Annotated in this window: 96 protein-coding genes and 2 pseudogenes; 44 read left to right on the top strand and 54 right to left on the bottom strand. The window is 42.0% G+C overall.

Translation table 11 applies throughout. From position 1 onward, the window contains the following. Positions 1 to 525 precede the first annotated feature (525 nt). Positions 526 to 1,953: a cytochrome c oxidase accessory protein CcoG gene (gene ccoG / locus GW828_RS18450; protein WP_124016619.1), complete on the bottom strand. Its 1,428-nt coding sequence runs from the start codon at positions 1,951 to 1,953 to the stop codon at positions 526 to 528. A 76-nt stretch (positions 1,954 to 2,029) separates the two neighbouring features. Between ccoG and GW828_RS18445 the strand changes: the two genes are divergently transcribed. The 3 genes from GW828_RS18445 to GW828_RS18435 all read left to right on the top strand — a co-directional run bounded on the left by GW828_RS18445 (position 2,030) and on the right by GW828_RS18435 (position 3,810). Continuing rightward, on the top strand, positions 2,030 to 2,380 hold the full coding sequence (locus tag GW828_RS18445) for a hypothetical protein (RefSeq protein WP_273059814.1): 351 nt from the start codon (positions 2,030 to 2,032) through the stop codon (positions 2,378 to 2,380). A gap of 94 nt (positions 2,381 to 2,474) precedes the next feature. Continuing rightward, positions 2,475 to 3,389, top strand: a complete 915-nt coding sequence (locus tag GW828_RS18440) for a 1,4-dihydroxy-2-naphthoyl-CoA synthase (protein ID WP_124016617.1) — start codon at positions 2,475 to 2,477, stop codon at positions 3,387 to 3,389. Between the two features lie 199 nt (positions 3,390 to 3,588). Next, on the top strand, positions 3,589 to 3,810 hold the full coding sequence (locus GW828_RS18435; protein WP_182723731.1) for a DUF2061 domain-containing protein: 222 nt from the start codon (positions 3,589 to 3,591) through the stop codon (positions 3,808 to 3,810). Positions 3,811 to 3,878: 68 nt separating this feature from the next. On the opposite strand, the gene GW828_RS18430 is transcribed toward GW828_RS18435, so the two are convergent. The 3 genes from GW828_RS18430 to GW828_RS18420 form a co-directional block, all read right to left on the bottom strand. Then, complete coding sequence (locus GW828_RS18430) at positions 3,879 to 4,640, bottom strand: PepSY-associated TM helix domain-containing protein (RefSeq protein ID WP_273059811.1); 762 nt, start codon at positions 4,638 to 4,640, stop codon at positions 3,879 to 3,881. Between the two features lie 41 nt (positions 4,641 to 4,681). Next, entirely contained in the window at positions 4,682 to 5,215 is a 534-nt protein-coding gene (locus GW828_RS18425) for an FMN-binding protein (RefSeq protein ID WP_420542444.1), read from the bottom strand. A gap of 110 nt (positions 5,216 to 5,325) precedes the next feature. After that, the gene (locus tag GW828_RS18420; RefSeq protein ID WP_273059809.1) at positions 5,326 to 6,501 is read right to left on the bottom strand and encodes a porin; all 1,176 of its coding nucleotides are present in this window, start codon (positions 6,499 to 6,501) and stop codon (positions 5,326 to 5,328) included. 226 nt (positions 6,502 to 6,727) lie between these two features. On the opposite strand from GW828_RS18420, the pseudogene GW828_RS18415 reads away from it, so the two are divergent. Both GW828_RS18415 and GW828_RS18410 read left to right on the top strand, forming a co-directional pair. Beyond that, positions 6,728 to 6,883, top strand: a pseudogene (locus tag GW828_RS18415) (histidine kinase); the annotation flags it as partial. A 602-nt stretch (positions 6,884 to 7,485) separates the two neighbouring features. Beyond that, on the top strand, positions 7,486 to 8,679 hold the full coding sequence (locus GW828_RS18410) for a class I SAM-dependent rRNA methyltransferase (protein WP_182698839.1): 1,194 nt from the start codon (positions 7,486 to 7,488) through the stop codon (positions 8,677 to 8,679). A gap of 78 nt (positions 8,680 to 8,757) precedes the next feature. Here GW828_RS18410 and GW828_RS18405 read toward each other — a convergent pair whose 3' ends face one another. The 3 genes and pseudogenes from GW828_RS18405 to GW828_RS18395 form a co-directional block, all read right to left on the bottom strand. Beyond that, complete coding sequence (locus tag GW828_RS18405; protein ID WP_124016598.1) at positions 8,758 to 8,940, bottom strand: hypothetical protein; 183 nt, start codon at positions 8,938 to 8,940, stop codon at positions 8,758 to 8,760. Positions 8,941 to 9,705: 765 nt separating this feature from the next. Beyond that, positions 9,706 to 10,768 (bottom strand): annotated as a pseudogene (locus GW828_RS19300) (type I restriction endonuclease). Positions 10,769 to 11,025: 257 nt separating this feature from the next. Further along, complete coding sequence (locus GW828_RS18395; protein WP_273059807.1) at positions 11,026 to 12,390, bottom strand: DUF4397 domain-containing protein; 1,365 nt, start codon at positions 12,388 to 12,390, stop codon at positions 11,026 to 11,028. A gap of 587 nt (positions 12,391 to 12,977) precedes the next feature. Between GW828_RS18395 and GW828_RS18390 the strand changes: the two genes are divergently transcribed. Continuing rightward, positions 12,978 to 13,475, top strand: a complete 498-nt coding sequence (locus GW828_RS18390) for a fasciclin domain-containing protein (protein WP_124016596.1) — start codon at positions 12,978 to 12,980, stop codon at positions 13,473 to 13,475. Between the two features lie 347 nt (positions 13,476 to 13,822). Here GW828_RS18390 and glmS read toward each other — a convergent pair whose 3' ends face one another. From glmS to mioC, 18 genes are all read right to left on the bottom strand, one after another. Further along, positions 13,823 to 15,652, bottom strand: coding sequence for a glutamine--fructose-6-phosphate transaminase (isomerizing) (gene glmS / locus GW828_RS18385; protein WP_124016595.1), 1,830 nt, complete (start codon positions 15,650 to 15,652; stop codon positions 13,823 to 13,825). A gap of 33 nt (positions 15,653 to 15,685) precedes the next feature. Then, on the bottom strand, positions 15,686 to 16,456 hold the full coding sequence (locus tag GW828_RS18380) for a DeoR/GlpR family DNA-binding transcription regulator (protein WP_182723706.1): 771 nt from the start codon (positions 16,454 to 16,456) through the stop codon (positions 15,686 to 15,688). 172 nt (positions 16,457 to 16,628) lie between these two features. After that, positions 16,629 to 18,722, bottom strand: coding sequence for a TonB-dependent receptor (locus tag GW828_RS18375; RefSeq protein ID WP_182741543.1), 2,094 nt, complete (start codon positions 18,720 to 18,722; stop codon positions 16,629 to 16,631). Positions 18,723 to 18,982: 260 nt separating this feature from the next. Further along, positions 18,983 to 20,347, bottom strand: a complete 1,365-nt coding sequence (glmU, locus tag GW828_RS18370; RefSeq protein ID WP_182741544.1) for a bifunctional UDP-N-acetylglucosamine diphosphorylase/glucosamine-1-phosphate N-acetyltransferase GlmU — start codon at positions 20,345 to 20,347, stop codon at positions 18,983 to 18,985. Positions 20,348 to 20,498: 151 nt separating this feature from the next. Further along, the gene (locus GW828_RS18365) at positions 20,499 to 20,927 is read right to left on the bottom strand and encodes a F0F1 ATP synthase subunit epsilon (protein WP_124016591.1); all 429 of its coding nucleotides are present in this window, start codon (positions 20,925 to 20,927) and stop codon (positions 20,499 to 20,501) included. 36 nt (positions 20,928 to 20,963) lie between these two features. Then, positions 20,964 to 22,355, bottom strand: a complete 1,392-nt coding sequence (gene atpD / locus GW828_RS18360; protein ID WP_011639450.1) for a F0F1 ATP synthase subunit beta — start codon at positions 22,353 to 22,355, stop codon at positions 20,964 to 20,966. Positions 22,356 to 22,390: 35 nt separating this feature from the next. Then, the gene (atpG, locus tag GW828_RS18355; protein WP_182698832.1) at positions 22,391 to 23,251 is read right to left on the bottom strand and encodes a F0F1 ATP synthase subunit gamma; all 861 of its coding nucleotides are present in this window, start codon (positions 23,249 to 23,251) and stop codon (positions 22,391 to 22,393) included. 53 nt (positions 23,252 to 23,304) lie between these two features. Beyond that, the gene (gene atpA, locus GW828_RS18350) at positions 23,305 to 24,846 is read right to left on the bottom strand and encodes a F0F1 ATP synthase subunit alpha (protein ID WP_273059800.1); all 1,542 of its coding nucleotides are present in this window, start codon (positions 24,844 to 24,846) and stop codon (positions 23,305 to 23,307) included. 14 nt (positions 24,847 to 24,860) lie between these two features. Then, positions 24,861 to 25,394 carry a F0F1 ATP synthase subunit delta gene (gene atpH, locus GW828_RS18345; protein WP_182723703.1) on the bottom strand — a complete coding sequence of 178 codons (534 nt, stop codon included), beginning with the start codon at positions 25,392 to 25,394 and terminating at the stop codon, positions 24,861 to 24,863. Between the two features lie 16 nt (positions 25,395 to 25,410). Further along, positions 25,411 to 25,881, bottom strand: a complete 471-nt coding sequence (gene atpF / locus GW828_RS18340; protein ID WP_124016586.1) for a F0F1 ATP synthase subunit B — start codon at positions 25,879 to 25,881, stop codon at positions 25,411 to 25,413. A 37-nt stretch (positions 25,882 to 25,918) separates the two neighbouring features. Beyond that, the gene (atpE, locus tag GW828_RS18335; protein ID WP_011639455.1) at positions 25,919 to 26,170 is read right to left on the bottom strand and encodes a F0F1 ATP synthase subunit C; all 252 of its coding nucleotides are present in this window, start codon (positions 26,168 to 26,170) and stop codon (positions 25,919 to 25,921) included. Positions 26,171 to 26,235: 65 nt separating this feature from the next. Further along, positions 26,236 to 27,030, bottom strand: a complete 795-nt coding sequence (atpB, locus tag GW828_RS18330) for a F0F1 ATP synthase subunit A (RefSeq protein ID WP_124016585.1) — start codon at positions 27,028 to 27,030, stop codon at positions 26,236 to 26,238. Between the two features lie 12 nt (positions 27,031 to 27,042). Then, positions 27,043 to 27,426: an ATP synthase subunit I gene (locus GW828_RS18325; protein WP_124016769.1), complete on the bottom strand. Its 384-nt coding sequence runs from the start codon at positions 27,424 to 27,426 to the stop codon at positions 27,043 to 27,045. Between the two features lie 225 nt (positions 27,427 to 27,651). Beyond that, positions 27,652 to 28,533 carry a ParB/RepB/Spo0J family partition protein gene (locus tag GW828_RS18320; RefSeq protein WP_124016584.1) on the bottom strand — a complete coding sequence of 294 codons (882 nt, stop codon included), beginning with the start codon at positions 28,531 to 28,533 and terminating at the stop codon, positions 27,652 to 27,654. Positions 28,534 to 28,542: 9 nt separating this feature from the next. Continuing rightward, positions 28,543 to 29,331, bottom strand: coding sequence for a ParA family protein (locus tag GW828_RS18315; RefSeq protein WP_182723702.1), 789 nt, complete (start codon positions 29,329 to 29,331; stop codon positions 28,543 to 28,545). A gap of 61 nt (positions 29,332 to 29,392) precedes the next feature. Further along, positions 29,393 to 30,013, bottom strand: coding sequence for a 16S rRNA (guanine(527)-N(7))-methyltransferase RsmG (gene rsmG, locus GW828_RS18310; RefSeq protein ID WP_182698831.1), 621 nt, complete (start codon positions 30,011 to 30,013; stop codon positions 29,393 to 29,395). A gap of 112 nt (positions 30,014 to 30,125) precedes the next feature. Further along, positions 30,126 to 32,015 (bottom strand): tRNA uridine-5-carboxymethylaminomethyl(34) synthesis enzyme MnmG, encoded by a 1,890-nt coding sequence (gene mnmG, locus GW828_RS18305; RefSeq protein WP_273059796.1) that lies wholly within the window; start codon positions 32,013 to 32,015, stop codon positions 30,126 to 30,128. Between the two features lie 471 nt (positions 32,016 to 32,486). Further along, entirely contained in the window at positions 32,487 to 32,927 is a 441-nt protein-coding gene (gene mioC / locus GW828_RS18300; RefSeq protein ID WP_182741546.1) for an FMN-binding protein MioC, read from the bottom strand. A gap of 115 nt (positions 32,928 to 33,042) precedes the next feature. On the opposite strand from mioC, the gene GW828_RS18295 reads away from it, so the two are divergent. Further along, positions 33,043 to 34,410: an alanine/glycine:cation symporter family protein gene (locus tag GW828_RS18295; RefSeq protein ID WP_182698829.1), complete on the top strand. Its 1,368-nt coding sequence runs from the start codon at positions 33,043 to 33,045 to the stop codon at positions 34,408 to 34,410. A 64-nt stretch (positions 34,411 to 34,474) separates the two neighbouring features. Here GW828_RS18295 and fghA read toward each other — a convergent pair whose 3' ends face one another. Together fghA and GW828_RS18285 are read right to left on the bottom strand one after the other, a co-directional pair. Continuing rightward, positions 34,475 to 35,320: an S-formylglutathione hydrolase gene (fghA, locus tag GW828_RS18290; RefSeq protein WP_182741547.1), complete on the bottom strand. Its 846-nt coding sequence runs from the start codon at positions 35,318 to 35,320 to the stop codon at positions 34,475 to 34,477. Between the two features lie 73 nt (positions 35,321 to 35,393). After that, on the bottom strand, positions 35,394 to 36,524 hold the full coding sequence (locus GW828_RS18285) for an S-(hydroxymethyl)glutathione dehydrogenase/class III alcohol dehydrogenase (protein ID WP_182698828.1): 1,131 nt from the start codon (positions 36,522 to 36,524) through the stop codon (positions 35,394 to 35,396). Positions 36,525 to 36,665: 141 nt separating this feature from the next. Between GW828_RS18285 and GW828_RS18280 the strand changes: the two genes are divergently transcribed. Next, positions 36,666 to 37,532, top strand: a complete 867-nt coding sequence (locus GW828_RS18280) for a LysR substrate-binding domain-containing protein (protein WP_124016576.1) — start codon at positions 36,666 to 36,668, stop codon at positions 37,530 to 37,532. 62 nt (positions 37,533 to 37,594) lie between these two features. On the opposite strand, the gene GW828_RS18275 is transcribed toward GW828_RS18280, so the two are convergent. Both GW828_RS18275 and GW828_RS18270 read right to left on the bottom strand, forming a co-directional pair. Beyond that, complete coding sequence (locus GW828_RS18275) at positions 37,595 to 38,215, bottom strand: 3'-5' exonuclease (protein ID WP_182698847.1); 621 nt, start codon at positions 38,213 to 38,215, stop codon at positions 37,595 to 37,597. Between the two features lie 134 nt (positions 38,216 to 38,349). Then, on the bottom strand, positions 38,350 to 38,979 hold the full coding sequence (locus GW828_RS18270; RefSeq protein WP_273059790.1) for a hypothetical protein: 630 nt from the start codon (positions 38,977 to 38,979) through the stop codon (positions 38,350 to 38,352). A 205-nt stretch (positions 38,980 to 39,184) separates the two neighbouring features. On the opposite strand from GW828_RS18270, the gene GW828_RS18265 reads away from it, so the two are divergent. The 3 genes from GW828_RS18265 to GW828_RS18255 are packed head-to-tail and all read left to right on the top strand — an operon-like array spanning position 39,185 to position 42,634. Beyond that, the gene (locus GW828_RS18265; protein WP_259561439.1) at positions 39,185 to 39,772 is read left to right on the top strand and encodes a recombinase family protein; all 588 of its coding nucleotides are present in this window, start codon (positions 39,185 to 39,187) and stop codon (positions 39,770 to 39,772) included. After that, on the top strand, positions 39,769 to 41,598 hold the full coding sequence (locus GW828_RS18260; RefSeq protein WP_001747920.1) for an HsdM family class I SAM-dependent methyltransferase: 1,830 nt from the start codon (positions 39,769 to 39,771) through the stop codon (positions 41,596 to 41,598). Before GW828_RS18265 ends, GW828_RS18260 begins: the two co-directional genes overlap by 4 nt. Beyond that, the gene (locus tag GW828_RS18255) at positions 41,558 to 42,634 is read left to right on the top strand and encodes a BsuBI/PstI family type II restriction endonuclease (RefSeq protein WP_002015199.1); all 1,077 of its coding nucleotides are present in this window, start codon (positions 41,558 to 41,560) and stop codon (positions 42,632 to 42,634) included. The genes GW828_RS18260 and GW828_RS18255 overlap by 41 nt, the downstream gene beginning before the upstream one ends. 63 nt (positions 42,635 to 42,697) lie before the next feature. On the opposite strand, the gene GW828_RS18250 is transcribed toward GW828_RS18255, so the two are convergent. Further along, a complete protein-coding gene (locus GW828_RS18250) occupies positions 42,698 to 43,342 on the bottom strand; it encodes a hypothetical protein (protein ID WP_273059785.1) in 645 nt (214 codons plus the stop codon). 986 nt (positions 43,343 to 44,328) lie between these two features. Between GW828_RS18250 and GW828_RS18245 the strand changes: the two genes are divergently transcribed. The 3 genes from GW828_RS18245 (at position 44,329) to GW828_RS18235 (ending at position 46,807) form a co-directional block, all read left to right on the top strand. Next, on the top strand, positions 44,329 to 45,294 hold the full coding sequence (locus tag GW828_RS18245) for an integrase domain-containing protein (RefSeq protein WP_273059783.1): 966 nt from the start codon (positions 44,329 to 44,331) through the stop codon (positions 45,292 to 45,294). A 3-nt stretch (positions 45,295 to 45,297) separates the two neighbouring features. Further along, positions 45,298 to 45,594: a hypothetical protein gene (locus GW828_RS18240; RefSeq protein WP_023888852.1), complete on the top strand. Its 297-nt coding sequence runs from the start codon at positions 45,298 to 45,300 to the stop codon at positions 45,592 to 45,594. A 943-nt stretch (positions 45,595 to 46,537) separates the two neighbouring features. Continuing rightward, positions 46,538 to 46,807, top strand: coding sequence for a hypothetical protein (locus tag GW828_RS18235; protein WP_046821256.1), 270 nt, complete (start codon positions 46,538 to 46,540; stop codon positions 46,805 to 46,807). A 304-nt stretch (positions 46,808 to 47,111) separates the two neighbouring features. Here the strand turns inward: GW828_RS18235 and GW828_RS18230 are convergent, their stop codons facing one another. Together GW828_RS18230 and GW828_RS18225 are read right to left on the bottom strand one after the other, a co-directional pair. Further along, a complete protein-coding gene (locus tag GW828_RS18230; RefSeq protein ID WP_241771315.1) occupies positions 47,112 to 47,570 on the bottom strand; it encodes a hypothetical protein in 459 nt (152 codons plus the stop codon). Beyond that, positions 47,567 to 48,424 carry a hypothetical protein gene (locus GW828_RS18225; protein ID WP_273059778.1) on the bottom strand — a complete coding sequence of 286 codons (858 nt, stop codon included), beginning with the start codon at positions 48,422 to 48,424 and terminating at the stop codon, positions 47,567 to 47,569. Before GW828_RS18225 ends, GW828_RS18230 begins: the two co-directional genes overlap by 4 nt. A 345-nt stretch (positions 48,425 to 48,769) precedes the next feature. Here GW828_RS18225 and GW828_RS18220 point away from each other — a divergent pair, with 345 nt between their 5' ends. From GW828_RS18220 to GW828_RS18180, 9 genes are all read left to right on the top strand, one after another. After that, positions 48,770 to 50,092: a conjugal transfer protein TraH gene (locus GW828_RS18220; protein WP_243757284.1), complete on the top strand. Its 1,323-nt coding sequence runs from the start codon at positions 48,770 to 48,772 to the stop codon at positions 50,090 to 50,092. Between the two features lie 3 nt (positions 50,093 to 50,095). After that, positions 50,096 to 53,500: a conjugal transfer protein TraG N-terminal domain-containing protein gene (locus GW828_RS18215; protein ID WP_273060517.1), complete on the top strand. Its 3,405-nt coding sequence runs from the start codon at positions 50,096 to 50,098 to the stop codon at positions 53,498 to 53,500. A 749-nt stretch (positions 53,501 to 54,249) separates the two neighbouring features. Then, positions 54,250 to 54,459, top strand: a complete 210-nt coding sequence (locus GW828_RS18210; protein WP_273059509.1) for a hypothetical protein — start codon at positions 54,250 to 54,252, stop codon at positions 54,457 to 54,459. Then, entirely contained in the window at positions 54,459 to 55,070 is a 612-nt protein-coding gene (locus GW828_RS18205) for a hypothetical protein (protein ID WP_273060516.1), read from the top strand. The genes GW828_RS18210 and GW828_RS18205 overlap by 1 nt, the downstream gene beginning before the upstream one ends. Positions 55,071 to 55,072: 2 nt before the next feature. Next, positions 55,073 to 55,606: a FlhC family transcriptional regulator gene (locus tag GW828_RS18200; RefSeq protein ID WP_273059507.1), complete on the top strand. Its 534-nt coding sequence runs from the start codon at positions 55,073 to 55,075 to the stop codon at positions 55,604 to 55,606. A 96-nt stretch (positions 55,607 to 55,702) separates the two neighbouring features. Beyond that, on the top strand, positions 55,703 to 58,462 hold the full coding sequence (gene traN / locus GW828_RS18195) for a conjugal transfer mating pair stabilization protein TraN (RefSeq protein WP_273059506.1): 2,760 nt from the start codon (positions 55,703 to 55,705) through the stop codon (positions 58,460 to 58,462). A 147-nt stretch (positions 58,463 to 58,609) separates the two neighbouring features. Continuing rightward, the gene (locus GW828_RS18190) at positions 58,610 to 58,837 is read left to right on the top strand and encodes a helix-turn-helix transcriptional regulator (protein WP_237584756.1); all 228 of its coding nucleotides are present in this window, start codon (positions 58,610 to 58,612) and stop codon (positions 58,835 to 58,837) included. Beyond that, positions 58,824 to 59,777, top strand: coding sequence for a replication protein RepA (locus GW828_RS18185; protein ID WP_046821264.1), 954 nt, complete (start codon positions 58,824 to 58,826; stop codon positions 59,775 to 59,777). Before GW828_RS18190 ends, GW828_RS18185 begins: the two co-directional genes overlap by 14 nt. Positions 59,778 to 60,134: 357 nt before the next feature. Further along, the gene (locus GW828_RS18180) at positions 60,135 to 60,503 is read left to right on the top strand and encodes a helix-turn-helix domain-containing protein (RefSeq protein ID WP_046821265.1); all 369 of its coding nucleotides are present in this window, start codon (positions 60,135 to 60,137) and stop codon (positions 60,501 to 60,503) included. Here the strand turns inward: GW828_RS18180 and GW828_RS18175 are convergent. The 6 genes from GW828_RS18175 to rpmH form a co-directional block, all read right to left on the bottom strand. Next, positions 60,500 to 61,717, bottom strand: a complete 1,218-nt coding sequence (locus GW828_RS18175; protein ID WP_161706365.1) for a site-specific integrase — start codon at positions 61,715 to 61,717, stop codon at positions 60,500 to 60,502. The two genes, GW828_RS18180 and GW828_RS18175, sit on opposite strands and share 4 nt — an antisense overlap. A gap of 203 nt (positions 61,718 to 61,920) precedes the next feature. Next, positions 61,921 to 63,282, bottom strand: a complete 1,362-nt coding sequence (gene mnmE / locus GW828_RS18170; RefSeq protein WP_182741548.1) for a tRNA uridine-5-carboxymethylaminomethyl(34) synthesis GTPase MnmE — start codon at positions 63,280 to 63,282, stop codon at positions 61,921 to 61,923. 80 nt (positions 63,283 to 63,362) lie between these two features. Beyond that, a complete protein-coding gene (gene yidC, locus GW828_RS18165) occupies positions 63,363 to 64,991 on the bottom strand; it encodes a membrane protein insertase YidC (protein WP_124016574.1) in 1,629 nt (542 codons plus the stop codon). A 3-nt stretch (positions 64,992 to 64,994) separates the two neighbouring features. Continuing rightward, entirely contained in the window at positions 64,995 to 65,249 is a 255-nt protein-coding gene (yidD, locus tag GW828_RS18160; RefSeq protein ID WP_124016573.1) for a membrane protein insertion efficiency factor YidD, read from the bottom strand. Then, positions 65,216 to 65,572 carry a ribonuclease P protein component gene (gene rnpA, locus GW828_RS18155; protein ID WP_124016572.1) on the bottom strand — a complete coding sequence of 119 codons (357 nt, stop codon included), beginning with the start codon at positions 65,570 to 65,572 and terminating at the stop codon, positions 65,216 to 65,218. Before rnpA ends, yidD begins: the two co-directional genes overlap by 34 nt. Positions 65,573 to 65,584: 12 nt before the next feature. Then, a complete protein-coding gene (rpmH, locus tag GW828_RS18150; protein WP_006083827.1) occupies positions 65,585 to 65,722 on the bottom strand; it encodes a 50S ribosomal protein L34 in 138 nt (45 codons plus the stop codon). A 445-nt stretch (positions 65,723 to 66,167) separates the two neighbouring features. Here rpmH and dnaA point away from each other — a divergent pair, with 445 nt between their 5' ends. The 5 genes from dnaA to GW828_RS18125 all read left to right on the top strand — a co-directional run bounded on the left by dnaA (position 66,168) and on the right by GW828_RS18125 (position 73,435). Beyond that, the gene (dnaA, locus tag GW828_RS18145; protein ID WP_124016571.1) at positions 66,168 to 67,553 is read left to right on the top strand and encodes a chromosomal replication initiator protein DnaA; all 1,386 of its coding nucleotides are present in this window, start codon (positions 66,168 to 66,170) and stop codon (positions 67,551 to 67,553) included. A gap of 19 nt (positions 67,554 to 67,572) precedes the next feature. After that, positions 67,573 to 68,673 (top strand): DNA polymerase III subunit beta, encoded by a 1,101-nt coding sequence (gene dnaN, locus GW828_RS18140; protein ID WP_124016570.1) that lies wholly within the window; start codon positions 67,573 to 67,575, stop codon positions 68,671 to 68,673. 93 nt (positions 68,674 to 68,766) lie between these two features. Continuing rightward, on the top strand, positions 68,767 to 69,849 hold the full coding sequence (recF, locus tag GW828_RS18135; RefSeq protein WP_124016569.1) for a DNA replication/repair protein RecF: 1,083 nt from the start codon (positions 68,767 to 68,769) through the stop codon (positions 69,847 to 69,849). Positions 69,850 to 69,864: 15 nt separating this feature from the next. Then, positions 69,865 to 72,282 carry a DNA topoisomerase (ATP-hydrolyzing) subunit B gene (gene gyrB / locus GW828_RS18130; RefSeq protein WP_124016568.1) on the top strand — a complete coding sequence of 806 codons (2,418 nt, stop codon included), beginning with the start codon at positions 69,865 to 69,867 and terminating at the stop codon, positions 72,280 to 72,282. Positions 72,283 to 72,382: 100 nt separating this feature from the next. Continuing rightward, entirely contained in the window at positions 72,383 to 73,435 is a 1,053-nt protein-coding gene (locus GW828_RS18125) for an HDOD domain-containing protein (RefSeq protein WP_420542443.1), read from the top strand. A 127-nt stretch (positions 73,436 to 73,562) separates the two neighbouring features. Here GW828_RS18125 and glyS read toward each other — a convergent pair whose 3' ends face one another. Both glyS and glyQ read right to left on the bottom strand, forming a co-directional pair. Next, positions 73,563 to 75,647 carry a glycine--tRNA ligase subunit beta gene (glyS, locus tag GW828_RS18120; protein ID WP_182741550.1) on the bottom strand — a complete coding sequence of 695 codons (2,085 nt, stop codon included), beginning with the start codon at positions 75,645 to 75,647 and terminating at the stop codon, positions 73,563 to 73,565. A gap of 9 nt (positions 75,648 to 75,656) precedes the next feature. Then, on the bottom strand, positions 75,657 to 76,562 hold the full coding sequence (glyQ, locus tag GW828_RS18115; RefSeq protein WP_124016565.1) for a glycine--tRNA ligase subunit alpha: 906 nt from the start codon (positions 76,560 to 76,562) through the stop codon (positions 75,657 to 75,659). A gap of 112 nt (positions 76,563 to 76,674) precedes the next feature. Here glyQ and GW828_RS18110 point away from each other — a divergent pair, with 112 nt between their 5' ends. Beyond that, positions 76,675 to 77,238 carry a DNA-3-methyladenine glycosylase I gene (locus tag GW828_RS18110; protein ID WP_273059505.1) on the top strand — a complete coding sequence of 188 codons (564 nt, stop codon included), beginning with the start codon at positions 76,675 to 76,677 and terminating at the stop codon, positions 77,236 to 77,238. A 66-nt stretch (positions 77,239 to 77,304) separates the two neighbouring features. Here the strand turns inward: GW828_RS18110 and GW828_RS18105 are convergent, their stop codons facing one another. The 5 genes from GW828_RS18105 to fadB form a co-directional block, all read right to left on the bottom strand. Continuing rightward, positions 77,305 to 80,487: an amidohydrolase family protein gene (locus GW828_RS18105; protein WP_273059504.1), complete on the bottom strand. Its 3,183-nt coding sequence runs from the start codon at positions 80,485 to 80,487 to the stop codon at positions 77,305 to 77,307. Between the two features lie 293 nt (positions 80,488 to 80,780). Beyond that, the gene (locus GW828_RS18100) at positions 80,781 to 81,224 is read right to left on the bottom strand and encodes an MOSC domain-containing protein (protein ID WP_273059503.1); all 444 of its coding nucleotides are present in this window, start codon (positions 81,222 to 81,224) and stop codon (positions 80,781 to 80,783) included. Positions 81,225 to 81,226: 2 nt separating this feature from the next. After that, a complete protein-coding gene (tusA, locus tag GW828_RS18095; protein WP_124016561.1) occupies positions 81,227 to 81,472 on the bottom strand; it encodes a sulfurtransferase TusA in 246 nt (81 codons plus the stop codon). Between the two features lie 226 nt (positions 81,473 to 81,698). Then, positions 81,699 to 82,862, bottom strand: coding sequence for an acetyl-CoA C-acyltransferase FadA (gene fadA / locus GW828_RS18090; RefSeq protein WP_124016560.1), 1,164 nt, complete (start codon positions 82,860 to 82,862; stop codon positions 81,699 to 81,701). A gap of 22 nt (positions 82,863 to 82,884) precedes the next feature. Continuing rightward, positions 82,885 to 85,035: a fatty acid oxidation complex subunit alpha FadB gene (gene fadB / locus GW828_RS18085; protein ID WP_273059502.1), complete on the bottom strand. Its 2,151-nt coding sequence runs from the start codon at positions 85,033 to 85,035 to the stop codon at positions 82,885 to 82,887. 235 nt (positions 85,036 to 85,270) lie between these two features. Here fadB and pepQ point away from each other — a divergent pair, with 235 nt between their 5' ends. From pepQ to hemG (GW828_RS18065), 4 genes are all read left to right on the top strand, one after another. Further along, positions 85,271 to 86,590, top strand: a complete 1,320-nt coding sequence (pepQ, locus tag GW828_RS18080; RefSeq protein ID WP_273059501.1) for a Xaa-Pro dipeptidase — start codon at positions 85,271 to 85,273, stop codon at positions 86,588 to 86,590. Beyond that, positions 86,583 to 87,197, top strand: a complete 615-nt coding sequence (locus GW828_RS18075; protein WP_273059500.1) for a YigZ family protein — start codon at positions 86,583 to 86,585, stop codon at positions 87,195 to 87,197. The genes pepQ and GW828_RS18075 overlap by 8 nt, the downstream gene beginning before the upstream one ends. 72 nt (positions 87,198 to 87,269) lie before the next feature. Continuing rightward, complete coding sequence (locus tag GW828_RS18070; RefSeq protein WP_124016556.1) at positions 87,270 to 88,727, top strand: TrkH family potassium uptake protein; 1,458 nt, start codon at positions 87,270 to 87,272, stop codon at positions 88,725 to 88,727. Further along, positions 88,727 to 89,257, top strand: a complete 531-nt coding sequence (gene hemG, locus GW828_RS18065) for a menaquinone-dependent protoporphyrinogen IX dehydrogenase (protein WP_182698820.1) — start codon at positions 88,727 to 88,729, stop codon at positions 89,255 to 89,257. Before GW828_RS18070 ends, hemG (GW828_RS18065) begins: the two co-directional genes overlap by 1 nt. A 104-nt stretch (positions 89,258 to 89,361) precedes the next feature. On the opposite strand, the gene GW828_RS18060 is transcribed toward hemG (GW828_RS18065), so the two are convergent. After that, positions 89,362 to 89,667: an ArsR/SmtB family transcription factor gene (locus tag GW828_RS18060; RefSeq protein ID WP_124016554.1), complete on the bottom strand. Its 306-nt coding sequence runs from the start codon at positions 89,665 to 89,667 to the stop codon at positions 89,362 to 89,364. A 198-nt stretch (positions 89,668 to 89,865) separates the two neighbouring features. Between GW828_RS18060 and hemG (GW828_RS18055) the strand changes: the two genes are divergently transcribed. Then, positions 89,866 to 90,417, top strand: coding sequence for a menaquinone-dependent protoporphyrinogen IX dehydrogenase (gene hemG, locus GW828_RS18055; RefSeq protein WP_273059499.1), 552 nt, complete (start codon positions 89,866 to 89,868; stop codon positions 90,415 to 90,417). Positions 90,418 to 90,422: 5 nt separating this feature from the next. Here hemG (GW828_RS18055) and GW828_RS18050 read toward each other — a convergent pair whose 3' ends face one another. From GW828_RS18050 to def, 5 genes are read right to left on the bottom strand one after another with little or no spacing between them, the layout of a single operon-like run. Then, positions 90,423 to 91,865 carry a TrkH family potassium uptake protein gene (locus GW828_RS18050; protein ID WP_273059498.1) on the bottom strand — a complete coding sequence of 481 codons (1,443 nt, stop codon included), beginning with the start codon at positions 91,863 to 91,865 and terminating at the stop codon, positions 90,423 to 90,425. Positions 91,866 to 91,870: 5 nt separating this feature from the next. Continuing rightward, entirely contained in the window at positions 91,871 to 93,280 is a 1,410-nt protein-coding gene (gene trkA / locus GW828_RS18045) for a Trk system potassium transporter TrkA (protein ID WP_124016551.1), read from the bottom strand. A 16-nt stretch (positions 93,281 to 93,296) separates the two neighbouring features. Next, entirely contained in the window at positions 93,297 to 94,580 is a 1,284-nt protein-coding gene (rsmB, locus tag GW828_RS18040; protein ID WP_273059497.1) for a 16S rRNA (cytosine(967)-C(5))-methyltransferase RsmB, read from the bottom strand. A gap of 1 nt (position 94,581) precedes the next feature. Continuing rightward, on the bottom strand, positions 94,582 to 95,538 hold the full coding sequence (gene fmt / locus GW828_RS18035; RefSeq protein ID WP_273059496.1) for a methionyl-tRNA formyltransferase: 957 nt from the start codon (positions 95,536 to 95,538) through the stop codon (positions 94,582 to 94,584). Positions 95,539 to 95,546: 8 nt separating this feature from the next. Next, on the bottom strand, positions 95,547 to 96,059 hold the full coding sequence (gene def, locus GW828_RS18030; protein WP_220487684.1) for a peptide deformylase: 513 nt from the start codon (positions 96,057 to 96,059) through the stop codon (positions 95,547 to 95,549). A 126-nt stretch (positions 96,060 to 96,185) separates the two neighbouring features. Between def and GW828_RS18025 the strand changes: the two genes are divergently transcribed. The 6 genes from GW828_RS18025 to hemF are packed head-to-tail and all read left to right on the top strand — an operon-like array spanning position 96,186 to position 101,033. Beyond that, positions 96,186 to 97,292, top strand: a complete 1,107-nt coding sequence (locus GW828_RS18025) for a LysM peptidoglycan-binding domain-containing protein (RefSeq protein WP_124016547.1) — start codon at positions 96,186 to 96,188, stop codon at positions 97,290 to 97,292. A gap of 11 nt (positions 97,293 to 97,303) precedes the next feature. Beyond that, positions 97,304 to 98,392: a DNA-processing protein DprA gene (dprA, locus tag GW828_RS18020; RefSeq protein WP_475909078.1), complete on the top strand. Its 1,089-nt coding sequence runs from the start codon at positions 97,304 to 97,306 to the stop codon at positions 98,390 to 98,392. 2 nt (positions 98,393 to 98,394) lie between these two features. Beyond that, entirely contained in the window at positions 98,395 to 98,868 is a 474-nt protein-coding gene (locus GW828_RS18015; RefSeq protein WP_182698816.1) for a DUF494 family protein, read from the top strand. A gap of 59 nt (positions 98,869 to 98,927) precedes the next feature. Beyond that, on the top strand, positions 98,928 to 99,491 hold the full coding sequence (locus GW828_RS18010; protein ID WP_124016545.1) for a DNA topoisomerase family protein: 564 nt from the start codon (positions 98,928 to 98,930) through the stop codon (positions 99,489 to 99,491). A 38-nt stretch (positions 99,492 to 99,529) separates the two neighbouring features. Further along, positions 99,530 to 100,096 (top strand): L-threonylcarbamoyladenylate synthase type 1 TsaC, encoded by a 567-nt coding sequence (gene tsaC, locus GW828_RS18005; protein WP_124016544.1) that lies wholly within the window; start codon positions 99,530 to 99,532, stop codon positions 100,094 to 100,096. Positions 100,097 to 100,100: 4 nt separating this feature from the next. Beyond that, positions 100,101 to 101,033: an oxygen-dependent coproporphyrinogen oxidase gene (gene hemF / locus GW828_RS18000; protein ID WP_273059495.1), complete on the top strand. Its 933-nt coding sequence runs from the start codon at positions 100,101 to 100,103 to the stop codon at positions 101,031 to 101,033. A 24-nt stretch (positions 101,034 to 101,057) separates the two neighbouring features. Here hemF and GW828_RS17995 read toward each other — a convergent pair whose 3' ends face one another. Continuing rightward, positions 101,058 to 101,492, bottom strand: coding sequence for a group II truncated hemoglobin (locus tag GW828_RS17995; protein WP_273059494.1), 435 nt, complete (start codon positions 101,490 to 101,492; stop codon positions 101,058 to 101,060). A gap of 158 nt (positions 101,493 to 101,650) precedes the next feature. Here GW828_RS17995 and GW828_RS17990 point away from each other — a divergent pair, with 158 nt between their 5' ends. The 4 genes from GW828_RS17990 to GW828_RS17975 are packed head-to-tail and all read left to right on the top strand — an operon-like array spanning position 101,651 to position 105,451. Next, entirely contained in the window at positions 101,651 to 103,030 is a 1,380-nt protein-coding gene (locus tag GW828_RS17990) for an amidohydrolase (RefSeq protein ID WP_273059493.1), read from the top strand. An 11-nt stretch (positions 103,031 to 103,041) separates the two neighbouring features. Then, entirely contained in the window at positions 103,042 to 104,301 is a 1,260-nt protein-coding gene (locus tag GW828_RS17985; protein ID WP_273059492.1) for an amidohydrolase family protein, read from the top strand. A gap of 56 nt (positions 104,302 to 104,357) precedes the next feature. After that, on the top strand, positions 104,358 to 105,191 hold the full coding sequence (gene aroE / locus GW828_RS17980) for a shikimate dehydrogenase (RefSeq protein ID WP_273059491.1): 834 nt from the start codon (positions 104,358 to 104,360) through the stop codon (positions 105,189 to 105,191). Beyond that, on the top strand, positions 105,191 to 105,451 hold the full coding sequence (locus GW828_RS17975; protein ID WP_124016538.1) for a DUF1488 family protein: 261 nt from the start codon (positions 105,191 to 105,193) through the stop codon (positions 105,449 to 105,451). The genes aroE and GW828_RS17975 overlap by 1 nt, the downstream gene beginning before the upstream one ends. 5 nt (positions 105,452 to 105,456) lie before the next feature. Here GW828_RS17975 and GW828_RS17970 read toward each other — a convergent pair whose 3' ends face one another. After that, a complete protein-coding gene (locus tag GW828_RS17970; RefSeq protein WP_273059488.1) occupies positions 105,457 to 106,713 on the bottom strand; it encodes a sensor domain-containing diguanylate cyclase in 1,257 nt (418 codons plus the stop codon). Positions 106,714 to 106,998: 285 nt separating this feature from the next. Further along, positions 106,999 to 107,544 (bottom strand): gamma carbonic anhydrase family protein, encoded by a 546-nt coding sequence (locus GW828_RS17965; RefSeq protein ID WP_182723685.1) that lies wholly within the window; start codon positions 107,542 to 107,544, stop codon positions 106,999 to 107,001. Positions 107,545 to 107,920 lie beyond the last annotated feature (376 nt).

The raw sequence follows: 107,920 nt of genomic DNA, 5'->3' as shown, positions 1-107,920 counted from the left end.
CTTACGATTCGGCTCAATGAATTCTGATTGCTTATCTCACCGAAGCGAAATAAGTCTTTGTACATATTACTATGAACATTCATCGTTGCATTGAGTGTAAATTTTTTTATTGCCAACATTCCGAAGAACAGAAGACAATTTCGAATAACTCAATACCTGTGAATGTCCACACAGATTTCTTGTTTAAATTGTTAAAGAACGTGATGTCGATTTTTCAGACATCGCCGTAAGACGCTAGGTCGTTGGCTTGGGGTGCGTATTTTACGCTTTCCCGTGTCGGCGTCAAGTGTTTTTTCAAACTTTCTTTTCGCCTTGAATCCAGTGATATGAACCACTTAACTCAACCCAACTCGGTAACCGCTTTCGCTGTCTGCCGTGTCAGTGGATGCGCATTATAGGCAGCTTAAGATTTTGTGCAAGCATAAAAATGCTAAATATTGCAAAAACATGACTGAGAGGTGTTTTTTCAATCGAAATGAACAAAAAAGGGACTACCAGCCCCTTTTTTGCCTATTTTGCTCGGTTCTAATCACCAAAGAATCGAGTTTCCTGTTTTATTTCTATTGGGCTACCGTCAATAACTGCGTTAATTTTAATATCGATTTTGGTAATACTTCTCTTCAGCTCGATAGGATCGACAGCAATACTAATTGGCAAGGTGATGACTTCACCAGATCCGATTGAGACGTGCTGCGGGCCAATCCATTTAGCATTCGGCAGACCTTCGACACTTAACTCATACTCTTGTGGCTGTTCTGTCTTATTAAGAATTTTTATCGTAAAGGTGTTTTCGGTATTGCCTTGGTTGTTTTGACGATACAGTGAGTTTCTATCTCTAATAACATCCATACGAACAGGCGCAATAGTTGCGCTGGCATAAATGAATATTAATATCATCACAGTCAGCACTACACCGTATCCGACCAGCTTAGGTCGCAATACCTTTTCTTGTACGCCATCAAGTTTGTTTTCTGTTGTGTAACTGATTAACCCTTTTTCGTAACCCATGCGTTCCATGGTGTTATCACATGCATCAATACAGGCCCCACAGTTAATACATTCGTATTGCAGACCATTACGTATATCAATGCCTGTCGGACAGACTTGTACACATAAGTCACAATCAATACAGTCGCCTAAGCCCATTTCTTTTGGGTCTTGTTTGCGAGAACGAGGACCACGGGTTTCACCACGCTGAGTGTCGTAACCGACTATATAAGTATTTTTATCAAACATAGCCGCTTGGAAACGAGCATAAGGACACATATGAATACACATGATCTCACGCATCCATCCGGCATTACCATATGTCGCAATAGTGAAGAAAATAACCCAAAAATATATTCCACCACCGGCATTCAAGGTAAAGATGTCAATGTACAGTTCACGGCTTGGAACAAAGTAAGATACAAAGGTTGTGGCTGTTAATAGTGATACCAGTAGCCAAGAGGTATGTTTAGCGGTTTTCCGCCATAGCTTATTAAAGCTCCATGGCATTTGATCAAGCTTAATGCGTTTATTACGTGCGCCTTCAAACTTTTCTTCAAACCAGATAAAAATGAAGGTCCACACTGTTTGTGGGCAGGTATAGCCACACCACACTCTACCGAGATAAGTCGTAACGAAAAACAACCCGAATGCAGCTATCATAAACAGTGCTGCGAGTAAGGTGAGGTCTTGTGGCCAGATAGTTAAACCAAACACATGGAATTTTTGCTCGGCCAGATGAAACCAAACTGCTTGACGATCGCCCCATGGCAACCAGGGCAACAATAAGAAGAACAACATAGCAATCCAACCCATGTAACGTCGTAACGTTGTCCATAAACCATCTACAGCTCTTACATAAATACGGTTGCGCGGATTGAAACGGTCTGCTTTACTGGCATCAGGTTGATGGATTTTAATACGTTGTTGTTTAGAAAAGTCCTTGGGGTTAGATTCTGTCGTCATGTTACAGCCTTACTGCTTTAATATTGAACGATAACTAGCTTATTATATAGGTAATAACACATTATTGGATAAAAAGATGAGAGGCTGGATAGGATTAATAATAATTGCGGGAATTATTTATTATTTCGCGACGGAAACAGACAAGCTTGATAAGCCAATCCATGACATTAAAACAATGTTTACTAAGGCTGACAAAAAGCTTGATTCGATGACGGGCACAAAAATCATTAAAATTGATAAACACTTACCGCAAATTAAAGCGGAAATTTACGAACGCTTATCAACTATTGAGATCCGTGAGTTAGATGGTGTGTTTACCAGTAATGAAGCAATAGCTGAGTTTAAAGATCAATACTGCCATAGCAGTGCTCGCCACCCGGTTTTCACCAAAGAAAACTTACAATTTATTTGCGATAAAATCTTATAACTCGAGTTAGTTAACGGTTTTATGCTCTCAAATTGACCTAAATATCAAATAAGCCTAGCCTTTGTGTAATATCTACAATAGGGGCTAGGTTTTTATGACTCAATCACACACAGAATCAGTATCCGACATTTTTGATCCAGACTTATGGGATCTTGTCGAAGGATTCAATTTTGAAGACATCACTTATCATCGGGCAAAACACCAAGGTACAGTGCGTATTGCCATTGACAGGCCTGATTGCCTTAATTCATTTCGCCCTAAAACCGTAGACGAACTCTTTATCGCTCTAGATCATGCTAGACAATGGTCTGATGTAGGATGTGTACTATTAACAGGTAATGGGCCATCAGCAAAAGGTCAGTACTCATTTTGCGCAGGCGGTGATCAACGTATTCGTGGTAAAGACGGCTATAAATATGAAGGCGCAGAGGAAGGTAAGCCTGATGTCGCACGCATGGGACGCCTACATATATTAGAAGTACAACGTTTGATTCGTTTTATGCCCAAAGTGGTTATTGCAGTTGTGCCAGGCTGGGCTGTGGGTGGTGGCCATAGTTTACATGTAGTGTGTGACTTAACATTAGCCTCTAAAGAACACGCTATCTTTAAACAAACTGACCCTGATGTGGGCAGTTTTGATTCCGGGTATGGCAGTGCATATTTAGCTAAGATGATTGGCCAAAAACGTGCTCGTGAAATCTTCTTTCTTGGTTTTAATTACTCAGCAGAAGAAGCCTTTGATATGGGCATGGTAAACCGAGCGATTCCCCATGCTGAACTCGAAATAGAAGCATTAGTTTGGGCAAAAGAGATTAACTCTAAATCGCCTACCGCAATGCGTATGCTTAAATATGGCTTTAATATGGCCGACGATGGCTTAGTAGGCCAACAACTGTTTGCCGGTGAAGCCACACGCTTAGCGTATGCAAGTGAAGAAGCTCAAGAAGGCCGTGATGCCTTTTTAGAAAAACGCGACCAAGATTTTTCCCGCTTTCCTTGGCATTACTAACTCCAGCACATAGGGTTATGCTCTAAATTAACGGATATTTTCTGCCATCATAAAGGCCCTTTAAGGGCTTTTATTGTTTTCGGTATTAAGAAATATAATCGTAATCGAAATTTTCATTGGTAATAATCGAATTAACCCGCTTTACACGATAATGATAACTGTTATCATTTAAACAAATAAACAAGGGGGGGACTTAACCATGAAAAAAACTTTCAGTTTTGCCATTTTACACTTCGGTGTCGCATTTACGATTACCTACCTATTAACCGGGAGCATTATTATCGGTGGCACCATAGCCCTGCTTGAGCCTGCCGTTAATACTGTTGTATTTTACTTTCATGACAAGGTATGGAAAAAAATTGAGTTAAAGAAAGTGCAGCAAGCTGAGCGATCTAAAGAGTCGGCACTCTTGATGGGCTAACGTTATAACCATGAGCTTGCTAGTCCATCTTATGCGCTCTTTATGAAATTATAAAAGCATTGTTACCATTATTTTTTTTGGTACCAAATCCAGAAACCGCTTAATGATACCAACAACAATGCTAGCGCAAACAAGTCCCATAGCCACACTGTTAACGCTCCAAATAAGCGACCACTATGTAGATCTAGCATTACGCGTTGCCAATTTAAATGCGCACTACGAGCATGTTGAATAAACTCAGCATTAACTTGAGGATTTGGCATAAGCCAACTTAACGGCTTGAGCGGTACAGTAGGTTGCCAATCAATTAACTGCTCACCAGCTTGATAAACACCAGAGTCTGTCTTTAGCCATACTCGACCATCCACTACTGCCAGTGCTAATAAGCCAGTAGGTAAACCGGTACTGCTATTCTGTGTTTCTTGTAAATGCCCTGCGCTATCGAATAAATACAACTGATTGGTATCCATTGCCACCAGCATATTGGCAGCATAACTGGCACTGATTAACGTTTGTGGGCCTTCAAAAACAACCTGTTTTCCCTGCCACAATAAATTATCAGTAATATAAAGTGCAGGTAAATTACGCTTATCTAAAGCAGAAAACTGAGCGACATGCGCAGGAGCTGGAATACCATAATAATCAAGTAACCAAGACTGGGTAACAGGTGTTTGGTCTAAACCAAAATCATCACTGTGATTTATCGCTACACCTGTGAACACGAGTAATAGGATAAATAAAGCACTCGCTAAGCCTAGGCGTCGATGCCAAGGACGAAGTGCTCGTAACAACTTAAGTCTAAAACGATTACGTCGAGATGTCTTAGTCACACTAACCTGCTTGAAATGATCCGCTGGAATTGAAATTGGGCTTATGGCACCACATGCGCATGAAGTAATAATGCAATACGCGATAACTTAGTTAACGCTCTTACTGATAATGTCGCGCCTGTAATGCCATCTATATGCTTATCAAGCTGATATTGGTCATCTAGCTTGGCCGACTTAAATTGATCAGTAAAAAAATCATGACGCACTTCATCACCGCGGCTTTCACGATAGATTAACACTTTAGTTCGTTCTATTTGATTGTCTTTTACATGGATAGCCACTGTAATAGGCGATTCTTTACCTATCTCGTCCATTATCCATACCGTTGCATTATTGTGTAGCCAATAACGCAGCCGCATTTTATTAAAACGATGGGCTAAGATAGCTTCTATCGCTTGTTTGAGCTCATCGTCAAGCCATAGCACCTTAGACTCGCCACTACTTCCATTAAATGCTTGGCTAATAAACGCTTCATTTGACTGATATTGTGTGGCAGCAACGCTATTAAATACTGACAAACAAGCCGCTAATCCCAGCATAAATACCATCAAATATGATCGTAATATTGTTTGCATAATAGCCCTCAAACATCATAAAAATACGGGCGCCAACAATATACACTGCAGGCCCCCATTTACCGATAAACGTTTTTACCGATGCGTCTTACCTCTGAGAATACTCAGGATTAGAACTGGTAACCAACACCTAAGTTAAAACCGTCTGAATCTGCAGCGCCGCCAATATTTTCGTAATCAGCTTTAAACACTACGTTTTCGTGTAACCAGTAGTTAACACCCACGTTGGTTTGTTTTTTCTTAGTATCGACGCTATCACCAGCATTGTTGTCCCACTCGTTATAACGAGCAAACACACCAAACTGTTCATTAATACGGTAAGCAGGCTCAATATAGAAACCATTTTGCTTATCACGACCTAATGCTTCAGCTTCTTTACCATCAATATTCCACTGTGCATATAGAGCTTTTACAGTGAAGTGTTCAATGCTGTAAATGGCATGGGCGGTAAGCAATGTTGCTGCTGCAGAATCAACATCAGCAGTACCTTGAGTTAAATCTGATTGATACTGAACCGTTGCTGCTAGCTCCAAACCTGGAACCGCAGTGTATTTTACACGGCCGGTATAGGCTAAATCTTCGCCCTTAGCTTCAGAAACTTTTTGACGACCATTACGGATTTTGTAACCAGAGCTTTGGTCTAAATACAAACCAGAAGTGATTGCGGTATCAAAAGCTAAACCTGGCGCCGCTTTAATATTAAGGTTTATACCACCTTCCCACCACGTTGCAGGAATGATGTCTTTTTCTACTGGGTTGCGCTCAACACCGTAGAATGCTGTTGGTTCGTGAGTTTCGTTGATAATACCGACAGGCATTAAAAATAGACCAGCTTTACCGGTAAACATCTCATTAAAGTCATGCTCGATATAGGCTTGCTCTAACTCAACTTCGCCATTTTGGCTTTCACCTGCGATGGAATGCTCAACTTCGAGTTCAGAGAAAAAACGTGTGCTGCGATTAAACTCGTGACCGACAAATAATACAAAGCGATGGAAGTCGAATTCTTTCTTGTCTTCACCAGTTTGGTTATTGCTAATATTGTTGTAGTGTAATTCGCCATATCCACCAATAGTGGTTGCCGACTTGCTTGATGCGCTTGCTTCTACTACATCAGCCGTAGCCTCTACACGTTTTTCTGTTTGCTCAAGACGCTTTTCAAGATCTTTAAGCACTTTCTGCTGCTGCTCAATAATCTGGCGTAGTTCAGTCGTTTCATCAGAAGCCATAACTTGATTGCTAGCCAAAAGGCTAAATAGTGTTGCAGCTATTAACGTTTTTTTCATATTCCATCCCGATCAGACAATGTAAACAACTAGTGTGTTATGTAAAGTAGTGTAAATTTTCGTGAATTATACATAACGAATATGTTAATGCAAACCATTATCATTAAGCTTAGTAGGTGTGTCACATATTTAATAACAACCACTCTGTGTTTAATGACACGAGATAATCGATGATTGACATGAAGAATGCCAAATAGGATAAAACGTAGAATATCCTCGGCCAGCAGGCATTGTTTGGCCATCAAGCTTAGTACTGGCTAACTACATGTTGGATTACAATGAAGGTAAAAGAATTCTAGAAATAGGCTGTGGCATCGCCCTATCAAGTTTACTACTCAAGGAAAAACATGCCGATATTACGGCAAATGACGACCATCCAGAAGTTGAGTAAGCTCTGCCATTTAAGGGCTATATTCTGCTTTTTTCACGTGTAAATTTTGTTGTCTGAAAAGCCAATAAAGCGTTATGGCCAGTAATGTCATTATTAGTGATAATGGACGGCGATAATCATGTCGCACTTTTAAAGGCAACACCTTAACCAAGCAGATTTACCCCATGGCCATTTGGCTATGAAACAACACAAGTTAAACATATTCAGCCTTAGTGTTAACTCACTCAAACTAAAATATTCCTGCTGATATCTCTTAATACAGCACTATTTGCAGGCGCAATAGCCAGCAACGTTTATGGCGGCGTACACCTAATGATAAACCTTTAATAAAAAGGCCATCGAAAAAACCATAATCCAAATATCAACAAACGATACCGTCAACTTAACCTTAATATTACAGCGTTATTATTTGTCAGGTTTTTAGACTCAAAACACGCTATGATCACCCCATTGTCGTCACGAGCTTTATATCCCTCACAAATTGAGCCATATAGCTTAGATAATCTCATATAAGCCTAGAACAAGGCCTATAATCAGTTGTTATCAGGCGCAGCGAATTTACTCTCCACTTATACTTTATATTAGGCAGTACCATGGCTATCAGAATTAAACTTAAACCTGGCCGCGAACGTTCATTAGAGCGACGCCACCCTTGGATATTTTCCAATGGAATTCACAACGTCAATGGCGGCAAACCGCAAGCTGGTGACACTGTTGAAGTAGTGGCGCACGATGGGCACTGGCTCGGACGCGGTGCCTGGTCGCCAGAATCTCAAATCCAAGTGCGTATATGGACCTTCGACAAAGAAGAAACCATCGATGCAGACTTCTTTGCTAGACGTATAAAAAGGGCTCAAGCCGGTCGAGATGAACTCATCCGCGAACAAGGCCTTACAGGTTATCGTTTAATTGCCGCAGAATCTGACGGTTTACCTGGTATCACCATAGATCGTTATGCCAACGTATTCGTTTGCCAACTATTAAGCACTGGTGCTGAAAAATGGCGCGATACCATCGTTGAACAACTAGTGATTCAATATCCAGATTGCGCCGTTTATGAGCGTTCAGATGTCGACTCGAGAAAGAAAGAAGGCCTGGTTCCTGTCGTAGGGTTACTTCACGGCGAATTACCCCCAATGCCCATTATCATCGAAGAAAACGGTATTAAGATTGCGGTCGATGTTATTAAAGGCCACAAAACCGGTTTTTATCTAGATCAACGTGACAACCGTGCTATGGCGGCTCGTTTCGTTAAAGGCAAATCTGTACTTAACTGCTTCTGTTACACTGGTACTTTCGGCTTGTATGCCGCCAAAGCTGGCGCGGCGAGTATTGAAAATGTTGATGTATCCACCTTAGCGCTGCAAACTGCTCGCGATAATATGGCGATTAATCACCTTAATGATGACCATGTAAATTATAACGAAGCTGACGTATTTAAATTACTACGCCAGTACCGAGATGAAGCTAAAACTTTCGATGTTATCGTGCTCGACCCGCCTAAGTTTGCCGACAATAAATCGCAGCTAGATGGTGCATGTCGCGGTTATAAAGACATCAACATGATTGCGATGCAATTGCTTAATCCAGGTGGAATATTACTGACGTTCTCGTGTTCAGGCTTAATGCAGTCAGACCTATTCCAAAAAGTGGTTGCTGATGCTGCCTTAGATGCGAAACGTGAAGTTCAGTTTATTGAGCGTATGCATCAAGCTAGCGATCATCCAATTAGCAGCGCATTCCCAGAAGGTTATTACCTCAAAGGTCTAGTCGCTCGAGTTTGGTAATTGATAATGTGACGTCAACAAAAAGGGAACAGTAACTGTTCCCTTTTTGTTGCATGAACATAACCAACAACTATGACCTTAATGGCTATCCCGAGGTTTTAATGGTGCGAGCAAGAGAAATAAAATAAACGACAACCAACTCACAAATATGGTTGCCAGCAACCAGGCAAGTTTCTCATTCGCGCTAACTTTCTTGCTGCGGGCAATAATAACTAACGGTATTAGCCAAAATACCAATAGAATTAATATAGTAAACGCCATTGTAAACATCCTGTTAAATTATCCTTAAAAATGATTTTGATGATATGTACCATTAACATTAACTAAAAAACTGAGTAAACCGTTGCCAATCCCATTGATGTAATCAATTGACTCAACAACATAAAATAGAGGGCAATTTTGCACAGCTTGTGCCTGTAAAGTCAACAGCACCATTCCTATAGAAAACGATAACGCGCCAGTAATAAATATCAGCATAAAAACCAATAAAATAAAACAGTTAAGCTTATCGATATAGATAGAGAGTATTGATAATGTCTACCTATCTATACAATCACAGCAAGCTTAAGTCCCATTTAAATCCTAGATAAAAAGTAAACTAGATTCAGTATCGAAAGATATAAAACAAAAATAACCAGACTAACAATAGGGAAAAAACTATACTTAAACGCTAACTGAAAGTTCTCTGTGTCCAACGACTTACTTTTAATTAGGTACAAAGCTGAACTACCAAAGGAAATGATCATATAAATCGTGAGTAAATAATTATCTAAAAAAAATTCTAATGGGAAACCAGTACTTGAAAATGTAATTGCGATTAAACAACCGGCTACGGGAACACAATAAATAATAACTATTATTGAAGAAATCAAAAAAGTAAAACCTAAATAGCCTGCCTTATTTTTAATCTGATACACCAACCTACTCCTTTAGATACATACTAAACTGGCTTGATACTATCAAATTATTCAGTATCAAAATGGAGCAATACTACAGCCCCATATCTTTAACCGTCCTAAATATAATCTATTCGTAGTATTTTATCGTTTGTAATAATGCATCACTAAAATCAAAAATTTGATCAAGATTGTCTATTGGATGTCTTGTTTCATTTTTATCAACATCGAATAACCCAAGGTATTTTTGCTTTGTATTAAAGTGCAAGCGACATAAAGGTTTACGGTTATTGTCATCCAATAAAACCCCAAAATAACTCTGAGTATCTCTTGCTATAACTCTATTAGCATCAACCTTTTGTCTTAAAATAGCTTTTACAATATTAAAACCTTCAACCTCATCATCCGTAGTTGTTATTTTAGGTTTATCATCATCCAGGACACACAGCTCTTCATTATCTATTTTCGATGATTGCTCACTACCAATGGCAGATTTTAACCTTGCATTGATACTGTCACTTAAAAACTGCCTTAAAGCTTTTTTTAGTTATTTCTGTAAATTGCTGTTTGACCTTAGGCGTAAGTACACCGTCATAGGCCCTAGCAGCAAAAAACTTAATGAACTCTTCTTCAGGGTCTTTAAATTGTTCACCTAGCAGTTTTTTTATTTGGTTTAAATATTTCAACTCACCAGCTGCATTTACAATTGACTCCACATCGAATGAAGTCTTAGTTAATTTTTTAAGCTCAGGAATAAGGTGTTCATCAATATTTAATAAATCTAAGGTTAAAAATGGTTTCTCATCCATTTTGTTAGGCGCATCTAGATCAGTAAAAAATTGATATTCAGTACCATTCGTCAAAATTGCTAAACGAGAATTTGTAACAGAGAAATATCTAAATAACTGTCCGGCATGCTTAACTGAAAGTTTTTCGCCATATTTTTTACATTCCATAAGGATTTGTACTTCACCATCCTTGACTAAAGCATAATCAACTTTCTCACCCTTTTTTGTCGCTATATCCGCAGTAAACTCTGGAATTACTTCATTAGGATTAAACACATCGTAACCCAATACTGTATGAAGAAAGGGCATTATTAGCGCATTTTTAGTTGCTTCCTCAGTTTGTAAACTACCTGAAATTTGGGGAATTCTCTTTGATAAAACATCTATTCGTTCAATAAAATCCATTTCATCGACCTCATATTAATAAGTAATAAAACTCATATTTTAAGTTAGCAGATAAAAACTAAATACCATAACGCTTTCTAAATTAAGCTTTATCTTATATAAACACTAAGCAATTCTCATTAAAAGCCACTGCAGAAGATGAAATTTCATTACCGACAAAAAGTATTCAGAAGTTAATGTGATTGAGTGTATCTAATAGGTATAAAAAAGCGGCTTATCTGGCAAGAATAAGCCGCAAAAGGTTTACATGGCAAATATTACATCGCAGTAAAGTCGTCTAATAAAATCACCCCAAATGGCGCTCCACCATCGACATTATCAACAGCCGCGACAGCATAAATACCCGAAGCATCTAAGGTCACATCAAGCGGACCGATAGCCACATCTTTAGTATTAGCAACAGTAACAGTAATTACATAATTACCAGGCGTAACGCTTAAACTGCCAGAAGAGGCCTTAAATGGTACATCCTCTAATACTGGCGTTGCATCGGTAATATCAGCAGAAGCAGTAAGATAAACATCAACTTCTGGTGCTGAATATGCAGCATGGGTAACAGTTAACTTTGCCTCAGTCGCTACGCGACGAGTTTGCTCAACTAGCACCAGTGGTTCAATCATGCTATCGGTTAATGATCCTACCGCTAAGGTGCTATAACTTTTACCAAGATCTAAGTCGACGGCGGCCTTATCTATCACCACAACACTGTTATCGGCATCCGCAGCAACAGTTACTGTATGTGTACCGTCAGCAAGATTGACATAGCCCGTTACCTCACCAAAAGACAACATGTTAACTGCTGGAGTGACTGCTTCGTCAACAAATACGTCCACCGCAGGCGCGTCAGCAACAGCATGAACAACACGTAAATCTGCGCCGCTGTTGACATCATTTAAGATTACTTGCCCTTCTGGTAGCGACACTTGTAATGCTACTGGTGAATCACCAGACCAGGTATTAGGGATCGCGCTAATAAAGTAATCTTGCATATCGGCTAAGGCAACCGTACCTGAGTCATATACCACATCTTTCATTCCTGATGCGGTAATACGAATTTGATAGTCACCATTAGCTACCTCAATTTGCGAACTTACATCTAAATAGTTTGCAGATAATGTTGGAGTCATAGCGCTAATATCTGCATCAGGGGCGGTAACATAAACATCAACATTGCCCGCTGCAGGTGCAGCATGCAGAACTTGTACTCTGGCATAACCAGTAGCAATGTCCATTATTGGGTTTGCAATCAGTTTTAGATTTAGGGTGTCATTAGTCACTAACCCTAATGCCACTGCGGTATATTCCATATCACTTTGCGCATCAAGAGATGTTTCGAGCACGGTTGCAGTGTTACCATCGGCCAAAACAGCATCAACGCTAATATCGTAAGTCGCCGATGATACTTGGATTAGATCACTAGACATGGCGTAATCCACCTTCGACAGTAATGCATTTCCATTAGCGACAACATTCACTAATGGTGCATCACTACCTGCATGAATAACACGTACGAATGAAATTTCTGGCTCTACAGGATCAACAACCATGACATCATCGTCGTCAGAGCAGGCTGTTAAACCAATTAAAGAAACACACAGTGCAAAAGGGTAAATCCGTTTCATTTTAGAAATCCTCATTAAGTATTGTGACCGATTTCTATACGGGGTGATTTATTTGCTGGTTCAAAAAAAATACACACAAATAATTAACTTTTTAGATAAAAAGATATAAATATTTGATGCCAATATAAAATATGCACAAATAATAATTTAGCACTGGCTGTTTTAAAAAGAATGCTGACTATGATGAAAATAATCGCGGCACAATATCGCAAACATCATTATAGAGAACGGAAGGTAATAAGTGTTAATACTGCTAGCCTAACGTTTAGACTTATTAACTTCACCACAAAAAACCAACATAAACATTACTATCAATTAGTTAATCACCTATCACTGACACAATTAAACTGTAAAAATATCAATCATTGATGTAACTCTACTTACCACGCAAGTCTACTTTACACATTAAAATAAAATGTTGTTATCGACGAGCTTGATGCTGTGAAGCGTAGCTTGATCTTTTAGTACCGACTATTTTGCAAGTTCACCCCGTTAGTTTATTAAAACAAAAACTGATCTCATTAATTAACGAATGCGTAACTAATGCTGAACTCAAAAATGGTATGCACTCAAAAAAGGAAAGTATAATGTTAAATAAATTCACTACAATCATCGCTATTATCCTTGCTAGTTTAGCGTTCTCGTCAGTTTCTTATGCAGAGCATCATGGTATGAAAAAAGATATCGTTGATGTCGCTGCTGAAAATGGCTCGTTTAATACTCTCGTTGCAGCAGTGAAAGCAGCAGGACTTGTTGAAACATTAAAAGGTGAGGGTCCATTTACAGTATTCGCGCCAACAGATGATGCGTTTGCAAAGTTGCCTGAAGGCACAGTAGAAATGCTTCTTAAACCAGAAAACAAAGATAAACTTGTTGCAGTACTAACTTATCATGTTGTTTCAGGCAAAGTGCTGGCTGCTGATGTAGTTAACCTAGATAGCGCAACTACCGTTGAAGGACAAGCTGTTACCATTGAAGTAAAAGACGGTAATGTTATGGTAAATAATGCACAAGTAATCATGACAGATGTTGAAGCTAGCAACGGTGTGATCCATGTAATTGATACCGTACTGTTACCTAAGTAATCGCTAAGTAATGATGGGGCGTTGGTTTTATGTCACGCCCCTGATTTTTCATTTATAAAAATGCAATCTCACCGACACTGTAATGGTCAATTAAAATTATCATCTTGATGTCAAAAGCGATGATGTTCACTTTACACATTAGCCGGTAAATTTATTTTATCCAATTGATATAAACCTCATCCTCGTTAAATAGCATTATTGGCAATGTTAGTGACTTTACCCTTTGCCGATAATTAACATAGAGATAGACAGATTCACAATTAAAATGATCAATTATTTTATTACAGTGTTATAGCCAATAAAAACGGCTTCCTAAGAAGCCGTTAAATTAAATTTAAATCAAAGCTTTACTCAACCGTAACTGATTTTGCTAAATTGCGAGGTTGGTCTACATCAGTACCTTTAATTAATGCCACATGATATGACAGTAACTGCAATGGAATGGTGTAGATCAATGGTGCCATGAACGCATCACAATGGGGAACCTGGATAACTTTCATTGTGTCGTCTGACTCAAATTCTGCATCGACATCGGCAAACACATACATCAATCCACCACGGGCGCGCACTTCTTCAACGTTTGATTTAAGCTTTTCGAGTAACTCATTGTTTGGCGCAACCACAATCACTGGCATATCAGCATCAATCAAGGCTAATGGGCCGTGCTTTAGTTCGCCAGAGGCATAGGCTTCGGCGTGAATATACGAAATCTCTTTGAGTTTTAATGCACCCTCCATCGCGATTGGGTATTGATCACCACGGCCTAGGAATAATGCATGCTGTTTGTCAGCAAAGTCTTCTGCTAATTCAGCAATAGCATCATTTAAGCCAAGCGCCTGCTCCACTTTAGCTGGCATTGATAACAAGCTTTGAGTAATAGCCGCTTCCATTTCACTAGACATGCCATTATGACGGCCAATAGCGGTGGTTAACATTAACAAGCCAGCAAGTTGCACAGTAAAGGCTTTGGTTGATGCGACACCAATTTCTACGCCTGCTTTCATCATGTAAGCCATATCCGATTCACGAACTAACGATGAACCTGCAGAGTTACAGATAGTTAAAGTGGCTTTGTAGCCCATTTCTTTTGCTAGGCGCATTGCCGCTAAAGTATCTGCTGTTTCACCAGATTGTGAAATCGTCACTAATAAGCTATTTGGGAACAGGTGCGACTTACGGTAACGGAACTCAGATGCAATTTCGACGTTACATGATACGCCAGCCCAGTCTTCTAACCAGTAACGCGCGGCCATACCAGCATGATAACTGGTACCACAAGCAATAATTTGCACGTGTTTAATGTCTTTTAAAAATTCAGCGGCATTTTCACCAAAAGCTGAATCTAATACTTTACCACCCGCAATACGACCTTCTAAAGTATGCGCAATCGCAGTTGGTTGCTCGTAAATCTCTTTCAACATGTAGTGACGGTATTCACCTTTGTCACCGGCATCATGAGTCACTTCAGACTCTTTCATTTCGCGCTGAACAGCGTTGCCATTAACATCAAAAATGTTAACTTGACGACGGGTAATTTCTGCTACATCACCTTCTTCTAAAAATGCAAATGAACGCGTTACCGGTAACAATGCAAGTTGGTCTGAGGCAACAAAGTTTTCACCCAGACCATAACCTATAACCAATGGGCTACCACTGCGGGCAACAACCATGCGTTCGCTATCACGACGGTCGATAACAACTGTGCCATAGGCACCTTCAAGTTGCTTAACCGTCGCTTGAACTGCTACTAATAAGCTCGCGGCTGTTTTTAATTCATGATGAACAAGATGACAAATCACTTCGGTATCTGTGTCTGATGAGAACACATAACCTAAACCTTTTAATCTCTCGCGCAATTTACTGTGGTTTTCAATGATACCGTTATGAACAACGGCAATATCACCTTCAGATAAATGTGGGTGTGCATTACGCTCTGTTGGTTCACCGTGTGTTGCCCAACGAGTGTGAGCAATACCGGTACCACCACTTAGAGGGGTGATCTCAAGTGCAGATGACAACTCTTGTACTTTACCTACACGGCGAGTACGGCTTAGCTCACCTTGATGAATGACAGCAATACCTGCTGAGTCATAACCACGATATTCAAGACGGCGTAAGCCTTCGACTAAAATTTCTGCAACATCCCTTTGCGCAACAGCGCCTACGATTCCACACATGTTAGTTTCCTTTACTGTTTTAATTTAATTTGTTTACTTAGCGTATGGCGCGAGAATGACTCTGACGCCATGTGCTGAAATAGTGTTAACGGCTTCTTGGGTAATGTTGTCGTCGGTAACTAAGACATTAACCACTTCCCAGGGCAGCTCAAGATTAGGGATTCGTCGACCAATTTTGGTAGATTCCAGTAGTACCACCACTTCACGCGACATTTCTGCCATCACTTTACTCAAGCCAGTTAGCTCGTTAAACGTGGTAGTGCCGCGGTTAAGATCGATACCATCGGCACCGATAAACAGTTGGTCGAAGTTATATGAACGTAAAACCTGCTCAGCCACTTGACCTTGAAAAGACTCGGAATGGGGATCCCAGGTGCCACCGGTCATCAATAATGTCGGCTCATTTTCAAGTTCATGAATAGCATTGGCCAGTTGTAATGAATTGGTCATGACCACTAAACCATGCTTACCATTAAGCTGTTGAATGATGCCTGATGTGGTACTGCCACTGTCAATGATGATCCGATTATGGTCGCGGATCAGCTCAGCGGCTTTAGCAGCAATAGCTTGTTTATTTAAAGACAGGTTTTCGTTGGCTATTTGGGTCATTTCTTGTGGTAAAGGCACGGCGCCACCATAGCGTCGTAACAATAATCCATGGGTTTCAAGCATAGCCAAATCTTTACGGATCGTAACTTCGGAAGTGGCAAATAAATTAGCCAGTTCGTCGACACTGACTTCGCCTTGCTCATTAACCAATTTAATGATCGAATGGCGACGTTGTTGGGTGTTACGTTTAGTCATTTAAATTAACTACTTTCCGCATAAGTTTCGAAACGAAAGGTATTTTAGCATCAAATGAAACTTTATCTAGATCTTATAACTCAAAAGTTGAAATAAATGTACAAAAAAGCCTCTGAAATATGCAGAGGCTTTTTATGAACTAATTAAGATAAGTTAGCGTTAACTAGCCATATTAGAACTTAACCTCTGCGGCAACACTGAAGTTACGCTCTTGACCAATAGTCACCATATTATATTGACCACCTTCAATATAATCGGTATCAAATAAGTTTCTGACATTTGCACGTACGCTTACGTCTTTACCCATAACATCCATAGTGTAAGCGGCACCAATGTCAAAACGAACATAGCCGTCTTTGCGAATACTGTTATCGGTATTGGCAAAACGCTCGCCAACATAGATAGCACCAAAATTCAGCGCAAAATCTTCGTTCATTTGGTAGCGGGTCCAGATATTGGCAGACCATTCTGGCGCATCAACAGGCGTTTTACCTTCACGTTCATCGCCTGTGTGATATTCAGCATCAAGGTACATCATGGAAGATGTCATAAACCAATTGTCACTTATCTGGCCTTGAGCGCCCACTTCAAATCCACGATGCTTCTGCTCACCACCTTGAGTCGTAATATCAGTATAGGAACCTATTGGAGTCGGGAGTACTTCAGATATTGTAATATTCTCAAGGGTGATATCAAATACAGCCGCGGTCAGTAATAAGCTATCGTTGAACAGTTCCCACTTAGTACCAACTTCATACTGAATACCATATTCAGGTTTTAAATCCAGTTCATCGTTAACATCAAATGGATTATTAACAGCACCTTGCGGGGTAAAACTTTTTGAATAGTTTAGGTAAACACTGCCATTTTCCATGGGCGAGTAAATCACCCCAAACTTAGGCGATAGCGCATAACTGTTCTGGCCTAAACCGTCTTTCTTTTGCTCATCGTAACGAACACCAGTAAGCAGCTTCCATTGTTCATTAAGCGTCATTAAATCTTGCAAATAGAAGCCATAATATTTGTATTCGCTAGGATCACCTTTAACACTTGAATGGTAATCAAGATCAGGCTTAATAACAGGCTGCCCAGGAGTCACGGTTTGGGCTTTACCACGTTGGATCTGTTGCTGATAAAAATAATCTAGGTAATTTGCGCCAATTAATAACTGATGTTGAACTCCGGCAAAATCAAACTCGCCTGTAAAATCTACATAAGCCGTTTTATGTTGCCAGTCATCATAACGATCGAATGGTTTAATGCTATAACCATTACTAAGAGGATCTGTGGTGTATTGTGGCGCTGAGTCAAAACGTTGGCGATTGAATTGTTGATCGTTATAGCCCGCTTTGACTTTCCAGTTGTCACTCATATGCCAAGTCAGATCGGCACCTAAGTTTGACACTGTATTATCGGTAAAGGCCCAAGGCGCATCCCAAACGGTTTTACGTTCGCCAATGACATTACCTTGTTTATCTAACCAACCACCGGCATCAATACCGGCTTTATCTTGAGTGTGATCGTATTTCACTGACAGTAATACATCATCAGTTAAGTCAAATTCCATATTAAGATAACCTAACCAACGATCGCGTTCTTGATTTTCTTCGGTGGTTGAATATTCACGCCAATATGTTGTGTCTTGCTTAACTAACACTCCACGATAACGAATACTTTGGGCATCATTTAAACTTCCTCCCGCATCGATCTGCGCACGGGTAGAACCGTAACCATCTGTGTCTATACCCACATCAAGCATAGAATCATAAGTTGGCTTTTTAGTGACCATATTCACTAAACCACCAGGACCAGATTGGCCATACAACATACTAGAAGGACCTTTCAGCACTTCAACTTGCTGTAGCGTTTCAATAGGTTGTACATAGTGAGACCATTGCTGGTGGCCATTAATCAGATAACCATTACCCGAATTTAACTCAAAACCACGGATGCTAAAGACTTGGCGGTTCCAGCGTGTCGTTCCTGCCGTCACGCTGGAATCGTTAACTAATACTTCAGCAAGGTTAGTAGCTAATTGTTCATCGGTAACAAAATCAGGGATAACATTAACCGACTGTGGGGTATCCATTAAGTCGATATCACCGCGCATAGCGCCAGATGCTGTAGCAACTTTATAATCGTTAAAGGTACGACCGGTCACATTAATGCGCTCTATGTTAGCGTCACTCGACACTTCTGCCACAACTGGCATCGCCATTAATGCTGAACCAACAGCCAAACCTATAACTGAATATTTAAATACCATGACCAACTCCTCAATAAGACTTTCAGTCTAACAATTGAGGGGAATATAAATGAGAATTGTTTTTATTTAAACTTATTTGTGAAAAATTTACACTTACTTGTGACATAGCTATAAATTCATTTAAAACCAGTCAATTAAGAACATTTAATTAACATAAATCAAACTTATAACAAACCTTTTTTCAGTATAATTTTCATATAAAAAATGTATAAATAATAAAAAAGCGGCTCATGGCCGCTTGATTATATTTGAGTTAACCGTTATTTTTTAATTTTTATCGGACGCTGCCAACCAGTAATATGGCGCTGTTTAACGCGAGTAATCACCAGTTCATTTTCAGCAACATCTTTGGTTATGGTTGATCCAGCCCCTAGAGTGGCATTTTTGCCTATGGTAACAGGTGCTACTAACTGAGTATCACTGCCGACGAATACGCCATCTTCAATGGTAGTAATAAACTTATTGGCACCGTCATAGTTACAGGTAATTGTACCGGCACCGATATTCACGCCAGCGCCAATGTGTGCATCACCTAAATAGGCTAAGTGACCAGCTTTAGAACCTTTACCTAATACACTCTTTTTAATTTCGACAAAGTTACCTATATGAGCATCTTCTTTAAGCTCTGCCCCTGGGCGTAAACGGGCAAAAGGTCCTGCACTCGCGGCTTGTCCAAGCTTAGCGCCTTCTACAATAGTATAAGGTTTAATTTCTGCATTATCGGCAATGTCGCAATCAATCAAAATAGCACCTGCGCCGATTGTCACATTGTTACCTAGGGTTACTTTACCTTGAAAAATAACGTTAACATCTATCATCACATCCATACCAACAGTCACATCGCCGCGAATATCAATACGCGCAGGATCGCGGAGATTAGCACCGTCGAGCATCAGTTTTTCAGCAGCACGAGCTTGATAAGCTCTTTCTAATTGGGCAAGTTGCACGCGATTGTTAGCGCCTTCAACTTCGATAGCCGATTGTGGCTGTGATGTGCTAATTTCAACGCCATCAGCCTTTGCCATGGCAATGATGTCGGTAAGGTAGTATTCACCTTGAGCATTATTATTCGATAAACGATTTAACCAGGCTTTTAACTGCTTACCCGGCACAACCATTATACCTGTGTTCACTTCGGTTATGGCTAGCTGTTCAGCGTTAGCATCTTTTTGCTCGACAATTCCGACGACGCTGCCTTGTTCGCGCACTATGCGACCGTATCCGCTTGGGTTAGGTAAATTAACAGTCAAAATAGCCAAGCCATTCACAGGGCGTGCAGCTAATAATGCTTCTAAGGTTGATTGCTGAATAAGTGGTACATCACCGTAAAGGATTAATACTGTATCGTTATCGTTAATATTCGGGTTTGCTTGGGCAACCGCATGGCCGGTACCCAGTTGTTCAGCCTGTAATACCCAGTTTAATGCTTGCTCGCCAAGTGCTGTTTGTAATTTATCTGCGCCATAACCATACACTAACTGAATAGCATCTGATCCTAAGGCATTGGCAGTGTCTATCACATGTTGCACCATACTTTTATGAGCAATAGGATGCAGAACCTTTGGGAGATCTGAGCGCATCCGAGTTCCTTTTCCTGCAGCTAAGATCACAACATTTAACGACATTGAGCATTCCTTTAATGAACCGATATAGATTTGCGCTCATTTTAACGGAATATGGTCAAAAGGGAAAACAGGCAGGGGGTTAATTAGCCGATAATAGGCAATAAAAAAGGCGACTCATAAAGAGTCGCCTTTTAAGCGTCAAATAATCAGATTATCTGGTGATATTTTTCTTGATGCATTCAACAACACGTAATTGAGCCAAAGATTTGGCTAATTCGATTGCTGCGGCTTCATAATTGAAGTCAACTCCGGCGTTGGCAATTGCTTGCTCAGCACGTTCTTTGGCTTCTAAAGCAGCTTTCTCATCAATATCATCGGCACGTAATGCTACATCAGCAAGTACTGAAATTGCAGTAGGTTGTACTTCAAGTAAACCACCTGATAGATACAACACTTCTTCACTACCATCTTGCTTGATAAAGCGCGCCATACCAGGCTTGATTTTTGTCAGTAACGCAACATGGTTAGGCATAATACCTAACTCACCTTCAGCACCAGTAACTTCAAAGAAGCTAACTTGGCCGTGGTAGATGCTGTTTTCTGCACTAACAATATCAAGTTGGACTGTTTTGGCTGCCATCAAGTTCTCCTTAAAGAACTAAGCTTTACGGCCTAGTTATTTCTTTTTGTTAGCTTTCTCGACAGCTTCATCGATTGAACCAACCATGTAGAACGCTTGCTCAGGGATATGATCGAACTCACCATCCAAGATACCCTTAAAGCCACGAATAGTGTCTTTAAGAGAAACGTACTTACCAGGAGAACCAGTAAAGACTTCTGCTACGAAGAAAGGTTGAGATAAGAAACGCTCAATCTTACGCGCTCGGAATACCATGGTTTTGTCATCATCTGACAATTCATCCATACCCAAGATAGCAATAATGTCTTTCAGCTCTTTATAACGCTGTAATACAGTTTGTACACCGTTTGCAACATCATAATGCTCTTGGCCAACAACCTGTGGATCTAACTGACGTGAAGTCGAATCCAATGGGTCAACCGCTGGGTAAATACCCAAAGAAGCAATTTGACGAGACAATACAACAGTCGCATCTAAGTGAGCGAAGGTTGTGGCTGGTGACGGATCAGTTAAGTCATCCGCAGGTACATATACTGCTTGCACAGAAGTAATCGAACCAGACTTAGTTGAAGTGATACGTTCTTGAAGAACACCCATCTCTTCAGCTAGTGTTGGCTGATAACCTACCGCAGAAGGCATACGACCTAATAGTGCAGATACTTCAGTACCGGCTAAGGTGTAACGATAAATGTTGTCCACGAACAACAATACGTCACGACCTTCGTCACGGAACTTTTCAGCGATACTCAGGCCAGTTAACGCTACGCGTAAACGGTTTCCTGGAGGCTCGTTCATCTGACCATAAACCATGGCTACTTTGTCTAATACGCCTGAATCTTCCATCTCGTAGTAGAAGTCGTTACCCTCACGGGTACGCTCACCAACACCAGCGAAAACAGAAAGACCAGAGTGAGCTTTAGCGATGTTGTTAATCAGTTCCATCATGTTAACTGTTTTACCAACACCAGCACCACCGAACAGACCGACTTTACCACCTTTAGCGAAAGGACAAACAAGGTCGATAACCTTGATACCTGTCTCTAAAAGCTCAGTTGAATTTGACTGATCTTCGTATGAAGGAGCTGCACGGTGAATAACATAACGCTCTTCTTCACCGATAGGACCCGCTTCATCGATAGGCTCGCCCAATACGTTCATAATACGGCCAAGGGTTGCAACCCCTACCGGAACAGTAATTGGTGAACCTGAGTTTGCTACCTCTAGACCACGACGCAGACCATCAGAAGAACCCATAGCGATGGTACGAACAACACCACCACCTAGCTGCTGCTGAACTTCCAGCACCAAACCATTACAGGCGCCTTCACCAGTGATCTTCAGAGCGTCATATACTCGAGGTACAGAATCTTGTGGAAACTCTACGTCCACAACCGCGCCAATTACTTGGACAACAGTACCTGTGCTCATGATTAATCCTCTAAACTTGATTTCGTTACCTAAACCTAAACCGCTGCAGCGCCTGCAACAATTTCCGACAGTTCTTGCGTAATCGCAGCCTGACGGGCCTTGTTATAAACGAGTTGCAAATCATCGATCATTTCGCCGGCGTTATCTGTTGCCGCCTTCATGGCTACCATACGGGCAGCCTGTTCAGAGGCAATATTTTCAACAACACCTTGATATACTTGAGACTCTACATAACGAGTTAACAATAAATCCAATACTTCTTTTGGATCAGGCTCGTAAATATAATCCCAAGGATAACTAGCTACTTCTTCATCTGACTTAGGTAAAGGTAGCAGCTGTTCGATCACCGGAGTCTGGGACATGGTATTCACAAATTTGTTAAATACTATGAACAGACGATCCAGTTTACCTTCGTTGTAAGCTTTTAACATGACACGAACTGTGCCAATCAAATCAGCAAGTTTTGGCGAGTCGCCTAAACCTGATGCATGGGCGGATATTTCACCACCAAAGCTTTTAAAAAACTGAACAGAACGGGCACCAATTGGGCAAAACTCAACATTTGCACCTTGTTCTTTCCACTTTTTAACGTCTGACACAACCTTTTTAAATAGGTTAGCGTTCAAACCACCACAAAGGCCACGGTCGGTTGCTACAACAATGTAACCAACCCGCTTGGCATCTCTCACCTCTAAATAGGGGTGTTTATACTCGAGAGTACCTTGCGCTACGTGACCGATCACCTTACGCATATTTTCTGCATATGGACGGCTCGCTGCCATGCGTTCTTGCGCTCTGCGCATTTTGCTGGCGGCAACCATTTCCATAGCGGAAGTGATCTTCTGAGTATTTTTAACACTCGCGATCTTGGTTTTAATCTCTTTAGCGCTGGCCATCTCTACTCTCCAATCTGGGACCTGAGGTGCCTAATGACACCCCGTGTTCATTATTACCAGGTTTGGGTTTCAATGAACTTGTCCATGCCTGCCTTTAACTCACCTTCGATATCAGCGTTATAATCGCCAGTAGCATTGATGGTGTTCATTAGGTCAGCATGTTGACTGTTCATGTATGAAAGCAGAGAGGCTTCGAAGCGACCGATTTCATTTAAAGCAACACCTTTAAGGTAGCCTTTTTCAGCTGCGAAAATAGACACAGACTGGGCAGCAACGCTCATAGGAGCATATTGCTTTTGCTTCATTAGTTCGGTTACTCGCTCACCATGCTCAAGTTGAGCACGTGTTGCATCATCTAAATCAGATGCAAACTGTGAGAACGCAGCAAGCTCTCGATACTGTGCAAGTGCTGTACGAATACCGCCTGACAGTTTCTTGATGATCTTAGTCTGCGCAGCACCACCAACACGAGAAACAGAAATACCTGGGTTAACTGCAGGACGAAGTCCCGAGTTAAACAAGTCAGTCTCAAGGAAGATCTGACCATCAGTAATAGAAATTACGTTGGTCGGTACGAACGCTGACACATCACCAGCTTGGGTTTCAATAATAGGTAACGCGGTTAACGAACCGGTTTGACTTGTTACTGCACCGTTAGTGAACTTTTCTACATAATTTACGTTTACGCGTGAAGCACGCTCTAATAAACGAGAGTGTAGATAGAATACGTCACCTGGGTATGCTTCACGTCCTGGTGGACGCTTCAATAGTAGAGAAATTTGACGATAAGCAACTGCTTGCTTAGACAAATCATCATATACGATTAAAGAATCTTCACCGCGGTCACGGAAGTATTCACCCATAGAACAACCAGAATATGGCGCTAAATATTGCAGTGCTGCAGCTTCAGAAGCTGATGCAACAACAACGATAGTGTTAGCTAATGCACCATGTTCTTCAAGCTTGCGTACTACGTTTGCGATGGTAGAAGCTTTCTGACCAATAGCAACATAGACACACTTAATGCCTGATTCTTTCTGGTTGATAATTGCATCAATAGCCATCGCTGTTTTACCAGTCTGACGGTCACCAATAATCAATTCACGTTGACCACGACCAATAGGGATCATGGCATCAACGGCTTTATAACCAGTTTGGATTGGTTGTGATACTGACTTACGTTCAATAACACCAGGGGCAATTACTTCAACAGGAGAGAAACCATCGTTGTCGATAGGTCCTTTTCCATCAATAGGCTCACCTAGAGTGTTAACAACGCGGCCAAGTAGACCACGACCCACCGGTACTTCAAGAATACGACCAGTGGTTCTAACTTTATCACCTTCTGCTAAATTAGCATAAGGTCCCATCACTACGGCGCCGACAGAATCACGTTCTAAGTTCAACGCGATTGCAAAACAGCCACCAGGCAGTTCGATCATTTCACCTTGCATTACATCGGCTAGGCCGTTAATGCGAATGATGCCGTCACTTACTGCAACGATAGTACCTTCGTTGCGAGCTTCACTAACGACGTCGAACTGCTCGATCCGCTGCTTAATCAGATCGCTGATTTCAGTGGAATTCAGTTGCATGCTCAAACTCCCAATTACGACTGCAGCTTTTCAGACAAACGCGATAACTTACCGCTTACCGAGCCATCAATGACTAGGTCGCCTGATTTAATAATTACACCGCCAATAAGCGATGCGTCGATGCTGCAATTCAGCTTAACTTTGCGTGCGAGACGTTTCTCTAAAGAAACACTAATTTGCTGCTGTTGCTCAGAGCTTAGCTCAGTAGCAGAAACCACATCGGCCTCAACTTCTTTTGCCCACTCATTACGGTATTCAGCAAAAAGTAGCGATACTGTTGACAGTATCCCTAAACGACCGTTTTCAGCCATTACCTTTATCAGGTTTTGACCTTGCTCATTGACTTGCTCACCGCATACTTTAATAAACAGTGAAGCTAGTTGTGTACTCGCGAGAGTACCATTTAGCAGTGGCTTGATTGATTCGTTCTCACTCACCAATGAAGCGAAAGTTAACATTTCTGTCCAACTATCTACTGCTTTATGCTCAACAGCAAAATCAAAAGCTGCCTTTGCGTAAGGGCGAGCGATGGTGCTTAATTCAGCCATAACTCAACTCCCTTAATCAAATTTCAGCAACAAGTTTATTAACAATGTCACTGTGGGCTTCTGGATCAATCGTACGTTCAAGAATTTTCTCTGCACCAATGATGGCTAGAGAAGCAACTTGCTTACGCAGGTCGTCTTTCACGCGATTACGTTCGTTTTCAATTTCTGCTTGACCCTGGGCGATAATTTTAGCTCGCTCAGTTTGTGCTTCAACTTTAGCTTCATCAACGATTTGAGCCTTACGCTTATTAGCTTGCTCAATAATTTCGTTGGCAGTTACTTTTGCTTCTTTTAGTTGCTCAGTAGCTTTAATTTGTGCTAACTCTAGATCTTTTGCTGCACGGCCGGCATCCGCCAGACCATCAGCAATTTTCTTCTGGCGTTCTTCGATGGCATTCATCAACGGAGGCCATACAAACTTCATGCAAAACCACACGAAGAGAATAAAGGCAACCGTCTGACCGAATAGGGTAGCGTTGAAATTCACAACAGCCTCCTAGTTAGATTAAAGACAGAAGCGTTAGTTAAAGCATTGCACCCAATGGGTTAGTAAATAGCATAAATAGCGCAATACCTACACCAATCATAGTTACGGCATCTAGAAGACCCGCTACGATGAACATTTTAACTTGTAACATAGGCGCCATTTCTGGCTGACGAGCTGCACCTTCTAAAAACTTTCCACCTAAAAGGCCGAAACCGATAGCTGTTCCTAATGCACCCATACCAATAAGTAGAGCAACAGCAATAGCCGTCATTCCTAATACAGTTTCCATATCTATCTCCAATATTCTAAATCGTTGTTATTAATGATTTAGGTCAAAAAATTTTTCGGTTACCCTTAATGATCTTCATGTGCCATGCTTAAATAAACAATAGTCAACATCATGAAAATAAATGCTTGTAAAGTAATAACTAAAATATGGAAAATTAACCAACCTAGTTGTAATCCTACACCTAGAGCAGATAACGCCACGTTAGAACCGTACATCAATGCAATAAGGATAAATATCAACTCACCAGCGTACAAGTTACCAAATAGTCGTAGAGCCAATGAAATCGGCTTCGCAACTAGAGTCACTGTTTCTAATAATAAGTTGACGGGTATCATTGCCCAATGGTTAAAAGGCTGAAATGTTAGTTCTTTAACAAAACCTGAAACACCTTTGACTTTAATGCTGTAATAAATAATCAGCACAAACACACCAAGAGCTAAGCTGAAGGTAATGTTAACGTCAGTAGTCGGAACAACTTTTAGGTATGGCACACCAGCTAACGAAGCTAATGCAGGTAACCAATCGACTGGGATCATATCCATGAAGTTCATCATGAAAATCCAGACGAAAATTGTCAGAGCTAAAGGTGCAATAACAGGATTGCGGCCGTGAAAAGTTTCTTTCACACTGCTATCTACGAACTCAACAATCATCTCAACAAAACATTGAAATTTGCCAGGAACGCCTGTTGTCGCATTTTTGCCGGCACGGTAAAACAGCCATAAGAACAACATTCCAAGCCCAACCGAAAAGAGCAACGAATCAATGTGCCAAGTCCAAAACCCTTCACCAACACTTAAATTGGTAAGGTGATGTTGGATATAGCCCTGCGGTGTTAACGCTTCACCAGTTGCAGCCATGATTCATCCCACTTAACTTTGCTTGAAATATAAAGGTGCTATCCAATGTACAACTAACGCTAATGAGTAACAGGTAAAAAGCGGCATAAAACCGACTTTCATATTGATAAACACTAACGAAAATAATCCAATGGTCAACAGCATCTTTACCGCTTCCCCCCAGTAAAAGCTTTTAATCACTTTTGCTGCAGAGCTTGCTCCACTATGTGAGAAAGCTAGGGTTGCGAATACAAAATTAGGAAGTACAGCAATTACACCACCTGCAAGTGCAGATAGGCCATACTGTGCTCCCCACATAACGAAAAATAGTGTTGAAATAATACTCGCGACGATAGCTTGTACCAGCACTAATTTATAGGCTGCTAACCTGCCACGACGCGCTAAAACATTACCCAACTTCATATCTCCGCATTATTGCTTTTCGCGGTCCTAATGTTAAATTTAAAATATTAAACTAGCCTTAAGATTCAAAAAGCCTGCAAAGTATACCTTTTCGCGCTTTGTTTGCAACTTTGATGATAGTAAAACGACGATTTTGCACACTATTCGGCGCTAAATTATCGAAAACAAAAATTAGAGCTCTGTCACAAACTTACTAATGAAATTGGTTTGATTCACAAATCATCGGATTTTATTTAAAATTCCGTCTAATTCAGCAAGATTCTGGTAATTTATTACAATTTTGCCTTTACCTTTACTGCCATGATTGATGGCAACCTTGGCACCGAGTCTTTCAATTAACTCTTGTTCTAAGCGGCTAACATCATGATCTTTAGCTGGTGTTTCGGCGTCTTTAGTCGGATTTAAGGCTTTATTCACTAATCGTTCAGTTTCTCGAACAGTCATTTCTTTAGAAGCCACTAATCGAGCTAAATTTGTCTGTTCATCACCCTCTAATGCCAATAACGCACGCGCATGGCCCATGTCGATATCACCATTCTCTAACAAACGTTTAACAGGCTCATTAAGGCTATTTAAACGTAATAAATTAGACACACTTACACGAGATTTACCTACAGCATCAGCAACTTGTTGATGAGTTAATTCAAATTCTTCAAGTAATCGTTGTAATGCAATCGCTTCTTCCATTGCATTTAAGTCTTCACGCTGAATATTTTCAATTAACGCGATAGCGACCGCGGCATCATCAGCCACTTGCTTAACAATACACGGGACTTTATTTAATTTAGCTAATTGAGCAGCACGCCAACGGCGTTCACCGGCAATAATTTCATAATGAGTTTCAGAAATTTTACGGATCACTATCGGTTGTATCACCCCTTGAGCACGAATAGACTCAGCCAGTTCTTCTAATGCTTCTGGCGACATATCTTTACGAGGTTGATATTTACCGGGCTGTAATAAGTCAAGATCGAGGTGGAGTAAGTCACTTAGCGGAGTAGATTGCTGTTCTTCAGCCTGATCACTTTTACGACTAGCGGCATTACTGTGGCTTAATAAGGCATCCAAGCCTTTACCTAAACCGCGCTTTTTTAAAGTCATTTTTATATCCTACGCTTGTTTTGGTTGAGTTTGCTGTTCTGCACGACGGATAATTTCACCCGCTAGGGCTAAATAAGCTTTAGCGCCAGCACTCGATTTGTCGTAATACATGGCAGGTGCACCAAAACTAGGGGCTTCGGCTAAACGAACATTTCGCGGTATGACGGTACGATATACTTTATCGCCAAAATGTTGCTTGAGTTGATCAGATACATCATTAGATAAACGATTACGCGGATCATACATAGTGCGTAAAATACCTTCTATGCTCAGGGTTGGGTTGACCATGGCGCCTAGCTTAGTAATGGTATCAATCAATGCCGTTAAACCTTCTAGGGCATAATATTCGCATTGCATTGGCACAAGTACTGAATCTGCAGCAGACATAGCATTCACGGTAAGCATATTGAGCGATGGCGGGCAGTCGATGAAAATATAATCGTAATCATCTTTGATTGGCGCTAATGCATTACGTAAACGTATTTCACGAGCATAAAATTCCATCAATTTAATTTCTGCCGCAGTAACATCACCATTACTTGCGATCAAATCATATTTTCCAACGGTATTTTTAATCACAATCTCAGCAAAGGGTTTTTCTTCGACTAATAATTCATAAGCTGTGTTATCGACTTCATACTTATCGATACCACTGCCCATAGTCGCATTACCTTGCGGATCCAAATCGATCAACAACACTCTACGCTTTGTGGCGGCAAGTGATGCGGCTAAATTAACGCAAGTTGTTGTTTTTCCAACGCCACCTTTTTGGTTGGCTACGGCAATGATTTTACCCACAATGTCATCCTGTCTTTAATTATTGATGTCCGGTTAGCTTTATTAGCGAAAGAAATGCGATTTATTGCTTAGCAATTTTTAATAAATGTCGCTGTTCATCTAACTTTGGTACATGCAATACTATGGTTTCTACCAACGAAAATCCTGTTGGCATGTCGTCTAATTCTTGCTGATTTAACTGGCCTTTTAATGCATAAAAAGTGCCTTTTTCAGTTGGTAAATGGTGACACCAACTGAGCATATCTTGAATAGATGCAAATGCTCTGCTTAATACTCCGTCAAATTTAATATCAGGATTATAAGCTTCAACACGACTTTCTATTGAAGTGATGTTATTAATTTTTAACTCGAACTGAACCTGCTTCTGAAAACGGATCCGTTTACCTAAACTATCGAGTAATACAAACTGCTTATCTGGATTCATAATGGCTAATGGGATCCCTGGTAAACCAGGACCGGTTCCCACATCGATAAAACGCTGCCCTTCAAGATAAGGAGAAACGGTTAAACTGTCCATAACATGGCGGATTAACATTTGCTCAGGATCGCGAACGGAGGTGAGGTTATAAGCCTTATTCCATTTATTAAGCATTTCAACAAAACCTATTAATTGTTTTTGTTGTAATTCAGTGGCCGACATATTCATTTCAGCTAAATAGGATTTAAGTTGGGCAGATAACACAGAAAGCCTCGTAAGTTACGTTATAAAGACGGCAGTTATTATGAAGCCGTAAAAGCACTAAGGGAAGCCTTATGGCTTCCCTTGTGTTATTGATTTGAAAAAATGATCTGTTTTAGGCTATTTTTCGCAATAAACCTCTTTTTTTCAAATGAACTAACAAAATTGAGATTGCTGCAGGAGTGATCCCTGAGATCCGTGATGCTTGTCCGACAGTATCGGGTTTATGGTTATTCAATTTTGCGATCACTTCATTAGATAAACCAGGGACCTCTTGATAATCTAGATCAAGTGGTAATAGTGAGCTTTCATGACGAATAGCTTTATCAATTTCATCTTGTTGACGCTGAATATAACCCGAATATTTTACCTGAATTTGTACTTGCTCAGCTGCTTGAGGATCTTCTAGTCCAGGTCCAAAACCTTCCAGAGACATTAACTTGGTATAATCCATTTCCGGACGACGAAGTAGGTCTTCAAATGATGCTTCACGTGAAATAGGCGTATTTAATTGTGGATTAAGTACTTCAAGCAAAGGTGAGTTAGGGTGAACCCATTGGCCGCGTAAACGCTGAAGTTCTAATTCAATTGATTCTCTCTTGGTAACAAATGATGCCCAGCGATTGTCATCAACTAATCCAAGTTCACGGCCTTTTTCTGTTAAGCGTAAATCGGCATTATCTTCACGAAGTAACAAACGATATTCTGCGCGGCTGGTGAACATGCGGTACGGTTCTTTAGTGCCTAAAGTAGATAAATCATCTACTAGTACGCCAAGATAAGCTTGATCACGACGAGGGCACCATGCTTCTTTGCCTTGAACTTGTAGTGATGCGTTCATACCTGCAAGTAAGCCTTGAGCACCTGCTTCTTCATAGCCTGTAGTGCCATTAATCTGACCTGCGAAATAAAGTCCTTCAATGGCCTTAGTTTCTAATGAGTTTTTAAGATCGCGAGGATCAAAATAGTCATATTCAATCGCATAGCCTGGACGCATAATTTCAGCGTTTTCCATACCTTTAATTGATCGAACTAAATTTAACTGTACGTCAAATGGCAAACTGGTTGAGATACCGTTTGGATAGATCTCATTAGTGCTTAAGCCTTCTGGCTCAATAAAGATCTGATGTGACGATTTATCTGCAAAACGATGAATTTTATCTTCAATTGATGGACAGTAACGGGGTCCGATCCCTTCAATCACGCCAGAGTACATAGGGCTGCGATCTAATCCGCCACGAATAATATCGTGAGTTTTCTCATTGGTATGAGTAATAAAACATGAAATTTGTCTTGGATGTTGGCTGACATCACCAATAAATGACATAACTGGTAATGGTGTATCACCCTTTTGTTCGGTCATTTGTGAAAAATCTATGCTATTGGCATCGATACGTGGTGGTGTACCGGTTTTTAAGCGACCAACACGTATATTTAATTCACGTAATCGATTTGCTAACGCAATGGCTGGAGGATCACCCGCTCTACCACCACTGTAATTTTGCATTCCAATATGAATTTTGCCGCTTAAAAATGTGCCTGTTGTTAATACGATCGCTGGCGCTTCAAATGCTAGTCCCATTTGAGTCACTACACCAATAACTTTATTATTTTCAACAACTAAATCGTCTACAGCTTGTTGAAAAATACGTAAGTTAACTTGGTTCTGTAAAATACTTTGGATCTTTTGGCGATATAAAGCTCTGTCTGCTTGGGCTCGTGTTGCACGAACAGCTGGGCCTTTGCTTGAATTTAATGTTCTAAATTGAATGCCTGCAAAGTCAGTAGCTGTTGCCATTGCACCGCCCAAAGCATCAATTTCTTTAACTAAATGGCCTTTACCTATTCCGCCGATAGCAGGGTTGCAAGACATTTGCCCAAGTGTGTCGATGTTGTGGGTTAACAATAATGTTTTTGAACCCATTCTTGCAGCAGCAAGTGCGGCTTCAGTTCCGGCATGACCACCACCTACAACAATTACATCAAACCGTTCATGAAAATGCATTATCTGACCTTTGATAGCTAAGAAAGTTGAATTCGAATTTAATCTTTTTTCGATTGGATCATTTTAGCACTTGCTTGTCTTAACGTGAACGATCATTTTTCATTGATTGATCAATATGCGGTTTGCTTAATAGATCTTAAGATCTTTATATAGATCTTTTTATTATGTTTATTATTAGGATCGGACTTTTCTGTTGATAACTTTTATTCCTTATTAAAATCATATAGTAAAGTGAAAACTAACCTGTGATCTGATCGCGATCAAACTCAAGATAACATGGGGATAGATCGGCTACTTATCCACAAGGGTGATCATTGAGCGGATCGGAGTGTGAATAGTACAGAGTTATGATCGCTAAAAATAATAGCTTATCCACAAAGTTATACTTATAAAGGTTATATTGTGGGTAAGTGTGATCTAATCTGTGGATTGATCATGATTTATGCAAGATAAGATCGGGATTATTGGTGTTTAGATAAGATGCTGCCATTGTAACAACCACGCTAGAGCAGGTTCTTCAGGGATAGGATCGTGTTGTACATCGATTTGGAGCTTATCCACAATAGCATTTGATCCATGCTGTAAAAGTTGTGCGATGATTTTCTCAGGTCCTTGGCAAAAAGTATCATAGCTTGAGTCGCCAATTGCACACAATGCGAACTTAATATGATTAAGATTGGGCTTTTCGATCATTAATTGTTGATAAAAAGGCACGATATTATCGGGGAGAGCGCCAGCTCCATGAGTAGAACAGACAATGATCCACAGTGAAAAATCAGCTAATTCATCCAAATTTGGCTCTATAAATACCTCTGTTTGATGATCTAACTGAGTAAGTTGAGCTGCCATTTCATCGGCAACATATTCTGAACCGCCTAATGTTGTGCCTACTAATAATGCTATTTTTGTCATGTTGATTTCCAATGATTAAATTTATTCATCTATTTTACGTTTATTTTTCATTGCGCTGTGTAGTTAATATCAGTATTTTCTTAAGCTCTATTTAACAATATAACAACAGGTTTTAATGAATATTGCTGAAATAACTAAACAATTTGCCGACCTTGCATGGGGTCCACACATGCTTATTTTACTCGTCGGCGGCGGGTTATTCTTCCTTATTTACTCTCGATTTGTGCCTTTTCGCTATATAGGTCACGCGATTAATGTCGTTAGGGGCAAGTATCCTGATGATGGCGCCGAAGGTCATATTAGTCATGCTGGGGCGTTATCCAGTGCCATGGCTGGTACCGTGGGAATGGGCAATATTGGTAGTGTCGCTGTTGCCATTATGGTGGGTGGCCCAGGGGCTATTTTTTGGATGTGGATTAGCGCTATTGTTGGTATGGCAACCAAGTTTTTTACCTGTACCTTAGCCATTATGTACCGCGGTAAAGATGAGAATGGTGATGTGCAGGGTGGTCCTATGTACATCATTACCCAAGGATTGAGTAAAAAATGGCATTTTTTAGCCGTGTTTTTCTGCGTTGTTGGTTTAATTGGTAACTTTCCGTTATTCAATTCTAATCAATTAGTGCAGATCATTCGTGAATGGGTATTTGTTAAACCAGGTCATTTTCCTGCCGATCAATCCACTTTTTGGCTCGATTTAAGCTTAGGTATTGTGGTGATGGTGATTGTTGCCAGCGTGATTTTAGGCGGTATTAAGCGGATCGCGACAGTAGCATCTAAAGTTGTGCCATTAATGATCTTAATTTACATGAGCTGCGCTGCGTATGTCATTGTGACAAATATTGAGCAAATACCGGGATATTTTAGTCTTATTTTCTCCGAGGCTTTTTCATTAAATTCAGTAGGTGGCGGTATTTTAGGGACTATGCTAATTGGTATTCGTCGTGCTGCATTCTCAAACGAGGCAGGGATAGGCACTGAGGTTATGGCTCATGGTAGTGCCAAAACCAATGAACCAGTTAAAGAAGGCTTAGTGGCCATGTTAGGCCCTGCTATTGATACTCTATTGGTTTGTACTGCCACTGCTATGATTATTTTAATCTCGGGTGTGTGGCAAGGTACTGAAGCTGAAGGGGTTAATTTATCGGCGCAAGCTTTTGAAATTACTATGCCTGGTGTTGGGCCGTATTTACTTATTTTATGTGTGATATTTTTCAGCATTAGTACCATATTTACCCAAGCATTTTATGGTGGTCAGTGTTTTGCGTTTCTATTTGGGCGTAAACGTATCCGTTTTTACCAATACTTTTATTTATTAGCCATTTTGTTTGCCGCAACGGCTAGCTTGCAAGAAATTGTTAACATTATTGATGCCGCTTACGCGTTAATGGCAATACCGACTATGACGTCTGCTTTATTGCTGGCACCTAAGGTTAGGGCTGCAGCAAAAGATTATTTTTCTCGCTTAGAAAAAAGTCATTAGGGTATTTATAGAGATAAAAAAACGAGCCTGAAGGGCTCGTTTTTATTTTAATGACAGTAGCTGTCTATAAAAGCGCTAAGTGCTTTGCATGAAAACGCAGATGGTCTTCAATAAAGGTCGCGATAAAATAATAGCTGTGGTCATAGCCTGGCTGCATTCTTAGTTCTAGCGGGTAGCCTTTGTTCTTAGCGACTTGCACTAAGATTTGCGGTTTTAGTTGTTCGTCTAAAAAGTTGTCCTTACTGCCTTGGTCCACCAGCGCAGGCACAAATTGCTGGCTTTTAGCCATCAACTCACAGCTGTCGTATTGCTGCCATTGTTGCTGATCATCACCTAAGTAGCCGCGAAATGCTTTTATACCCCAAGGACAGTCCATTGGATGACAGATTGGACTAAATGCTGACAAGCTATTATATCTGTGCGGATTTTTAAGTGCGATGGTTAAGGCACCATGTCCACCCATGGAATGGCCGCTTATACTACGTTGTTCTGTTACCGGAAAATGAGCTTCAATCAATGCCGGCAATTCGTTAACCACGTAATCATACATTTGATAATGCTGACTAAATGGCGGTTTGGTAGCATTAAGATAAAAGCCTGCACCTAAACCAAAGTCATAAGCGCCGTCGGGATCATCTGCGATGCCTTCTCCTCGTGGGCTAGTATCGGGTGCGACTATCGCCATACCTAATTCAGCTGCTATACGTTGTGCACCTGCTTTTTGCATAAAATTTTCATCAGTACAGGTGAGTCCTGACAACCAATATAAAACAGGTACTGCTTGGCTTTCTGCTTGGGGCGGCAAGTAAATGGCAAACCGCATTGCACAATTAAGTGTGCTTGAATGATGACTATATTGTTTATGCCAACCACCAAATGCTTTGGTACTGCTGATACTTTCAATGGTCATTATGTGTCCTTATTTATCAGAACGCAGTTAAGTGACTTTACTCTTAACTGCGCCTGTGATGAGCAATTAAGTATTACTTAGCAAAGTGAATCACACTTCGAATACTTTCGCCTTTGTGCATTAAATCAAATGCTTCGTTAATACCTTCAAGGCCCATGGTGTGAGTAATAAATTGGTCTAACTTAAACTCACCCGCTAAGTATTGTTCAACAATACCAGGTAACTCACTGCGTCCTTTAACGCCACCAAATGCACTGCCACGCCATACACGACCTGTGACTAACTGGAATGGACGGGTTGATATTTCTTGGCCGGCACCAGCAACACCAATAATCACCGACTCGCCCCAGCCTTTATGGCAGCATTCTAATGCACTGCGCATTACATTGACGTTACCAATACATTCAAATGAGAAATCGACACCACCGTCGGTCATTTCAACAATCACATCTTGGATTGGTTTATCAAAATCCTTAGGATTAATACAGTCAGTCGCGCCCAGTTTTTTAGCCAATTCAAATTTTGATTCGTTTAAATCAATACCAATAATACGGCTAGCTCCTGCCATAGTCGCGCCAATAATGGCCGATAAACCAATGCCACCTAAACCAAAAATAGCAACCGTATCGCCTGGTTGCACTTTAGCTGTTTTAAGTACCGCACCAATGCCTGTGGTGACACCACAACCCAGTAAACAGACTTCTTCAAGTGGCGCACTTGGGTTAACTTTAGCTAATGATATTTCTGGTAATACTGTGTATTCCGAGAAAGTTGAGCAGCCCATATAATGGAAGATAGGCTCGCCATCTTTAAAGAAACGTGTGGTGCCATCAGGCATAAGTCCTTTACCTTGGGTAGCGCGAACGGCACTACAGAGGTTGGTTTTACCTGAGGTACAGAATTTACATTTTCCACATTCTGCTGTGTATAACGGAATAACATGATCGCCAACTTGTACGCTAGTTACGCCTTCACCGACCATGTGAACAATACCGCCGCCTTCATGACCAAGAATAGCTGGGAATACCCCTTCAGGATCATCACCTGAAAGCGTGAAAGCATCGGTATGACAAACACCTGATGCCACAATACGTACCATCACTTCACCCGCTTTTGGGTACATTACGTCGACTTCTTCTACCGATAGTGGCTGGCCTGGTCCCCAAGCAATAGCGGCTTTTGATTTTATAAATTGTGCTGACATAAATGATTTCCTTAACATTAACGACCATGGTCAACATGGTTAAGAGGTATTACTACAGTGTAGTGTATTTAGCTATTGTATTTGTTTATCATACAATGATAATTAGCTTATTTTGTAAATGACTTTTACGAGAATGTAATAATGATGAAGTGGGAAGGCATTTTTGAGTTTGTGGCTGTGGCCGAAACTGACAGTTTTACCGTGGCGGGTAAGCGTTTAAGTATTTCTACTGCGCAAGTGAGTCGACAAATCAGTCAGCTTGAAAATCGTTTAAACACCAAATTATTTTATCGCACCACTCGTAAAGTATCGTTAACCGAAGAAGGTACAGTTTACTATCAGCATTGCCGCCAAGTATTAAACAGTCTTGATGAGGCTGAGCGTGCTATTTCCAGCTTAAAAGATAAGCCACAGGGACTTATTAGAATTACCGCACCAGTGACTTACGGTGAAAAGTTTATCATGCCGATAGTCATTGAGTTTATGCAACAATATCCCGACATTGAAGTGATTTGCGAGCTGACTAATCAGCAACTTGACTTGGTGGATGGTGGGTATGATTTGGCTATTAGGTTAGGGCGGTTAACTAATTCAACCATGATGGCAAAGCGACTGACGAGTCGCAGTCAATATGTGTGCGCAGCTCCGAGTTATATCGCTAAATACGGTACGCCTTATGCGTTATCAGAGTTGAGCCAGCACAATTGTTTAATTGGCAGTCAGTCTCATTGGCATTTTGTTGAGCAAGGTAAACCCAAGACGGTAAAAGTGCATGGATCTTTAGCCTGTAGTAGTGGTTTGAGTTTATTAAATGCGGCTATTTGTGGCTTGGGGATTGTGCAGTTACCTGGATATTACGTCAATGATGCTATTGCTGAAGGGGAGTTAGTGGTATTACTTGCATCTTTTCAACAACCTAAAGAAGGTATTTGGGCTTTGTATCCACATAACCGCCATTTATCACCCAAAGTGAGATTGCTGGTTGATAAGTTATCGCAACAGCTTTAATTAACCCTGTTTGGTTGTAGTCTATTAGGTTCCCAAGCTTATTTTTTTAGGCTGAGATTTAACTAGCTCATGGTTCGCAAATAACGCGCAATTTGCGCTTTTGGGAGGCTGGATATTTTATTGATGATATCAATGGTAATAGCTTGCTTGGGCAGTTGCTGCTGTAACACATCAATTTGATATAACCATAAATGGCTGGTCATGGTGGCATCGGCTAAAGCGCGGTGAAACACACCATCGTTAGGTAACTGGTGATGATCGACTAATGTGCCAAGCTTATGATTCGGGGCATCTTGGCTAATACGTCGAGACAATAATAACGAGCAAGCAAACTGACCAGTGTAATGCAGTTTATTATGGCTAAATTCAGCATCGAGAAACTTTTTATCAAAGCTGGCATTGTGTGCCACCAGATTAAAGCCTGCAATAAATTTGGCAAACTGCCCCATGACTTGTTTAGACGCTGGGGCATGTTTCAGCATTTCATTACTGATGCCAGTGTACTGCTCAATAAAGCTATTCACTCGCCGACCAGGATTAATCAGTTCCTGAAAGGTATCGACTATTTGACCATTAACCAGTTTTACCGCACCAATTTCAATGGCTCGGTCGCCATTATCGGGTGATAATCCTGTGGTTTCAAAATCGAGTATCACAACCTGATTTGCGAGTGTGGGGATCATAGCTTGGTTATTTTCCGATACAGAAAGTAATTAATTTTTATAAATCAATCAATTATATGGCTTTTGGAGCAAATGCGGATCAAGATTTACCAGCCTCTACACACATAACGTATTGATTATCTGAAGCTATTACTTTACTCGAACTCTCCCTGATCTTCATCCGGAACTATGTTCAGACCCAAGTGAAGTTGATTTGAGCTGTTCAGCCTGGCAATTTGCTTCAGCTCGTCAGGTGTCTCATCACTGAACGTCGCAAGGTAGTAGTAAGGATGGCCGTCATCACTGCTAACCAGGTCGTAATCAACGAAGTACTGCTCTACCTCTTCGAGCGTCCAGTGAACTTCTCCGGCAATAGCTATCAATAGATCTGTGTTGTCGTCAGGATGGTTGTGGCCCCGAGGTAGAACCGAAAGTTCCGCAGAGGTGATCCCTTTATCCTTCCAGTTTCTCAGAATCCCAGACCACAAATTAGCTCGAAGATTTGAACTGGGTTGAAATCTAGACGCATTCCAATGAATGACATCTCGTTCACCGTTTTTCAAATGAAGAACGACCTGTGCTTTCTTGCGAGTTATCAGCTCATTTTTGAAAGCTGCTTCATCAGGAACAAAAGTTAGGGACGGTTTGCTTTCGCTGGACTTAGATCCGCTCTCCTCAACCAAATCGAGCAATCGCTCGATAACTCTCTCTGGCGTGTCGAACCCGACAGCCAACCCCTCCAATCTGCGGAACACGTCATCTGAAATACTTATTGTGACTGGCATCTTAATACCCCATAGGTTGAACCATATATAGAACTATATATGATTTATTTCATAGATCAAGTTTTCTTAGAAAATGAGCAGATCTTTTATTTTTGTTCAACAAACCACCGTTTGTTGAACAGTTAGGAAACTTACCTATGGATTGGTGTTTTAGTCAGTTATCTGTTAAAATACTCGTATAAAAAACTATGTAAATAAAACGTACATGAATCAAAGAATCGGCTATGCCAGAGTATCAACTGATGACCAGAACCTGCATCTCCAGCGGGATGCGTTGGTTGCTGCCGGTTGTGAAATCATTTATGAGGACAAAGCCAGCGGTAAAAGTACTGCCCGGCCAGAACTAGATAACTGTCTAAAGGCTCTCAGGCCAGGTGATACGTTAGTTGTTTGGAGGCTCGATAGACTCGGTCGCAGCCTGGGTGATTTGGTTAAAGTCGTGACTAATTTGATTGATGAACGGGGAGTTGGATTCCTGAGCTTACATGAGCAGATTGAAACCAATAGTGCTTCTGGAAAGTTGATTTTTCATGTATTTGCAGCTTTAGCTGAGTTTGAGCGTAATTTAATTAGTGAACGGACTAAAGCTGGACTTGATGCTGCTAGGGCTCGGGGACGTAAAGGTGGCAGAAAGCCGAAGCTTGCACCAAAGGATATTCGAGAGATTAAGGTATTACTAAAAGATCCAAGCATACCCGTTTCCGATGTAGCTAAGCGATTTGGTGTATCTAGAACAACAATTTATAACAGTGTCGGGGTCATAAAACCTGACCGTGAGGGGGCAAGTATATGAACGCTTTCCACTTTCAGGATCTTTTAAGTGAGTCAGCAGAGCCTCTTGTTCGTTATGAGGCCTGCAAAGGTATGGCTCGTGGTTATGCTAACTCTGTCATAGATGACCAGTATCGACTTAAAATCGCTAGGTCTTATTGCGCAGCTTTAATAAAATCTTATTGGGACGAAATTAACGCTAGGCACAATAGCAAGCTTAAAATTTTTTCAATCCCAACTGATTCTGAATTGGCCGAAATTACTCTCGATGCAGAGGATGTTGCTAAAAATACCGGTAAAGTGATCGCACAATTCCCTGATATTGATGCGGGCTATCTTATCGGATCAATATATACAGCCATGTTGCCTACTGCTTATCGATCTGATTTAGGAGCTTATTACACTCCGCCACCTTTGGTATCTAGGCTTCTTGATTTGGCTGAAGAAGCAGGTGTTGATTTCAGTACCGCGTCGGTAATTGATCCTGCATGCGGCGGAGGTGCTTTCCTTGCGCCAGTCGCTATGCGAATGCTCCAACGTTCCAAACATGCTTCAAGTGAATGGAAGCTTGCGCAAATAGGCAAGAGGCTCAAGGGGGTTGAGATAGATCCATTTGCTGCCTGGATGACGCATGTCTTATTAGAGTGTGTATTAATAGAACATTGCATTATTGCCAGAAGGCGGCTTGCAAAAAGCGTTATCAGTATTTGTGACGCTCTAACGTACCAGTCACCTGTAGATTTTGATCTGGTAATAGGCAATCCTCCATATGGTAAAGTTTCTCTTGATACAGAAGTTAGAGAGAAGTTTAGTCGCTCACTGTTTGGTCATGCCAATTTATATGGTCTTTTCACCGACCTCGCTTTAAGACTCGCCAAGCCTGAAGGGGTAATAGCTTACTTAACACCTACATCATTTTTGGGTGGGCAATATTTCAAGGCATTACGTGAGCTGTTAATTGATGAATCTGCGCCACGAGCTTTTGATTTTATATCAAATAGAGAGGGTGTTTTTGACGATGTTTTACAAGAAACTCTTCTTGCAACATTCAAAAAGTCAGCAAGAAAAACACCGGCAAAAGTTTCATTGTTAGTACCGGAGGGGCTTAACGAAGCAAGAGTAGAGCCTATTGGAAAGGTATCAATTATTAAAGGTGATGGTCCGTGGCTAATCCCTAGAGTAGCTGAAGACGCTGCGTTGTTAAATCGACTCAAGAAGATGAAGACCCGTCTCCCTGATCTGGGCTACGTTGTTTCGACTGGGAAACTTGTTTGGAATAGACATAAAAGCCAGTTACGTACTGAAAAAACAAAAGGGGCACTACCTCTTGTTTGGGCTGAATCGGTAACTTCAAATGGCTTTAAATTCTCTTCGGTGAAGAGAAACCATGTTCCTTATATTCAAATTGAAAAAAACCAGCGACATCTTGTAACTACTGATTCATGTGTTTTGGTGCAGCGAACCACATCTAAAGAACAAAATCGAAGAGTTCTCGGTGCTGTCATACCACAAGACTTTATTGATCGATATGGTGGTGTCGTTGTAGAAAATCATTTAAATATCGTTTACGCAGATACACTTATACGGGAGTTGAGCGTAGAAACTATCAACGGATTACTTAATTCTCAGGTCTTTGACCGTATATACCGTTGCATAAGCGGTAGTGTAGCTGTTTCTGCTTATGAGCTTATGGCCGTGCCTTTACCGAGCTTGGACGATATGAAAAAGCTGGAGAAGATCATTGCAGCAGGTTCTGATAGACTCTCCATCGAGAAGTGTATCGCAGGATTGTATGGAGAGAGCAAACTTGAGCTGGCCACATGTACCAAGTCTGGAGGTGATTGCTGAACGCTTACCTCTAATATTCCCTGAAGGGACAGAAAATCGTAATTATGTCATCCGAGAAATGGCTGCAAGAACTCTCTATGTTATGTTCTACGCAGGAGCTGTCGAGGGTGCTGATCGTTGGATTCGGCCAAGCCAAGTAACCGACATGTCTGATGTTCAGGCTGCTCTCTTGACGGACGAGGAGCGTCAGTCTTGGGTTAAGCAGGCGCTATCTAGTAAGAAAGATAGGCCTGTTACGACCTGGTATGCTCCAAATTCTCGAGAACCTGTCAGAGATGAAACTATTCGATATGGGTTTATAGCCCTTGGTGCCGTTATTGAACGCACTGGTTTGCCCGTGACAACTCCTCTTCCTAAATACGCAATGTCAAAAGCATTTGCAGCTCTGTTCAATGTAGATTTAATTGGGGATGATTTAGAGGCTTTAATTCGTAGCTGGCAGAACTCTCACCTTAATGCTGCCGCTTTAAGTCGAATTCGATTACTTGGTGCGCATGCCACTGCCGCAGCATCAGATCAGATAACCGCGACATTACCTAATTCTGGGTTAGTAATGCTTGAGTCTGGTCCGTCAGGCGTAATAGGTAAGGCGGTGATCGAACAATTCGCTCGGAAGTTTTTAAAGACGCCAGCCGTATTATGGTTGTCTCAGTCAGGGGAAAAGGTTGGTATTGATCTTGCGAGTAGGTTAAAGCTCAAAATTGACCCTTCAAAAACGTTACCTGACGTTATTTTAGTTGATCTTGGGACCAAGACTGACGGTAGTGACATGTTATTTGTTTTTATTGAAATTGTTGCTTCAGATGGTCCAATTAACTCTATGCGTAAACAGAAGCTAACTGAGATAGCTATTGAAGCTGGCTTCTCTGCCCAGAATCTTGCTTTTGTAACTGCATTTCAAGATCGTTCAGCCGCTCCATTCAAAAAAGCAATGTCAGAACTCGCGTGGGGAACTTATGCGTGGTTTTGTTCTGAACCAGATAATTTAATTGAGCTAAGAGATGGCAGTTCTATAATCTTGTCAGAGCTTTTATAGGACATAATAATCATAAAGCTGGTTTGGTAAGCCAGCTTTATGATTGCTCTATAGCTCAGGGGCCTATAACGGTCTCAAGTTATATCCATTTTGCTGTAGGTAATTGGCCCTATCATAAACTCTTCCGACCTCAGATTTTATTGGACCAAAAAAGTACTTTTTCCCCATTAGGACAAGGCATTCTGCTTCTGGGTCCAGAAGTTTAAACAAGTGATAGGTCGGTTCGTCAGCAAGAGTATGATTGCCAATTGCTGAGTCAGGAAAAAAATGTCCAGCATCATTTTTCAGAAGGTAGTCGTCTAAGTTTTCATCAAAATGTTCCCAGGCGTTCCGCAGATCCCTGTTATGAATAGGTGAGTCTTCTTCCATACCAAAAGCAGATATTAACTTTTCGCCTCGTTTTTTTCTCAGAGCTGCTTGATAGGGATGGGTTTTGTTTAGCTTGCCCGGATACCAAACCGGCCAGAAGTATCGAGATAAAGCCGCCGCATGCCCTATTGCCTCTTGTACCAAACTAATTAAGTAGTCTGAATCAGCCTGTTTTTCCTTTGCAAATTCGTAGTGTTCAAAAGCTTCCAAACATCGGCTAGCTGAATAAATTATCGAATGTATATAAAAAGCGTCGTATGGAGAAAAAATACCGCCGAAATCTTCAACAATTATTTTTGCTCTACTTTCCAATTCATCTAATTCAAAGTTTACTGACATCTGATATACCTACTAAAACCCCATCGAAAAGCAATCTATTGATGCTAAATATTTGGTCATCGCTCTAAGCATTACCGAAAAGCCACCTAAAAGCGACCGTTGAGTTAAATTCGAGCCCAATGAACAAACCGCACCCCAAAGACAAGCACTGAAAAGCAACCCAAAAGCAACTTTACGATGTACTTGACGCCTCTATCTGTTTGATTAATATATAAAGTGTTTTTGGTAGCTGGCCTTCAAACAGCATTCTGCAAAACTAAGGCGATTGCCTTCATTTCTTAACCCTCAGGGGGACTGCCCCCTATGGGCATTCCTCCGTCTATAACAATCTCCCCGGAGGAAAATCAGATGTTTATCATCATTATGCTTGCAGCGTTATGCTGCTGCCTGTGCTTGTGTATTGCACAAGTTAACAGGCTTCCATACCGCGATTTTGCTCAAAGCAATGTCGTGTCCTTGGTACTCGATTCCGAGCAGCCAAACCAAAGAGGACCACCCTCAACATCAGGACGAGTGTTGGAATACCCAACTTGCTCGATGCTCCACCCCGTCTCTGTCGCCGTAGGCGTAAACAGAGACGGGGGTAGAGCCCCCGACGGAAGCCTTGAGCCTCAAGGGCTCTAGGCTTTCGCACCGCGCACGAATGTGCGCGAATTATACCGCCTTCGGCGGTTGGCGCGCTTCGCGCTTTCCTTTCCAAAGAATGACACGACGACACTAGCCGGATCTGTTGGCAGTTTGTTCCGACGGGACAAACCAGCCAACGGAACGAGAATTTCGCTCCATAGCGGTGCTGTTCGTACTAAATGACCGTGGGCAACGGGTTATCTGTCCTATGACCAGGCGAGATCCTGAAACCAGCAATTTATGGTGAGTTGTTGGGTTGGCCTTAGCATGCGGAGCTAATAAAAAAACTGCGTATCACCTACCAATGTTTACGAAAAGGCCAACGACAAACTGATTAACACGATTATGAGGAGCACACGATGCGCTCAGAGCGAGCCAATCCGGAAGCGCGTAATTTCGGCCTCAAAAGTCGCGATATGGGCAAGGCAGGCCTTAACGCACTGAAGGAAGGTATGAAGAGCTTCCAGTCCATAGCTACTATTCATGACCGATGGAGCGTTTTTAGCGCCTGGATTAAGTCAGAACAGGGAATAAAGGATATGCGGAATATAGAAAAGGCTCATTTGGTTGCTTATGCGGCGCACCTTAATGATCGCTACGAGCGGGGAGAAATCGCGCCATCCACTGCGCAGAACTACCTGAGCGCAGTGAATCGGGTGATGGAGATTGCGCGTGGCGACCGACAGGTACGTGTAGATCCTGTCTCCGAGGGGGGACTTCCAAAGCGCTCTGGTATCGCCACTGGCGACCGAAGTGTTTCGGAAGCTTCCCATAATGCCGCAATGGAGGCAGCCTCCGAGCGCCTTGGTGCTTTGCTGGAACTACAGCGTAATTTTGGTCTTCGGTTCGAGGAATCGGCCAAGCTGGATGCTGCGAGGGCACTAAAAGAGGCCAAGAAAACCGGCTCCGTGATCATAAAAGATGGCACCAAAGGGGGCCGGGCGCGCACTGTTCCGATCACCAGTGATGCTCAAATTACGGCACTCCAGCGAGCCGCCGCCATACAGGATGGCCGCAGCATGATTCCTACCGAGCAGAGTTATCGCGAGTTCCGGCAAGGAGCCTACCGGGAGATTGGCCGTCAGCCAGTCAATTTCCATGGCGAACGGCATCATTACGCTCAAACGCGCTACAAAACTTTAATGCGTGCTGATTGCCCGGTAAAAGCAGGTGTTAAACATGGCCGTGAGCACTATGAATATTTAGCCAAAGAACTTGGAGTCTCAGTTGCTCACGCCAAAATGCTGGATAAAGAAATCAGATCTGAAGTGGCTTTGGAATTGGGTCACGGTCGCATCGATGTGACCAATAGTTATTTGGGGTAATTGATGGAAAAATGGGTAAGAGAAAGAAGCCATGTTTATGTGCGGCATGGAGGGAAAACGGCTCGGCGAGCTATGGTGAAAAGGCTAATTGCGGCTCTAAATGATATTGCCGCCAATGAAAAAGGTGTCAACGCACCATCGCAAATTGGAAGAGCTCATATCCACCGGTATTACACTAGGCATCAAGGATTGAGTACCACGACATTACGGGATCATTTTTATGCGTTCCGACTCTTGTGGGAATTACTTAACCGTCCCGGAGAGCCTCCACGCCCAAAAAACACCGGCTCTGCTGATTAAAAGCCATCTATGCCTATGTCATATTCCTTAATCAGACCTTCCGTTCGCCGCATTACCGTTTGTAATTACCGTATTATCATAATTATCGTAATTACGATAAAAAGCAGGTGGAATGGGGACTTCTGCATAATATAAATAGTTCCTGCATTGTTTAATTGTGCCCAAAAAGGGCCAATACAGCGCGTGTCGATTCAGAATCGAGCTGTTAAATTTGAATCAACTTCAGCCCCGTGCTGAGTATGTGCGATAGCTGGTCGCCAAAAACAAACAGCATTTTATCAATTTATCCCGTAACCGGGGTTCACCGGTTATGCGGTGTAACCCCTTCAATTCCAACTAATTGGAGGTGTTTATGTACTTTTCTACGTTCGTTTTGATCATGATTGTTACCGTGGGCGTTATTGCTTTCGGGGCTACCATTGTCGCCAAACTACTAAATAAGGCTTCGATTCTTGCATATCGATCATTGAGAAAAACGCGGCCCGTACGGGTCGTCAGTCCATTGGTAACTAATAGCAGTTCATTGTGTGGTGAATGGTTGAAAGCTACCTCCGGTAGCAATCAACCTGGAGTCTCCGATGCTGTCGAATGCGCTCCGCTTGAGGGTGAGCTGGTTGCAGAACGCGCTGTAATAGGTTCCACCAGGAAATTATTGTCAGCTCAAAGATGAGGGAGATTTAATGTATCGACTGATTCTAACGAACCAAAAAAAGCGAACTCGAGAGTATCAGCCTTCTGATGCTGGTTATAGGGCAGCTCTCAAAGCCACGCGCAAGTTTTTGGAACAAAATCCCCAGGGAAATGCAGTGCTTTACGGGCATGGTGTTTGTGAGTCCTTCACCATACGCAACGTGCCTGAAGCCTAATCCCTAATTAAACAACCCAACCGGGTACTTCGCCCGGTTGGGCTAAGTCCCGGCTATTAAACTCTTGGAGAATTAAAATGTTGGGACAAAATCAAACAGAGATCCATCAATTTGATGTGTGTGGCCGCGTGTATTATCGTGGGATTAACTACACTGAAAAAGATGGTGAGTTGGCTGTTGAAACTGTAGAAGCTACTTCTCATGATGAAGCTGAAGCGATGTTTAAAAGCCTGCAGGATGAGTATGCTCGTGAGTGTAATCGGACTGTTGAGCGCATCGATATCACTTTCACTATTGACTTGACGATAGCTGAAAGCGACAACGATGAACCGTACTTAGTGATGTAATTACTGAGAAAAGCAAAGGGCCAGCTTGTCTGGCCCTTTGCTACTTCTGGGGATAGGAATCTACTGAATCGGTTTCATGATCCTGCTTGGCCGTTTGCTCATCCAAGAGGCGGAGCATCTCTGACGCCTTGCGTCTGGCCTCGGCTACAATTTCTGGCTTCTCCTGCTCCAAGATCTGGTCTAGTGTTTTTGCCACTGGTAAATCTCGCTAGTTTAGTTAGACTCTAAGTATATAAGGTTTTAAAAGAGAGGTTCAGTTCCGTGGATGCTTTCACTATTGCAATGCTAAGTTTGCTCGCATTTTTTACCATTGTGACGTTCGGAAGTTTGTATCTGTACAACAAACATCATCAAAACCAGTCTGATAATTAACTATGACTGGTATTTTTACTGTCTTAATCAGGTGATCGGACATAGCGTTAATTTCCTCATCGTCTAGCTTTGGAGCAAATAAAGGCGTTCCCCAGAATTGAATCTGTGGATAGTCTGAAAGCCTAAATACTCCATGCGGCCATCGGTCCTCGTCACCTAACCACCGGCGTAAAGTCAGGTCTATACCCCATCCATCCTTTAACTCTATCCAGCAATGCGGATTGATTTGTATCTTGTTATGCACAGCTTCAACAAAACCTACTCTGCACTGATGTGGAATGTCTGATTTGGCTAAAATATTGCTGATCACGTAAGTCATCACATCACAACTGGCTTTTGAATCCTCCAGATTTAGCAAAGCCAGTTCCAGTTCTTCATGCCACTGACTCATTGGGTCTTCCTGAAAAGCAGTTGCTGACCTTTCTCATAGATAACCGGGTATGACAAGGCTTCACCATTCTGGAACACAGTATTTGGCGGGAAATACATGACTGCCCATTCAGGCAGAGCACGACTTGTACTTTTGTAAAAATCGTCCATTGGAAATGATTTTACGCCGCTAACCTGGGTGAATATCAATCGAGAATATTTGGTGGTGTTATTAGCTGCCAGATTAAAGCTATCAATATTACCACTGCCCACAAAGGCTGGTGTTTTCCAAGGATTCGGCATTGTAACGTTGTATGCAATTACGCAGTTTGAGCCATCACAGCCAAATTGCGGAGCCGTTACTGTCCACATAATTAAGGGATTTCCATCAATCTTAGGCGCTGTACTTTCCACTATTTTAGTTAAATCGAGGTTCATGGATTTCGCGGCTACCGCAACGGCATTATCAATTAGGTTTATATAGTTGCTATAAGCATCTTCTGAGGATTTAGCCATCGATGCAGGCATCCATGCCATCAAACTTGGCCTAGCGGATGGGGTATCTGGTGATGTAAGAATGCTTGCAGTGTTAAACATGAGAGTTTGCTGACCGTTCAATCCTCTTAATGGGGCATCAAGCGATGAGGCCAGACTTGTGACATTTAGCGCTTTCATCAGTAGAGATTGTCTATATGAGTTCTGCCCATCTTCTGAGTCTCTCAGATCTTGGTCATAAATACCCCCAGCTCTTGCCAAGTTTAGTGCTCTGGACATATCTGAATTATAGGATTTTGGGGTTGTAGCACAGCCTGTGAGCATAATGGCGGCGAACAAGGCTGTAGCTGAACTTACGGAAGTTGACATATTCATTTTCATTTAAAGCTCCTCTTTTAGAAATAGAGTGCCATTGGTTTGTGAAAATGCAACAAGGGTTAAGTAAAACTTTTTAAAAATCATAAGTTTGTACGGACGTGACAAAGTTACCGACATTATTCAATGATTAACTTTCACATGTGAAAGTTTTATTTGGACTGCCCAAATTGGACAGTTTGGCAGTTCGGTTTGTACTCATTTGCTCGGTAGGCTTTCGGGTGACACGAAACCTATTGGAGCAACAGTATGAGAGTCTCTCCCCCTTACATTAGAACACTATCTGCCTCTTGTTTAATCATCTTCTCTGTCGTCGCCACTCATGCCTCGGCTGAAGGACTTCAGTCCGAGATGGATAGACTATTCAATGAAATGAGTAATACAACCAGACCTGGTATTCATGAGACACAACGCCGTGGAGTTATTGCGGGTGGGCGTGTGACCACCAAAGCGCGTATTTTTGATGAAAACCTAGTTAGCTTTGTCCCTCCATCTTGGAAAGCTGGGTGTGGTGGCGTTGATCTATTCGGTGGTTCTTTATCGTTTGTGAATGCAGATCAGATTGTTCAACTGATGCGAGCTGTGGCAGCAAATGCAAAGGGCTATGCTTTTCAACTAGCTCTGGATAATGTTTTTCCTGATGGTGCCAAATGGATAGAAAACTTTCAGAAAAAAGTTCAGGCTTTGAACCAACATTTAGGCAATTCTTGTCAGTTAGCTCAGGGTATTGTTAACGATTCACTAAGTGCTTTTGACACAAAACTAAAAAACGATACTCGTACAAAAGCATCGACCAAAGGCTTATTTGAAGACATGTTTTCTGCAACGCAGGAAACGGATGGACAAACGGCAATCAAGACTCTGAAAGACAACTCGCCACAGGCCTACCAAGAGATGATAGGTAATATTGTCTGGAAGCAACTCAAAAAGAATAGTGTAAGTTCATGGTTCCAGTACGGGGATAACAGCCTGCTTGAAGCCATGATGTCTATAACTGGTGCCGTTGTCATTGGTGATTTAATTAATGATCCAAATCTTGCTGGAGCAAACAACAGTACTAATCCCATCGTCACCTTACCGGGGAATCGAATTACCCTTGGAGATCTCATTTCAGGTGGCTCTGTTAAAGTTTATTCATGTGACAGTGATACGGTTAACTGTATTTCTGCTGGTTCTGAGCTGAAGAGTGTTCAGCTCAGGGGTATTGGCAATCAAATGTCAGATTTACTTCTTGGTTCTGATTCTTCACCTGGATTGATTTATAAATATGCAAATAATGTTGGGGCTTTAAGTTCTGCCGAGATAGCTTTTGTATCAAATCTCCCCAGTAGCTTTGGCTCACTTTTCCGAAATCTTTCCGCTGTTTCCAGTGATACAGCAGAGCAGTTTGCTCAGCAAGCACAGACCATCATAGCGCTAGATATAACCTACAGGTTTATTGAGGAGATATACCGGGCAACAACTATTGCGTTAGCTAACAGTGATAATGCCTATCAACAAAAAGCTGTTGATGTACTTGATGCTTCTCGGGCTGTTGTCAGACAAGAGTATGACCAATTAATAGTGAGGCACGGGAAGCTAAGTGATCTGATGGGGTATTACAACAGCTTACTTGATGTCACAAAGAAGCAGCGGCTTTTACTTGCGGCCCAAGCATCAGGGAAAAAGGAGTAACTAATGGATTTTAGTATTTATTCCGTCGGTGATGCCGCATTTCTAGAGCAAATAATGATTGCTGTGGCGATGGCTACAGGCACCGGTGATTTTGAACGCATGGTAAGTATTGGCCTTTTAATTGGCGCTCTTATCATCTCATTTCAGTCGTTATTCCAGGGAGCTAAATCCTGGGATTTACATCAAGTTTTTGCTTGTTGGCTCGTGTATGCCATTTCCTTTGGAGCCGGCGTTACGGTAACTATTGAGGACGCGTACAACGGACAAGTGCGAGTAGTGGATAACGTACCTGTTGGTCCAGCCGCCGCTGGTTCTATAATCTCAAGCGTTGGATTTGGTCTCACAAAACTCTTTGAGGTTGCATATAGCCCTGTCGCGAGTGTGACTGAATCAAAGTTCATGGATTCTTTAGAGTTATTATCAAAGCTCAGAAATCACGAAATGGAGTCAGCACTATGGACTGTCTGGAATGATTCCCTAGGAGGCGGTGCTGTTGATATGAAGAAAAGCCTGACTAACTACATATCAGAATGCACAGCAATTAAATTTTCATTAGGTGAGTCAAATGAGGATCAAATCAACACAGAGAATTGGCGTACAGCTCTCAGATTTGATTCACAAATATATGGGACCCGATTGTTCCTGTCTCCATCTGGCCCGACAGATCCCAGTTGTACAGATGGCTGGATTCAGTTGAGCCAATCCTTTGAAACTGCCTTCAATTCTGGCCTTTCGCAACAAGCTCTTGGCTATTTGTTGTCTACCACTGATGCTTTGAATGCTACATCTGACGCTTTATATCGCCTGCAGGTTACGAATGTGGCCGCAGGTGATTTTATAAAAGCCAATTTTCTGCAACCTATCGTACAGCGTGGCTTTGCTCAGTACTACAGTGATATGAATGATCCGTACGCACAAATCATGCTCACTCAAGCTGAGTCTCAGCGAAATACGCAATATGCAGCCGAACAGTCTTTGTTTGTAAAATCGATTCAACCTCTTATGACCTTGGTAGAGGGGTTTGCCTATGCGATTACGCCCATAGCCGCATTTGTGATGGTGCTAGGTTCTAAAGGTTTGCTATTGGTCGGTAAGTATCTTCAAATGCTTATATGGGTACAACTTTGGTTGCCAATTATGTCGGTAATCAATCTATTCATTTACATAATGGGGCAGCAGGCGCTCGCAAAATATACCACAGGGAACTTATCCTCATTTGAAGGCGTTGCATATGCTGGGGCCGAAATTGAGCGTTGGATAGGGATAGGTGGAATGATGGCCGCAGCAACGCCAGTCCTATCGTTGATGTTAGTAACTGGCTCAGTATATGCCTTCAATAGTCTTGCTCAACGAGTGGGGGCGAGTGATACAGTCAATGAAAAACTAATGTCTCCAGACTTAGTGGACCGTGGTTCTGTTTTGAGTCAACAACCACAATTTAATCAATCCCGAATTGCTGGAACAATGACCTCTGGAGGTGAGTCGTTAGTTGATAGTATTAACTTAGGGAGTACCGTAAGTAATGCCCTTAGCAGTAGTTCTGCTGCTACTGCACAGGCTCAGAAAGGCTTCGCTAGCCAATTAAGTAATAGTGTGTTTTCTGGACATGGTTCAGAACAGACTTATTCACAACTACACTCATTAGGAAAAACGTTGAGAGCGTCTGATTCAACTCAGGCTAAAAGTATTTTGTCCGCGGCGCAGAACTACGTTACTGATCGTGGGATAAATGCTTCTCACACGGATGCTGTGGCAGGAGCTATTGCTATGCGTGCTAGCGCTGGAGTGGATGCCGGAAAACTTGCTGCTGCTTTTACAGGACCGGTTGGTGCCGCTGTAAATGCCGCTAATCCGGTATCTATGAACGGTAGTTTAGATGTATCTGCGCAATCGCAGAGTCAGGATAGTAGACAGCAGCTTAGTTCTGATATTGACTCTTTATCTCGCGGACTCGGTTTTACAAAAGATGACAGTTCAGCATTAACGAGTGATTTGGCACGGCAAGTGTCTACTGATAAAGGTCAACGTTTTACCCAGAGCTTAGGTGAAGAGCAGAGAAAGCAGCTCATGCAATCCAGTTCTGATCTTTTGTCTTCGCAACAAACCTACCAAGAGTTATCTCAGGCTCAGCAAACTATCGGGACTACTAGCAACAATAATATTAGCGCGTTAGCTGACAAAGTTCTGAACAACTGGTCAGCCGGTAAGTCATTGTCAGATGGTGTTAGACAGTCATCGCCAGAGACAAGAGATTTTGCGCAAAGAAAAGCCCAGCATTACCAAGATTTAGGTATTGATTCCCAGAGGGCAATAGTTGGAGGGCAGTTGTTTGCTATGCTCAATTCCAACTCTCCATCTGAACAAGCAATTGCAGCCAGTGCAATAGCAAAGGCCACTGGTGGCAACAGTGGTATTGACTTTAATCAACCTGGTCAAAGTGCAATGTTGGTAAAGGATGCTCCGCGCTATGTCTCGCCGGTTGAAAATTCGAGCGCACTTTCGGCACCGGAAAGAATGGGCAATCAACAAAAGCTTTTAGCTGAATCAGGCAGTATTGGATCTGAAAATTCTGTTCGTGACGCTCATGAAAAGGGTATCCAACAACTTGAGCAGAGTTATGGGACAAGCAGAAATGAATATCTTAATGACCGCTTGCCTGCGTTAAGAGCACAGATCATGGCATCCGATTTGGCCCCGTCAACATCCAGTGCTTTGTTTGCAGGTGCTGAGGGCGCAGGTCGTTTTGTACAGCAAGTTGTGGGTGGCGCAGGAGCCGCCAAAGAAGGGTTCGCAGAGAGTTTTGGGCAATCGATGTCTAAGTTAGCCCAGATGACTCCGGAACAACGAGATCAGTTTATTGAGGACACAAAGAAAGGGGACGATTACGTCAAGCAAGAGTATGGTCTTGGAGGCTTCCTGGCTGTAGGTGCTGCAAATCTGGGTAGGGATATCATTGGTGTGGGAATCAGTGGATTTGAAGCCGGTAAAGAATGGTTAACCGGTAAGTCAGATCTTTCAGAGGCAGCACAGGGAATGTCTGTTAGAGAAAGAGGGATGTTTTTTGCTTCTGCATTAGCAAGTGCAAGCGAGGCTGGAGCTGGAAAGGCTGCTGAGTTTGTTCAGCAATATGGTGACGAATTCAGGCAGATAGCAATGGATACTGCAAGATATGATTATGGTTTGAATAGTCAGGCAGGAGCAGAATTGTTTGCTGCATCGTTGATGGGCGGCGATTCATCGCGCTCTGGAGAACTAAGAGAAAATCTCAGAGAAGAGGTTGGTGATAACGCATTGGCAGATAAAATGGCTGCGATTATTGAAAGTTCTGCGGGGGCAGGTAAAGACCAAGCGGGCGGATATTTAGCGCCTGTATCAAGGTATTTGTCCGTAGCCAAAGGAGGCCGTTAATGAGCAGACGAGCTGAATATAGACGCGCAATTAAAGAGCTTAAAGTGATGATATTACTGGGGGAAGGGAGATGGCTAAACGAAAAGCCAATCTCCTGTGGAAATAAAAAATTTATCGTCGATGGTTCGGTGTTGAACAATGTAATCAGAGAGCATCCGGAACTTAATAAACACATTTTGATAGGTTTTTTTTCGTCGCCTCAACGGTATCCGTTATTAAGATATAAAGATAGGCAGTTAACGTTAAGTCTATAATTAATAAAACAAAGGCTCTCAGGAGCCTTTGTTTTTATTCAATCCATAGAAGCTTCCGGATACATCTACGTCACTTACCATTGGAGATCCTGTGGCAGGGTTGTATGTGACGTCTGCAAACAGATCTCGCCCAGATAATGTGTTCGTTTTACTCCCGGAATTACTGATTAGATAGGCTCTTTTACCAATCTTTAAAGATGCCAGCAGAGAAACTCCGACTACAAAAAATATGAGCGACCATAGGCCAAGAAGTTTGTACGAATAGAACAAACTTACGATTAAAAACAAAGAGAATAGCGCCTTTTTCATTTACGCCTCCTGATTAATATGTAACCGATTATAGATTATCGTTCAGAAATGCAAATCTTCATAGCACCATAAAATGATACTGTAAAAAAACACAGTGTTTGGCGTTGCATTATCAAAAAGTCATGGTATTTATGATTGATGACAAAGTTAATCAGTGAATAAATCAGGTGTGTTATGGAGAAAGATATGAAGCATTTAGATCGTGAAACTGAAAAGCGATTAAACACAGTCGTTAAGGCAATCGGAACGTTGTTTATTCTAAGCTTTCTTGCTCACTTAGTTATCTCGTCGTGGAGAGATGACCAATATGGATTTACCTTACTAGCGTTGATTGCAGGGGGCGCGTTAGTTTCAATCAATCTGGGCCGCAGAAAAAAAGGTAAGGAGAGCTGCTGATGTATGCGCTAGAGCCGCTAGAACGTGATGTAATTGGTAGCTTTGACAGATTTGCTGTTCAATTGAGCGAAGAGAAGCCAGATCAAGATATTTTTGAGTTCGATTTAACTCTATGGACGCTGCTAAAGCTCTTATCAGCCAATGCGCCATACGAGGTGAGCAATCATTTTTCTATTCCAGAAGATCTTGTTAAAAAACTGGCCTCAGCTCCTGACAGTAGTATTTTACAGTTAGCGAGTGGAGTCCTATTAAGCTTTAAACTTGAAACAGATCAAATAGAAGTGATCGACAAACTTACCGGTAGCTACGATTCTGTAATATGCCTAAGAAATGTTGTGGACGACTTTGACGCAGCGTACTGGCTATTGCTTAATAAGTTAGCTAGTAGAAACTTGGACATGGCGATGCAAATTTTTGGTGTATCTTCTGGTCTTGCCTCCTCAGTCGCCGCCTCCTCAAACAGCCAGTTAAGGTCGTTATCGCATAGGGTCGTTATTAGATTTTCATTGAGATTTAATATTGGCGTACTCGATCAATTCTTATCAGCAACTCTTGCCGATACAACGCCGATTTTATTAAAAAAGATTCAGCAATCTTTGGTGTGGAGATAATCATGAGTGAATGTTTTACATCTGGTTCGTTATCTCGCTGGGTAAAAGCAAGGCACATGGCATTGGCGGGTTATATCACAAAGATAATTATCGTAGAGACTGGTTTGACTTATAAGCAAGTTCGCAGGCTGTACACTGAGCTTGAATATTGCGGATATGATGTGAAGGATAAGAAGTCCAGGACATTCCGTGGTGGAGCGACGCTGATCCACAGTCAGACATCTAAAATTCAAGCATCGCTTTTAATGCAGCTCTATTCAAATCTTGGAGGGGAAAAGGTTAAGCGTTCTGTAGATATTAGCGCTCTGAATAAAGCGTTCAGGATGTATCACGCTATCCGTAAAGAAGTACCAGGTATGAAGGGAGGAAAATGGGAGCCCTTTGACATTACAGATGCCTGGTGTCTTGCCTCAGAACTGCGCAATGGAGAAGCAATGATAGAGCATTGCGAGCAATGCCAATGCACTTTTTTTACGTCAATTAATCAGCGAACATGTGTTGAATGCCCATTCTGTCGGGTCTCAAAAGCTGCCTGAAGACAGCCGCGTATGCCGCAAAAGGGCAAATAGCGATGCTAATTTTTATGAGAGAGCGACATAGCATTATCCAAACTAAAAAGCTGGAGAAATGCTATGTCCACTATGCCGCCCATCATAACTAGGTTTGTTGCCTCGCTCCTATGTTTAACCATCTCAGTTCTTCCGATAAATTCCTATGCGGGTAATCAGGAACCTAACATCGGAGCTGTTGGTCGTGATGCCAAACAATTTGGTTTATCTATTGCGAACGGAGTTAAGCAAAACTCTGCTCAGATTCAAGATGGTAAAATTTCTCTACCAGTCGGTAATGGCCAATCAACATCCATAAACATAAATGAACTGTTTCCTGGAGTTCAACCTGGGCAAAATACCGCAGAGTATTTCCCTGACGCAGCATCTCAGGAGGAGCTAGAACAGATATTCAGTGATGCTGATGCTATGGATCAGTTTGGTAATGAGGCAAAAGCCAATTTATTCCAAGACGCCAACAGCTCCAATCCCTCAATATCAGGTTCTGTATATCAAGTTCTTATGGATGCGGCCAATCGCTCACGCCCTGATTTCAGTAATGACCCAGTACTAAATCTAAGCAAAAAGACCTATGAGGATATGGACCTCATCGCAGATGGCTTTGGGGATTGTTCTGCCGAAACAACTATTAATCAGAATACCATCAACGCGCATATTCCAGAGTATGAGCGATGCCAGCGTGTTGTAGATCAAAGCGCGGACTGTGAGGTTGTCCATGACTACGACGCCTCAGTTGTGAAGCACTATGATGGCCCATATAACCTCAAATCTTGTGGAGAAGGCTGTACTGAGTTGTGGATTGGCCGAGTGGGTGACAACTACTGGAGTGGTAACTGTACGATATATGAGGAGTACACGCGGGTACAAGTCAGTAATCCAGACGCCATAGTGTCTGCAACGCTTGAGTACGCCAAGTGGGATGACTACATGCAAGTTTGGGTAGGTAAATCCGGTCAGGAAACTAAAGTGTGGTCAGGCCCTGACGGCAACTTCCCTCCAGAAACTGCTGGTCGATGCGAATTGTCAACAAGTTGGGAGCGTAACCCTAATGTCGATGTCACCCCCTATTTCAAGAATGTGAAAGATGGTGATGTTGTTACGTTTAAGATCCGCGTTTCAGTAAGTGGTGAAGGTGAGGGTTTTGGCCGCATAAAGCTACGCTATGACCCATCAAAAGCAATTACCAAGGATGAGTGGGCTCCACAGAGCTGTATGGATTCAGCCAAAGGGGTTGTAGATGGTTTTGCGGAAGGTGAGATCACTTGTATAGATGACCCTACTGATGCTACGGGCTGCACAGTCATCAACGGGATCAAAGTTTGCGAATCCCAACTCAAACCGTCACCTTTGCCTGGCATTCCAAAGCTGTGCAAAAAGGTTCGAGTTAAAGCCGACTATGACTTTTATAAGGGGCAAATGGACTGCTGGACAGATCCTCAAGGTGAAACACACTGCCCTGTAAATACTGGTGGAAATCTCAACAGTTGCCAGATGTACGAGGATAATCCTCAGTGTGGATTTATTAGTTCGGAATGTATTGATGGAGCAGAGGGTTCCTCGGGTAAGTGTTATGTGTTTAAAGATACCTACGACTGCGGAACGAACGTATCAATACCTACTTTAGAGAAAGAAACGACGTATCAATGTGGTGGACCCATTAGGTGTATGGGGGATGATTGTCTCGATATAACAAAGTCACAAAGCACTGATTTCGCTCGTGCATCTGCATTGTTGAATGCAGCTCAGTTCATGACTCAGGATATGAGTTGTACTGGTCAAAATGATGATGATAACCCCACTGGAGAAGAAAATGTGATGTGTTCAGCTTTTGCCGGTGAGGCTGGGGAATGCAAGATTGCTGTGGGTGGTGTCTCAGATTGTTGTGAAAAGCCGACGAATATTTCGTTTGCTGATTATCTCAATTTGATTATGGCCGTGCCTAAGCTAGACGGTGCCGTTATGGGACTCTCTGATGGCAGTGCCGTGAAAGGAGCATACCAAGTATTAAGAGACCCGGTAATGTCTGGCTGGACCGAAATAACACAGCCTTTTGCAAGTTATATAGAAAATATTAGTGGAGCGGTTGATAGTTTTCTCCAGCCTGTTCAACAGTTTGCTCAGGAGACTATTGGCGCATTAAAGGAGCAAATTACCAAGCTGACTTCTGAAGCTCTAGGGAATGCTTCTGCGACGGGAGCCGCTGGCGTACCTGCAGGGGCTCCTGAATCAATGACTGAACAAATCCTCGGCCAACAAGGTGCCGCCATGCTAAGCACCGTCATGACTGTTTACACAGTGTATGTTGTGTCGATGGTCATGATCCAGATGATATGGAAGTGTGAGGAAAAGGAATTCACCATGAATGCTAAAAGGGCGCTGAATAGCTGCACATACGTTGGTTCTTACTGCAAGTCCAAAGTATTGGGAGCGTGTGTCGAGGAGCGCGAGTCCTATTGCTGTTTCAACTCGCCACTGTCTCGAATCATCCAAGAGCAAGTTCGGCCACAACTTGGCCTTAACTTTGGTGATGCGCGCGCACCTCAATGCGGCGGAATTCCATTGGATCGAATAGCGGATATTGATTGGAGTAAGGTCAACTTGGACGAGTGGTTGGGGATACTTCAGCAAAATGGAAAACTTCCTGATCCCGCATCGTTAAACTTGGACGCTTTAACGGGAGCTGGAAGTGATTTTAATATTGATGGTACTCGGCAAGACGCATCGCAACGAGTCATGGAGCGGCTGGAAGGGATTAATGTAGACAAAATCAGAAACGACAAAGCGCGTGAAATTTTTCCTGACTTGGATGGCAATGGTGGTTGATGTTTATCAATAAGAAACTTTCACATGTGAAAGTTTTTGTGCCGGAATAAATCGCCTAGGTGCCCAAATAGGGCACTTCCAGAGGCCATGTTTACGGGGTTTCACCCTCAAAATTTCTCCAGTAAATCAATGATGCTGGAGAAAATTATGCAGCAAACTTTAAATGAAAAAGATTACAGTCACCTGCAGATGGTCTCTGTTTACGAGGTGACTGCCCTTCTTAAAATATCTGCGCCAACGCTTCAAAGGATTCGCACAAATGACCCATCATTCCCTAAACCATATAAGATTAGTGGTGAGAAAACACTCAGATACAGATTAGATCAGTTGGAAGCATGGCTTGATTCACGCAGGATCAGTAATGAAGTCATTTAGCCAACTTTTTTCACAGTATCAGTCAGATATTGAAGTAAAAAATAATAGTAGACCACAAGGCTTGAGTAGGGCTGAGTCTGAATTAATAGATGCATCTGTAAGGATCAAATCAGATCCGCCCTCGTCCAATGATTTCACTTTTATGCACTCAATAATGTGCCAAGTTGGTTTACCTCGCTCACGAGTTAACGGAACAGAGTTTGAGAGACGCTGCGGTGCTGTTGGTCTGTATGTTCGTGCAGGCAAAATTTGGGACGGTAAACAGTTTGTTCAGCAGCCCGTTCCTTATGGGCCAATGCCCCGTTTGGTAATGGCGTATCTGAACACTCAGGCGTTGCGTTCAAAATCACCAGAAATTGATGTAGGCAATAGCGCCAGAGGCTTCCTTAAACAACTGGGTAAGGAGTCATCAGGAGGCAAAAACGGGAGCTATACAAACTTTCGTAAACAGCTCATGGCGTTGTCTGCTTGTAGTATTACGCTGGGTTTTAGTACCGCTGAAAAAGCGATTACTTACGATGGTAAACCAATCCAAAAGTTTGAGGCTTGGATTGGTAACAATGATAATCAAGGTGCATTATGGCCCGGTGTTATTACATTTTCGCAAGAGTACTTTACGACGCTAAGCGAACATGCTGTACCGCTTGATTTAAGAGCTATAAATGAGCTTACCACCAGTGCTCTTGCTATGGACATTTATGCCATGCTTGCGGATAGATTGCATCGAATTAGTGGTAGGCCTGTTGTATTACACTGGCATAATTTGCGGGAGCAGTTTGGTCAAGAATATACTGGAGAAGAGGCAGACAAGAATTTTAAGAAAAAATTCCTTCCTGCACTACAGCGAGTTCTTGCTGTTTATCCGGATGCAAAAGTTAAGAAAGTGACAGGCGGGATTTTGATGATGTCCAGCCCCCCACCAATACCCTATCGTGATTGAATTAATAACCGGCCAATGTGCCGGTTTTTTTATTTTATTGCTCAACAAAGTTGTGGAAAACCCTGTTGGTTTGAATTTTATCCACGCATAGTTAGACCCCCCTTGTTGCGCATAGTTAGACCCCAGTAAGTTAAATTTTTACGCATAATCGGGCCCCCTTACCGCGCATAATTGGCCCCCCCCTAAACCTATAGGTATTGCCTTTAAAAAATATCCTATAAATATCCCTATAGTTGAACCATGTTAAGGTGTTAATAACTCTCTTTGCGCCCTAAAAGGGCAGTTCCAGAGCCAAGGATCTGCTGTTGCTTCTCATAAAATAGGTCTATCAATAACTGGTTTATAACGGATAGGCTGATGACTGTAGACGTGAATGAAACCTTGAACGCCCTGAGAAGCGAAATTGCTGAAATGAAGCAATTGCTGGCTCAGTTCGTTGAAAATACAGTGAGTGACGGCAGCAAATCAAACTTACCGCCGTCTGATAAAGAGTATCTTACAGTTGATGAGGCTGCGGCCTACGTTGGAGCAAAACGCTCGTACATCTACCGTTTGACGCATGAAAAGCGCGTATCATTTACTAAGCCGGGAGGTAATAGAGTGCTAATTAAACGATCAGACCTTCAAGCATGGCTGGAAAAGAACAGAGTGAAGTCCCAAGATGAACTTCACCAAGATGTTGCAAATTACATTGCGTGCTCACCTCGTAGCCGTAGGGCATCTTAAAGTGCTGTATGGGATACGGATTTTCCGCAGTGAGGACAGCAAGTTCCAGACTCTTTTACCTTATCTTCAAAAATATCTGGAAAGCCTCTCATTGCTGTTACCCGGCGACTTTCAAGGATATCAGCATAAATTTCCGTTGTTCTCAATTCGGAGTGCCCAAGAAGGCGAGAGAGAGAATAGATATCAACGCCACGGTTAAGCTGGGCCACCGCAAATGTATGTCTGCCAACGTGGAAAGTAACATGTTTTTGAACGCCTGCTAGCATTGCCCAATGTAGTAAAGCGACGTTGGTGTAACTGCTATATTTCAACCCTTTAAAGACTCGCTCAGCTTTATCTTGGCGCTCTCCCATAAGCTTAACTGCTGAGTCTGGTAGATCCAGGTAGACTAAGCTGTTTCCGGCATTCAGTAATTTAGTCTGCTTGAAAATAATTCTGTAGTGTCCATTCTGAAACTCTTCTATTTCTTTCCATGTAAGCTTCTGAATATCGCTCCATCTCAAGCCAGTTGTGCAACTAAAAAGAAATGCCCGTTTAAGAACGTCATAGCGACATTCCGCCTTTGTCATAGCTCGAACTTCATCCAGAGTGAGGTAGGTTCGCTGGGTATTTTCTGCTTTGACACTTTTTACTCGCTGGACTGGGTTATCCCTTATGATGCCTTCTCTGTACGCTTCATTTAGGGCGGCTCTGACTTTGTTGAAGTAACTAGAGGCCGTGTTTTTGGCAAGCTTTGACTTAGATTTCGTTAGCGGTTCCTCTAAAAGGTATTTCCTAAACCCTTCCAGGAATTTTTTATCAAGTTCTTCAAAAGTTAGCTCTGCTCTTCCGTGATAGCTCCGAAGATGTTTACCTGCTGAGATCCAAATAGAATAGTTTGAAGAACTTCCAGACTCTTTGCTGGCAGTTAACTTGTCGTAGTATTCGTAAAAGCTCGAAGCAAGCTTTACTCGATCTTCCAGTTGGAACTTATTACTGTGAGATTCAACGAGCCTTGCTGACCGCGCAGCCTCAGCCTGACGCAACATTTCCTTATTGTGTTGACGCTCTGCTTGTGTCTTTGGGTTCTCGTAGAGATAGAGCTCTAAAGGTTCGTAGTCGCGCTTTGCACGTTTTTTACCATCCTCACCTTCAACAACACCGTAGTAGTACACCAGTCTAAGTTGCTGGAGCCCCTTCGAGTTAGGGTTACGCTTGTTTACTGATACCTTCATAATTGCTCCGCTTTGCTCCCGTTACTCCAAAATTTTAACTCGGGAGCAAATGCGGATCAATATTTAGCAAAACGGAGCAAAATCGTGGAAAGGGAAGTAAAACCTAACCATAAGAGTGTTGCTGTAAAATTACTTAAATAACAGTAAGTTGCTTTGATATGTTTTGAAGGGTTTTACTTTGTTTTTCATCTGAATTACGAACTTCACTTCCCGATACAAAATGAGCCAAAAATCTTACCGAGCAAATCGTCTGAGGTAAATTTACCGGTGATTTCAGATAATGCCATTTGGCACATACGCAGTTCTTCAGCCAGTAACTCTCCGGCTAAATACACTTCAAGCTGCTCTTTACCTAACAGCAAGTGACTGGCGGCAAGATCGAGTGCTTCCAAATGGCGACGACGTGCAATAAAGCCGCCTTCTAAGTTACTTTGGTAGCCCATTAATGATTTAAGATGTTGTTTTAATTCTTCAACACCTAAGCCTGTCTTAGCTGAGATGCGGTAAACGCTGTAACCTTGTTCTTCAGTATTATTTAAGGTTTCACCAGTTATGTCAGCTTTATTACGAATAACCGTTACGCCTAGTTTTGATGGTAGGCGGTCGATAAAGTCTGGCCAAATCTCGCGAGGGTCGATAGCCTCAGTTGTCGTGCCATCAACCATAAACAAGACTCTATCTGCAGTGGCTATTTCGGCCCATGCGCGCTCAATGCCAATTTGTTCAACTGTGTCGAGTGTGTCTCTTAACCCTGCAGTATCTATGATGTGCAGTGGCATACCGTCTAAGTGGATGTGTTCACGTAGTACATCACGAGTTGTGCCAGCAATTTCAGTGACAATTGCCGACTCTTTACCGGCTAGTGCATTGAGTAAGCTTGATTTACCGGCATTAGGACGGCCGGCAATCACTACCTTCATGCCTTCGCGGATAATGGAGCCTTGCTTGGCACTGTCTTGCACTGTGTCTAATTTATCGATGATTTTATATAAGGCATTGGCAATTTTACCATCAGATAAAAAATCGACTTCTTCATCTGGAAAATCAATCGCAGCTTCGACATACAAACGTAAGTTGGTCACTTGGTCGACAAGCTCGTGAACTTCTTTTGAGAACTCACCTTGGAGTGATAGCAATGCACTTTTGGCAGCTTGCTCGCTGGTGGCATCGATTAAGTCAGCAATCGCTTCTGCCTGAGTTAAGTCGAGCTTATCATTCATAAAGGCTTGTTCGCTGAATTCACCAGGCCTGGCTATACGTATGCCGTCAATTTCCATGACGCGTTTAATCAACATATCCAGCACAATTTGGCCGCCATGGCCTTGCAGTTCAAGGACATCTTCGCCAGTAAATGAATTGGGACCTTTAAAGAAAAGTGCAATACCTTGGTCAATAACCTGACCGTCGGCATTGTTAAAGTCACAATATTCAGCATAACGGGTTTTTGGAACATGGCCAATAATCGCCGTTGCGACATTAGTGGCTAAGTCGCCTGATACACGAATGATACCTACGCCACCTCGTCCAGGTGCGGTGGCTTGCGCCACAATAGTGTCTGTTGTCACGGTAGTACCTATAAAATTGATAAAGGAAAAGGCGGCTAATCAGCCGCCTTTTTAATCAGTTATACAAGATTGAGCTTAGGCTATTTTATGCCATTTTTCTCAAGACCAGCATAAATAATCTTCTGTTGAGTGATGGCAACTAAGTTACCCACTAACCAGTAAAGTACTAGACCTGCTGGGAACCATAAGAAGAACACGGTAAAGATAACCGGCATCCACTGCATCATTTTCACTTGCATTGGATCCATTGTTGGCGCTACAGGCTGCATTTTCTGCATCAAGAACATTGATAAGCCCATTAACAATGGCAATACATAGTATGGATCTTGTACTGATAAGTCGGTAATCCAAAGCATGAATGGCGCATGGCGTAATTCATAACTTTCAAGCAATACCCAGTAAAGTGCGATGAAGATCGGCATCTGTAACAGAATAGGTAAGCAACCGCCCATAGGGTTTACTTTCTCTTTCTTATACAACTCCATCATGGCTTGACCCATCTTCTGACGGTCATCACCAAAGCGTTCTTTCATCTCAGTCAATTTAGGCTGAAGATTACGCATTTTGGCCATTGAGGTATATTGCTTCTTCGTTAGTGGGTATAAACCACCACGCACTGTCAGTGTTATCAAAATGATTGCTACACCCCAGTTACCCACAAATGATTGATAGAACATCAATAACCAATGGATTGGAATGGCTAACCACCATAAGAAACCGTAATCAACAACTAAGTTTAAGGTTTCAGAAATCGCTGAAAGCGCTTTTTGGTTTTTAGGACCGACATAAAACTGTGAGCTAATATTTTGTGTTGCGCCAGGTGCAATATCATATACCGCGCCACGGAAACCAATGTTAGCTAATCCACCAGCACTTAAGCTTGTGAAAATAGTATTTGAATCTGTTGCTGGTGGAACCCAAGCTGACACAAAGTAATGTTGAAGCATTGCAGCCCAACCACCGAGTGTAACTTTAGCTAGGTTCTTGTCAGCCATATCGTCAAAGTTATATTTTTCATAACGAGTATCTTGAGTCGAGAAAGCGCCACCACGGTAGGTTGGCATCATCATGCTACTTTCTGATTCTTTAATCGTTTGCTTAATTTGACCATACATTTGCACTTGTAATGGTGCAGCTGAAATGTTGTTGATGCTGTAATCAACTTTGATGTCATATTGACCACGGGTAAACGTAAAGGTTTTTACGTAGGTGACACCGTTATCTGCTGTGTATGTAAATGGCACTGTTAATGTGTCTTTACCATCAGCTAAAGAATATGAGCTAGCCTGAACATTATATGTTGCACGGCCTTTAGCGCTGCTATCAATACCATCACGCCCAATAAGTCCACTTTGAGCAATATAAGTGAACTCATTTTGCTGATCTAAAATAACAAAGGGGTCGTTACTGTCGATTTCGCGTTTATGTTCTACTAATGCAGCATAAACAATGTCACCACCAACTGGGCTGATTTTAATATCAAGCTGGTCAGTGTTGACGCTAATAAGGTTTGTCGTTGCAGGTAATTCTACTGGTGTCCCTGAGATATCTGCTTCTGGAACATCAGCACTGTGCTGTGATGAGGCGTTAGTTTGGGTAACAGTTTGAGCTGTTGCCGGTTTTGGTGCTTTATCTGTTTGCCACTGTGTCCACATTAAATAGCTGACAAAAAGCAGACCGATTAGCAATATATTGCGTTGAGATTCCATAGCCTATTTATTACACCTGTCATTTTTAGGGGGGACGGGATCACTACCGCCGGGATGTAAAGGGTGACATTTTAATATGCGTTTCATTGCAAACCAACTACCTTTCACTGTTCCATGTGTTTTTATTGCTTCTATAGCATAATAAGAACAGGTTGGATTGAACCGACAACGCGGTCCCAATAAAGGGCTGATAAAAATTTGGTAACCACGTATAAACGTAGTTGCTAGCCATTGTAACGGCGACTGAGTTTGTGCCATAGCTTTTCTATTAATTTTTGTATTTCTGCATTTTCCATTTCCATCACGCCATTTCTGACTAATACAACGATGTCGATATCTGGGATGTCGTGTTGATGTAAACGAAAACTATCTCTTATCACACGTTTAATGCGATTACGTTGGTTTGCACGTTTAACAAAACGTTTGGCCACAGTTAATCCTAAACGGGGATGTTGCTCTGAATTTGGAATTGCGAGCAGAGTTATTTCAGCAGAGGATGCTTTGATTGGATTGGAGAATACAGATTTAAATTGCGCGGGAGTTAACAAACGTAACTCCCGCGAAAAGGTATAGCTAGTCACCTAGTTATCTACTTACGCAGATAAACGAGCGCGACCTTTCGCACGACGACGTGCAAGCACCTTACGGCCGCCTACAGTAGCCATACGAGCGCGGAAGCCGTGAGAACGCTTGCGCTTCAGGTTGCTAGGTTGAAAAGTACGTTTACTCATGATGGCAATCCGTCTTTGTTAGTGAATTTTCCTTATCTCCAACATTAGAGGTAAGGGCAAAAAAGAGGCCGAATTGTAATCACTTTAAGTACTGTCGTCAATAACGAAAGTACTTATATGATAAATTTCTGCCAATCTTTATTTGAAGCTACTAAGCATTAAGCACCATAAGATGTGGATAAGTCTGTGTACAGACACTATATCTTGTGGATCTTTCGTTGTTTCAGCAGATCAAAGAAAGGCTATTATAGATCAAGTTGGATCGGTTAATAAAGCTGGATTTGCTTGATTTTTACTGTTTACCGATCGATTTTGATCATGGAAGATCATCTATTTATACACAGAATGATCTCGCTGGGGATAATTCTGCTTTAAAGGATAGCGATCATTGTGATCTCACTATAGAATACATCTCCTTTGATTAAAGATATTTGGGGATAAATAAGTGGCGGTTTCACTTTGGCAACAATGTATCGGTAGACTACAAGACGAGTTATCAGCACAGCAGTTCAGTATGTGGATCCGTCCGTTACAAGCTGAAATGGATGGTGATACATTAGTTTTGTATGCACCTAATCGTTTTGTGCTGGATTGGGTACGCGATAAATACATCAATATCATTAATCAATTTTTTACTGAACAAATGGGCAGTAATGCACCTAAGTTACGTTTTGATATTGGTAGCCGTCCTTCTGCACGTCCGGTTGCGCCAGCTCCGGTAGCGGTTAAGCCTGTGAATCGTCAAACCAAAGCTCAAGTGGGAACGACGTCTTTTAATACCCAAGCCGAACCGATTATTAATCCTAATCATCGTAGTAATATTAATCCTACCTATCAATTTGATAACTTCGTTGAAGGTAAATCGAATCAGTTAGGTAAAGCTGCGGCTTTGCAAGTATCTGAAAATCCAGGTGGCGCTTATAATCCATTGTTTTTATATGGCGGCACTGGTTTAGGTAAAACTCATCTTTTACACGCAGTTGGCAATGGTATTATTAAAAATAATCCCAATGCTAAAGTGGTGTACATGCACTCTGAGCGTTTTGTTCAGGACATGGTTAAAGCATTACAAAACAACGCGATCGAAGAGTTTAAGCGTTATTATCGTAGCGTCGATGCATTATTTATTGATGATATTCAATTTTTTGCCAATAAAGATCGTTCTCAAGAAGAATTTTTCCATACCTTTAATGCATTATTAGAAGGTAATCATCAAATTATTTTAACCTCAGATCGTTATCCTAAAGAGATTGACGGGGTAGAGGATCGTTTAAAATCACGCTTTGGTTGGGGTTTAACGGTTGCGATTGAGCCTCCAGAGTTAGAAACCCGCGTAGCGATTTTAATGCGTAAAGCACAAGAGAGCGGAATAAACCTACCTGATGAAGTGGCATTTTTTATTGCTAAGCGTTTACGTTCAAACGTACGTGAGTTAGAAGGCGCGCTAAACCGCGTGATTGCTAATGCTAACTTTACTGGTCGTCCAATTACTATCGACTTTGTGCGTGAAGCATTAAGAGATCTCTTGGCACTGCAAGAAAAATTAGTCACTATAGACAATATTCAGAAGACAGTTGCTGAATACTACAAAATAAAAATGGCAGATATGCTGTCTAAACGCCGTTCTCGCAGTGTGGCAAGGCCTAGACAAGTGGCGATGGCGCTATCTAAAGAACTTACTAACCAAAGTTTACCGGAAATAGGTGATGCTTTTGGTGGTCGTGACCATACGACAGTATTACATGCTTGTCGTAAAATCGCTCAATTGCGCGAAGAAAGTCATGATATTAAAGAAGATTATGCTAACTTGATTAGAACTTTGTCTTCTTAATTCAGGGAATCTAGACACGATGAAATTTTCAATTGATAGGGACGCCCTATTAAAGCCGTTGCAGCTAGTGTGCGGCGCGGTAGAACGCAGACACAATTTACCTATTTTAGCCAACTTATTAGTTGAAGTTAGTGAGTCTTCACTTAAGCTAACGGGCACTGATTTAGAAGTTGAGTTAGTGGGCCAAGCGGCAATTCATGGTGATATTGATGTCGGTCGTACGACCGTTCCTGCCAAAAAACTGCTGGATATTGTTAAGTCATTGCCAGAGCAAAGTGAATTAAAAGTCGAACAGCAAGATAATAAATGGTTATTGCGTTCTGGCCGTAGCCGTTTTTCCTTAGCAACATTACCTGCCGAAGATTACCCCAACGTTGAAGCATTCCAAGCGGATATTGAATTTAGCTTAAAGCAAGGTGTGTTGAAGTCGATAATTGACTCTACTCAGTTTTCTATGGCCAACCAAGATGTGCGTTATTATCTCAATGGATTGTTATTTGAAACCGAAGGTAATGTATTACGTGCTATCGCTACAGATGGACACCGTTTAGCATTAAGCCATCGCACCCTTGAGGTGACATTACCTGAAAAGCAAGTCATTGTACCGCGCAAAGGTGTGGTTGAAATGGCGCGCTTACTCGACAGTGACGATCAGGACATCACCATTGCTATTGGTGATAATGCCATTCGAGCGGTTACCAGTTCTGCTGTGTTTACCAGTAAACTTGTTGATGGACGTTTCCCTGATTACCGCCGAGTGTTACCTAAAGGTGGCAACAAAGTGGTCATTGCCAGTCGTAATCAACTAAAGCAAGCGTTAACCCGTGCCTCTATTCTGTCGAATGAAAAATTCCGTGGTGTACGTATTCAGCTTGAATCTGGTTTATTAAAAATTACCGCTAATAATCCTGAGCAAGAAGAAGCTGAAGAGATCATTGATGTTGAATATGACTCTGACAATCTAGAAATTGGTTTTAACGTTAGTTATCTACTTGATGTTTTAAATAACTTAGCCAGTGATGAAGTTCGTATTACTCTAATTGATGGCAATTCGAGTGCCTTGATTGAAAACCACAAAGAAGAAGATTCTATGTATGTGGTGATGCCAATGCGTCTATAACGGATTATTGTCTAACAAGTTATATAAGGTGCTGTAAGGCGCCTTATTTGTCTTTACTGGATTAATCACAGCGGTTATCACAAATAGGTTTTCATGAGTTTATCGCGTATTACCATCAGTTCATTTCGTAACATTACCTCAGCATCATTGGAGCCTTGTAAGGGCTTAAATTTGATTTACGGTCAAAATGGCAGTGGCAAAACCAGTATTCTTGAAGCTATTTATTTTTTGGGTATGGGCCGCTCATTTCGTAGCCATTTATCGCAACGTGTGATCAACCATGAAGACGATAAACTCACCTTGTTTGCCCATTTAATAGACGCTGAACGAGACTGTAAAATAGGTTTACGTCGTTATCGAAGTGGTGAGACAGAAGTTAAAATTGATGGTGAAAAGGTTAAGCGTTTATCGACCTTAGCCGAAACCTTGCCTATTCAAGTCATCACCCCAGAAAGTTTTTCGTTATTGTTCGAGGGACCTAAAGCTCGACGCCAATTTATCGATTGGGGTGCATTTCATTCTGATCCGAATTTTTATCAAGCTTGGGTGAATACTCGAAAGGTATTAAAGCAGCGCAATCAATTACTTAGAAATCAATCTTCCTACAGCCAAATACAGTTTTGGGATAAGGAGTTGGTGCGGTATGCTGAACAGGTTACCGATATACGAAATCTATATGTAGACTCGTTAAATGAGCTACTAAAGGGTATAATCGGGGTGTTTTTACCTCATATTGATATTAAGGTTTCTTTTACCCGAGGATGGGACAGTAAAACGGATTTTGCCCAATTACTTGAAAACCAATACTCAAGAGATTTAGCCGCTGGTAATACGGGCAGCGGCCCCCACAAAGCAGACTTACGTTTGCGAGTGGGTAATTTACCAGCGCAGGATGCGTTGTCCCGTGGACAATTAAAATTATTAGTCTGTGCACTGCGTATTGCACAGGGAAAGTTGCTCAAACAACAACTAGATAAAAATAGTATTTATCTGGTCGACGATTTACCGTCGGAGTTGGATGCACAGCATAGGCAGCTATTGCTTCAGCAGTTAACCGAAACCGGTGCACAAATTTTTGTCACTGCGATCGATCCGCAAGCAATAGTCGATTCGTTATCTAGCCCTCCAAACAGGATGTTTCATGTGGAACAAGGGCGAGTAACGGTTATTGAATAACAACGAGAGATAAATATGTCAGAGAATAGTTACGATTCTTCGAGTATCAAGGTATTAAAAGGCCTTGATGCAGTCCGTAAGAGACCTGGTATGTACATTGGTGATACTGATGATGGCACAGGTCTTCATCACATGGTATTCGAAGTGGTTGATAACTCTATCGATGAAGCTTTAGCCGGCCATTGTAGCGATATCACCATTACCATTCATTCTGATGGTTCAGTCTCAGTGAAAGACGATGGTCGTGGTATTCCTGTGTCAATCCACGAGGAAGAGGGGATCTCTGCCGCTGAAGTTATTATGACCGTACTTCATGCTGGTGGTAAGTTTGATGATAACTCTTACAAAGTCTCTGGCGGTCTTCACGGCGTGGGTGTGTCGGTCGTTAACGCCTTATCAGAAAAACTACAGTTAACCATTCGTCGTGCTGGTAAAGTCTATGAGCAGTTTTATACTCATGGGGTACCAGATGCGCCGATCAAAGAAATCGGTGATGCCGTTAAAACCGGTACCGAACTTCGTTTTTGGCCAAGTAGTCAGACGTTTACCGACGTTGAATTCCATTTTGAAATTTTAGCCAAACGAGTACGTGAACTGTCTTTCCTCAACTCTGGCGTGGGTATTCGTTTAGTTGACGAACGTGACAACAAAGATGAGTTCTTTAAGTATGAAGGTGGTATTAGTGCTTTCGTAGATTACTTAAACCGTAATAAAACGCCAATAAACAAAGATGTATTCCATTTTTCACAAGAGCGTGATGACGGTATTACTGTCGAAGTTGCCATGCAGTGGAATGATGGTTATCAAGAAAACATCTTCTGTTTTACCAATAATATTCCTCAGCGCGATGGTGGTACTCACTTAGTGGGCTTCCGTGGTGCATTAACACGTAACTTGAATAACTACATGGAACGTGAAGGCTTTAACAAAAAAGGTAAAACCAGTGCTACTGGTGATGATGCCCGTGAAGGCTTAACTGCGGTTATTTCTGTGAAAGTGCCAGATCCTAAGTTCAGTTCACAAACTAAAGACAAACTTGTATCAAGTGAAGTGAAAAGTGCAGTTGAACAAACCATGGGTGAGCAGTTAAACGATTACCTATTAGAAAATCCTGCAGATGCTAAATTAATTGTCGGCAAAATTGTAGACGCGGCTCGTGCACGTGAAGCAGCGCGTAAAGCTCGTGAAATGACTCGCCGTAAAGGTGCATTAGATTTAGGTGGCCTGCCAGGAAAACTGGCTGACTGCCAAGAGAAAGATCCTGGTCTTTCTGAAATCTATATCGTGGAAGGGGACTCTGCTGGCGGATCTGCCAAGCAGGGACGTAACCGTAAAAACCAAGCTATTCTTCCACTGAAAGGTAAAATCTTAAACGTAGAAAAAGCGCGTTTTGACAAGATGTTATCTTCACAAGAAGTCGCAACGCTTATTACTGCATTAGGTTGTGGTATCGGCCGTGACGAATATAACCCAGATAAAACGCGTTATCACAACATCATCATCATGACCGATGCTGACGTCGACGGCTCACATATTCGTACCTTGCTGTTGACCTTCTTCTTCCGTCAAATGCCTGAGTTAATCCAACGTGGCTATATTTATATTGCGCAACCACCACTGTTTAAAGTGAAAAAAGGTAAGCAAGAACAGTATTTGAAAGATGAGCCAGCATTAACGGAATACTTAACCACTCAAGCACTTGATGGCACTAATATTTATCCAAGCCAAGGTGCGTTGGGAATGTCTGGTGAGCCATTAGAGCGTTTAGTCGCCCAGTATCGTGAAGTTGAACGTATTATTAAGCGTCTAGAAAAGCGTTTCCCAGCAGTGTTACTTGACCGCATGTTGTATCACCCTGAAGTGACAGCAGATGTGTTGAGTGATGAAGCGAAGATGACGACTTGGTGTAATGCCTTTATCGCGGACTTAATTGATCGAGAAAGCAGCGGAATTATCTTTACCGTTAATGTGATGCTTGATCCTGAGCGTAAGGTTTATACCCCTAGCGTGACGATCCGTAAACACGGTATTGATACTAATTATTTATTTGGTTATGACTTCTTCACCTCAACCGATTACCAACGTATTGCTAAATTAGGTGCTGCGTTAGACGGTATGATTGAAGAGGGCGGCTATGTACAACGTGGCGAGCGTGTTAAGGAAGTTGAAAGCTTCTTAGAAGCGTTAGATTGGACTATCAGTGAAGCAAAACGCGGTCTGTATATCCAACGTTATAAAGGATTGGGTGAAATGAACCCTGAGCAATTGTGGGAAACTACAATGGATCCTGAATCACGTCGTATGTTACGTGTCACCATTGAAGATGCTGTTGCTGCCGATCAGCTATTTACCTGCTTAATGGGTGATCAAGTTGAGCCGCGTCGTGAGTTTATTGAAACTAATGCGCTCAATGTAGCTAACTTAGACGTATAAGCGCGTTTTAAAAAAAAGGGTGCCTATAGGGCACCCTTTTTTGTATTTTTTTACTATGGTTATATAGTATTTAATTCAACTTCTCATAAGGTTATTAATTGTGGTTACTGGTTTTTTTAAAAAATTATTCAATATTCGTGACCGTAATGAACAAGTTAAATTTACTGGCAAAACATCAGTTGAAAAACGCCAGCAGATCCAACAACAATCGACACAACTCGCTGTTGAAATTACACCTAAACTTGCAGCTGAGTCGCAGTTAGATTTGTCGGCATTGTTTTATAGTTTATTGTTTGCTAGCCAACAATCAACCACCACAGGTATTGCCAATAATCTTGAACGAAGCGTGATGCAAAAAATTGAGCAAGCACTTAGCTCACCAGAGTCTATTGCTGAAAATGTATTAAAACTTCCTAGTAAAATACTCGAACTTGATAAGAAGCTTGCTGATGACAGTATTGAAACCCAAGAGCTAATAAAGCTCATTGAGCAAGACCCTTTATTGTGTGTTGAAGTACTCAAACTATGCAATTCACCCGCATTTAAACGTGCAGATACGGATGTTAGTAGCATTCAACAAGCGTTAGTGCAGGTGGGGCGACAACAGTTAAGGCAGTTTATTACCACTTGCTTAGCCCGAGAATTAATTGATATCAAAGCTATTTACTTTCGACGCTTTGGTGCAGAAATTTGGCGCCATTCTATGCAAGTGGCTTTTTTAGCCAGCGAATTAGCTCGCTCTGAGCAACGAGATCGTGCTTTTTTATTAGGCTTGTTACATGACGTGGGTAAAATTGCGATTTTTAAACTGCTGGTGGATGCTTTTTATCAAGCAGAGCCAGGAGAGCAGCCGAGTTCTTCGTTGTTTAAGCAAGTGATGACCACCAAGTCATTAACGCTGAGTGCGCTTTTAGCTCGTTACTGGCAATTACCAGAGCACTTTGAAGCATCATTAACTTTGTTAGCGAATAGCAATATTAAACCTGTGGATGAGATGGCATTACTCATTTGGAAAGCCAATATTATTAGTGAGTGTTCGATGTTGCAACAGGTTGATAAATTACCTCAAGCAGCATTGGCGCTGTTGTTGGCCCAAGTGGACTTGAGTGAAGAAGAGTTTATTGTGCTACATCAAAAGCTGATGCAATTTTAGATACACTTTAAAAGTAGTCTGTCTTTGGTGGTCCGGTTGTAGATTGATTAAGATATGCTTTTTATCATTGTATTGCCCATAAAAAAGCGCCTTTCGGCGCTTTTTTGTTAATGATAGTCGACTGAATCTATTGCAGTAATGAAATATCCGCAACGTGTAAGAACTGCTCACGAAGATTAGTTAACAAAGCTAAACGGTTGTTTTTCAATGCTTCATCATCTGCCATTACCATCACATCTTCAAAGAACTGATCGACGCTCTCACGTAAGTCAGCTAATAAGGTTAATGCTTGTTGGTAATCACCTGTGGCAAACAAGGGCGCTAACTGCGGTTGCAGTTGTGCAAGTTTAGCCGCTAAGGTTTTTTCTGCTGTTTCGCTTAATAGTGCTTGGTTGATGGTTTCAGGCAGTTTACCTTCAACTTTAGCCAAGATATTAGAAACACGCTTATTGGCTGCAGCAAGCGCACTAGACGCTTCTAAACCACGGAAATGAGATACTGCATTAACGCGACTGTCAAAATCAGCTGGGCGAGTCGGACGACGAGCAAGCACGGCTAAAATAACATCAACTTGAATACCTTTATCTTGATACCAGGCTCGGAAACGTGCCAGTAGGAACTCTAGGACATCCTCACTGGTATTCGCATTGGTGATGTTTGCAGCATGCAATGTTTGTGCTTTAGCAATTAATTCTACTAAGTCCAAAGGTAGCTTGTGTTCAACAATAATTCGCAAAATACCGATAGCAGCTCGACGAAGTGCAAATGGATCTGCCGCGCCTTTAGGTGCTTGGCCAATACCAAAAATACCCACTAAAGTATCGAGTTTTTCGGCTAAAGCAACAGCGCAAGATACATTTGCTGTTGGTACTGTATCACCAGAGAACTTAGGCTTATATTGTTCTTCAAGTGCTAGCGCTACCGCTTCAGTTTCGCCGTCTAAGCGGGCGTAATGCATGCCCATAGTGCCTTGGGTGTCAGTAAACTCCATGACCATGTTGGTCATAAGGTCTGCTTTAGACAATAAGCCTGCACGGCTAGCATCTAGGCTACTAGTATTGACGCCATTGTCGTTCATTTGTGTTGCAATAAAGCCTGCTAACGCTGAAATACGTTCAACGCGCGCTTTTAGTGTGCCCAGCTGCTTTTGGAATACAACCGTATCTAAACTGGCAATACGAGACTCAAGCGTGTGCTTTTTATCAGTGTTAAAGAAGAACTCTGCATCAGCCAGACGTGGACGAACGACTTTTTCGTTACCTGAAATAATCTGCTGTGGATCTTTTGATTCTATGTTGGTGACAAAGATAAAGTTAGGTAATAACTTGCCGCTGTTATCAAATACCGGGAAGTACTTTTGATCACCTTTCATGGTGTAAACTAAGGCTTCTGAAGGCACATTTAGAAACTTTTCTTCAAAGCTAGCTGTTAGCACTATTGGCCATTCAACCAATGAAGCGACTTCTTCTAGTAGGCCGTCTTGAATATCGGCAATACCACCTAATTTAGCTGCTGCAGCTTCAGCATCAACTTTGATTAGCGATTTACGTAATTCATAATCTGCTAGTACTTTACCTTGCTCTTTTAGCGCGGCCAAATAGTTGTCGGCATGATCTAACTCAAAGCTGGCTTTACCCATAAATCGGTGGCCACGAATAACGCGGTCAGATTTAATACCAAGTAATTCACCCGCAACTAACTCGTTGCCTAATAGCATGGTCACAGTGTGAACTGGGCGAATAAACTGAGTTTTGTTGTTTCCCCAACGCATTGGTTTAGGGATAGGTAATTTATCGAGTGCTCGTTGTGCCATGTCAGCAATTAAGCTTTTGGTTTCAACACCAACCACTTTAGCTTGGTGAACTAACCATTCACCTTTATCGGTTGTTAAACGCTCTGCTTGCTCAACCGTAATGCCATTACCACGGGCCCAGCCTTGTGCTGCTTTAGTTGGGTTACCGTCAGCATCAAATGCTGAGCTAACCGCAGGACCGCGTTTTTCAACGACTTTATCGGCTTGTGCTAAAGCTAATCCCAATACGTTAATGGCCAAGCGTCGTGGGGCTGCATACCAAACGGCAGAATCAAATGGCAGGTCTGCTTTGGTTAATTCATCGGTAAAGTTAGCTAAAAAAGATTCCGCTAATGTGCGTAGCGCCTTTGGCGGTAATTCTTCGGTGCCCACTTCAATGAGTAAGTTTTCAAAATTCATCTGTTACCTCTACTTACACAGTGGGAAGCCAAGCGCTTCACGTGCTTGATAATAAGATTCTGCAACACCTTTTGCCATCGTACGAACGCGAAGGATATAACGCTGACGTTCGGTGACAGAAATTGCATGGCGTGCATCAAGTAAATTGAAAGCGTGCGATGCTTTCATTACTTGCTCGTAAGCAGGTAGTGGTAATGGTTTTTCTAGTGATAATAAGTGCATGCACATCTTTTCACATTGATCGAACAGGGTGAACATAAAATCGACATCGGCGTGTTCGAAGTTATAAGTCGATTGCTCAACTTCGTTCTGGTGAAAAATATCACCATAGGTCACACGGCCCAACGGTCCGTCTGTCCACACCAGATCATATACACTATCAACTTCCTGAATGTACATTGCTAGACGTTCTAGACCGTAAGTAATTTCGCCGGTAACAGGACTACATTCAATACCGCCAACTTGTTGGAAGTAAGTAAACTGTGTCACTTCCATACCATTGAGCCAAACTTCCCAGCCTAAGCCCCATGCGCCCAATGTTGGTGATTCCCAATTGTCTTCGACAAAGCGAATATCATGTATTTGAGTATCGATGCCTAGAGCTTCAAGTGAGCCTAAATAAAGCTCTTGAATATTATCAGGCGATGGCTTGAGGACTACTTGAAATTGGTAGTAATGCTGTAAGCGGTTAGGGTTTTCACCATAACGTCCATCAGTAGGACGGCGAGACGGTTGCACGTATGCACTGCTCATTGGCTCAGGGCCTAATGAACGTAAGAACGTCTGCGGGTGGAAAGTACCAGCGCCAACTTCCATATCTAGAGGTTGAACAATTGCGCAACCTTGCTGCGCCCAATATTCCTGAAGGGTTAGGATGAACCCTTGAAATGTCTTTACGTCATGTTTCGTCGTCATGTCTACTACTGTCAGGCTATTAATAGAAAATGTTGATGATTATACCTTGTAGAGCAAGGTAGATGTAGGTTATTTTTTAACGTACTACTCAAAACGTTAATGGAACCGTACCATGCAAGTTAACCGATGTGGCTGGGTAAGTGAAGACCCTTTATATCAGCATTATCATGATACTGTTTGGGGACGACCTGAATTTGATCCTAAACAGCTTTTTGCTAAGTTATGTCTTGATGGCCAACAAGCTGGATTGTCTTGGATTACCATTCTAAAAAAGCAACAAAATTACGAATTACTGTTTGCTAATTTTGAGCCGAGTATTATTGCACAGTACGATCAAGTTAAAGTGGCAGAGTTAATGCTCGAACCGGGTATTGTGCGCAATCGTCTTAAAATAAACTCGATCATCAGAAATGCTAAAGCTTATTTAGCATTTGTAGAGCAGGGTGATGATTTCTCTAAGTTTTTATGGGGTTTTGTTGGCGGTAAACCTAAAGAAAATAACTTCAGTTCATTAAGCCAGGTTCCTGCACAAACACCAGAATCTGAAGCTATGTCTAAGGCGTTAAAAAAGCTTGGTTTTAACTTTGTTGGTCCGACAATTTGTTATGCATTTATGCAAGCCGTGGGCATGGTGAATGATCACACCACAGATTGTCATTGTTATGGTCAGTATTGATTTTATTAAAAGTATAAAAAAAGGTGTTCCACGTGGAACACCTTTTTTATTGGCTTAACTTAATCGTTAGATTTTTTCAAAGAAAAACGGCTTACGTTTATGTTTATCACCATTTATTTGATTCATGGTTTCTGAATTAAATAGCTTACCATTAACCATAGTGTAAGTGACTTTATCAGTCGTTCTTATATCGGCTAATGGATCGCCATCAATCACAATTAAGTCAGCCAATTTACCCACTTTGATAGAACCCAGTTGATGGTCCATACCAAAGGTTGTCGCCGGATTAATTGTCGCGGTTTTTAATACTTCCATATTACTCATGCCGCCTTGAGCAAACATCCACATTTCCCAATGTGCAGCTAATCCTTCTCGTTGACCATGAGCACCAATATTAGGTTTAACGCCGATGTTGTTTAACTCATTTGCTACGCGGGCAACATTAAAGTGGTTGTAATGTTCGTCCGGTGCTGTGGTTCTTCGCATTGATCGGGCATCAAGTATATCGTGCGGCACATACATACTTAGGCGAGGGTGAGCCCAAACGTCGGTTTTATCATACCAGTAATGCTCACCAGAAATACCACCATATGCAACCACTAGTGTCGGGGTATAGTGAACTTCTGTTTGGCTCCAGAATTGCTTAATATCATTGTAAATTGATGCTGCTGGCAATGAATGTTCTACCGTCGTGTGACCATCGGCTATCATGGATAAATTGTGCTGTAGTAAACTGCCACCTTCAGGCACTACCATCATTTCGAGCTCTCGCGCAGCAGCAATAATTTGTTGGCGTTGATCACGACGTGGTTGATTGTAACTCTTAACGCTAAATGCACCGACTTTTTTAAGACGCTCTAAGTGGAACTTTGCATCATCAAGTGAATCAACATGCGAAGTATAACCAGGTAAGTTTGCTCCGTATAAAATCGTCCCCGTAGAGAAAATACGCGGTCCAACAATTTTGCCTGCTTTTTGTTGTTCTGAAGCGGCAAATATTTCGGTTGTGTCATTTGATGGGTCGTGAATAGCTGTTACCCCAAGTGACAGACCTGAATATAAGGCCCAGTTTTGCTGTGGAATAATCTCATCATCTGCTTGGCCACCATGAGCATGAGCATCAAACAGGCCGGGCATGATGGTTTTGCCACTAATATCGATAATTTGGGCGTTTTTAGGAATGACTGTATTAGCATCACCAACACTAACAATTTTATTGTCTTTAACGATAACGACACCATTATCAATAACTTGGTCATTTTCCATCGTAATCACTTTGCCGCCGGTAAATACCACTGTTCCACGTGGAACATCGGCTTTATCTTTAAAACCAATAGCAGTGATTTTAGGATCGACCTTGGTTTCCGCTTTTGTATATTGAGTGTCTACATCTGCTTGATATAAATCTGGGCCCAATGTCCAATACAGTTGGTTGTTCTTACCGTTCCAGCTAATGCTTTCACCTGCACGGGCGCTTAGTTGAGTAATGGGTAAGTTGGTTGCTTTAGGCCCAATCGCAATGGTTTCACCGTGTTTAGCAAAGGGAGTAACATATACTCTAAAGCGTTCAGCAAAAGCTAAGTGCTCACCGTTGGGTGATAAACGAAACTCGGTAGCATGGTCGCTGGTGTAATGGGTACGTTTTTCAAAACCGTTCATGCCGATAGAGGCAAACTCTGGGGTTTCCCCTGAATCCATAAAGTAAACACGGTCTGAGTCAGCTCCGAATTGTGGTTGATGGCCACTGGCTGTTAGTTTGGTACTTTGCTTTCCTTTGATATCGACTTTATATAAACCGGGTTCTTGTGACCAAGTTCGTGGTGTCATGTAGCCACCGCGCGCTTTTCGATAAACAATATATTCGCCATTAGGTGAAAAGGTTGGTTCGACATATTTGCCAGGCTCGTTGGTCAACACCTTAGCTTTACCACCTCTGGCGCTAACAACACTGACGGTGCCTTGCTGTTGATCATTCCAAGTGGTGAATACGATGTCTTTACCGTCACGTGACCACTGTGGGAATAGCTCATTGATGTCATCATCTAAACGGGTTAATCGTTTATGTTTACCGTCTTTAATATCTCGAATCCAAATTTTACCTAAGGCTTCAAATACTACTTTTTCGCCATCTGGTGACACTTGTGCCATACGCAGCATTTTTACATCAAATTCATCTTTATCTAAGTTTTGAGTAAAGCGGACTGATGGCTGAATATCTCTTTGAGTGTTAACACTGAATGGAATGTCTGTTACTTGTTTACTGTCGACATCAAGTTTATTGATTTTACCTTTAGCCCAAAATACGATGTGCTTATTGTCTTTGGTCCACGACATTGTTGGGTACACACCATGAATAGCCCATGTTTCCTGCATATCACGATCAAGTTTGTCATACAGCTTGGTTTCTTCACCAGAGGTTAAATCGAGAGAATAGAGCGTTGACTGGAATCCATCACGTTTGATGTAAGCAAGGATTTTGCCGTCAGGGCTTGGTGTTGGTCTAATCGCACCGCCAGTACCTTCAATCAATACTTCAATATCGCCTGTTTGTGTGTCGTAACGTTTGATCTTATAAATGCCTTTTACCGAGTCTTTAGAATAGTGAAAGGTTTTACCAGGGGTCGCATCTTGGCTGAAGTAAATATAACGGCCATCAGGTGAATAGGCGGGTTCACCTAAATCTTTTTGCTCGTTAGGACGCTCAGTTAGTTTTACCCCTTCGCCACCAGCAACGTGAAACATCCACACTTCACCGGCTCCTAAGCTGCGAGTGCCTGTGAAGTGTTTTCTAGCTACTAAATACTGTGAGTCAGGACTCCAGGCTGGGCTGTTGAGTAAACGAAAGGTTTCAGTCGTTATTGCATGTGGATTAGTGCCATCGGCATTCATTATCCAAATATTATCGCCACCATCTTCATCAGAGGTGAAAGCTATATACTTACCGTCTGGGCTATATACTGGCTGCATTTGCCAAGCTATACCTTGTGCCAGTGGTTTTGCTTCACCTCCAGCTATCGGTATTTGGTAAATATCACCTAATAGATCAAATACAATGTGTTCACCATTAGGTGATACATTGATGTTCATCCATGTCCCTTCGGTAACATTAATATCAATTTTACTCAATGGCGCATTTTCAGGAGCATTTACGTGCCATTTTATTTTGTCATCTTCGGCATAGGCAAAGCTAGAAATACCTAGAGTAAGTGCCATAGCGGTATAGAGAGGGGTGAGTTTTTGAGTCAACATAGAGTAGATTATCCGTTGTCGTTTTTATTTTCAGTGGATTTAATCAAGCTTAATACTCGTATAGGTCATCTCATTTAGCATGATTAGATGACCTGAAGAGTACTTGGCTTTACTGCGTTTGTCGGTTTGAATGGTTCCTTTATCGCATAAATTACCGATAAGGGGTATAACAAATCTGTATCAATTAATGACAGACGATAACACGCATGTTTGTTATCGATTAACAAACAATGAGTGCTACAGCGTTAGATTTTAATATGAAAGGCTTAAATGAAAATGATTTATCGATTTTGCTAATCGATATTTACTGAGTCATCGGCTTGTATTAAGCCAGCTTGGATCACGCGGCAGGTGACTCCGCCACGCCAGTCAGGTGTTAATGCTTGTTCAAGCCCTGAGTGAGCTTGTTGCATTTTTTTACATGGATCGGTTTCGCCAGTGATTTGTAGTTTTAGCTCAGTACCAATTGAGATCGTTTTACCTACATCCGCAGGGCTAAATTCATAGCCGCTGATCAATAAGTTAGCTCGACGAGTTAACCAATCTAAATCTACATTAATTTGCTGGCAGGCTTTTTGCCATTGCTGTTTTGACATCACTGTCACCTGGCGTTTACCTGGTCGGCCAAAAACGTCATTCTCGACACCGCGCTCTAAAGTCACATTGGCACAGAAAGCGGGTTTCATCACGCCGCGTTTTGCTGTTTTGTATGCGATTGCTTCCAATGTGATTTTCATTTTTAAAGTCCTTTTTTGAGTAAATAGTGATATGGCGTTTTACTAGTATCGCTAGCAATTAAGGTGTGATCCATAAATTCACAAAAGCTGGGTATGTCTCGTGTAGTGGCAGGGTCATCCGCTATAACAAGTAATGTTTCACCGTCAGCCATTTTACGTACTGTTTTACGGATCATCATAACTGGCTCTGGACAGCGAAGACCTAGTGCGTCGAGCTGGTGTTGCGCCTGGGTATAAATATCGTTCATTGAGTGCTATCTATTTTACTTATCTAATTATCGCTAATGTTACTCTTGTCATTTATGCTTGCCAAGTTTGCTACTAATTTATGTTGTTTTATCTTTTTTTATTTTTCATAAAACATGTTTCACGTGGAACATTAGCCAAAGCATAAAAATTTAAAAATAAAAAAAACGAGCCAGTTTGGCTCGTTTTCATTGCAGCTGATGAATGATCAGCTAGAGATTTTAAACCTTATACGCGTTCGAATACGGTTGCGATACCTTGACCTAAACCGATACACATAGTGGCAAGACCAAGCGTTGCATCTTTTTCTTCCATTAAGTTAATCAGAGTCGTTGATATACGAGCACCTGAACAACCTAGTGGATGACCTAATGCAATCGCGCCACCGTTAAGGTTAATCTTTTCATCGACAACATCTTGTAAGCCAAGATCTTTAACACAAGGTAATGACTGTGCCGCAAACGCTTCGTTTAATTCGATAAGATCTAAATCGGCAACAGATAAGCCAGCGCGAGCTAATGCTTTTTTGGTTGCAGGTACAGGACCATAACCCATGATAGCTGCATCACAACCCGCAACGGCCATTGAGCGAATACGCGCGCGAATGGTTAAGCCTAATGCACGAGCTTTAGATTCTTCCATGACTAACATCGCCGAAGCACCGTCTGACAATGCAGAAGATGTACCCGCAGTTACGGTACCGTTTACCGGGTCGAATGCTGGACGTAAACCCGCAAGTGACTCAAGTGTTGTTTCAGGACGGATTACTTCGTCTGTCATTACTTTGATCAGTGCGCCGTTTACGTCGTGGCCTTCAATGCCCCAAATCTCTTTGGCAAAACGACCTTCAATAGTGGCAGCATGAGCGCGTTGATGAGAACGTACTGCAAACGCATCTTGTTGTTCACGAGTAATGCCGTGCATTTTACCTAACATTTCGGCAGTTAAGCCCATCATGCCAGATGCTTTAGCTACGCGGTTTGCAAGACCTGGGTGAAAATCAACCCCGTGGTTCATTGGTACGTGACCCATGTGTTCAACACCACCAATAATAAAGGTGTCGCCTTGACCGGTCATGATGGCACGAGCCGCTTGATGAAGAGCATCCATTGATGAACCACATAAACGGTTTACGGTAACGGCACCCGCTGTTTTAGGGATACCAGCCAATAATGATGCGTTACGAGCAATGTTGAAACCTTGCTCTAGTGTTTGCTGCACACAACCCCAAATAACATCTTCAATGTCGTTAGGGTCTAGTTGCGGGTTACGCACTAATAATGCTTTCATTAATTCTGCAGAAAGAGTCTCTGCACGTACATTTCTAAATACCCCAGCCTTTGAACGGCCCATCGGGGTACGAATGCAGTCTACGATAACAGCTTGTTTCATGATTTAATTCCTTTCCCACTAATTAGGCTTGGTAGTAACTACCGTTGTTGGCTGCAAGTTCACGCATGGTATCGGTAACTTGATATAAGCCACCAAGATGTGCGTATTTGTCTGCTAGGGCAACAAAGTTTGCTACGCCCATGGTGTCTAAATAACGGAATACACCGCCACGGAATGGAGGGAAACCAATACCGTAAACTAGACCCATATCGCCTTCAGCAGGTGATGCAATAATGCCTTCTTCTAAACAACGAACCGTTTCGATGATCATTGGGATCATGCAGCGAGCGATGATGTCATCTGGCTCGAATGCTTTTAATTCACCAAACGTTTCGCCTAATAATGCATAGCTTGTAGTATCAATGTCTTTCTTCGGCTTACCACGACGGTCAACAGAATAGGCATAGAAACCTTTAGTGTTTTTCTGACCTAGACGTTTGTTTTCAAACATAATATCGATAGCGTCTTTGCCATTTTTACCCATACGATCTGGGAAGCCTTCTGCCATAACGGCTTGGGCGTGATGACCAGTATCTAAACCGACAACGTCAAGTAAGTAAGCAGGACCCATTGGCCAACCAAACTGTTTTTCCATCACTTTATCGACAGCGGCGAAATCAGCGCCTTCGGCAAGAAGACCACTAAAGCCAGCAAAGTATGGGAACAATACGCGGTTAACGAAGAAACCTGGACAATCGTTAACAACAATCGGGGTTTTACCCATTTTGCTCGCGTAAGCAACAACTGTTGCGATGGTTTCTTCTGAGCTGTGCTCACCACGGATAATTTCAACTAATGGCATTTTGTGCACTGGGTTAAAGAAGTGCATACCGCAGAAACGTTCTGGTTTCTTCAGGCTTTTAGCCAGTAAGTTGATTGAGATAGTTGAGGTGTTTGACGCAATAATCGCATCTTCAGAGACGTATTGCTCAACTTCTGCAAGTACAGTCGCTTTTACTTTTGGATGTTCAACAACCGCTTCTACAACGATATCGCTATTTTTGATAGCGGCATAATCTAAAGAAGGGGTAATGTTGTTTAACACTTTAGCCATTTTCTCTGGCGTAGAGCGGCCGCGAGCAACTTGAGTAGTAAGGATTTTAGCCGCTTCGTTCAAGCCTAACTCTAATGCAGGCTGAGCGATGTCTTTCATGACAATTGGCGTGCCTTTGCTGGCGCTTTGGTAAGCAATACCGCCGCCCATAATACCCGCACCCAATACCGCAGCTTGGTTAACATCATGAGCTAACTTAGCAGCTTTCTTAGCTTTGCCTTTAACGAATTGGTCATTTAAGAAAATACCAATTAGTGCTTGAGCAACATCTGTTTTCGCTAATTTAATGAAAGCTTGTGCTTCCACTTTTAGCGCGCCGTCACGATCTAAGCCAGCAGCCTGTTCGACAACATTCACAGCAGCCATTGGCGCTGGATAATGCTTGCCTGCAACTGAGAACACCATGCCTTTAGCCGTTGCAAAAGACATCATGGCTTCAAGTTTAGGTAGCTGAAGTGCTGATTGCTTTTTGGTGCGACGAGCTTGCCAATCAAGGCTACCATTAAGTGCATCATGCAACATTTGAATCGCGGCAGCTTCTAGGTTTTCTGGGGCTACAACGGCATCAATTGCGCCAACTTTCAAAGCATCTTCTGGGCGTTGGTCTTTGGCTGTGGTAATCCACTCAAGCGCATTATCTGCACCAATCACGCGCGGTAAACGCACAGTGCCACCAAAACCAGGAATAAGGCCTAATTTTGTTTCTGGTAAACCGATGCGAGCATTGGTATCGGCAACGCGTAAGTCGGTTGCTAAAATAGTTTCACAACCACCACCAAGAGCAAAACCGTTAACAGCAGAAGCTGTTGGAAACGGTAAATCTTCAAGTTTGTTGAATACCGCGTTAGCTTGTTCAACCCAAGCTAGCAAGGTTGCATCATCTTGTTGGAAAAGGGTTAAGAATTCGGTGATGTCAGCACCAACAATAAACGTGCTTTTTGCTGATGTCAGCAATAAAGCTTTAATATTGGTGTTTTGTTTGATGCTGTCTAGCGCTGCATCAAGGGAGGCTATGGTTTCTCTGTCAAATTTGTTTACCGAACCTTGTGCGTTAAAACACAGTTTGGCAATATTATCTTCAAGTAACTCAACCTGAATGGTAGGGCTTTGGTAAATCATTGCTTGCTTCCTTATTGCTTAAAAGCGACTTCCACATCTTATTTACTGTGCAGTTATCAAGCTTGAATCACAGCAGTTTCGGCCATCTATTGACCAGCTAATTCTCAGTGTGCGACTAAATGAGAAAAATTACAACCCCCAATTTAAACGGCCGTTTAATTTTTTATCATCTAGCGAGGAGTTTTTATGTTTGTGATAGACTGATTGAGTTAAAACTTATGAAAAGGGATAGTCAATGGATCAGTTAGCTCATCTATACCATGCACACATCGACGAACTAAATCGTCGTGTCGCTGAAATTTGTCAGCGTGAAAATATCTCGGGTTTAGTCATTCATTCAGGGCAACCGCACCGACAGTTTTTAGATGACTTAAATTATCCCTTTAAAGTTAACCCGCAATTTAAAGCTTGGTTACCTATTTTAGATACCGCTAATTGTTGGGTTATTGCCAATGGCCAAGACAAGCCAACGCTAGTTTTTTATCGTCCGGTCGATTTTTGGCATAAGGTTAACGATGTACCGCAGGCTTTTTGGACTGAACATTTTGATATTCAGCTATTAACCAAGCCAGATCGTATCGCAGACTATCTACCTAAAAACCTCACAACATGGGCTTATATCGGTGAGCATTTAGACGTTGCTGATGTATTAGGTTTTAGTGCGCGTAATCCTGATGCGGTAATGAACTACTTACATTACCACCGTGCTGATAAAACTCAGTATGAACTTAAGTGCATGCGTCGAGCGAACCAAATTGCGGTAAAAGGGCATTTGGCTGCCAAAAATGCTTTTTATAATGGTGCCAGCGAGTTTGAGATCCAGCAATGCTATTTGCTTGAAATTGGCCAGAGTGAAAACGAAGTGCCCTATGGCAACATTGTCGCGTTAAATCAAAATGCGGCTATTTTACATTACACCGCTTTAGAGCATGCTAAGCCGGCTCAGCGGTTATCATTTTTGATTGATGCAGGTGCTAACTTCCATGGCTATGCTGCCGATATCACTCGAACATACGCATTTGAGAAAAATCGTTTTTGTGAATTAATTGCCGCCCTAGATAAAGTGCAATTAGCCATTATTGGGCAAATGAAGCCAGGAGTTAAATACGTCGATCTGCATGTTGCGACACACCATCATATAGGCCAGTTACTGATTGATTTTGGCATAGCTAATGGCACAGCTGAACAGTTAGTCGCCCAAGGTGTTACTAGTGCCTTTTTCCCACATGGGCTAGGGCATATGTTAGGGTTACAAGTTCATGATATGGGCGGATTTGCCCACGATGAACGTGGAACCCATATCGCGGCGCCAGAAGCACATCCCTTTTTACGTTGCACTCGAGTATTGGCTGCAAATCAAGTGCTCACCATTGAGCCGGGCCTTTACATTATAGATACTTTGCTTGAGCAACTATCTACAACAGCTAAGCAAACCATTAATTGGCAAACCGTTGCTGAGCTGCGACCGTTCGGTGGTATCCGCATCGAAGATAACGTGATTGTGCATCATAACCGAGTTGAAAATATGACAAGAGAGTCTGGTTTAGTTGATTGAGTCATACCTAATACCACAAGCTAACCTAGTCATAGAAGAAGAGATAAAGCATAGCCGCTTTATCTCTTTGTTATTTCATTGCCCGCATGCTAATGATATGAAGTTAGTACTTACTGACATAAAGCAGCAATATCCAGGTGCCAACCACTATTGTTATGCATTCGTTGCTGGTAGCCCAGAAAATACCATTGATATGGGGGCTAGCGATGATGGCGAGCCGTCAGGTAGTGCAGGTAAGCCCATGTTAGCGTGTTTACAAGGCGCAAATATTGGTGAGCTTGGTGCTATTGTTGTGCGTTATTTTGGTGGTACTAAGTTAGGCGTTGGTGGTTTAGTACGAGCTTATACTTCGGGTATCAAGCAAGGGTTAACTCAAATACAAACTCAGGTTAAGCATTTGAGGTATCCGGCAAACTTAGTGTGTCATTATGCTCAACTAACTGATATTGAATATTTAGTTGCTCAACACAACGGCGTAGTAATCGATAAAGTGTTTACTGACCGGGTTGAAATACGCCTTGAGTTGGCTAAATCACATCATCAGGCGTTTAACTTAGCGCTAGCGACTCTGACTCAGGGCCAGCTACAAGTAAAGTTTACAGTTTGAGCTATGACTAACTTATGCCAAAATGTCACTCAATTGTTAAATCCGACGCAGCACAACTAAACAGAATCCTTAATGCAATATAAAACAATTATTAGAATTACCGGTTTGCTGATGGGATTATTTTCAATCACTATGCTGCCGTCAGCATTAGTGGCTATCTTGTACAAAGATGGTGGTGGTACTGCTTTTATTCAGGCTTTTTTTGTCAGTATTTTTTTAGGGTTTTTATTATGGTATCCCAATCGTCATCAAAAAGCTGAGCTGCGAACTCGTGAAGGTTTTTTGATTGTGGTGTTGTTCTGGACCGTTTTGGGGTCGATAGGTGCACTGCCGTTTATTTTTGCTAATAACCCCGATTTAAGTTGGACCGACAGTTTTTTTGAATCGTTTTCAGCGTTAACTACCACCGGAGCCACCGTTATTGTTGGCTTAGATGACTTACCTAAGTCAATATTGTTTTATCGTCATTTGCTGCAGTGGATGGGCGGTATGGGGATTATTGTATTAGCCGTCGCTATTCTACCTTTGCTGGGTATTGGTGGTATGCAGCTATATAAAGCAGAAGTACCGGGGCCAGTAAAAGACACTAAAGTGACACCGCGTATTGCTGAAACAGCTAAAGCATTGTGGTACATATACTTTATGCTTACCTCTGCTTGCGCATTGGCATATTACTTTGCCGGTATGGATGCTTTTGATGCTATTTGTCATTCGTTTTCGACCATTGCGATTGGTGGTTTTTCTACTCATGATGCCAGCATGGGCTACTTTCAAAGCCCGTTGATCAATGTGATTTGTGCAATATTCTTGCTGATTGCGGCGGTCAATTTTAGCTTACACTTCGCTGCATTCACTCGCCGTGGCATTAACGTTAAAGTGTATTTAAAAGATGCTGAGTTTAGGGTGATTATTGCGATTCAATTGGTGTTGACTGCGATTTGTTTTATCACTTTGTATCAGTCTGGTATTTACGATACGCCAGAGAAAACCCTTGATTATGCCTTTTTTCAAGTGGTTTCTATTTCCACAACCGCCGGCTTTGGTACCGAAAGTTTTCATTCCTGGCCGTTGTTTTTGCCTATTTTATTAATATTTTCCAGTTTTATTGGTGGTTGTGCGGGCTCAACAGGTGGCGGCATAAAAGTGATTCGATTCATTCTACTTATTCTGCAAGGTTCACGTGAGCTTAAACGCTTAGTACATCCTAAGGCATTGTATTCAATAAAAATTGGTTCAACTGCATTGCCGGATAGAATTATTGATGCTGTGTGGGGATTCTTTTCTGCTTATGCATTAGTCTTTGTCGTCTGTATGGTGATTTTGATGGCTTTAGATATGGACGCCATTACTGCGTTCAGTGCAACCGCTGCAAGTATCAATAACTTGGGCCCAGGTTTAGGTGACGTTGCATCAAATTATGCGAGTATTTCAGACGGTGCAAAGTGGGTACTGGTCATGGCAATGCTATTCGGTCGCTTAGAGGTGTTCACCTTATTAGTGCTATTCACTCCAACATTTTGGAAAAATTAATGTTAAACACGCTTATTTTATACTCAACGGTTGACGGGCAGACATTAGCCATTTGTCAGAAAATTCAACAAAGATTAACTGAGCAAGGTGAGCAAGTTAATCTCGTTAATCTGGCACAGGTGAGTGCTGATGCATTAGCTTGTGCTGATAAAGTGGTAATAGGTGCCAGTATTCGCTACGGTAAACATAGACCAGAGTTGTTCAAGTTTGCCTCACAAAACAAGGCGATACTTGATACCAAACTGAATAGTTTTTTTACCGTAAACGTTGTGGCAAGAAAACCTGAGAAAAATACCCCAGAGACCAATCCATATATGGTGAAGTTTCTCGATTTATCCGCTTGGCAGCCTCAGCTGCTAGGGGTGTTTGCCGGTAAAATTGATTATCCTCGTTATCGTTTCTTCGATAAATTTATGATTCGATTTATCATGTGGATGACCAAAGGGCCGACTGATACTAAGGGGACGTTCGAGTTTACTGATTGGGATAAAGTGGATGATTATGCTAAAAAGATAGCAGCGCAAAAATAATCTCATAGCATTAATAGCGTGTCTAATGATACGCGCTATTAACGCTCGATATGGTTTAAATACCTATGTTGTGTAAACTAGATAGTGGTTAAACCTCACAGTCTTTAAACGCAGTAGCGTCGATGTAGAATAGAAATAACCTCGGTAACTTGTTCATTCTTAAGTGTGTAATAAACGACTTGTGAACTCTTACGTGTGTTGACCAAATCTTGAGTTCGCAGTACCGCCAAATGCTGTGACAAGGCAGATTGGCTCAGCGGGACAGTTTCGTTTAACTCTGTAACACTTAACTCATTTTCTAGCAGTAAACATAAAATCATTAAGCGGTAAGGATTCGCAATGGCTTTGAGCCATTGTGCTGCCGTTTCTGCATTATTAAGCATTGTTGCGACATCGATATCTTGCTTCATGAGAGTCCTTATATGACTTTTAATGACCAGCTAGTTTGGATACAGCCGTGTTTATTTAACATCATACTTCCGCATCATCGAGATCTCAATTTTAACTATTAAATATATGAGCTATTTCTAATTTGTGATCGTTACAGAGGTTTTAAAAAGCTTTTCTTGCCAAACTGAGGCAAATTAATCAGTAATGAGAGCCGCAAAATGGCCAATATTTTAGTGTTGTATTATTCTCGAGGTGGCCACACCGCACACATTAGCCGTGCAATTGCAGAGCAAATTCAATCTAAAGGCGATCATTGTGATGTGGTGAATCTTAACGATAAGATCCCAATTGAGTGGTCTAAATATCAAGCTGTGGCCTTAGGTGCTTGTGTACTTTATGGCTCTTATCATAAATCGGTATTTGAGTTTGTACGTATAAATCAGCAACATTTATCGCAACTTCCTAATAGTTTTTTTTGCGTTAATGTGGTGGCTCGCAAACCTGAAAAACGTATCCCTGAGAACAATAAATACCTACAGAAGTTTTTAACTTTATCGCCGTGGAAACCACAAGATGTCAAAATTATTGCCGGTAAAGTCGATTACCCATCCTGGCCTTGGTATGACAGCTTGATGATCCGTCTTATTATGAAAATGACCGATGGACCTACAGATCCCAGTGCTATTATCGATTATACCGACTGGGAGGATGTGAAAGTCTATGCTGATCACATTCGCCATTTAGCATCTTCTGCGGCAGTGGTTGCTTAAGGAACCTAAAAACGCCAAAATTTAGGGTGAAACAATACCGCAACAGTGAGTATTTCCAAGCGCCCTAATAACATACCTATTGCTAATGCCCATTTTGCGACATCTGGCAGCGGGGCAAAGTTACCTGCAGGGCCAATAATTGGCCCAAGGCCTGGCCCTACGTTGGTCACAGCCGTTATCGCGCCAGTAAAGCTCGTCATCGGATCTAAGCCTGTGAGCACTAAAGTAATTGACAGCATTAATATGACGATAACCATGAGCATAAAAAATGCCATGATTGAGCGGACAATATCGTCATTAATGCGATGGCCATTATATTTGTCTTTAAACACACCATTAGGGTGGAATTGTTGCTTAATTTGTTGACGCATAATGGAGAATGCGATTTGAAAACGAAATATTTTTATCCCACCAGATGTCGAGCCGGAACAACTGCCAATAAACATTAAAAATAAAAATACTACACTGGCCACCGCGCCCCATGATTGATAATCAGTTAAGCCGTAACCTGTGGTGGTAATCACTGAAGTGACATTAAAACTGGCTAATCTTAGTGCATCGATAAACGCTATATCTTGTTCTCGCCATAGCCAAAAAGCGAGTGAAAACGACACCAGTAATACAAAGCGTAAAAACCCTATGACTTGTTGGTCGTTCCATAAGCGTACACTGCGTTGCTGTATGGTTTGTACAAACATTAATAACGGTAATCCACCCGCTAACATAAACACAATACCTACCCAATGTGCTGAATGCGAAAAGGCTGCCATTGAGCTATCTGACGTTGAATATCCACCAGTTGATAATGTTGTCATGGCATGATTAATGGCATCAAACCAACTCATGCCAGCCATATGATAAGACACAGTACACAGCAGTGTTAGGACGACATAAATAAGAAACAAGTGTTTAGCCATATGCTGGGTGCGAGGAATGGTTTTGTCGCTCCAGTCAGATGACTCCGTTCTAAATAAGCGCATTCCCCCAACATTGAGAAACGGCAAAATTGCTACTGCCATAACAATAAACCCAATGCCACCTAACCATTGTAGTAATGAACGCCATACTAGAATGCTACGGTCCATGTTGTCTAAGCCCGACATGACTGTCGAGCCTGTAGTGGTAATGCCAGACATAGTCTCAAAGAACGCGTCGGTATAATTGATACCGTGATAAAGAGTGAAGGGCAGTGCGGCAAATAAACTCACTACAAACCAAGTAATACTCGTCAGCATGAACATGTCGCGGATATTGAGATTAAAATGATGGTTTCGACCATTTTGAATGCACAAAATAGCGATAAATCCGCTACATAAACCGGAGATCATAAAGTCGCCAATAGTCTCTTCACCATAAAATAGTGCAAAAGCCATGGGGACGAACATAAATCCGGTTAGTATTGAGAGGAAAATACCGAGGATAAAAATGATTTGTTTGGCGTTAAACATAATAACTAAAAGAAAAAAGCACTAGGTTGGAATAGTTTTTCGACGTCACCAATGAACTTCTTATTTACTAAGAATAAGATGACATGGTCACCCTGCTCAATCACGGTTTTATCGTGGCCCATTAATACTTCATCATTACGGACGATTGCACCAATGGTGGTTCCCGGTGGTAATTTAATGTCGCCAATCTTTTTCCCCACCACTTTTGATGTACTTGAGTCTCCATGGGCAATCGCTTCAATGGCTTCTGCTGCGCCACGGCGCAACGAATACACATTACAGATATCACCTTGACGAATATGAGTTAACAGCGCTGAAATTGTCGCTTGCTGGGGCGATATCGCAATATCAATATTCGCTTCTTGGACAATATCGACATAGGCTTCACGTTGGATTAGCACCATGACTTTTTTAGCGCCCATACGTTTAGCGAGTAAAGCCGACATAATATTGGCTTCGTCGTCATTGGTGACCGCAATAAATACATCAGTTTGATCGATATTTTCTTCTAGTAATAATTCTTGGTCAGAAGCATCACCACAAAACACTGTGGTTTTTTCGAGTTTTTCCGACAGTAACTCAGCACGCTCTTGACGGTGCTCAATCAATTTAACTGAATGAGTACGTTGCAGCTTTTGGGCCAGACCAAAACCAATATTACCGCCACCGGCAATCATGATATTGCGGTACGAATTATCCAGCTTTTGCATTTCACTCATCACGGCACGAATATGGCGACTATCGGCGACGAAAAAGACTTCATCATCGGCTTCAATAATCGTGGTGCCTCGCGGCATGATGGGACGGCCTTGCCTAAAAATAGCGGCAACCCGGGTATCAATATTGGGCATATGTTCGCGAAGTGTCGCAAGTGCATTACCCACCAGTGGACCACCATAATAGGCTTTAACAGCCACCAGACTGAGTTTTCCTTTTGCGAATTCAAGTACTTGAAGGGCGCCTGGATACTCAACTAATCTTTGTATGTAAGTAGTTACTAACTGCTCGGGGGCGATGAGTTGATCTATAATAAAACCGCCACGAGGCTTAGCATCGCCACTCTTAATTTCGCTGTTAATAAACAGTTTATCTTGTAGTTCCAAATACGCTTCTGAGCGAATACGAGCAATCTTTGTGGGGGTACCAAATAGGCTATAAGCGATTTGGCAGGCTGCCATGTTGCATTCGTCACTGTTAGTCACCGCAATGAGCATGTCAGCGTCTTCTGCGCCTGCCTCTTTTAAAATATTAGGATGGGCGCCATGACCGACAACAACACGTAAATCAAATTTATCTTGCAACAGTCTGAGTCGAGCTCGATCACTGTCGACGAGTGTGATGTCGTTATTTTCACCGACCAAGTTCTCAGCGAGTGTGCCGCCAACTTGTCCAGCCCCTAAAATAATAATTTTCATGGCTTGAGGTACATCCTTAAATTGCTTTAACTAGGCGCGCGTAATAAAAGCCGTCCATATTGTCTTGTCCTGGCAAAATTTGCCAACCGATGTCATCGAGCTGAGTTTGTTGCTCTATCGGTATTAGACTTGCATCCGCTGTTCGTTCTAGGAATTGTTCAACTTGTTGGTTATTTTCCTGCGGTAAAATAGAGCAGGTTGCATACAACAATGTGCCACCAGGTTTAAGCCATTGCCAGCAATGATCTAGTATCTGTTTTTGTAAATTCGCTAATTCTTCAATGTCGCTATTTTTTCGTAACCACTTTATGTCTGGGTGACGACGAATAACCCCAGTAGCAGAGCAAGGTGCATCAAGTAATATTCGATCAAATTGCTGTCCTTGCCACCACGATGGGATATCTGCGGCATCGCCGTGAATAAGTTGCGCTTTTAAATGCAACCTGTCCAGATTTTGTTGTACTCGAGCAAGGCGTTTTTGATCAAAGTCGACTGCAACTAAATTGATATTGGGAGCGAGCTCTAGCAAGTGGCAACTTTTGCCACCTGGTGCGGCGCAAGCATCTAAAACAAGTTCATCAGCTTTCGGTGCCAGTAAGGTTGCTGCCCATTGTGCGGCGCCATCTTGTACTGATGCAGCACCTTCCATAAAATCAGGTAGTGCAGCCACATCTTTTGCAGCATCAAGCAATATAGCATCTTGGCTTGGGCCTGCTTGAGCTGGAATATCGTATTGAGCTAATGCCGCTAAATAAGTGTCACGTGTTTGTAACTGCTGATTATTGCGCAGCCACATTGGTGGACGCTGGTGGCTCTGCTCAATAATATGTTGCCATTTGTCAGGATAAGCTTGTTGTAAGCGTTTAATAAACCAAGCCGGAGTGTTAAAGCGTAAGGTGTCTGAGTCAGTATTTAGTTCGGCGTCTTGACGCTGAATGGTCCGCAATACACCATTGACTACTTTTACTAAACCATCAAAACGAAGCTGTCTGCAGGCTTCTGCCGTTTCAGAAATCGCCGCATGTGCCGGTATACGAGTAAAGTAAAGCTGGTAACAACCGACAATCAACAATTGATGCAATATACGTTGTTTACCTTTAAAGGGCTTTGCCAAACAGTCACTTACACATTTATCTAACTGGGGTAATTGGCGCATTACGCCATAACATAATTCTGCCAGTAAGGCTTTGTCTTTGCTATTGTCGAGGTGTTGTTGCTGATCGGGTAGTGCGACCGATAATGAGATACCTTTTTCAAGTACTTCATAAATCGTTTTGGCTGCTAATGCGCGCACATTCATGCTAGTTGGCCTCTTGGTTTATACATATACCAGCAGTAAACCAATCACCACGAGCATTGAGAATATCGGCCACATCAAGCGGCTTTTTATTAGGCAGCTGCATGGTTTTAATGATTAACTTACCATCTGCCGTGGCAACCTCAATCCCTTGTTTAGTTGCCGCAATAATCGTTCCTGGAGATTCGGTGCATTTGTCATTAGAGTAATCTGCCTGCCACACTTTTATGCTACTTTGTTGATGATCAAAGTAGCTTACTGGCCAAGGATTAAATGCACGAATTTCTTGCCATAATTGCTTAGCACTTTTGTGCCAATCAAGACGCGCTTCTTCTTTTGACAACTTTTCAGCATAGTTAGCCAATGTTTCATCTTGTTTTTCTGCTTTTAAGCTACCTTCACTTAATCCAAACAGTGCCTGTACTAAGGCTTTTGGCCCTTGCTCGGCGAGTTTTTCATAAAGGCTGGCTGAAGTGTCGATATCTTCGATCGGTAAATGCGTTTTAAGCAGCATATCACCAGTGTCTAGGCCAACATCCATTTGCATAATGGTGACACCGGTTTGTGTATCACCAGCCCATAATGCCCGTTGGATTGGTGCAGCTCCGCGCCAGCGCGGTAAAATTGAACCGTGAACATTGATACAGCCTAAACGCGGGGTATCAAGTACTATCTTTGGTAAAATCAATCCGTAAGCAACCACAACCATGATATCTGCGTTAAGGCTGGCTAATTCTGCTTGCGCCTCTTCATTTCGCAATGAGCTGGGTTGGAATACGGCGATTCCATTTTTTAACGCCAAATCTTTTACTGGGCTTGCTGTGAGTTTCTTACCTCGCCCAGCAGGTCTGTCGGGTTGGGTATAAGCTGCAATCACCTCATGTTTTGAGTCTATGAGTGCCTGTAAATGGCCAGCCGCGAAATCCGGAGTACCGGCAAAGATAATTTTTAACGGTTTCAAATTTATTCCTATGCTTCTCTTGCATCTAAACGAGCTTCTTTTTCAAGCTTAGTTTTAATGCGTTGGCGTTTCAATGGCGATAAATAATCGACAAATAACTTACCTTTTAAGTGATCCATTTCATGTTGAATACAAATAGCAAACAACTCATCAGCTTCAACGGTAAACTCTTTACCGTGACGATCTAGTGCTTTTAAGGTGACAAACTCGGCGCGATCAACTTTAGCGTAAATCCCCGGTACCGATAAGCAACCTTCTTCATTGGCCAAGTCACCGCTGCTCGCGACAATTTGTGGATTAATAAAAATAGTCGGTCGTTCAACATCATCTTGTAGATCCATCACAATCAGTTGCTGATGAAAATCCACTTGAGTTGCTGCCAGACCAATTCCTTTTTCTTGGTACATTGTTTCTAGCATGTTATCTATTTGTGTCTGTAGCTCTGGACCGAAATCCGTTACAGGCTGAGCAATAGTGCGTAAACGTTCATCTGGAAAGCGTAAAACATTAAGTAATGGCATATATAAACTCTTAACAAGTCTGTCAAATTTCAGCCAGTTAGCTATACTGGCTATTGCGATAAGGGTAATTTTAATCCTTACCGCCTTTCAATAACAGTAAAAAGCTCTAATAAAGAGCTAAACAACATGGACCGCACCATGAAACGCTTACTTTTACTTGCTTTTTTATCATTAAATATTTTTGTGGCCCACGCTGATACATTAACTTTAAAGGCGGGGCATCCTGACACGTATGTCGTTAAAAAAGGCGATACATTGTGGGATATCTCCGGATATTTTTTAAATGATCCTTGGCGTTGGCCTAAATTGTGGGGAGTTAATCCGCAAATTGCCAACCCACATCTTATTTATCCAGGCGATAGACTGACATTAGTCTTTATCGATGGTCAGCCTCGTTTAGTGGTTAAGCAACATGTTAAAAAAAGTCCTGAAGGCCGTGTAGAGTCTAAGGATGGCCCGATCCCGGCGGTTGATCTGGCATTAATTAAACCTTATTTGGTACAAAATAGAGTGGTAGATCCGACTTGGTTATCAGGATTACCAATTGTAATGAGCGGTGAAAGCCCATCAATTCATCATGTGGTGGATGATATTGTTTATGTTAACGCGCAGCTGGAGCAAGGCCTAAAGGTTGCAATGTACCAAACGGGTCGTGAGTTTTTTGCTGCTGATAGCGGTGAGTTATTAGGCCAAGAAATTATTTTGGCTTCTAGCGGGCGGGTCATTGAGTCTGGCGCAGTTTCAAAAGTTAAATTACTCAGCAGTTTACGCGAGACTAAAGGTGGCTATCATGTTGCGCCAGTGGAAGATGAAGCGTTAATGTCGGCTTATTTCATTCCGAAGGCGGCGGACTTAAATGTTGCTACTTCTATTATCGGTACTATAGGTAACATTCGTGAAGCCGGTAAGTTAGATGTCGTTTACCTTGATCGTGGCGCCGATGATGGCGTTGAGACTGGACATGTTTTTTCAATGTATCGTGATGGCGAAAACATTATTATTGATAATGATGGCAATCCTGTTCGCCCCATTGACCGCTCCTCTTACGATAAATTATTGGCGAATTTCTCAGACGATATTGAGTATAAAATGCCGGATGTTTTTCATGGTAATTTGATGATTTTTAAAGTTTTTGATAAGACTAGCTTAGGCTTGATTATGTTTAATGATCGTCCTGTTCGCGTTGGCGATAAACTGATGAAACCCGACCCTCTGACCATAAAAGGTGAATAATTTCAGATAAGTTGGTTGACTGGTTAGTTGTTTGTGCAGTATCTGGGCTAGGACCGGCTCGGGTTCAACAATTATTAACTCAAATGGACGTTGAAGAAATTCGCCAACGTCTTGAATTTGAACCACAGGCTTTGCCGCTACCAGCAAGCTTGTTGGCTAAATGCCATATTGACTTTAACAAGGTAGAACAAGCTTTAACCTGGCTTGATTCACAGCCTAATCACTATATTGTGACCCTCTCTGATCCGCTTTACCCTCCATTGCTTGCACAAATTAGCGATCCTCCACTGGTATTATTTGTTAAAGGGTCAATAGAATCGCTGGTATTACCTAGTGTCGCTATTGTTGGTAGTCGAAATGCCTCCCGGGGTGGATTAGATATGGCCGCAGATCTGGCTCGTCATTTAGCTAGCCAAGGGTTTGCCATTACCAGTGGTATGGCGACGGGTATTGATGGTGCTGCTCATAAAGCGACTTTAGCGGTTAATGGAACGACCATGGCTGTACTGGGTTGTGGGGTAGAGTGTATATACCCAAAGCGTCATCTAAATTTGTATCAAGACATTATCAATACTGGTTGTGTGATCAGTGAATATTGGCCTGATATAGGGCCCTTTGCGGGGAATTTTCCTCGGCGTAATCGTATTGTTAGTGGTTTAAGCTTGGGCACTGTTGTGGTGGAGGCTAGTCGTAAAAGTGGTTCGTTAATTAGTGCTCGGCTGGCAATGGAGCAAAATCGTGAAGTGTTTGCTGTGCCAGGATCAGTATTAGGCGGCTATAGCCAAGGTTGTCATGATTTAATTAAAAATGGGGCAAAACTTGTCGAGTCTGCTGCCGATATAATAGAAGAATTAAGCTGTTTATCCGATTATCACCTTGAACAATTGCATCTACGGCACCATATACAGGATAATGCTATTTGTGATTTGCCATTTCATCCGCTGTTAGCTAGTGTAGGTTATGAAACAACTGCAGTCGATGCCGTGGTTGAGGATAGTGGAAAACCAATAGATCTGGTGTTAATACAAATGCTTGAACTTGAGTTACAAGGGTGGGTTGCAGCAGTGCCCGGTGGTTACGTCAGACTAAAGAGGAGTTAGCCATGTTCGATATCCTCATGTATTTATTTGAAAATTACGTTCATAGTGAAATTGAGCTATTAGTTGATGAAGATGAACTCACGAAAGAGTTAACCCGTGCAGGGTTTCATCAAGTTGATATTATAAAAGCACTTTCTTGGTTAGAGCATCTTGCCGATCTTCAAGAAAGTGATAAACCGTACTTATGTAATCACGCCCAACATTCATTCCGTATTTATACTAAAGCGGAAATGGACAAGTTAGATGTTGAGTGTCGTGGTTTTTTACTGTTTTTAGAGCAGATCCAAGTACTCAGTGTTGAAACTCGTGAAATGGTTATTGACCGTGTCATGGAGTTAGACGAACCCGCTTTAGTGTTAGAAGATCTCAAATGGGTGGTATTAATGGTACTATTTAATGTGCCTGGAAATGAGTCCGCCTACGAGCAAATGGAAGATTTAATCTTTGAGCAGCCAGAAGGGCGCTTACACTCATAACACAAAGGAGGCTTAGCCTCCTTTTTTAGATCTTCACAATATCATTCATTGAGAGCACGATGTCGAAAATTGATCAGCAGTTGTTTACTGCCCACGAGCATGCACTGGAGAAAGAGTTTGAACTTTGTCCTGTTTGTGGATCTGAACTGTCGGTTAAACACAGTAAGCATGGCAGTTTTGTCGGCTGTAATAATTATCCCAGTTGCGATTATACTCGCCCATTAGTGCAACATGAGTCGTTAGAGACTCAAGTTATTAGTGGGTCGCAGTGTCCGCAGTGTGGTCATGAGCTTGCGGTTAAATCTGGTCGGTTTGGTATTTTTATCGGTTGCACTCACTACCCTGAATGTACTCATATTGAAAAGCACGATCATACTCATCAAGCCGAAAAATTGACTTGTCCTCTGTGTGCTAAAGGTCACCTTGAATCTCGTACTAGTCGTTATGGTAAGACTTTTTTTGCTTGCAGTGCCTATCCAAAATGTAAGTTTATCGTAAACTATCCTCCCTACAATGAAGCTTGTCCTGATTGTGGCTTCGGGATTTTAGTTGAACGTAAAGGTGCTGCGGGTAGTCGAGTTGAATGTCCGCAAAAATCCTGTAAATATAAGCGAGCTTTATAGTTTTCGCTTACACCATTAAAATGATGCGAGGAAATTCCATGTTGCAATTGCAGCCAGCTGCTGTCGTCTCCGTTATCAATCAAGGTGGAGTTATTGCTTATCCTACTGAAGCAGTATTTGGTTTAGGCTGTGATCCTGATAACGACAGTGCTATCGAAAAGTTATTGGCCGTAAAGCAACGTCCTTGGCAGAAAGGCTTAATCTTGGTCGCCAGTTCATTTGAGCAACTTCTACCTTATCTTGATTTGACTCAGTTAACGGAGCAGCAGTTGCAGTTTGCCCAATCAAAGTGGCCAGGGCCCTTTACTTTTGTGATGCCAATAAAACCGCATGTATCTAAATTACTCTGCGGTGAATTTGATTCGATAGCTGTGCGCATATCAGCACATCCTGTGGTGCGAGAGTTATGTAACACCCTTAATAAGCCCTTAGTATCGACAAGTGCCAATTTAGCCGGTGAGCCACCGGTCGTCGATGCACAAAATATCATCACAGATTTTAGTGATAAAATTGATGCATTGATTTTAGGTAAGCTGGGCGAACAGCGTCAGCCATCAACCATTATTGATGCCCGCAGTGGTAAAATTATTCGCAGTGGAAGCTAATACTATGTCAAACAACCGTTCTCAAGTACCCGACGTGCAAAAAGTAAAATCCTTTTTGTTAGCATTACAGCAAAATATTTGTCAGCGTTTAGAGCCACTCGATGGTAAAGCCAGCTTCAAAGCCGATTCATGGGAACGTGAAGAAGGTGGTGGCGGCACGAGCCGAGTATTAACTCAAGGCCAAGTGTTTGAGCAAGCCGGCGTTAACTTTTCCCATGTGATGGGGGCGGCTATGCCCGCATCGGCCACTGCTCATCGTCCAGAGTTAGCTGGCCGCAGTTTTGAAGCTATGGGGGTGTCATTGGTTATTCACCCTAATAATCCTTATATACCGACGACTCATGCTAACGTGCGTTTTTTTATTGCCAGTAAAGAGGGCGCTGATCCTGTGTGGTGGTTTGGTGGTGGGTTTGATTTAACCCCTTACTATCCATTTAAAGAAGATGTGGTTAGTTGGCATCAAACGGCTAAAGATATTTGCGATCCATTTGGTGAAGATGTTTATCCAAAGTACAAAAAATGGTGTGATGAGTACTTCTTCTTACCGCATCGTAATGAAACCCGTGGTGTCGGTGGATTGTTTTTTGATGATCTTAACGAACCAGGTTTTGAGCGAAGCTTTGAGTTTATGCAAGCGGTAGGCAACGGCTTTATTGACGCTTATGCGCCGATAGTCGAACGCAACAAAGAGTTAGAATATGGCGATGACGAACGCCAGTTCCAGCTTTATCGCCGTGGTCGCTATGTTGAGTTTAACTTGGTCTATGATCGTGGCACCTTATTTGGTCTACAAACAGGCGGTCGGACTGAATCTATTTTAATGTCGATGCCGCCATTGGTGCGTTGGGAATATGCATTTACTCCTGAACAAGGTAGCCCAGAAGCAGAACTGTATGACATCTACCTAAAACCTCAAGATTGGTTAGTCCAAACTTAATACTTGCCATGTCGCACTAATGAGTCATCGGTTACGCATATTGTCTGCTAAAGTCGAAATAGCCTGAATAATCACTTGTTGATGTTCAGGCTTTTTTATTGCGTTGGTGATCGCAGCACGCATACAAATTAACCACTGATCACGCATCGATTCATCAATCGCGAAGGGTATGTGCCTTGCTCGCAATGCCGGGTGACCATGTTTTTGCTGATAAAGTTGCGGACCACCCAACCAACCACTTAAGAACTCATACAGTTTTTGTTCAGACGCTTGTATTGGCGAGCGATGCATCGCTAATAATGCTTGAGTTTCGGGACGTGTTTGCATTTGTTGATAAAAGTCATGGGCAATCGCACGGATCACCTTGTCGCCACCAATAAGGTCGTAGGCATTTGACTGTGTGGTATCTCTGTCATCAACGGTTTGCTGTTTAGTGAATAATTTACGTAACCAGTTCATATTGTCAGTTATTAGGGGTGTCGAAGTTATTATATCGAAATCATTACCATCGATGGATTATTTTTTTGTTAACGTTTTGATACCAATTATTTAACGATTAGGCTGTATTTCAGCTGTTAACTTGGTTAGATTGGGTGAAAAATAAAAAGGAGAGCCAAATGGCAAAAGTAATGCCTTCATTGGTTGCTGTAGCGTTATCAACTGTAATAGCAGGTTGTAGCCCAGCACAACAAGACCCTAAAATCACAATCAATACCAATCCGTATCCTAGTACTTATCAAATATTGCCTAATTCAACCACACTGCTTAAAAATGCCATTGTATTAACCGGTACTGGTGAGCGTATTGATAATGCTGATGTATTGATAAAAGACGGCAAAATTAGTGCAGTTGGTCAACAGCTATCCGCTGCAGGTGCTGTGGTAATCGATGCCAAGGATAAGTGGATTACTCCAGGTATTATTGATGTCCATTCACATTTAGGTGTTTATCCAAGCCCGAATGCTGAGTCACACAATGATGGCAACGAAATGACCAACCCAGTAACCGCTGAGGTATGGGCAGAGCATAGTGTATGGCCACAAGACCCTGGGTTTAATCGTGCCCGAGAAGGTGGTATCACTACGCTACAAATTTTACCGGGTTCGGCTAACCTAATTGGGGGCCGTGGGGTGACACTCAAAAATGTTCCCGCGACAACCATGCAAGCGATGAAGTTCCCAGCTGCGCCTTATGGATTGAAAATGGCCTGTGGTGAAAATCCTAAATCTTTATATGGTAGCCGTAACGAATTACCTATGACTCGTATGGGTAATATGGCGGGGTACCGTACAGCGTTTATTCAAGCAACAGAATACAAACGTGCTTGGGATAAATATGATGCTGACTATGCCGCAGGTAAGAACCCTGTAGCACCAGAGCGCGACTTAATGAAAGACACTCTAAAAGGTGTGCTTGAAGGTGATATTTTAATTCACAACCATTGTTACAAAGCTGAAGAAATGGCAATGATGATCGACCTAGGTAAGGAGTTCGGTTATCACGCCGGTACATTCCATCATGCTGTAGAAGCTTATAAAATTGCCGATTTACTTGCTGAGAATGGTAATTGTGCTGCTATGTGGCCAGATTGGTGGGGCTTTAAACTCGAAGCATACGACATGGTGCTTGAAAATGTTGCTATGGTCGATGCGGTTAAAAACTCTTGTGCTGTCGTGCACTCAGACTCTGGCGTAACCATACAGCGCCTTAATCAAGAAACAGCAAAAATCATGCATAACGCAAATGCTAACGGCTTTAACTTAAAAGCTGAGCACGTGATTGGCTGGATTACTGCTAACGCAGCAAAATCATTGGGTATTAGCGATAAGACTGGTTCACTCGAAAAGGGTAAAAATGCAGATGTGGTTGTATGGAATACCAATCCGTTTAGCGTATACGCTCAAGCTGAACAGGTATTTATTGATGGTGCAAAAGTGTATGACCGCCAAGACCCTGCCTATCAGGCACAAAGTGACTTTATGTTAGGTCAGGAATAAGGAGCAAGACAATGACATTATTTAACAAATCTGCGCTTGCTTTGAGTTTATCAATGAGTCTTGCTTTAGTGACTAGCGCTGTTAAGGCTGAAACTATTGCCATTATTCATGCCACCGTGCATACCGCCACCGAACAAGGTGTATTAAAAGATGCTTCGGTTGTGATTGAAGACGGTAAAATTGTGGCTATTAATCCTCTATTACCGACTGCGGACACCATTATCGATGCCAAGGGGGCAATTTTAACACCTGGTTTTATTGCTAGCATGAATGATTTGGGCTTAGTGGAAATTGGTGCGGTAGCATCTTCACGTGATGCTTACGAAAAAGAAGCCGATGTTGTTTTCGATCCTAGTTTAGCTTACAACCCCAAGGCATCTACAGTGCCATTTGCTCGCAAAGGCGGGATAACTCGTAATGTAGTGTCATCAGGGGGTGGCGAAGGCATTTTTGCAGGACAAACATTTACCGTAGACTTAAGTGGTGATTGGGACAGTATACTGGCCGCTAACACCGGATTAGTTGTTGCATTAGGTGCTAAAGAAGAAGGCTCTCGTGCAGCAGGAATGCAGCAATTGATCCATAAACTTGAAGATGCTAAAAAAGCGCAAGCCAAAAAGAGTAAAACGAAAAAAACAGCTGAAGATGATAGCGAAGTGCCAAGTCGTGAAGATGAGATTATTCACGCGGTACTCGCGGGTGAAAAACCATTAATTATCGACGTTGACCGTGCCAGCGATATTTTGCATTTAATTAAACTTAAACAAGACTTAGGCATAGATCTTATCCTGGTCAATGCTGCAGATGCTGTATTAGTGGCTGATAAGCTAGCGCAAGCCAACATTCCTGTGGTTATTGATAGCATGCGTAACTTACCAGAAAGTTTCGATGCATTGCATAATTCACTCGAAAATGCAGGTAAACTAGCAAACGCGGGTGTCAAAGTAGCCATTGCATTACCGGGTGATAGTCATGGTATTTACTCACTACGTTTTAGTGCTGGTAATGCGGTTGCTAACGGGATGAATTATGATGATGCCCTTGCTGCTGTGACGGCAAATGTGGCGGATATTTTTCATTTAGACTCTGGGCGGATTGCGGTCGGCAAGTCTGCAGATTTAGTGTTATGGAGCGGCGATCCGTTCGAGTTTAGCAGTAAGGTGCAAAAGATGTGGATTGCAGGAGAGGAGCAAAGCACAGACAGTCGTCAAGACAAGCTCCGTGATCGCTATTTACAAAAAACGGCAATGCCTGAAGCCTATAGCCGATAGCATCTCACGATTTACGTGGGACGTTTCCCTAAATCGTTAATGAAGAGAAAAAGCGAATGACAGATAAGTATGCTGTATTTGGTAACCCAATAGCCCAAAGTAAGTCACCATTTATACATACTGAGTTTGCCAAGCAAACTCAGCAAGACTTAAGCTATGAAGCTATTCTCGCACCGGTCGATCAATTTGACTCTTGGTTAACGGCATTCTTTGCCGATGGTGGTAAAGGTGCCAATGTTACTGCGCCTTTTAAAGAGCAGGCGTTTGCCATGTGCGACGAGCTCAGTGATATGGCTAAACTCGCGGGCGCAGTCAATACCTTGTTTAATTTGCCCGATGGCAGAATTGGTGGTGATAATACTGACGGCATTGGTTTGGTTAATGACCTCGAAATGCTGTTTGGCTCCTTAAAAGGTAAACGAGTGTTACTGGTGGGTGCTGGTGGCGCGGCAAGAGGCTGCATTTTGCCTATTTTACAGCACAATGTGGCTCAGCTCGTTATTTGTAACCGGACCCACGAAAAAGCAGTGCAGCTTCAAAGTTTATTTAATGAATACGGTAATTTTTTTGCTAAACCCATCGATGACCTCAAATCTCCATTTGATTTAGTGATTAATTCAACTTCAGCCGGTTTATCGGGGCAGTTAATTGCTCTTCCGAGTGTTATTGTTGATGAAACTACTGATTGTTATGACATGACTTACAGCCGCCAAACCACTGTATTTAATCAGTGGGCTCAAGATCTACATGCCCATAAAACTGCTGATGGTTTAGGTATGTTAGTCGGCCAAGCTGCAAAGAGTTTTAGCCTATGGCGTGGTGTCGTTCCTGAAACCGCTTCAGTTATGCGACAACTACGAGAATCAATGATGCAAAAGGTAGCTGATTAATGAATCAAAGCGTAATTTTTTCCGATCAGCTGTTTATTGAAACGAATCAAGTAAGGTTCATTGCGCAGCTGCAGGGCATGAATATTAACTGTTTTGCTAGCTTCGGTATTATCAGCAAGCTCTGTGATCATCAAGACGTAAGTCAACATAATGCCGCCGGTTTATTTGAGCAATGCCGTTTTGATTTAGAAGACAAAGCGGAAAGTCTTATTGAACAAGAAGCTTTTAACGACAGCGGTGAGATTATAGTGGTGTGGTGATGTGCCTAATGAGTATGATTTATCTTGTTAGTTGCGCAACCTTCCGCAGCAGGCCTTTTTTTGAGACCTTTCTGGATGTACATATTGTTATCCGCCTGCTTAAAGGCGCTTGCCCAATCTTGAACATAGTGCGCAATCCCGAAACTAAAGTGAATTCCCGGCGATAAAGCCGCTAAGTCTTGTTGCAGTTGGCTGATTTGTTTTTCGATGATTTCTATAGGGCCACGGCATAATGCAACAAATTCATCGCCACCATAACGAGCAAGCAAAAATTCAGAGTGCCATAGCTTTTTTAATGATTGCGCAAAGGCTTTTAATGCATTGTCACCCGCCTGATGTCCATGTTGGTCATTTAGCGGCTTTAAATTATCCATATCTAAAATAATAATGTAGCTGGCTAAGTCTGGCTCATGTTGCCATTGTAAAATCGCGCTATCAAATTTCTTCCGGTTATATAGCTCAGTTAGTCCATCATAATCTGCCATGATTTCGATTTTTTTAGACTTCTGATACAGTGAAATTGCGTTAGCTGCTTCTGATGTAAGAATATTAACCAGATTTATATCATAATCACCAAAGGCTTCCATCTTGCTACTGTCTAAATTCATCATTCCATAAAGTTTACCGTCAATGCGTATAGGGCTCGATAAGGTTGAGCAAATCGGCTTTGTTGAAGCATGTAAGAGTGCGTGTTGATCATCGCTAGTGAGAGTACTTTTAGCATTGATGTTTTTCATATTGTTAATCACAACGGCTTTATCACAGCGCCCATTCGTGCTTCGAAATTGAAAGGTTTCCTCTAAAGTAAAATTTATTTTTCGCAAAGCCTCTAAATCTAAGCCCACAACCGATTCAAATTGTAATCTACTGGTGTTCTTATCAACCAAAATCATACTGCCCATTTCGGCATCATTTATAGCAATAACCGCTTTTTGTAGTAGGGCGTCTAAGAAGGCATTTTCAGAATTGTATTGGCTCGATAAATTAACTAACTCATAAGTAGTGTCGTTAATATGGATAACTTGCTCTAAATGCTGCCAAAGCCGCAAAATATTCTGTTTATGAATGTGATAAGCGATGCCATAACTCAGTGTGTAAACACCACAAACAAGGAATAGAGATAGATAAAAGAACGAATTATTAGGTATGGCGAATGTGAAGATAATAATAAATAGCGATAAAGGTACTGCAAGCAACAGTAGGTGACTGGTAAAATCGACATAGGCGATGTGTTTATTATTAATCAGACCTCTGGTATTCACTTCAAACATCCTGGGTTATAAATAGCTAAAACGACTTAACGATTAAACATCGTGTCAGTTTTATATCAAGTTAAGTTGTCGCCTCTACTAATTTAACCCTAGTGATCAGCATTCGTACGATAATGGCAGTATAAATCATACTGTATGTGTTAATAACTCTCTATCTTGTTCATCACTATAGTGGTTAAGCCAATAATATAAATGTGTTGAATAACTCATTTAGACAAAACTTAAAACGATATAGACCAACTTCATACAGATCTATATCGCTTACATGGCGTTTCTCTATTGCTGTAAATCCACTAAGTATTCATTTTTTAAACGAACATAGTTATCTGCAGACATTGGCAAGAAGGCTCGTTCTGCGTCAGTTAAAGGACGAACTTGTTTACAAGGACTGCCAACATACAAATAACCACTCTGCAAAACTTTATTGGGTGGTACTAATGAACCCGCTCCAACAATCACGTCATCTTCTACTATGGCCCCATCAAGTAAGATCGCACCCATTCCTATTAATACACGATGACCAATCTTGCAGCCATGCAACATTGCCTTATGACCAATAGTCACATCGTCACCGATAATCAAGGGATTTCCTTCAGGGTTAGAAGGCGATTTACGCGTGACATGCAATATACTGCCATCTTGAACATTACTGCGTTTACCAATGCGGATTTTATTCACATCACCACGGGCGGCAACTAATGGCCAAACACTTGCGTCATGGTCTAGTTTTATATCGCCCACAAGTACCGCAGACTCATCAACATAGACGTTATCAGCCAAATTGGGGTGAATTCCTTGGTAAGTTCTTACATTAGTAGACATAACAATCCTTATATATTCATGGTTTGTGACAGTATAATGCTTAAAAACTAGCTGGTCAGGCTAAATTATCCGCAAACAAGCCAAAAATAACAAATAACCTCAAAAAAGGCCTTGCACAAAATCTTGTGGTGCCTATAATGCGCATCCACTGACACGGCAGACAGCGAAAGCAGTCACCGAGTTGGGTTGAGTTAAGTGGTTCATATCACTGGATTCAGGCGAAAAGAAAGTTTGAAAAAACACTTGACGCCGACACGGGAAAGCGTAGAATACGCAGCCCAAGCCAACGACCTAGCGTCTTACGGCGATGTCTGAAAAATCGACATCACGTTCTTTAACAATCTAAACAAGAAATCTGTGTGGACATTCACAGGTA

Source organism: Shewanella vesiculosa (assembly GCF_009994065.1).
Lineage (GTDB): Bacteria > Pseudomonadota > Gammaproteobacteria > Enterobacterales > Shewanellaceae > Shewanella > Shewanella vesiculosa.
The sequence above is the reverse complement of the archived record's forward strand: the minus strand, read 5'-3'. Positions and strand labels throughout refer to the sequence as shown.

Bases quoted from the DNA above. Each gene is read 5' to 3' on its own strand.
- ccoG (WP_124016619.1), bottom strand. From the start codon at position 1,953: ATGACGACAGAATCTAACCCCAAGGACTTTTCTAAACAACAACGTATT.
- GW828_RS18445 (WP_273059814.1), top strand. From the start codon at position 2,030: ATGAGAGGCTGGATAGGATTAATAATAATTGCGGGAATTATTTATTAT.
- GW828_RS18440 (WP_124016617.1), top strand. From the start codon at position 2,475: ATGACTCAATCACACACAGAATCAGTATCCGACATTTTTGATCCAGAC.
- GW828_RS18435 (WP_182723731.1), top strand. From the start codon at position 3,589: ATGAAAAAAACTTTCAGTTTTGCCATTTTACACTTCGGTGTCGCATTT.
- GW828_RS18425 (WP_420542444.1), bottom strand. From the start codon at position 5,215: ATGCAAACAATATTACGATCATATTTGATGGTATTTATGCTGGGATTA.
- GW828_RS18420 (WP_273059809.1), bottom strand. From the start codon at position 6,501: ATGAAAAAAACGTTAATAGCTGCAACACTATTTAGCCTTTTGGCTAGC.
- GW828_RS18410 (WP_182698839.1), top strand. From the start codon at position 7,486: ATGGCTATCAGAATTAAACTTAAACCTGGCCGCGAACGTTCATTAGAG.
- GW828_RS18405 (WP_124016598.1), bottom strand. From the start codon at position 8,940: ATGGCGTTTACTATATTAATTCTATTGGTATTTTGGCTAATACCGTTA.
- GW828_RS18395 (WP_273059807.1), bottom strand. From the start codon at position 12,390: ATGAAACGGATTTACCCTTTTGCACTGTGTGTTTCTTTAATTGGTTTA.
- GW828_RS18390 (WP_124016596.1), top strand. From the start codon at position 12,978: ATGTTAAATAAATTCACTACAATCATCGCTATTATCCTTGCTAGTTTA.
- glmS (WP_124016595.1), bottom strand. From the start codon at position 15,652: ATGTGTGGAATCGTAGGCGCTGTTGCGCAAAGGGATGTTGCAGAAATT.
- GW828_RS18380 (WP_182723706.1), bottom strand. From the start codon at position 16,456: ATGACTAAACGTAACACCCAACAACGTCGCCATTCGATCATTAAATTG.
- GW828_RS18375 (WP_182741543.1), bottom strand. From the start codon at position 18,722: ATGGTATTTAAATATTCAGTTATAGGTTTGGCTGTTGGTTCAGCATTA.
- glmU (WP_182741544.1), bottom strand. From the start codon at position 20,347: ATGTCGTTAAATGTTGTGATCTTAGCTGCAGGAAAAGGAACTCGGATG.
- GW828_RS18365 (WP_124016591.1), bottom strand. From the start codon at position 20,927: ATGGCAGCCAAAACAGTCCAACTTGATATTGTTAGTGCAGAAAACAGC.
- atpD (WP_011639450.1), bottom strand. From the start codon at position 22,355: ATGAGCACAGGTACTGTTGTCCAAGTAATTGGCGCGGTTGTGGACGTA.
- atpG (WP_182698832.1), bottom strand. From the start codon at position 23,251: ATGGCCAGCGCTAAAGAGATTAAAACCAAGATCGCGAGTGTTAAAAAT.
- atpA (WP_273059800.1), bottom strand. From the start codon at position 24,846: ATGCAACTGAATTCCACTGAAATCAGCGATCTGATTAAGCAGCGGATC.
- atpH (WP_182723703.1), bottom strand. From the start codon at position 25,394: ATGGCTGAATTAAGCACCATCGCTCGCCCTTACGCAAAGGCAGCTTTT.
- atpE (WP_011639455.1), bottom strand. From the start codon at position 26,170: ATGGAAACTGTATTAGGAATGACGGCTATTGCTGTTGCTCTACTTATT.
- atpB (WP_124016585.1), bottom strand. From the start codon at position 27,030: ATGGCTGCAACTGGTGAAGCGTTAACACCGCAGGGCTATATCCAACAT.
- GW828_RS18320 (WP_124016584.1), bottom strand. From the start codon at position 28,533: ATGACTTTAAAAAAGCGCGGTTTAGGTAAAGGCTTGGATGCCTTATTA.
- mnmG (WP_273059796.1), bottom strand. From the start codon at position 32,015: ATGCATTTTCATGAACGGTTTGATGTAATTGTTGTAGGTGGTGGTCAT.
- mioC (WP_182741546.1), bottom strand. From the start codon at position 32,927: ATGACAAAAATAGCATTATTAGTAGGCACAACATTAGGCGGTTCAGAA.
- GW828_RS18295 (WP_182698829.1), top strand. From the start codon at position 33,043: ATGAATATTGCTGAAATAACTAAACAATTTGCCGACCTTGCATGGGGT.
- fghA (WP_182741547.1), bottom strand. From the start codon at position 35,320: ATGACCATTGAAAGTATCAGCAGTACCAAAGCATTTGGTGGTTGGCAT.
- GW828_RS18285 (WP_182698828.1), bottom strand. From the start codon at position 36,524: ATGTCAGCACAATTTATAAAATCAAAAGCCGCTATTGCTTGGGGACCA.
- GW828_RS18280 (WP_124016576.1), top strand. From the start codon at position 36,666: ATGATGAAGTGGGAAGGCATTTTTGAGTTTGTGGCTGTGGCCGAAACT.
- GW828_RS18275 (WP_182698847.1), bottom strand. From the start codon at position 38,215: ATGATCCCCACACTCGCAAATCAGGTTGTGATACTCGATTTTGAAACC.
- GW828_RS18270 (WP_273059790.1), bottom strand. From the start codon at position 38,979: ATGCCAGTCACAATAAGTATTTCAGATGACGTGTTCCGCAGATTGGAG.
- GW828_RS18265 (WP_259561439.1), top strand. From the start codon at position 39,185: ATGAATCAAAGAATCGGCTATGCCAGAGTATCAACTGATGACCAGAAC.
- GW828_RS18260 (WP_001747920.1), top strand. From the start codon at position 39,769: ATGAACGCTTTCCACTTTCAGGATCTTTTAAGTGAGTCAGCAGAGCCT.
- GW828_RS18250 (WP_273059785.1), bottom strand. From the start codon at position 43,342: ATGTCAGTAAACTTTGAATTAGATGAATTGGAAAGTAGAGCAAAAATA.
- GW828_RS18245 (WP_273059783.1), top strand. From the start codon at position 44,329: ATGCGCTCAGAGCGAGCCAATCCGGAAGCGCGTAATTTCGGCCTCAAA.
- GW828_RS18240 (WP_023888852.1), top strand. From the start codon at position 45,298: ATGGAAAAATGGGTAAGAGAAAGAAGCCATGTTTATGTGCGGCATGGA.
- GW828_RS18235 (WP_046821256.1), top strand. From the start codon at position 46,538: ATGTTGGGACAAAATCAAACAGAGATCCATCAATTTGATGTGTGTGGC.
- GW828_RS18230 (WP_241771315.1), bottom strand. From the start codon at position 47,570: ATGAGTCAGTGGCATGAAGAACTGGAACTGGCTTTGCTAAATCTGGAG.
- GW828_RS18225 (WP_273059778.1), bottom strand. From the start codon at position 48,424: ATGAAAATGAATATGTCAACTTCCGTAAGTTCAGCTACAGCCTTGTTC.
- GW828_RS18220 (WP_243757284.1), top strand. From the start codon at position 48,770: ATGGATAGACTATTCAATGAAATGAGTAATACAACCAGACCTGGTATT.
- GW828_RS18215 (WP_273060517.1), top strand. From the start codon at position 50,096: ATGGATTTTAGTATTTATTCCGTCGGTGATGCCGCATTTCTAGAGCAA.
- GW828_RS18210 (WP_273059509.1), top strand. From the start codon at position 54,250: ATGAAGCATTTAGATCGTGAAACTGAAAAGCGATTAAACACAGTCGTT.
- GW828_RS18205 (WP_273060516.1), top strand. From the start codon at position 54,459: ATGTATGCGCTAGAGCCGCTAGAACGTGATGTAATTGGTAGCTTTGAC.
- GW828_RS18200 (WP_273059507.1), top strand. From the start codon at position 55,073: ATGAGTGAATGTTTTACATCTGGTTCGTTATCTCGCTGGGTAAAAGCA.
- traN (WP_273059506.1), top strand. From the start codon at position 55,703: ATGTCCACTATGCCGCCCATCATAACTAGGTTTGTTGCCTCGCTCCTA.
- GW828_RS18190 (WP_237584756.1), top strand. From the start codon at position 58,610: ATGCAGCAAACTTTAAATGAAAAAGATTACAGTCACCTGCAGATGGTC.
- GW828_RS18185 (WP_046821264.1), top strand. From the start codon at position 58,824: ATGAAGTCATTTAGCCAACTTTTTTCACAGTATCAGTCAGATATTGAA.
- GW828_RS18180 (WP_046821265.1), top strand. From the start codon at position 60,135: ATGACTGTAGACGTGAATGAAACCTTGAACGCCCTGAGAAGCGAAATT.
- GW828_RS18175 (WP_161706365.1), bottom strand. From the start codon at position 61,717: ATGAAGGTATCAGTAAACAAGCGTAACCCTAACTCGAAGGGGCTCCAG.
- yidC (WP_124016574.1), bottom strand. From the start codon at position 64,991: ATGGAATCTCAACGCAATATATTGCTAATCGGTCTGCTTTTTGTCAGC.
- yidD (WP_124016573.1), bottom strand. From the start codon at position 65,249: ATGGCACAAACTCAGTCGCCGTTACAATGGCTAGCAACTACGTTTATA.
- rpmH (WP_006083827.1), bottom strand. From the start codon at position 65,722: ATGAGTAAACGTACTTTTCAACCTAGCAACCTGAAGCGCAAGCGTTCT.
- dnaN (WP_124016570.1), top strand. From the start codon at position 67,573: ATGAAATTTTCAATTGATAGGGACGCCCTATTAAAGCCGTTGCAGCTA.
- recF (WP_124016569.1), top strand. From the start codon at position 68,767: ATGAGTTTATCGCGTATTACCATCAGTTCATTTCGTAACATTACCTCA.
- gyrB (WP_124016568.1), top strand. From the start codon at position 69,865: ATGTCAGAGAATAGTTACGATTCTTCGAGTATCAAGGTATTAAAAGGC.
- glyS (WP_182741550.1), bottom strand. From the start codon at position 75,647: ATGAATTTTGAAAACTTACTCATTGAAGTGGGCACCGAAGAATTACCG.
- glyQ (WP_124016565.1), bottom strand. From the start codon at position 76,562: ATGACGACGAAACATGACGTAAAGACATTTCAAGGGTTCATCCTAACC.
- GW828_RS18110 (WP_273059505.1), top strand. From the start codon at position 76,675: ATGCAAGTTAACCGATGTGGCTGGGTAAGTGAAGACCCTTTATATCAG.
- GW828_RS18105 (WP_273059504.1), bottom strand. From the start codon at position 80,487: ATGTTGACTCAAAAACTCACCCCTCTCTATACCGCTATGGCACTTACT.
- GW828_RS18100 (WP_273059503.1), bottom strand. From the start codon at position 81,224: ATGAAAATCACATTGGAAGCAATCGCATACAAAACAGCAAAACGCGGC.
- tusA (WP_124016561.1), bottom strand. From the start codon at position 81,472: ATGAACGATATTTATACCCAGGCGCAACACCAGCTCGACGCACTAGGT.
- fadA (WP_124016560.1), bottom strand. From the start codon at position 82,862: ATGAAACAAGCTGTTATCGTAGACTGCATTCGTACCCCGATGGGCCGT.
- fadB (WP_273059502.1), bottom strand. From the start codon at position 85,035: ATGATTTACCAAAGCCCTACCATTCAGGTTGAGTTACTTGAAGATAAT.
- pepQ (WP_273059501.1), top strand. From the start codon at position 85,271: ATGGATCAGTTAGCTCATCTATACCATGCACACATCGACGAACTAAAT.
- GW828_RS18070 (WP_124016556.1), top strand. From the start codon at position 87,270: ATGCAATATAAAACAATTATTAGAATTACCGGTTTGCTGATGGGATTA.
- hemG (WP_182698820.1), top strand. From the start codon at position 88,727: ATGTTAAACACGCTTATTTTATACTCAACGGTTGACGGGCAGACATTA.
- GW828_RS18060 (WP_124016554.1), bottom strand. From the start codon at position 89,667: ATGAAGCAAGATATCGATGTCGCAACAATGCTTAATAATGCAGAAACG.
- hemG (WP_273059499.1), top strand. From the start codon at position 89,866: ATGGCCAATATTTTAGTGTTGTATTATTCTCGAGGTGGCCACACCGCA.
- GW828_RS18050 (WP_273059498.1), bottom strand. From the start codon at position 91,865: ATGTTTAACGCCAAACAAATCATTTTTATCCTCGGTATTTTCCTCTCA.
- trkA (WP_124016551.1), bottom strand. From the start codon at position 93,280: ATGAAAATTATTATTTTAGGGGCTGGACAAGTTGGCGGCACACTCGCT.
- rsmB (WP_273059497.1), bottom strand. From the start codon at position 94,580: ATGAATGTGCGCGCATTAGCAGCCAAAACGATTTATGAAGTACTTGAA.
- def (WP_220487684.1), bottom strand. From the start codon at position 96,059: ATGCCATTACTTAATGTTTTACGCTTTCCAGATGAACGTTTACGCACT.
- GW828_RS18025 (WP_124016547.1), top strand. From the start codon at position 96,186: ATGGACCGCACCATGAAACGCTTACTTTTACTTGCTTTTTTATCATTA.
- GW828_RS18015 (WP_182698816.1), top strand. From the start codon at position 98,395: ATGTTCGATATCCTCATGTATTTATTTGAAAATTACGTTCATAGTGAA.
- GW828_RS18010 (WP_124016545.1), top strand. From the start codon at position 98,928: ATGTCGAAAATTGATCAGCAGTTGTTTACTGCCCACGAGCATGCACTG.
- tsaC (WP_124016544.1), top strand. From the start codon at position 99,530: ATGTTGCAATTGCAGCCAGCTGCTGTCGTCTCCGTTATCAATCAAGGT.
- hemF (WP_273059495.1), top strand. From the start codon at position 100,101: ATGTCAAACAACCGTTCTCAAGTACCCGACGTGCAAAAAGTAAAATCC.
- GW828_RS17995 (WP_273059494.1), bottom strand. From the start codon at position 101,492: ATGAACTGGTTACGTAAATTATTCACTAAACAGCAAACCGTTGATGAC.
- GW828_RS17990 (WP_273059493.1), top strand. From the start codon at position 101,651: ATGGCAAAAGTAATGCCTTCATTGGTTGCTGTAGCGTTATCAACTGTA.
- GW828_RS17985 (WP_273059492.1), top strand. From the start codon at position 103,042: ATGACATTATTTAACAAATCTGCGCTTGCTTTGAGTTTATCAATGAGT.
- aroE (WP_273059491.1), top strand. From the start codon at position 104,358: ATGACAGATAAGTATGCTGTATTTGGTAACCCAATAGCCCAAAGTAAG.
- GW828_RS17975 (WP_124016538.1), top strand. From the start codon at position 105,191: ATGAATCAAAGCGTAATTTTTTCCGATCAGCTGTTTATTGAAACGAAT.
- GW828_RS17965 (WP_182723685.1), bottom strand. From the start codon at position 107,544: ATGTCTACTAATGTAAGAACTTACCAAGGAATTCACCCCAATTTGGCT.